Origin of the sequence: Vibrio sp. 2096, from assembly GCF_033339595.1 — a bacterium.
In the GTDB taxonomy this organism is placed as follows: domain Bacteria; phylum Pseudomonadota; class Gammaproteobacteria; order Enterobacterales; family Vibrionaceae; genus Vibrio; species Vibrio alginolyticus.
Window position 1 is genome coordinate 550,037 of record NZ_JAWOUX010000001.1, and the last position, 115,343, is coordinate 665,379.

General features: G+C 44.7%; 105 protein-coding genes. 60 read left to right on the forward strand and 45 right to left on the reverse strand.

Annotated features, from left to right (window positions below):
• Positions 1-12 precede the first annotated feature (12 nt).
• The 3 genes from hutX to R7Q41_RS02430 all read left to right on the forward strand — a co-directional run bounded on the left by hutX (position 13) and on the right by R7Q41_RS02430 (position 1,736).
• Positions 13-516, forward strand: a complete 504-nt coding sequence (hutX, locus tag R7Q41_RS02420) for a heme utilization cystosolic carrier protein HutX (protein WP_005385051.1) — start codon at positions 13-15, stop codon at positions 514-516.
• A gap of 56 nt (positions 517-572) precedes the next feature.
• Positions 573-1,103: a heme utilization protein HutZ gene (gene hutZ, locus R7Q41_RS02425; RefSeq protein WP_005375331.1), complete on the forward strand. Its 531-nt coding sequence runs from the start codon at positions 573-575 to the stop codon at positions 1,101-1,103.
• 96 nt (positions 1,104-1,199) lie between these two features.
• Positions 1,200-1,736: an ATP:cob(I)alamin adenosyltransferase gene (locus tag R7Q41_RS02430; RefSeq protein ID WP_042521559.1), complete on the forward strand. Its 537-nt coding sequence runs from the start codon at positions 1,200-1,202 to the stop codon at positions 1,734-1,736.
• A gap of 80 nt (positions 1,737-1,816) precedes the next feature.
• On the opposite strand, the gene R7Q41_RS02435 is transcribed toward R7Q41_RS02430, so the two are convergent.
• Positions 1,817-2,731 (reverse strand): chemotaxis protein, encoded by a 915-nt coding sequence (locus tag R7Q41_RS02435; protein WP_005385059.1) that lies wholly within the window; start codon positions 2,729-2,731, stop codon positions 1,817-1,819.
• Positions 2,732-2,945: 214 nt separating this feature from the next.
• Here R7Q41_RS02435 and ppiC point away from each other — a divergent pair, with 214 nt between their 5' ends.
• From ppiC to R7Q41_RS02465, 6 genes are all read left to right on the forward strand, one after another.
• The gene (ppiC, locus tag R7Q41_RS02440; protein WP_080276970.1) at positions 2,946-3,287 is read left to right on the forward strand and encodes a peptidylprolyl isomerase PpiC; all 342 of its coding nucleotides are present in this window, start codon (positions 2,946-2,948) and stop codon (positions 3,285-3,287) included.
• A 343-nt stretch (positions 3,288-3,630) separates the two neighbouring features.
• Entirely contained in the window at positions 3,631-4,935 is a 1,305-nt protein-coding gene (locus tag R7Q41_RS02445) for an MATE family efflux transporter (RefSeq protein ID WP_206970776.1), read from the forward strand.
• Between the two features lie 173 nt (positions 4,936-5,108).
• Positions 5,109-5,870: an ATP-binding cassette domain-containing protein gene (locus R7Q41_RS02450; protein WP_213885192.1), complete on the forward strand. Its 762-nt coding sequence runs from the start codon at positions 5,109-5,111 to the stop codon at positions 5,868-5,870.
• A 20-nt stretch (positions 5,871-5,890) separates the two neighbouring features.
• On the forward strand, positions 5,891-6,739 hold the full coding sequence (locus R7Q41_RS02455) for an ABC transporter ATP-binding protein (protein WP_086047266.1): 849 nt from the start codon (positions 5,891-5,893) through the stop codon (positions 6,737-6,739).
• Complete coding sequence (locus R7Q41_RS02460; protein ID WP_318107740.1) at positions 6,729-8,243, forward strand: ABC transporter substrate-binding protein; 1,515 nt, start codon at positions 6,729-6,731, stop codon at positions 8,241-8,243. Before R7Q41_RS02455 ends, R7Q41_RS02460 begins: the two co-directional genes overlap by 11 nt.
• A 4-nt stretch (positions 8,244-8,247) precedes the next feature.
• Positions 8,248-10,002: an ABC transporter permease subunit gene (locus R7Q41_RS02465; protein ID WP_411979063.1), complete on the forward strand. Its 1,755-nt coding sequence runs from the start codon at positions 8,248-8,250 to the stop codon at positions 10,000-10,002.
• A gap of 177 nt (positions 10,003-10,179) precedes the next feature.
• Here the strand turns inward: R7Q41_RS02465 and R7Q41_RS02470 are convergent, their stop codons facing one another.
• Positions 10,180-10,938, reverse strand: a complete 759-nt coding sequence (locus R7Q41_RS02470; protein ID WP_005375354.1) for a DeoR/GlpR family DNA-binding transcription regulator — start codon at positions 10,936-10,938, stop codon at positions 10,180-10,182.
• Between the two features lie 274 nt (positions 10,939-11,212).
• Here R7Q41_RS02470 and ltnD point away from each other — a divergent pair, with 274 nt between their 5' ends.
• The 6 genes from ltnD to R7Q41_RS02500 all read left to right on the forward strand — a co-directional run bounded on the left by ltnD (position 11,213) and on the right by R7Q41_RS02500 (position 17,352).
• Positions 11,213-12,121: an L-threonate dehydrogenase gene (ltnD, locus tag R7Q41_RS02475; protein WP_161445308.1), complete on the forward strand. Its 909-nt coding sequence runs from the start codon at positions 11,213-11,215 to the stop codon at positions 12,119-12,121.
• A gap of 25 nt (positions 12,122-12,146) precedes the next feature.
• Positions 12,147-13,403, forward strand: a complete 1,257-nt coding sequence (gene otnK / locus R7Q41_RS02480) for a 3-oxo-tetronate kinase (protein WP_318107928.1) — start codon at positions 12,147-12,149, stop codon at positions 13,401-13,403.
• Positions 13,404-13,414: 11 nt separating this feature from the next.
• Positions 13,415-14,062, forward strand: a complete 648-nt coding sequence (locus R7Q41_RS02485) for an aldolase (protein WP_005385078.1) — start codon at positions 13,415-13,417, stop codon at positions 14,060-14,062.
• A complete protein-coding gene (gene otnI / locus R7Q41_RS02490) occupies positions 14,062-14,838 on the forward strand; it encodes a 2-oxo-tetronate isomerase (protein WP_042521549.1) in 777 nt (258 codons plus the stop codon). Before R7Q41_RS02485 ends, otnI begins: the two co-directional genes overlap by 1 nt.
• Positions 14,839-14,899: 61 nt before the next feature.
• Positions 14,900-15,859: a D-erythronate dehydrogenase gene (denD, locus tag R7Q41_RS02495; RefSeq protein ID WP_017635260.1), complete on the forward strand. Its 960-nt coding sequence runs from the start codon at positions 14,900-14,902 to the stop codon at positions 15,857-15,859.
• Positions 15,859-17,352, forward strand: coding sequence for a GntP family permease (locus R7Q41_RS02500; RefSeq protein ID WP_005375369.1), 1,494 nt, complete (start codon positions 15,859-15,861; stop codon positions 17,350-17,352). The genes denD and R7Q41_RS02500 overlap by 1 nt, the downstream gene beginning before the upstream one ends.
• A 266-nt stretch (positions 17,353-17,618) precedes the next feature.
• Here R7Q41_RS02500 and rcnR read toward each other — a convergent pair whose 3' ends face one another.
• Complete coding sequence (gene rcnR / locus R7Q41_RS02505; protein WP_005375370.1) at positions 17,619-17,891, reverse strand: Ni(II)/Co(II)-binding transcriptional repressor RcnR; 273 nt, start codon at positions 17,889-17,891, stop codon at positions 17,619-17,621.
• A gap of 135 nt (positions 17,892-18,026) precedes the next feature.
• Between rcnR and R7Q41_RS02510 the strand changes: the two genes are divergently transcribed.
• Both R7Q41_RS02510 and R7Q41_RS02515 read left to right on the forward strand, forming a co-directional pair.
• Entirely contained in the window at positions 18,027-19,103 is a 1,077-nt protein-coding gene (locus R7Q41_RS02510) for a nickel/cobalt efflux protein RcnA (RefSeq protein ID WP_213906917.1), read from the forward strand.
• Between the two features lie 549 nt (positions 19,104-19,652).
• On the forward strand, positions 19,653-21,212 hold the full coding sequence (locus tag R7Q41_RS02515) for a methyl-accepting chemotaxis protein (RefSeq protein ID WP_017635256.1): 1,560 nt from the start codon (positions 19,653-19,655) through the stop codon (positions 21,210-21,212).
• Positions 21,213-21,360: 148 nt separating this feature from the next.
• Here the strand turns inward: R7Q41_RS02515 and R7Q41_RS02520 are convergent, their stop codons facing one another.
• Complete coding sequence (locus tag R7Q41_RS02520) at positions 21,361-22,260, reverse strand: LysR family transcriptional regulator (RefSeq protein WP_053303804.1); 900 nt, start codon at positions 22,258-22,260, stop codon at positions 21,361-21,363.
• Between the two features lie 141 nt (positions 22,261-22,401).
• Here R7Q41_RS02520 and accD point away from each other — a divergent pair, with 141 nt between their 5' ends.
• On the forward strand, positions 22,402-23,265 hold the full coding sequence (gene accD / locus R7Q41_RS02525; protein WP_017821534.1) for an acetyl-CoA carboxylase, carboxyltransferase subunit beta: 864 nt from the start codon (positions 22,402-22,404) through the stop codon (positions 23,263-23,265).
• A 31-nt stretch (positions 23,266-23,296) separates the two neighbouring features.
• Here the strand turns inward: accD and R7Q41_RS02530 are convergent, their stop codons facing one another.
• Positions 23,297-24,274, reverse strand: coding sequence for a hypothetical protein (locus tag R7Q41_RS02530; RefSeq protein ID WP_053303803.1), 978 nt, complete (start codon positions 24,272-24,274; stop codon positions 23,297-23,299).
• 447 nt (positions 24,275-24,721) lie between these two features.
• On the opposite strand from R7Q41_RS02530, the gene R7Q41_RS02535 reads away from it, so the two are divergent.
• Together R7Q41_RS02535 and R7Q41_RS02540 are read left to right on the forward strand one after the other, a co-directional pair.
• On the forward strand, positions 24,722-27,148 hold the full coding sequence (locus R7Q41_RS02535) for a M9 family metallopeptidase (protein ID WP_318107745.1): 2,427 nt from the start codon (positions 24,722-24,724) through the stop codon (positions 27,146-27,148).
• Positions 27,149-27,430: 282 nt separating this feature from the next.
• Entirely contained in the window at positions 27,431-27,661 is a 231-nt protein-coding gene (locus tag R7Q41_RS02540; protein WP_005375384.1) for a PAS factor family protein, read from the forward strand.
• Positions 27,662-27,738: 77 nt separating this feature from the next.
• On the opposite strand, the gene R7Q41_RS02545 is transcribed toward R7Q41_RS02540, so the two are convergent.
• Positions 27,739-28,116: a carboxymuconolactone decarboxylase family protein gene (locus R7Q41_RS02545; RefSeq protein WP_042521541.1), complete on the reverse strand. Its 378-nt coding sequence runs from the start codon at positions 28,114-28,116 to the stop codon at positions 27,739-27,741.
• Between the two features lie 58 nt (positions 28,117-28,174).
• Positions 28,175-28,531: a MerR family transcriptional regulator gene (locus tag R7Q41_RS02550; RefSeq protein WP_005375386.1), complete on the reverse strand. Its 357-nt coding sequence runs from the start codon at positions 28,529-28,531 to the stop codon at positions 28,175-28,177.
• 520 nt (positions 28,532-29,051) lie between these two features.
• Between R7Q41_RS02550 and R7Q41_RS02555 the strand changes: the two genes are divergently transcribed.
• The gene (locus R7Q41_RS02555) at positions 29,052-30,401 is read left to right on the forward strand and encodes an alpha-amylase family protein (protein WP_318144336.1); all 1,350 of its coding nucleotides are present in this window, start codon (positions 29,052-29,054) and stop codon (positions 30,399-30,401) included.
• A 108-nt stretch (positions 30,402-30,509) separates the two neighbouring features.
• Here R7Q41_RS02555 and R7Q41_RS02560 read toward each other — a convergent pair whose 3' ends face one another.
• On the reverse strand, positions 30,510-30,803 hold the full coding sequence (locus tag R7Q41_RS02560; protein ID WP_005375388.1) for an ArsR/SmtB family transcription factor: 294 nt from the start codon (positions 30,801-30,803) through the stop codon (positions 30,510-30,512).
• Positions 30,804-31,048: 245 nt separating this feature from the next.
• Between R7Q41_RS02560 and R7Q41_RS02565 the strand changes: the two genes are divergently transcribed.
• Entirely contained in the window at positions 31,049-31,342 is a 294-nt protein-coding gene (locus R7Q41_RS02565; protein WP_005375389.1) for a hypothetical protein, read from the forward strand.
• A gap of 92 nt (positions 31,343-31,434) precedes the next feature.
• On the opposite strand, the gene R7Q41_RS02570 is transcribed toward R7Q41_RS02565, so the two are convergent.
• The 3 genes from R7Q41_RS02570 to R7Q41_RS02580 all read right to left on the reverse strand — a co-directional run bounded on the left by R7Q41_RS02570 (position 31,435) and on the right by R7Q41_RS02580 (position 34,605).
• Entirely contained in the window at positions 31,435-33,399 is a 1,965-nt protein-coding gene (locus R7Q41_RS02570; protein ID WP_238843678.1) for a monovalent cation:proton antiporter-2 (CPA2) family protein, read from the reverse strand.
• A complete protein-coding gene (locus tag R7Q41_RS02575) occupies positions 33,396-34,013 on the reverse strand; it encodes an NAD(P)H-dependent oxidoreductase (protein ID WP_005375391.1) in 618 nt (205 codons plus the stop codon). Before R7Q41_RS02575 ends, R7Q41_RS02570 begins: the two co-directional genes overlap by 4 nt.
• A 166-nt stretch (positions 34,014-34,179) precedes the next feature.
• Positions 34,180-34,605, reverse strand: coding sequence for a universal stress protein (locus R7Q41_RS02580; RefSeq protein ID WP_005375398.1), 426 nt, complete (start codon positions 34,603-34,605; stop codon positions 34,180-34,182).
• 445 nt (positions 34,606-35,050) lie between these two features.
• Here R7Q41_RS02580 and R7Q41_RS02585 point away from each other — a divergent pair, with 445 nt between their 5' ends.
• From R7Q41_RS02585 to R7Q41_RS02615, 7 genes are all read left to right on the forward strand, one after another.
• Positions 35,051-36,622 carry an ATP-binding cassette domain-containing protein gene (locus R7Q41_RS02585; protein ID WP_025768497.1) on the forward strand — a complete coding sequence of 524 codons (1,572 nt, stop codon included), beginning with the start codon at positions 35,051-35,053 and terminating at the stop codon, positions 36,620-36,622.
• Positions 36,623-36,828: 206 nt separating this feature from the next.
• Positions 36,829-38,988: a prolyl oligopeptidase family serine peptidase gene (locus R7Q41_RS02590; protein WP_318144337.1), complete on the forward strand. Its 2,160-nt coding sequence runs from the start codon at positions 36,829-36,831 to the stop codon at positions 38,986-38,988.
• A gap of 527 nt (positions 38,989-39,515) precedes the next feature.
• A complete protein-coding gene (locus tag R7Q41_RS02595) occupies positions 39,516-40,307 on the forward strand; it encodes a hypothetical protein (RefSeq protein WP_054701289.1) in 792 nt (263 codons plus the stop codon).
• 90 nt (positions 40,308-40,397) lie between these two features.
• Entirely contained in the window at positions 40,398-41,540 is a 1,143-nt protein-coding gene (gene vmeP, locus R7Q41_RS02600; RefSeq protein WP_054578671.1) for an efflux RND transporter periplasmic adaptor subunit VmeP, read from the forward strand.
• Between the two features lie 10 nt (positions 41,541-41,550).
• On the forward strand, positions 41,551-44,691 hold the full coding sequence (gene vmeQ / locus R7Q41_RS02605; protein ID WP_053350523.1) for an efflux RND transporter permease subunit VmeQ: 3,141 nt from the start codon (positions 41,551-41,553) through the stop codon (positions 44,689-44,691).
• 120 nt (positions 44,692-44,811) lie between these two features.
• Entirely contained in the window at positions 44,812-45,897 is a 1,086-nt protein-coding gene (locus R7Q41_RS02610; protein WP_017635244.1) for an OmpP1/FadL family transporter, read from the forward strand.
• A gap of 176 nt (positions 45,898-46,073) precedes the next feature.
• Positions 46,074-46,871: a hypothetical protein gene (locus tag R7Q41_RS02615; RefSeq protein WP_213901292.1), complete on the forward strand. Its 798-nt coding sequence runs from the start codon at positions 46,074-46,076 to the stop codon at positions 46,869-46,871.
• A 47-nt stretch (positions 46,872-46,918) separates the two neighbouring features.
• On the opposite strand, the gene speG is transcribed toward R7Q41_RS02615, so the two are convergent.
• On the reverse strand, positions 46,919-47,458 hold the full coding sequence (speG, locus tag R7Q41_RS02620) for a spermidine N1-acetyltransferase (protein WP_005375417.1): 540 nt from the start codon (positions 47,456-47,458) through the stop codon (positions 46,919-46,921).
• 246 nt (positions 47,459-47,704) lie between these two features.
• Here speG and R7Q41_RS02625 point away from each other — a divergent pair, with 246 nt between their 5' ends.
• On the forward strand, positions 47,705-47,857 hold the full coding sequence (locus tag R7Q41_RS02625; protein ID WP_005375418.1) for a hypothetical protein: 153 nt from the start codon (positions 47,705-47,707) through the stop codon (positions 47,855-47,857).
• Between the two features lie 112 nt (positions 47,858-47,969).
• On the opposite strand, the gene R7Q41_RS02630 is transcribed toward R7Q41_RS02625, so the two are convergent.
• The 7 genes from R7Q41_RS02630 to R7Q41_RS02660 all read right to left on the reverse strand — a co-directional run bounded on the left by R7Q41_RS02630 (position 47,970) and on the right by R7Q41_RS02660 (position 58,131).
• Positions 47,970-49,019, reverse strand: coding sequence for a sensor domain-containing diguanylate cyclase (locus R7Q41_RS02630; RefSeq protein WP_318144338.1), 1,050 nt, complete (start codon positions 49,017-49,019; stop codon positions 47,970-47,972).
• A 282-nt stretch (positions 49,020-49,301) separates the two neighbouring features.
• Positions 49,302-50,153 (reverse strand): carbenicillin-hydrolyzing class A beta-lactamase CARB-42, encoded by an 852-nt coding sequence (locus R7Q41_RS02635; protein WP_005375420.1) that lies wholly within the window; start codon positions 50,151-50,153, stop codon positions 49,302-49,304.
• A gap of 332 nt (positions 50,154-50,485) precedes the next feature.
• A complete protein-coding gene (gene copI / locus R7Q41_RS02640; protein ID WP_318144339.1) occupies positions 50,486-51,052 on the reverse strand; it encodes a copper-resistant cuproprotein CopI in 567 nt (188 codons plus the stop codon).
• A gap of 76 nt (positions 51,053-51,128) precedes the next feature.
• Complete coding sequence (locus R7Q41_RS02645) at positions 51,129-54,296, reverse strand: efflux RND transporter permease subunit (RefSeq protein ID WP_318144340.1); 3,168 nt, start codon at positions 54,294-54,296, stop codon at positions 51,129-51,131.
• Between the two features lie 2 nt (positions 54,297-54,298).
• Positions 54,299-56,017 (reverse strand): efflux RND transporter periplasmic adaptor subunit, encoded by a 1,719-nt coding sequence (locus R7Q41_RS02650; protein WP_054574437.1) that lies wholly within the window; start codon positions 56,015-56,017, stop codon positions 54,299-54,301.
• Positions 56,018-56,181: 164 nt separating this feature from the next.
• Positions 56,182-57,573 carry a TolC family protein gene (locus R7Q41_RS02655; RefSeq protein ID WP_186585173.1) on the reverse strand — a complete coding sequence of 464 codons (1,392 nt, stop codon included), beginning with the start codon at positions 57,571-57,573 and terminating at the stop codon, positions 56,182-56,184.
• A gap of 135 nt (positions 57,574-57,708) precedes the next feature.
• Positions 57,709-58,131, reverse strand: coding sequence for a hypothetical protein (locus R7Q41_RS02660; protein WP_017635236.1), 423 nt, complete (start codon positions 58,129-58,131; stop codon positions 57,709-57,711).
• A gap of 315 nt (positions 58,132-58,446) precedes the next feature.
• Between R7Q41_RS02660 and fdhF the strand changes: the two genes are divergently transcribed.
• Positions 58,447-62,685, forward strand: coding sequence for a formate dehydrogenase subunit alpha (gene fdhF, locus R7Q41_RS02665; RefSeq protein WP_047101671.1), 4,239 nt, complete (start codon positions 58,447-58,449; stop codon positions 62,683-62,685).
• Positions 62,686-63,048: 363 nt separating this feature from the next.
• Positions 63,049-63,420, forward strand: coding sequence for a hypothetical protein (locus R7Q41_RS02670; protein WP_005375433.1), 372 nt, complete (start codon positions 63,049-63,051; stop codon positions 63,418-63,420).
• 109 nt (positions 63,421-63,529) lie between these two features.
• Here R7Q41_RS02670 and R7Q41_RS02675 read toward each other — a convergent pair whose 3' ends face one another.
• The 4 genes from R7Q41_RS02675 to R7Q41_RS02690 form a co-directional block, all read right to left on the reverse strand.
• A complete protein-coding gene (locus tag R7Q41_RS02675) occupies positions 63,530-64,627 on the reverse strand; it encodes an ABC transporter permease (RefSeq protein WP_318144355.1) in 1,098 nt (365 codons plus the stop codon).
• On the reverse strand, positions 64,627-65,553 hold the full coding sequence (locus R7Q41_RS02680) for an ABC transporter ATP-binding protein (protein ID WP_041056887.1): 927 nt from the start codon (positions 65,551-65,553) through the stop codon (positions 64,627-64,629). The genes R7Q41_RS02675 and R7Q41_RS02680 overlap by 1 nt, the downstream gene beginning before the upstream one ends.
• 4 nt (positions 65,554-65,557) lie before the next feature.
• Positions 65,558-66,508, reverse strand: a complete 951-nt coding sequence (locus R7Q41_RS02685) for an HlyD family secretion protein (RefSeq protein WP_373920837.1) — start codon at positions 66,506-66,508, stop codon at positions 65,558-65,560.
• A 207-nt stretch (positions 66,509-66,715) separates the two neighbouring features.
• The gene (locus R7Q41_RS02690; RefSeq protein ID WP_053303788.1) at positions 66,716-67,507 is read right to left on the reverse strand and encodes a PhzF family phenazine biosynthesis protein; all 792 of its coding nucleotides are present in this window, start codon (positions 67,505-67,507) and stop codon (positions 66,716-66,718) included.
• Positions 67,508-67,694: 187 nt separating this feature from the next.
• Between R7Q41_RS02690 and R7Q41_RS02695 the strand changes: the two genes are divergently transcribed.
• Together R7Q41_RS02695 and R7Q41_RS02700 are read left to right on the forward strand one after the other, a co-directional pair.
• Positions 67,695-68,228: a YbhB/YbcL family Raf kinase inhibitor-like protein gene (locus R7Q41_RS02695; RefSeq protein ID WP_005375444.1), complete on the forward strand. Its 534-nt coding sequence runs from the start codon at positions 67,695-67,697 to the stop codon at positions 68,226-68,228.
• Positions 68,229-68,247: 19 nt separating this feature from the next.
• Complete coding sequence (locus R7Q41_RS02700) at positions 68,248-69,027, forward strand: AraC family transcriptional regulator (protein WP_005385142.1); 780 nt, start codon at positions 68,248-68,250, stop codon at positions 69,025-69,027.
• Between the two features lie 36 nt (positions 69,028-69,063).
• On the opposite strand, the gene arsB is transcribed toward R7Q41_RS02700, so the two are convergent.
• Together arsB and R7Q41_RS02710 are read right to left on the reverse strand one after the other, a co-directional pair.
• The gene (gene arsB / locus R7Q41_RS02705; RefSeq protein WP_005375449.1) at positions 69,064-70,119 is read right to left on the reverse strand and encodes an ACR3 family arsenite efflux transporter; all 1,056 of its coding nucleotides are present in this window, start codon (positions 70,117-70,119) and stop codon (positions 69,064-69,066) included.
• Positions 70,120-70,204: 85 nt separating this feature from the next.
• A complete protein-coding gene (locus R7Q41_RS02710; RefSeq protein ID WP_005375451.1) occupies positions 70,205-70,546 on the reverse strand; it encodes an ArsR/SmtB family transcription factor in 342 nt (113 codons plus the stop codon).
• Positions 70,547-70,816: 270 nt separating this feature from the next.
• On the opposite strand from R7Q41_RS02710, the gene R7Q41_RS02715 reads away from it, so the two are divergent.
• On the forward strand, positions 70,817-71,401 hold the full coding sequence (locus R7Q41_RS02715) for an NAD(P)H-dependent oxidoreductase (RefSeq protein WP_017635228.1): 585 nt from the start codon (positions 70,817-70,819) through the stop codon (positions 71,399-71,401).
• A 167-nt stretch (positions 71,402-71,568) separates the two neighbouring features.
• Positions 71,569-71,934 carry a winged helix-turn-helix transcriptional regulator gene (locus tag R7Q41_RS02720; protein ID WP_005375456.1) on the forward strand — a complete coding sequence of 122 codons (366 nt, stop codon included), beginning with the start codon at positions 71,569-71,571 and terminating at the stop codon, positions 71,932-71,934.
• A 194-nt stretch (positions 71,935-72,128) separates the two neighbouring features.
• On the opposite strand, the gene R7Q41_RS02725 is transcribed toward R7Q41_RS02720, so the two are convergent.
• Together R7Q41_RS02725 and R7Q41_RS02730 are read right to left on the reverse strand one after the other, a co-directional pair.
• Positions 72,129-72,812, reverse strand: a complete 684-nt coding sequence (locus R7Q41_RS02725; RefSeq protein WP_138939625.1) for a hypothetical protein — start codon at positions 72,810-72,812, stop codon at positions 72,129-72,131.
• A gap of 512 nt (positions 72,813-73,324) precedes the next feature.
• Entirely contained in the window at positions 73,325-73,864 is a 540-nt protein-coding gene (locus tag R7Q41_RS02730) for a redoxin domain-containing protein (RefSeq protein WP_005385152.1), read from the reverse strand.
• Between the two features lie 564 nt (positions 73,865-74,428).
• On the opposite strand from R7Q41_RS02730, the gene R7Q41_RS02735 reads away from it, so the two are divergent.
• The gene (locus R7Q41_RS02735) at positions 74,429-76,186 is read left to right on the forward strand and encodes an SgrR family transcriptional regulator (RefSeq protein ID WP_318144341.1); all 1,758 of its coding nucleotides are present in this window, start codon (positions 74,429-74,431) and stop codon (positions 76,184-76,186) included.
• Positions 76,187-76,195: 9 nt separating this feature from the next.
• Here the strand turns inward: R7Q41_RS02735 and R7Q41_RS02740 are convergent, their stop codons facing one another.
• Positions 76,196-77,071, reverse strand: coding sequence for a LysR family transcriptional regulator (locus R7Q41_RS02740; protein WP_042521514.1), 876 nt, complete (start codon positions 77,069-77,071; stop codon positions 76,196-76,198).
• Positions 77,072-77,225: 154 nt separating this feature from the next.
• On the opposite strand from R7Q41_RS02740, the gene R7Q41_RS02745 reads away from it, so the two are divergent.
• The 3 genes from R7Q41_RS02745 to R7Q41_RS02755 all read left to right on the forward strand — a co-directional run bounded on the left by R7Q41_RS02745 (position 77,226) and on the right by R7Q41_RS02755 (position 79,138).
• A complete protein-coding gene (locus R7Q41_RS02745) occupies positions 77,226-78,194 on the forward strand; it encodes an aldo/keto reductase (protein ID WP_042521513.1) in 969 nt (322 codons plus the stop codon).
• A gap of 9 nt (positions 78,195-78,203) precedes the next feature.
• Positions 78,204-78,590, forward strand: coding sequence for a GlcG/HbpS family heme-binding protein (locus R7Q41_RS02750; protein WP_042521512.1), 387 nt, complete (start codon positions 78,204-78,206; stop codon positions 78,588-78,590).
• 167 nt (positions 78,591-78,757) lie between these two features.
• Positions 78,758-79,138, forward strand: coding sequence for a hypothetical protein (locus R7Q41_RS02755; protein ID WP_005375467.1), 381 nt, complete (start codon positions 78,758-78,760; stop codon positions 79,136-79,138).
• A gap of 111 nt (positions 79,139-79,249) precedes the next feature.
• Here the strand turns inward: R7Q41_RS02755 and R7Q41_RS02760 are convergent, their stop codons facing one another.
• Positions 79,250-79,582 carry a helix-turn-helix transcriptional regulator gene (locus tag R7Q41_RS02760; protein ID WP_005375470.1) on the reverse strand — a complete coding sequence of 111 codons (333 nt, stop codon included), beginning with the start codon at positions 79,580-79,582 and terminating at the stop codon, positions 79,250-79,252.
• A 141-nt stretch (positions 79,583-79,723) separates the two neighbouring features.
• Here R7Q41_RS02760 and R7Q41_RS02765 point away from each other — a divergent pair, with 141 nt between their 5' ends.
• From R7Q41_RS02765 to R7Q41_RS02775, 3 genes are all read left to right on the forward strand, one after another.
• On the forward strand, positions 79,724-80,035 hold the full coding sequence (locus R7Q41_RS02765; RefSeq protein ID WP_005375472.1) for a hypothetical protein: 312 nt from the start codon (positions 79,724-79,726) through the stop codon (positions 80,033-80,035).
• A 723-nt stretch (positions 80,036-80,758) separates the two neighbouring features.
• Positions 80,759-81,916 carry an amino acid permease gene (locus tag R7Q41_RS02770; RefSeq protein ID WP_005385167.1) on the forward strand — a complete coding sequence of 386 codons (1,158 nt, stop codon included), beginning with the start codon at positions 80,759-80,761 and terminating at the stop codon, positions 81,914-81,916.
• A gap of 232 nt (positions 81,917-82,148) precedes the next feature.
• Positions 82,149-82,490, forward strand: a complete 342-nt coding sequence (locus tag R7Q41_RS02775; protein WP_318144342.1) for a hypothetical protein — start codon at positions 82,149-82,151, stop codon at positions 82,488-82,490.
• A 144-nt stretch (positions 82,491-82,634) separates the two neighbouring features.
• Here the strand turns inward: R7Q41_RS02775 and R7Q41_RS02780 are convergent, their stop codons facing one another.
• The 4 genes from R7Q41_RS02780 to R7Q41_RS02795 all read right to left on the reverse strand — a co-directional run bounded on the left by R7Q41_RS02780 (position 82,635) and on the right by R7Q41_RS02795 (position 87,989).
• Positions 82,635-84,506: a methyl-accepting chemotaxis protein gene (locus R7Q41_RS02780; RefSeq protein WP_025768473.1), complete on the reverse strand. Its 1,872-nt coding sequence runs from the start codon at positions 84,504-84,506 to the stop codon at positions 82,635-82,637.
• A 436-nt stretch (positions 84,507-84,942) separates the two neighbouring features.
• Entirely contained in the window at positions 84,943-86,307 is a 1,365-nt protein-coding gene (locus tag R7Q41_RS02785) for a YjiH family protein (RefSeq protein ID WP_005385171.1), read from the reverse strand.
• A 455-nt stretch (positions 86,308-86,762) separates the two neighbouring features.
• Positions 86,763-87,434 (reverse strand): YoaK family protein, encoded by a 672-nt coding sequence (locus R7Q41_RS02790; RefSeq protein WP_005375484.1) that lies wholly within the window; start codon positions 87,432-87,434, stop codon positions 86,763-86,765.
• A gap of 153 nt (positions 87,435-87,587) precedes the next feature.
• A complete protein-coding gene (locus tag R7Q41_RS02795; RefSeq protein ID WP_025768472.1) occupies positions 87,588-87,989 on the reverse strand; it encodes a GFA family protein in 402 nt (133 codons plus the stop codon).
• A gap of 200 nt (positions 87,990-88,189) precedes the next feature.
• Between R7Q41_RS02795 and R7Q41_RS02800 the strand changes: the two genes are divergently transcribed.
• Positions 88,190-88,819: a hypothetical protein gene (locus R7Q41_RS02800; RefSeq protein ID WP_017635850.1), complete on the forward strand. Its 630-nt coding sequence runs from the start codon at positions 88,190-88,192 to the stop codon at positions 88,817-88,819.
• A gap of 124 nt (positions 88,820-88,943) precedes the next feature.
• The gene (locus R7Q41_RS02805) at positions 88,944-90,227 is read left to right on the forward strand and encodes a peptidoglycan DD-metalloendopeptidase family protein (protein ID WP_025768471.1); all 1,284 of its coding nucleotides are present in this window, start codon (positions 88,944-88,946) and stop codon (positions 90,225-90,227) included.
• A 106-nt stretch (positions 90,228-90,333) separates the two neighbouring features.
• On the opposite strand, the gene R7Q41_RS02810 is transcribed toward R7Q41_RS02805, so the two are convergent.
• Both R7Q41_RS02810 and R7Q41_RS02815 read right to left on the reverse strand, forming a co-directional pair.
• Positions 90,334-92,154 (reverse strand): putative bifunctional diguanylate cyclase/phosphodiesterase, encoded by a 1,821-nt coding sequence (locus R7Q41_RS02810; RefSeq protein WP_053350493.1) that lies wholly within the window; start codon positions 92,152-92,154, stop codon positions 90,334-90,336.
• Between the two features lie 183 nt (positions 92,155-92,337).
• Complete coding sequence (locus R7Q41_RS02815; RefSeq protein ID WP_025768470.1) at positions 92,338-93,225, reverse strand: LysR family transcriptional regulator; 888 nt, start codon at positions 93,223-93,225, stop codon at positions 92,338-92,340.
• Between the two features lie 105 nt (positions 93,226-93,330).
• Between R7Q41_RS02815 and R7Q41_RS02820 the strand changes: the two genes are divergently transcribed.
• From R7Q41_RS02820 to R7Q41_RS02830, 3 genes are all read left to right on the forward strand, one after another.
• A complete protein-coding gene (locus R7Q41_RS02820) occupies positions 93,331-94,524 on the forward strand; it encodes a multidrug effflux MFS transporter (RefSeq protein ID WP_318071440.1) in 1,194 nt (397 codons plus the stop codon).
• 176 nt (positions 94,525-94,700) lie between these two features.
• Entirely contained in the window at positions 94,701-95,048 is a 348-nt protein-coding gene (locus R7Q41_RS02825; RefSeq protein WP_005375501.1) for a hypothetical protein, read from the forward strand.
• A 133-nt stretch (positions 95,049-95,181) separates the two neighbouring features.
• Complete coding sequence (locus tag R7Q41_RS02830) at positions 95,182-95,316, forward strand: hypothetical protein (RefSeq protein ID WP_017635854.1); 135 nt, start codon at positions 95,182-95,184, stop codon at positions 95,314-95,316.
• 127 nt (positions 95,317-95,443) lie between these two features.
• On the opposite strand, the gene R7Q41_RS02835 is transcribed toward R7Q41_RS02830, so the two are convergent.
• From R7Q41_RS02835 to R7Q41_RS02845, 3 genes are all read right to left on the reverse strand, one after another.
• Entirely contained in the window at positions 95,444-96,058 is a 615-nt protein-coding gene (locus R7Q41_RS02835) for a glutaredoxin domain-containing protein (protein ID WP_005375543.1), read from the reverse strand.
• A 43-nt stretch (positions 96,059-96,101) separates the two neighbouring features.
• The gene (locus tag R7Q41_RS02840) at positions 96,102-96,959 is read right to left on the reverse strand and encodes a DMT family transporter (RefSeq protein ID WP_005375542.1); all 858 of its coding nucleotides are present in this window, start codon (positions 96,957-96,959) and stop codon (positions 96,102-96,104) included.
• A 464-nt stretch (positions 96,960-97,423) separates the two neighbouring features.
• Positions 97,424-98,395, reverse strand: coding sequence for a porin (locus tag R7Q41_RS02845; RefSeq protein WP_005375535.1), 972 nt, complete (start codon positions 98,393-98,395; stop codon positions 97,424-97,426).
• 609 nt (positions 98,396-99,004) lie between these two features.
• Between R7Q41_RS02845 and R7Q41_RS02850 the strand changes: the two genes are divergently transcribed.
• Positions 99,005-100,063, forward strand: coding sequence for a porin (locus tag R7Q41_RS02850; RefSeq protein ID WP_025768467.1), 1,059 nt, complete (start codon positions 99,005-99,007; stop codon positions 100,061-100,063).
• 221 nt (positions 100,064-100,284) lie between these two features.
• Positions 100,285-100,899, forward strand: a complete 615-nt coding sequence (locus R7Q41_RS02855) for a fumarylacetoacetate hydrolase family protein (protein WP_017635857.1) — start codon at positions 100,285-100,287, stop codon at positions 100,897-100,899.
• Here the strand turns inward: R7Q41_RS02855 and R7Q41_RS02860 are convergent.
• From R7Q41_RS02860 to R7Q41_RS02870, 3 genes are all read right to left on the reverse strand, one after another.
• Complete coding sequence (locus R7Q41_RS02860; RefSeq protein WP_005385193.1) at positions 100,896-101,207, reverse strand: AzlD domain-containing protein; 312 nt, start codon at positions 101,205-101,207, stop codon at positions 100,896-100,898. The genes R7Q41_RS02855 and R7Q41_RS02860 overlap by 4 nt on opposite strands.
• Complete coding sequence (locus R7Q41_RS02865; protein WP_025768466.1) at positions 101,207-101,917, reverse strand: AzlC family ABC transporter permease; 711 nt, start codon at positions 101,915-101,917, stop codon at positions 101,207-101,209. The genes R7Q41_RS02860 and R7Q41_RS02865 overlap by 1 nt, the downstream gene beginning before the upstream one ends.
• 79 nt (positions 101,918-101,996) lie before the next feature.
• Complete coding sequence (locus R7Q41_RS02870) at positions 101,997-102,824, reverse strand: AraC family transcriptional regulator (protein ID WP_318144343.1); 828 nt, start codon at positions 102,822-102,824, stop codon at positions 101,997-101,999.
• Positions 102,825-103,053: 229 nt separating this feature from the next.
• Between R7Q41_RS02870 and R7Q41_RS02875 the strand changes: the two genes are divergently transcribed.
• Entirely contained in the window at positions 103,054-103,686 is a 633-nt protein-coding gene (locus R7Q41_RS02875; protein WP_005375522.1) for a LysE family translocator, read from the forward strand.
• A gap of 79 nt (positions 103,687-103,765) precedes the next feature.
• Positions 103,766-104,188 carry a GNAT family N-acetyltransferase gene (locus R7Q41_RS02880; protein ID WP_053303770.1) on the forward strand — a complete coding sequence of 141 codons (423 nt, stop codon included), beginning with the start codon at positions 103,766-103,768 and terminating at the stop codon, positions 104,186-104,188.
• 98 nt (positions 104,189-104,286) lie between these two features.
• Here R7Q41_RS02880 and R7Q41_RS02885 read toward each other — a convergent pair whose 3' ends face one another.
• Entirely contained in the window at positions 104,287-105,981 is a 1,695-nt protein-coding gene (locus tag R7Q41_RS02885; protein WP_025768465.1) for a phospho-sugar mutase, read from the reverse strand.
• A gap of 330 nt (positions 105,982-106,311) precedes the next feature.
• Here R7Q41_RS02885 and coxB point away from each other — a divergent pair, with 330 nt between their 5' ends.
• From coxB to R7Q41_RS02905, 4 genes are read left to right on the forward strand one after another with little or no spacing between them, the layout of a single operon-like run.
• Positions 106,312-107,475, forward strand: coding sequence for a cytochrome c oxidase subunit II (gene coxB, locus R7Q41_RS02890; protein ID WP_005385208.1), 1,164 nt, complete (start codon positions 106,312-106,314; stop codon positions 107,473-107,475).
• Entirely contained in the window at positions 107,472-109,103 is a 1,632-nt protein-coding gene (ctaD, locus tag R7Q41_RS02895) for a cytochrome c oxidase subunit I (protein WP_005375510.1), read from the forward strand. Before coxB ends, ctaD begins: the two co-directional genes overlap by 4 nt.
• A 20-nt stretch (positions 109,104-109,123) precedes the next feature.
• Complete coding sequence (locus R7Q41_RS02900; RefSeq protein WP_005385211.1) at positions 109,124-109,663, forward strand: cytochrome c oxidase assembly protein; 540 nt, start codon at positions 109,124-109,126, stop codon at positions 109,661-109,663.
• Between the two features lie 51 nt (positions 109,664-109,714).
• Positions 109,715-110,599, forward strand: coding sequence for a cytochrome c oxidase subunit 3 (locus tag R7Q41_RS02905; protein WP_005385214.1), 885 nt, complete (start codon positions 109,715-109,717; stop codon positions 110,597-110,599).
• Between the two features lie 24 nt (positions 110,600-110,623).
• Here R7Q41_RS02905 and R7Q41_RS02910 read toward each other — a convergent pair whose 3' ends face one another.
• Positions 110,624-110,860 carry a DUF2909 domain-containing protein gene (locus R7Q41_RS02910; RefSeq protein WP_005375504.1) on the reverse strand — a complete coding sequence of 79 codons (237 nt, stop codon included), beginning with the start codon at positions 110,858-110,860 and terminating at the stop codon, positions 110,624-110,626.
• On the opposite strand from R7Q41_RS02910, the gene R7Q41_RS02915 reads away from it, so the two are divergent.
• Genes R7Q41_RS02915 through cyoE form a run of 4 tightly spaced genes read left to right on the forward strand, consistent with a single transcriptional unit; the run spans position 110,859 to position 114,099 of the window.
• Entirely contained in the window at positions 110,859-111,650 is a 792-nt protein-coding gene (locus R7Q41_RS02915) for an SURF1 family protein (RefSeq protein WP_213914976.1), read from the forward strand. The genes R7Q41_RS02910 and R7Q41_RS02915 overlap by 2 nt on opposite strands.
• Positions 111,640-112,176 (forward strand): hypothetical protein, encoded by a 537-nt coding sequence (locus R7Q41_RS02920; RefSeq protein WP_017635864.1) that lies wholly within the window; start codon positions 111,640-111,642, stop codon positions 112,174-112,176. The genes R7Q41_RS02915 and R7Q41_RS02920 overlap by 11 nt, the downstream gene beginning before the upstream one ends.
• A gap of 11 nt (positions 112,177-112,187) precedes the next feature.
• Positions 112,188-113,207, forward strand: a complete 1,020-nt coding sequence (locus R7Q41_RS02925) for a COX15/CtaA family protein (protein ID WP_318144344.1) — start codon at positions 112,188-112,190, stop codon at positions 113,205-113,207.
• Positions 113,200-114,099: a heme o synthase gene (cyoE, locus tag R7Q41_RS02930; RefSeq protein ID WP_206947006.1), complete on the forward strand. Its 900-nt coding sequence runs from the start codon at positions 113,200-113,202 to the stop codon at positions 114,097-114,099. The genes R7Q41_RS02925 and cyoE overlap by 8 nt, the downstream gene beginning before the upstream one ends.
• 82 nt (positions 114,100-114,181) lie before the next feature.
• Here cyoE and R7Q41_RS02935 read toward each other — a convergent pair whose 3' ends face one another.
• Positions 114,182-114,655: an FKBP-type peptidyl-prolyl cis-trans isomerase gene (locus tag R7Q41_RS02935; RefSeq protein ID WP_318107785.1), complete on the reverse strand. Its 474-nt coding sequence runs from the start codon at positions 114,653-114,655 to the stop codon at positions 114,182-114,184.
• 13 nt (positions 114,656-114,668) lie between these two features.
• Positions 114,669-115,301 (reverse strand): thiol:disulfide interchange protein DsbA/DsbL, encoded by a 633-nt coding sequence (locus R7Q41_RS02940; protein ID WP_258510305.1) that lies wholly within the window; start codon positions 115,299-115,301, stop codon positions 114,669-114,671.
• Between the last annotated feature and the right edge of the window lie 42 nt (positions 115,302-115,343).

Below are 115,343 nucleotides of genomic sequence, written 5' to 3' on the forward strand. Positions count from 1 at the left end.
ACGGAAGACACAATGGAATCAATCAAGCAACAAGTTGAAGTATTACTAGAGCAAGAACCACAATTATTGCCAGCTGCGATGGCAGAGCGTCTTGGCATTTCCGAGTTTGAGGTTGTTGCGGCTCTACCTCAGGAAATGGTGGCTATTGCACCAGGAGAGCAAGCGCAAAGCATCTTAGAAAGTTTGGTTGGTTTTGGCCCGGTGACGACCATCGTCCACTCTTTTGGTTCTATCTTTGAAGTTAAAGCGCCGTTTCCAAAAGGAAAAGTGGCGCGTGGCTATTACAATTTAATGGGTAGAGAAGGTGAACTGCACGGCCACCTTAAATTAGATAACGTTAAAAATGTCGCATTAGTCAGTAAACCGTTTATGGGTAGAGAGAGTCACTATTTTGGTTTTTTCTCAGAGTGCGGAAGCAATATTTTCAAGGTTTATTTAGGCCGTAACGAAAAGCGCGAGTTGATTGAAGAGCAAGTCACCGCATTTCGCGCCCTACAAGCCGAATTAAAAAAGTAATCACAAACATAATCGAGGCTTAACTCGAATACTAATTAGTAAAGTCAGGTATCAATATGGATCAACAAGTTAAACAAGAGCGTTTGCAAGGTCGTTTAGGGCCAGAGATCAAAGAGTTTCGTCAGGAGCGCCGTACACTTCAGCTTGCAACTGTCGATGCAGAAGGTCGCCCGAATGTAAGCTACGCGCCTTATGTCCAAAACCAGGAAGGTTATTTCGTTCTCATTTCTAAAATCGCTCGTCATGCCCGTAACCTTTTAGAAAATCCAAATGTTTCATTGATGATGATTGAAGATGAAGAGTCTTCAAAGCAGTTGTTTGCTCGTAAGCGCTTAACTTTTGATGCGGTAGCAAATGTAGTTGAGCGAGACACAGAGATGTGGCAACAAGTTGTTGGACAAATGAAAGAGCGTTTTGGTGAGATTATTGATGGTCTAAGCCAGCTAGAGGATTTCGTTTTGTTCAACTTAAAGCCAGAATCGGGGCTATTTGTTAAAGGTTTTGGTCAGGCGTATCAAGTGTCTGGTGATGATTTAGTAGATTTTGTTCACCTTCAAGAAGGTCACAAGAAAGTCGAAAGTGCCTGATTGTAAACCGATCATATGAATGTCGATCATTTGGCATAATGAACGTTTAAAGGGAGTTAGGTTATACTGACTCCCTTTTTATATTGGAACAAAAGCATGAAACCTGTAAGCAAGGAATTGAGCGAGATTTGCTATCCGTTTATTTACGAGGACAGTCCGGTTTGTGACTTTGAAATTACAGCAGATGAACTTTGTAGTCGTATTGGCCTTGTTCTCGCTATGGAGTTGGACGAGTTTAGCCGTGATATACTGACAAGAATACAGCCTAATGTTTATCATCTAAATGGTTCGGTTCGCGGAAAATTAGCGATTACAGAGACGGAAGTTGAAGAGTTAAAGGCCGATTATGCTTTGCTCAAGCAACGCATTGATGGTGGCTTCAAAGGCTTTGTTCTACCCGGAGGGCACCCGGCAGCCAGTCAATTGCATTTGTGCCGTTGCCAAGCTAAAAAAACGGTACGAGCATTAGTTGCCGTTGAACATACAGGTAAGAAGCAGCCCGCACCTATTTTGTTTCGTTACGCGAACTTATTAGCGAATGTACTTTACAGCCTAGCTTCTTATATTAATCATACTCATCAAGTCAAAGAGACGGAATTCGTTTCTCGTAGTTACGCGATGCCAAAGAAGTGAGCTGAGAAATTAGCGGATGTGAGCATCAGGGGTAGGACAAGCACTGCATTATATTCTCAAATCAACTCGTCCAATAAGAGTTAAGAAGTCATAGCTTTGGCTTCTAGCTCTTTTGCTCCGCGAAGCATCGCTTCGATTAGTTCTCCTGCATTGAATTTCTCAAGTGCCTCATGCGCGCCAACTTGGTGAGCTCTGTCTACACAGATTTCGCTCGATAACGATGTGTGTAAAATGCGGTATGAATGGTTCAGAGAGGAATTATTCTGAACTTCAAATGCTAACTCATAACCGTCTAATCCGGGCATTTCAATATCGCTGACCAGAATATCAATTGGGCGATGAGCCGCAGCGTCACTTTTCATCAGTTCCAATGCATCTAAACCATTTTTACAGATTTGATACCCAATATTGATGCTATCGAGTGCGTCACACAGCTGTTTACGAGCGATGGAAGAGTCATCCACCAATAGAATACTGAGTGCTTTTAGGCGTTCTCGCTCAATATCTGTCAGCATTGGTATCTTTGAATTCTCGTACTGCGGATAAATTTTGGAAAGTAGCAGTTCCACATCCAGCATTTGAACAGTTTTGTCCTCGTAGCGAGTAATTCCAGTCACGAAAATATTTTTTCCAGCGCTCGGAGGTGGCGTTTCAATAGCTTTCCAATCGCACTCAATAATCTTCTCTATACTACGAACCATAAAAGCAACCACGGTTCGCAAGCAATCTGTCACGATCAAGTAGCAGCTTTTATATTCTTCTTCACTTATAGGACGAAAGCCAACAGCCGCTGACATATCGATCACTGGTACTGTTAAGTTACGTATCGTAACGGTTCCAATGACGTGATGATGCGAGTAAGGGATCTTCGTCGTTGGCATGTATGGGACGATTTCACGGACTTTTAGCGTACCGATAGCGAAACTCTGTTGCAGGGTGAGCTTAAACATCAACATGCCCTGAGACTGATTCGCTTTGCTAACGACTTTTGCCATGAAAATAACCTTATAAATACCACCGAATTGTGTCTAATCTAATCTTATCAGACGAAGGCTTCAACCATCGGAGAGACAAATGTGAGCTTTTTAGACAATCTTTTAGAGAATAGTGATTAACTGAGCAAAACTTGTTTGTATTTTAAACTCATTATGTAGACGATTTTATATTCCTCGTGTATTTGGGCCTTTACCGCTGAGCTATTATTAAGAAATGTTTGGTCTGTTAAAAAGGATTGGGTACACTTGCGCGACCAGAATAGTGAGAGATAGATCAATGGCAAATACAGCAGCCGCATTACATATTCTTGTGAAGCACAAAGAGCAAGCGGAAGACATAATCAAGCAACTGAAAAAAGGCGCAAAGTTTCAGACATTAGCGAAGAAGTATTCAACTTGCCCGTCAGGCAAACGCGGTGGTGACCTTGGTGAATTCCGCCGTGGTCAAATGGTACCTCAATTCGACAAAGTGTGCTTTTCTGGCGAAGTGTTAACGCCGCATCTAGTTAAAACCAAGTTCGGTTGGCATGTTGTAAAGGTGCTTTACAGAACATAAGGCTTGGTATCGACCTAAACATTGTCAGATGAAACCCACAAGCATTAAATATCATCTGTACGGTCTCTTTTCACCAATCACTACCGTTATGACATGGCAGATACATTCTGATCTGCCATGCTCCACCAAACGCCAATCTTTCCAAACTAGAAACTCATTTATATGCAGTTAACTTGGCTTTTCTCATAAGTCGTTATCCTATTTCAAGCTTTGGTATGAGAATACGTTTGCTGGTTGTATCAATTATCAATGCTATTCCTTGCTGGCGAACTTTGGTTCATGTTCGGGCGCCATTCGCATATGATAGCGACCTTATAAAAATTAATCCTGTTCATAATTTAAGATGTCCCTGACTCATAAAGACTATTTTAAAATCGCATTTCCTTTCATCGTTTCTACTGTTACCCAGCCATTATTGGGGGCGGTGGACACCGCGGTGATCGGTAAACTCGGTGTGGCTGAGATGATTGGTGGTGTAGCGATAGGCACCGTCATCATGAATACCTTGTATTGGCTGTTTGGCTTCTTCCGCGTCAGTACTACCGGGCAAAGTGCAATCGCATTAGGTAAAAATAGCCCAGAGGATCAAGCGAGCAGCTTATTGCGTCCTTTCGTGCTTTCGCTCTGCCTTGGCTTGATTTTCATTGCGTTGCAGTCCGTGATTTGGATGGGGGCAGAGCTGATTATCTCCCCTGATGCCGTCGTGGCAGAAAACGCTAAGATTTACTTCGATATCATGATCTTTGGTGCGCCATTTGTACTGCTGAACTACACCGTGATTGGTTGGTTGATGGGGCAGGCGAAAGCCAAAGAAACCTTGTTCACGCAAGTGTTTGGTAACGTGCTGAACATCGTGCTGGATATCGTCTTTGTGTTGTACTTCGATATGGGCATTGCTGGCGTTGCGGTAGCGACACTTATCGCGCAAATTTCGACGTTTGTTATTGGTGCGGTACTGGTGCTGAAAACTTGTCGCTTCCCGCTGTTTGATTACATTCAAACAGCAAAAATGACGCGTAAAGATTTCAGAGTCATTGCGTCTTCCAATATGGATCTGCTGCTTCGTACTGTGTGTCTATTGGTGTTCTTCAACATGATGGCGCGTGTGGGCTCTCAGCTTGGTTCTGATGTGCTCGCGGCGAACGCAATCATGATGCAAGTGACCTTTATCGTCAGCTACATGTTCGACGGTGTAGCGAACGCGTCGAGCGTCTTTGCAGGTAAAGCAGTAGGGCAGAAGAATAAGACATTGCTTGATAACGTGATTAAGCTAAACACGCAATGGACCGCAGCGTTCGTTGTTGTCTTGACCTTGCTGCTAGCGCAGTTCAAACACCAAGTGGTGTCGTTATTTACCACTTTGCCAAATCTTGTTGAGCTGTATTTGGACATGAGCCCTTGGTTATTGGCATTCCCGTTGGTTGCTGGTTTTGGTCTTACGTTTTACGGCATCTTTACCGGTACAGGGACGACGCGACCAGTGCGTAACTCTACCTTTCTAACCATGGTGTTGTTCTTAGTGACTCAATTTATTGCGGTGCAATATTGGGGCAACCACGGTTTATGGCTGGCATTCACGTTGTTCTACGTTGGGCGCTTTGTCTTCTTGTTTCCATACCTCGGTCAAGTTAAACAAAAGTGTCTTTAATACACACTGTCACAAATGACCTAACTTAGATGTTCTTATCACAAGGGGGGGAGCTATCTGCCCTTGTTGATAAATCTGAAAAAGGTGATGAAATAACCTTTCCGACTGGTTTCCTTGCTTTAACCCGCATGATATTATTTGTGATGTTATATTATTACATTTAGTTTGATGCCGTGATTTCTCGACCAATACTCTCCGTTAATAATCTCAGCCTTACAGACTCAGAACGCACACTCTTCAAAGACATTTCTTTTGAGCTGTTTCAAGGTGAAGTTCTTGCCATTATGGGACCTTCCGGCATTGGTAAATCCATGTTGTCGAAAGCCGTCGCAGGTTTTTTGCCGTCTGATATTTGGGTAGACGGAAGTATCCAGCTTAACAGCAGTGAAGTCGCACAGACTGCCATGCTGCAACGCAGTCAATCGCAGCGTCCTGCGGTCATTTTCCAAGATGCACTTAAAGCACTGAATCCATTGGCCTCTGTCGAGCAACAACTGTGTTTGGCATTGACGGGCAACAAAACACGTTTGTCTTCAGCAAACCGAGAAACGGTGACGACCTTGCTGTCTCAACTCGGATTTACGGATCCAAAAGCAGCATTAGCGCAGCATCCAAGCCAGCTATCTGGTGGTCAACGTCAGCGTATTTGTATTGCGATCGCGTTGCTTGGTAGTGCCAACTTGATCATCGCGGATGAGCCCACCAGTGCGCTCGATCCAATCACCGAAGCGGAGATCCTTGAGTTGTTCCGCAGCAGTGTTCAGCAACGCAACATCAGTGGTTTGTTGATCACGCACGATCTATCTGCGGCTTTGGCGTGTGACAAAGTTTTGGTGATTGCGGACAACACCATGGTGGCTTATGGCGCACCATGGCAAGCCATTCAGCAAAGTTCGCATCCTTTCTGCCAACAACTTGCGCAACTGCTGCCTTAACCTCATCTCTGGAGCCTATTTTGACTAAGCACAACTTGAGCGGGCACACGCAGCCTAAATCGGCGGAAGTTCGCTTTGAGCAAGCCAGTGTTCACTATTACTCCAAACCAAGTTGGTTAGGGGGCAAACCGTTTAAAGCGCTCGAACAATTGGATCTTGCTATCGACACAAAGAACATTGCGATTGTTGGTCCTTCTGGTGCGGGTAAATCGACCTTGATTGAGCTTCTGTTCGGTCTTCGTAAGCCCACATCTGGTGAAGTGTATGTGTGTGGTTATCCGTTATCGCGTAGCTCGGCTAAGCAGCGACAAGAGTTGTGTCAGCACATTCAGCTGATCCCACAAGAGCCGCAATCGAGCTTGAATCCTTATTACACCGTTCGCCAGATTTTACTGGAACCTTTGAGCAACATTGGTTTGACGCAAGAGCTCAACGAGAGGGTGGAAAAGGTGTTGGCGGATGTCGGTTTGGATCTCACATTGTTGGATCGTAACCCGCAGCAATTATCAGTTGGGCAAGCCCAACGTGTGGCTATCGCCAGAGCTTTGATTGTTGAGCCTTGCGTATTGGTTGCCGATGAGCCAACCAGCAGCTTAGACCCCGTCAGTCGTAAACAGATTCTCGACTTGTTGGCAGGCATTCAAAAGAGTCGTCAGATGCGCCTGATTTTGGTGACACATGACCTCGATGCGGCACAAACCCTATGCGATGAAATCCTAGTGTTAGACAAAGGACGCGTTGTCGAGCACGGCACAGCACAGAACGTGACAAATAACCCATCGCACTTGATCACGAGAGCCTTGATGAGCGCTCAACACAAAAGTAATGAATTCACAAAAACCATTGGAGAGGTTTCTTATGCACCTTAGTACTCCCAAGTTAGCTTTGTCGCTGGCTTTAAGCGCATTGCTGACGGGTTGTTTTGACTCTGGCGAAAGCAAGCCAGAAGCGGAAAAAGCAGCTGCACCGCAAGCAACGGAAATTCGCGTTGCCATGATGCAACCACCACGCACAGGTTTATCGCCACTTTCAGATGACGCGTTCAAACTGTCACGTTGGAGCACGGCAGAAACGCTAGTGAACCTAAACGATCAGTCGGTAGCAGAACCTATGCTGGCAACAGAGTGGGAACAAGTTGACCCGATGACGTGGCAGTTTACGGTACGTAAAGGCGTGAAATTCCACGATGGTTCTGAGCTTGATGCCAACGCGGTCGTGAACTCTCTGCAAAAAGCATTAGATGCCGCACCTAAACCACGCATCTTGGACGGTATCGAATGGCAAGTTCGCGCATTGGACGACTTCACTGTTGAAATCAAAACGACCTTTAACGATCCACTGTTGCCAAGCCGTCTTTCTAGCCCACAGCTAGCGATCCTTTCTGGTGCTGCATATCAAGAAAACGGTCGTGTTGTGCCAATCAAAGCAGGTACGGGCCCATTCGTTCTGACAGAAATCAACGGGACAACCAGCGCAAAACTGAAGCGTTTTGACGGTTACTGGGGTGAAAAAGCAAAAGTAGACAGTATCTTTGCTGAATACGTACCAAACGGTTTTGCTCGTGCTGCAGCACTGCGTACTGGTGAGGCGGATGTAGTGGAAGCCGTTCCTGTTTCGCAAATCGCGATGATGGAATCTTCACAGCTGCACGAAGTCGCAATGCCGCGTACCAACACGCTTTACCTAAACAATAAATCAGATGTGTTTAGCCAGTTCGGCTTGCGTAAAGCAGCAGCTCAAGCGGTTAACCGTGAGCAAATCATCAAAACGGTTTACGAGAACCACGCCGATTCAGCGAAAGGTCTGTTAGGTCCAGCATTGGCATGGGCTCAACCAATTCGTGATGCGAACCCTCGTATGGAAACCATGGAAATGCGCCACGCGAACGGTGAGAAGATCACCATCGGTACATTTACCGACCGTGCTGAGTTGCCAGAAGTGGCGGTGCTGCTAAAGCAACAACTTGAAGCGGCTGGCTTTGTGGTTGAGCTAGATGTTCGTGAATACGCACAAATCGAAAACGATGCACTAGCAGGTAAGTTCGATGCGTTCTTGTTGTCACGTGCAACGGTGCTGGATTCTGGTGACCCAGTGGCGTACATGCAAAGTGACTTTAGCTGTAAAGGTTCTTACAACCTAGGTCAGTTCTGCTCTGAAGAAGTGGACGCAGCATTGAAACACGCTGATCGTCAGCCTTTGGGTGAGAAACGCCAACAAGCGATCATCGAAGCAGAAAGCAAAATCCTTGAGCAATACGCTGTGATTCCACTGCTTCACGAGCGTGTAATCCAAGGTGAGAGTGACCGCGTGAAGAATGCACAACGTGACCCACGTGAGCGTCGCCTGATCGACCAGTTTACTGAGGTGAACTAACTCGATGTCGTCTGTTGCCAACATGCGCTCTCGTTGGAGCGCTTGTGTGCCTGAATGGGTTACGCGTTTTTTGTCGCGCTTCCTGTCACTCGGGGTAGTGGTTGTGCTGGTGGGTTTGATGCCGGATATTGCAGGTATCGATCCAAGCCAATCAATCCTCCGTGCCCGTGCGGGTGCTCAACAATTGCTGACGGCGGAAGCTCTGCAAGCCATTCGAGAAGATCTTCAACTTGACCGCAGCGCTGCTGAGCGACTGTGGGATTGGTTGACGCTTGCCATGCAAGGTGACTTAGGTGTCTCTTGGGTGAGCGGGGCGTCCGTCATGGAGAGCGTTCAACAAACCGCAAAAACGTCACTATTACTGATGCTTACAGCGTTAGGTATAGCATTTGTAATGTGCATGGCGAGCGTGCTTTACACCGTGCGTCGTTGGCAACAGAATCGTTTAGACAAGCATCACGACACGCTCAGTTCGGTGTTGGTTTCATTGCCTGAATACGTGATTGCTTCGTTGCTGATCATGGTGTTTTCCATCTGGTTGGGTTGGTTCCCGCCTTATGGTTGGCAAGGTGTGCAAAACCTCTGGCTACCCAGCTTGGCAATGGCATTGCCTGCTGCTGGCTTGTTCGGGCGCTTGCTCAATGACAGCCTCAAGCGTGTACTAGGTGAGCCTTGGGTGATCACTTGGCTATCGGCGAACGTCAGTAAGTTTCAAATCTTACGCTTTGCCTTATGGCGTGCCGTTAGTAACTTGATTCCTCAAATCGCAATGACGGTGATTGGTTTAACCGGCGGCGCGGTTGCTGTGGAACAAGTGTTTTCCATTCCGGGCATCGGACGACTAATCTTAGGCGCTGCGAAGTCACAAGATCTGCCGATGCTGCAAGGAGGCTTGTTGGTGTTGCTGGTGTTCTCGATGTTGATCAGCAGTGCGAGCATCTTATTGCAACGCTGGTTACTCGGGCACAGTGTCACAAGTGGCAAGCTGATCAGCAGTCACAGCACGTTCCGTTTTACCCAAAGCACCACCAAACGCATCGTCAGTGCGACAATCTTTGCTTTGCTGATTGGTTGTGCTGGATGGGCGTTGATGCGCGATCCTTACACCATCCAATTTACCCGCCTTGAATCGCCAAGCTTAGCAGCACCGTTTGGTGCCGATGCGGTTGGACGAGATCTGCTTGCTCGCGTTGGCGGCGGTATGATGTCGACAATCAAAATGGGCATCATCGCGACGTTCCTAAGTTTGGTGATTGGCTTGCTGCTCGGTTTCGTGACTCGTTATAGCCAAGGCTTAATTGAGATCACCAAAGGTGTGCCATACATTGTGGCGGGTCTGCTGATTGCTGGTCTAACGGGGATGAACCCAAACAGCGCTTTGATTGCGATTGTTATGGTGTCATGGGCACCATTAGCAGCGCACTGTGCGAGCTTGTTGATGGAAGCCAAAGCGCAGCCTTACACGCATCTTGCGCCCATTTGGGGAACCAGTCAGTGGCGAGTACTCCGTTACTACTTGTTGCCTTATGTGCTGCCGCCATTGATTCGCCACGCGTTTCTACGTTTGCCATACATTACGCTCAGTCTGACGTCTCTGAGTTTTATCGGACTTGGCGTTAAGCCGCCAGAACCTGAGTGGGGCTTATTGATTGCAGAGAATCTGCCTTACATAGAGCGCTCACCATTAGGTGTCTTGCTGCCAATCTCAGGCTTAGTTTTGATGGCAATTGCAGTGAATTTGATTTTTGATGACAAGTGACGAGCAGCGATAAAGCGAAGTGAGCTTCCATATCCAGATGTAATCAGTAATTTGGTAATTTAGAAAACAAAAGGATGTGTTTTCTGCCAGAAAGTACACAGCACGGTCTATGTATATTGGAAGCACCTATAAATTAACGAGTATAAAAGTTACGCGAACTCAGATGTTTAGGTAGTGTTACTCTTTATACACACGTAATCCTTTATCCGTTAATTCTTGAGTGACCACTTCGGATAGGTTTCGATCGGTAATAATTCCGTCCAATTGCTCGATGTCTAGTGCATGAAAGCTCGCTATCTGACCGTATTTAGTTGAGTCTGAGATCAGATAATTGGTTTGTGCCGCCTTGATGATTGCTTTTTTAACGAGAACTTTATTTTCATTAGGTGTTGATAAGCCTTTCAAGCTCCAAGATGAAGTCGAAATAAAGGCGATATCAATATTTAGCCCATTCAAGAACTCTGCGACTTTTCCTCCAATGGTGGATTGGTTCTCGCGGTCAATTTTTCCCCCAGTGTGGTAAAGCTCACATTCACTGTGCGTCATAAGGAAAGCAGCAATAGAGAAGTCATTGGTGATCACTAAAAGATCATTACGATTTGCTATTTGATGGGCGATTTCTAGAGAGGTTGTTCCCGCATCCAAGTAAATCGTAGCGTCTTGACCAATTAACGTAGCCGCCAGCTTACCAATTTGAATTTTTTCATCCGCTTGTTGCTCGACCTTCGCATCATGGGAAAGTTCGGAATGTAGAGCTTGAGCGAGTTGCACTCCACCAGAAACAGAAACGACTTTACCTGAGGATTCAAGCTTCACGATATCACGACGAATGGTCATATGTGATACGCCAAGGTGGTCGGTTAAATCTGAAATGCTTAACACTTCTTGATGTGATAACAGGGATAATATGGTTCTTTGACGTTCTGCTGGGATCATAGTTTCACTTCTATATTCTTGTTTTTCAGTATCCTACCAATCTTTTCATTTGTTGTGAATATCTGTGAATTATGTTCTCAACGTTGTAAGAACAGCCTTCGCTTGTGTTAACTGCTCGGAATATCTCTGCCCATAAAGAGGTATATATCACGACATTGTTAATTTGTGTGAAAAAATGTGATTCAAAGCGAGGTCTTAGTATTAATCTTCACATATAATCACATCAACCAAACAAGAGTTAACAAAGTTTAATAGACCAGAAGGCATTGTTTTTATGAGTGAAGTTCAATCTGTAGGTGTTATCGGTTTAGGCTCTATGGGAATGGGCGCCGCAAAGTCATGTGTGCGTGCAGGCCTAGATGTCTATGGTTTCGATTTAAATTCTCAAGCGCTTGAAGAGTTAGGTTCATTCGGTGCAAAAGCTGTTTCTACAAATGCAGTTGAGTTTGCAGATAAGCTTGATTCGGTTCTAGTTCTTGTTGTGAACGCAGCTCAAGTTAACACGGTCTTGTTCAAAACCGGTCTTGCTAAAGTGCTTAAGCCGAATACGCCAGTAATGGTTTCAGCAACCATCTCAGCAGAAGACGCAAAACAAATTGAAGCGAAATTGGCAGAACACAACCTTGTGATGCTTGATGCACCGGTATCTGGTGGTGCTGCAAAAGCAGAATCAGGTGAGATGACTATTATGGCGTCGGGAGCGCAAAGCACATTTGATGCACTTGAACCAGTACTCAACGCAACGGCAGCTAAGGTCTACAACATCGGTGAAGCGATTGGCCTAGGCGCAACTGTGAAGATTATCCACCAATTGCTAGCAGGTGTTCATATCGCAGCTGGTGCTGAAGCAATGGCATTAGCGGCACGTGCAAACATTCCTCTTGACCTGATGTACGACGTGGTGACGAATGCAGCGGGTAACTCTTGGATGTTTGAGAACCGCATGAAGCATGTAGTTGATGGTGACTACTCCCCTAAATCTATGGTCGACATCTTTGTGAAAGATCTAAACCTCGTATCGGACACAGCAAAAGATCTCAAATTTCCACTTCCTCTATCAAGCACAGCACTAAACATGTTTTTGAGTGCAAGCAATGCTGGTTTTGGCCAGGAAGACGACAGTGCCGTTATCAAGATTTTTGATGGTATTGAGCTTCCAGGTGTAGAAAACAAACAGAAGTAAGCGCACGTAAAACGGAGAAAAAATGATGTTATTAGGCGTTATCGCAGACGACTTTACTGGCGCAACAGACATCGCAGGTTTTCTTGTAGAAAACGGCATGCGCACAGTTCAGCTTAACGATATTCCAAAAGAAGAGATTGATGTAAATGCAGATGCGGTCGTGATCAGTCTTAAATCTCGCTCCTGTCCTGTAGATGAGGCAATCGAGGATTCAGTAGCTGCGCTTAAGTGGCTGCAAGCAAATGGCTGTCAGCAGTTTTACTTCAAGTACTGCTCAACGTTTGACAGCACAGCAGAAGGTAACATTGGTCCTGTAACGGATGCACTGCTTGCAGAGCTAGGTGAAGCGTTCACCATTGTATGCCCATCATTACCAGTGAATGGTCGCACAGTTTACAACGGCCATCTATTTGTATTCCAAGACTTGCTAAGCGACTCAGGTATGCGTAATCACCCTGTGACACCAATGACTGATTCAAGCCTAGTTCGTATGATGGATGCTCAATCTCAAGGCAAATCTGGCCTGGTAAACTTCCAAATAATTGAACAAGGTCCAAAAGCGGTAATTGAGCGCTTTGAAGAGCTAAAAGTACAAGGTAACCGCTATGCAGTGGTTGATGCATTCAATGCAGAGCATCTTGTCACACTTGGCCAAGCGGCGAAGTCTCTAAAACTGGTAACTGGTGGTTCTGGTTTGGCTGCGGGTATTGCTAAGAACTGGATAGAGAACCTTGAAGATCAAAGTGATGCGAAGCAAGAGGGGAACCCTAAAAAGGCACCAACCGTTGTGTTATCTGGATCTTGTTCTGTCATGACCAACCAACAGGTCGCTGTTTACAAAGAAAAAGCGCCACACTTTGCTATTGATGTGAAGGCGTGTCTGACGGAAGAAGATTACTCAAATCAAGTGTTTGATTGGGTCATGACCAACATCGAAAGCGAGTTCGCACCACTGGTTTACGCAACCGCAGATGCAGCGGCGTTAAAAGCGATTCAACAAGAGTTTGGCGCGCATGCTTCAAGTCACGCGGTTGAACATTTCTTTAGCCAACTTGCAGTTAAACTTCAGCAGCACGGTGTGAAAAATTTCATCGTTGCGGGTGGGGAAACCTCAGGGGTTGTAACCCAAAGCCTAGCCGTAAAAGGTTTTCATATCGGTCCTCAAATCGCACCAGGTGTACCTTGGGTGAAGTCACTTGAAGGCGAGCTTTCTTTGGCTCTGAAATCGGGCAACTTCGGCGATGAACACTTCTTTGCCAAAGCACAGTCGTTTTTTGAATAGGTGAGGTTGTGATGAATAAAGAATTGATGACAGAACAACAACTGCGAGAGCAAATGGTCACTATGGCGCGCTCTATGTTTGAACGTGGCTATGCGACTGGCGGCGCTGGCAACCTTTCTCTAAAACTGCCTAATGGACACTTTCTGGCAACGCCAACTGGTTCTTCGTTCGGCCGCTTGATTGCTGAAGAGCTTTCGGTTGTGGATATTGATGGCAACCATATCTCTGGTGAAAAGCCATCAAAAGAAGTGGCTTTTCATCTGGCGATTTATCGAAATAACTCAAAGTGTAATGCGATTGTGCATCTGCATTCTACTTACTTGACGGCGCTTTCTTGTCTTGAAGGTTTAGATCGCGAGAATGCCATCAAAGCTTTCACACCTTACTTTGTAATGCGCATTGGCGAACTGCCAGTGATTCCGTACCTGCGCCCGGGCGACCCTCAGATTGCTGAAGAACTTGCGCAGCGGGCTAGTGACTACCGAGCTTTCCTCCTGGCGAACCATGGTCCAGTGATCACGGGTACGGACTTTGAAGATGCAGTGGATAACGCAGAAGAGCTAGAAGAGACAGCGAAGCTAGCGTTCATTCTTAAAGATAGCAACATCCGCTACTTAACGGATACTGAGATTCAAGACCTAAAAGGGAGAGGTAAGTAATGGCTAAATTCGCGGCAAATCTGACAATGTTATTCACAGAAGTTCCTTTTCTAGATCGTTTCGAAAAAGCACACCAAGCGGGCTTCAAAGCGGTGGAATACCTTTTTCCATACGCATTCGAAGCGCAAGAACTAGCAAGCAAGATACAGCAGTTTGGTTTTGAGCAAGCGTTATTCAACATGCCTCCAGGTGATTGGGATGCAGGTGAACGAGGTTTTGCAGCTATTCCGGGGCGTGAGGATGAATTTAAAACGAGCGTCGAGACTGCGTTGATGTACGCCAAGGCACTGAACTGTAAAAAGGTTCACGCTATGTCTGGCATTGTTGATTCACGCTTCACTCGTGACCAGCATATTGAAACCTTTATCTCAAACATTCGTTATGCAGCGGATAAGTTTGCCGAACATGGTGTTGAGCTGATGATTGAGCCACTCAACAATCGCGATGTACCGAACTACTTTGTTGCACATCAACGTGAAGCGGTGGAACTCATCAAACAAGTGGCTCGTCCAAACGTGAAATTGCAGCTCGATCTCTATCACGCACAAATTATGGACGGTGATCTGAGTACGTTGATTCGCGATGTGGCGCCATACACAGGCCATATTCAAATTGCTTCTGTGCCTGAAAGGCACGAACCATCGGAAGGCGAACTGAATTACCCACACCTATTCTATGTTTTGGATGACTCTGGTTACCAAGGCTGGATCGGTTGTGAATACAACCCAAGGCATAGCACGCAGCTGGGCCTTAGTTGGGTTAAACCATACCTATAACAATTTTAATTTCTATCCATAAATAACTTGAAACCAATTACAAAAACAAAGGGTCGTGACTATGAATATTATCATAACTGGAGGGGCGGGTTTTCTCGGAACCCTACTTGCCAAATCACTACTAAAAGAAAACAAAGCTGAAAGTATTACTATTGTCGACATTCAAAAGTCGCGCTTAGAGGGCATTGATGACCGAGTCGTTTCTTTAGTCATGGATATGACAAAGCGAGAAAATATAGACCAAGTTATTACTGCCGAAACGACACACATTTTTCATTTAGCGGCAATTGTATCGAGCCATGCTGAGCAAGATTTTGATTTAGGCGTAGCTGTAAATCTGACGACCACACAGTTATTGCTTGAGCGTTGCCGTAAAGTAAACCCTAATATTCGTTTTACGTTTGCTTCATCTTTAGCTGTATTTGGTGGTGATCTTCCGGAAACGATTACACCAATAACAGCACTTCATCCTCAGTCATCCTACGGGACGCAAAAAGCTATAGGTGAGTTATTGGTGAACGACTATGCCCGTAAAGGCTTTGTTAAAGCTGTATCCGTACGTTTACCGACTATTTGTATTCGCCCTGGGAAACCAAACCTTGCCGCTAGCTCTTTCGTAAGCGGAATTATTCGTGAGCCTTTGAATGCTCAAGAATCAAATTGTCCTGTAGACCCTACGCTAAAACTTTGGATATCGAGCCCGTCTAGAGTGGTGGACAATATTCAATATGCAGGGCTAATGCCTTATGAGCAGTTAAATAATCTGTCCTATAGAACGCTTAATTTACCTGGTATTCAAACTACACCAGCTGAGATGATTCAAACAATGGACACTCTAATGGGTAAACAACTTTCTAATTATATTACCTATGAGCATGATGCGGGTATTGATCGTATTGTGAGTAGTTGGCCACAAAAAATTGATTGTACTAAAGAACTGGAGCTTGGATTTAAAGCAGACAGTAATTTCAAGGATGTATTACAACAATTTATTTCTGTTAACAATATGGAGATTGTCTAATGTTACCAACCTCAGTAATTGGACTAATAGTAGCCGTATCAGTCCTTGTTTTTCTTGTATTACGTACAAAAGTACATGTGTTAATTGCGATGTTAATTGCGGCATGTATCGCAGGTATTATTGGTGGGTTAAGTGTTGACGACACGATTGCGACCGTTAGCAAAGGATTTGGTGGAACATTAGGCGGTATAGGGATTGTCATCGGTCTCGGCGTTATGATGGGGGCTATTTTAGAGGCTTCTGGAGCAGGAGAAAGTATTGCCTATAATTTTATAAAGTGGTTAGGAAAAAAGAAAGAAGAGGCCGCTCTTGCTGTAACTGGCTATATTGTTAGCATCCCAATCTTTGTGGATAGCGCGCTTATCATTCTTTATCCAATAGCGAAGTCTTTGTCAAAAACGTCCAATCGCTCGATTTTAACGCTTACGGTTGCTCTGGCGGGCGGCTTGGTCGTAGCGCATCACGCTATTCCGCCGACTCCAGGGCCTTTGGGAGTTGCTGGTATCTTTGGTGTCGATCTTGCCAGCATGTTAGGTTTTGGTTTGATGATCGCAGCGCCTTGTGTCATGGGTATTGTTTGGTATGCAAGATGGTTAGAAAAGCAGTTTCCTGAATTCATTCCAACCGAACATTTCTCGAAGTCTAGTGAGCAACTGATTAATGATCACAAAGAGTACATTGCAAGTAAAGAAGCGAAAGACCTACCATCTTTAAGTAAATCTATCGCTCCAATTATTATCCCAATTTTACTTATACTTGCGAAATCAGTGATGGGTTTATTAGAGGGGACTTTCGGTTTCGAAGGGCTGACTGCAACAACATTTGGTCAATTTATCGCTTTTATCGGCAGCCCTACTATTGCACTATCAATAGCGACGTTATTAGCGGTTTACACATTGGGTAATAACCTTACCAAAGAAGAAGCGAATGAAAAGATGGAACAAGGAATCTCCACTTGTGGCATCATTTTGTTAGTAACAGGAGCTGGTGGCGCGTTAGGTGCCGTATTGCGTGAAACGGGTGCGGGCGCAGAGATTGCTAACCAAGTTGCAGGGCTTCCTATTTCTGCGGTTATGATTCCATTTATTATTGCGACGTTAGTTCGTATTATTCAGGGCTCTGGTACAGTCTCCATGATAACCGCTGCTTCTATATCTGCCCCAGTTTTAGTGAATATTCCTGACGTTAACCTTTTATTCGCAGCGACGGCAGCTACGATGGGATCTCTATTTGCTGGCTACTTTAATGACTCGCTATTCCATATTGTTAATCGATTAATGGGGGTGACTGAGGTTAAGAAACAACTCATTATTTGGACTATTCCAACAACAATTGCTTGGGCTATTGGTGGTTCATTAGTCATGATTCTTAACTTATTCTTCGGATCTCATGGTTCAATCTTTGATCCTGTGTTACCACTTGCTGTACTTTTGGGGTGTGTTGCATTTACAAAATCTTACAGCGCTAAGCACGTCGAATTACAAGAGGTATAAAGGTTTACTTGTACTCTTCCATAAAGTAAAAACCTATCACAATATGTATTTTTATCAGATAGTTTAGAGTTTTTTAATAATATGAACGGCCCTATGTTTGGGCCGTTTTAGTTCTTATAAATAAACTATTTAACTTGAACCGATATAGGTTCCATTTTCAACTTAATCAATATGAAATGGAATTGTTATTTCCCGCTTAGTAAGCGATTACATATAAAGGATATATTCGAGTGTAACCCTAGTGACTTTACTCTAGCGAAGTAGGGTTACTTTATATAAGAGTCCAGTACTTTTAATACGACTTCCATATCTTTTTCACGTTGAGTTTTGTCTTCCTCAAGTACGACGTGTTCAAGTAAGTGACCTTTAATTACTTCTCGCATCAAACCATTTACTGCCCCCCGAATAGCGGCAATCTGCTGCAACACATCTTGGCATTCATGCTCTTCTTCCAGCATTTTTTTAAGTCCATTCACCTGACCCTGTATTTTACTGACTCGAGTGTTGAGCTTCTTTTGATCTCTGGTTGTATGCGACATGTCTTATCTTCTTTAAGTTACGGGCAGAGTTATTCTAACTGATAATGTAGCACTCAATTTATACTGGGGGGTAGTATTTAATACTAGGGGGGAGTATAGTTTGCGATAAATTAGAATCAACAACAGAGAACAACAATGGATTTTGTCGCGTTACTACAACAAGGTAATGGGTGGTTCTTTATTCCCAGTGCCATTTTGCTTGGCGCTTTGCATGGTTTAGAACCTGGGCACTCTAAAACGATGATGGCGGCGTTCATTGTCGCGGTGAAAGGAACGGTCAAACAAGCCGTGATGCTGGGTTTAGCTGCCACACTTTCTCACACTGTAATTGTATGGTTAATCGCTGTTGGCGGGATGTATATTAGCCAGAAATTCACCGCTGAAGCGGCTGAACCATGGATGCAACTTATGTCTGGGGTCATTATCGTGACAACCGGCGTATGGATGTTTTGGCGGACATGGAGCGATGAGCGAGCTTGGAACAAAGCTCAGGATCATGCTCGCGATTGGACGACGCAAGTTGTGGATACAGGACATGGGCATGTTTCGCTTTCGATTACAGAGGAAGGGGAGCATCACCGTTTCCAGTTGCGAACACTCAGCGGTAAACCTTTAACTGCTGAAGGTATCAAGGTTTCGGTATCGAGTGATGGTTATCAACCTGCTGATATTTATCACTTTATAGAGCGTGATGGATACTTGGAATCGGCGTCTTGCATTGAAGTCTCTAATGGACTTTCTGTCACTTTGATCATCGGGCACCATGATCATACCCATGACTTTGATGTACATTTCCGTCCTGGTTCTCATTTAGAAAGCGAAGATAAGGAATATCAAGATGCTCACGAGCGCGCTCACGCTTTAGACATTCAAAAGCGCTTTGAGAATCGAGACGTGACGAATGGGCAAATTCTGCTGTTTGGATTAACGGGCGGTTTGATTCCATGCCCTGCTGCGGTAACGGTTTTGCTTATCTGTTTGCAGCTTAAGGCAATGACTCTTGGTGCGACTTTAGTTGTGTCATTCAGTATTGGCTTAGCCTTGACTCTGGTTGCTGTTGGCGTTGTGGCAGCAGTGGGCGTGCAAAAAGCGACATCTAAATGGAGCGGTTTGAATGATGTTGCACGTCGAGCTCCTTACTTATCGGGCGTCTTGATCAGTGCAGTTGGTTTATACATGGGTATGCATGGATACATATCGCTGACGAGCTAAACTCTGTGGTAAAGATTTTTTTCCTTTCTTTTTTATGGGCAATGGCTTCATGCCTTGGTTTGCATATTTTGCTGCCGATTCTTGATTGAGAATTACTCGATCTGACATCGCTGCCATATCTACAAACCAAGTCATTCTCGCTTCACCAAACATCTCGTATTACAACCGCTGCGATTGTGGCTCTAATATCTGAACCTGAGATACTAAATGATAAAACGGGAGCACTGACCACAGCGCTCCCGACGGTCAAAACGCTAATTAGAAGTCTTTTCTTTAATGTTCGATACCAATTTGGTCGCATAGTTAAATTTAACTATGCAAACGTTTCCTTTTGCGTACTCGTCCCTTCGCCAAACCTCGTAGAAATGTGACGTTTTGAAGACTTTTTTTCCTTCTGTCTAAAGTAATCGGGAACCAAGCAGATACATAGTTATAAAGTTATGTCTTGCTCTGCCAAACAGACCCAAAATGCAGTTTGGTTGGTTTTGGAGAAGAAAGGCTTAGCGCTCGATTAATGAGCATCAATTGAATTGTATTGAGACAATTATAATGAAAAGAATCATCTTATTAGCAGTCTGCGCCATGTTTGGTATTGCTGTCGTGGCGAGTATGGCATCAACGTACCTAATTTCGAGTCAGAAAATCGATGACATCATCTTAAACAAATCCCAAGTTCAAGCTGAGTTTCTAGCGGGAAATGCGAGTTATATTTTGGAGAACTCAGCCAATCCAATGCAAGATTTACAATCGCTTGTTGAGGGGCTGAAACAACGTTCAGACGTGAGTTATGCCGTTGTAATTGACCGTAACGTAACGGCAGTAGCCCACAGTGATAAGCACAAGCTGAACAAAACCTATAACGATGAATATACTGTTGAAGGCGCGACGAGAGGTGTTCAACAGTACTCAAAGTGGTATGCCGATGTCCAGAAAGTATGGGTGTTTGACATCATGGCACCAATTTATGTGGATGGTCAGTTATACGGTACTTTTGATATTGGTATTCCTATTACCGAAGTGAGCCAAGCGACGAATGGAATTATTACTTACCAGTTGATCTCTATGGTGGCGATCTTCGTTATGTGTGTTTTGATTCTGTCACTTCTGCTAAATAAACTGATGAGACCGCTTTCTGCGCTTAAAGACGCTCTACAAGACATCTCAAAAGGAGACGGAGACTTAACCGTTCGTTTGCCAGCGAAAGGTAATGACGAAGTCGCGCAAATTTCTTCTGCTTTCAACGTTTTTGTTGGGAAAGTACATGAGATTATTACACAAGTTGTAAATACTGGTGTGGAGCTTAATAGTTCAGCTGTCGCTTTGCGTGGGCAATCTCAGCAAGCGCTCACAAGAGGGCAAGAGCAGAACGAGCAAACCATGCTGGTTGTCACATCCATGAACGAAATGATTGCGACGGTCAATGAAATTGCCTCCAATGCTGCCGGAGCGGCAAATGCTGCGAGTGCAGCAAGTAATGAAGCGCAAGATGGCTACACGACGCTAGAAAGAACCAAAACGGCGATGACTAATCTTGAAAACGAGATGAACAGCACTTCCAACATTATCGTGAGTCTTGCTGAAAATACTCAGTCGATTGGTAGTATTCTAGAGGTGATTAGAGGTATTTCGGAGCAAACCAATCTATTGGCTCTCAATGCGGCTATCGAAGCTGCACGCGCTGGTGATGCCGGCCGAGGTTTTGCAGTAGTCGCTGATGAAGTTCGCAACCTAGCGACTAAAACGGCTCATTCTACCGATGAAATTGACAATATGATTCACCAGCTACAAACTGAAGCTCAAAGTGCGGTGAATTCAATGAGTAATAGTAAGACTCTTATTGAAGAAGGAACGGCAGAAACTGAGTTAGCTCGACAGGCTTTAGAAGCAATAGCTGCACAAGTGACGACTATTTCAGATATCAATACTCAAGTAGCAACCGCAACAGAACAGCAATCAACGGTAGCAAACGAAATTAATATGAACATGGATACCGTCAGCCACTCAGTGAAAAGTGCGCTAACGGCGAGTGAGCAACTAGAAGAATCAAGTCAACAACTCGCGGAGCTATCGCGAACACTCGATCGTCACGTGGGAGCGTTTAGAATCTAAACGCCAACTGACCCTCTTTAATAAAAAGCCAGTAAATGTTAATTGCTGGCTTTTTTATTTGAAAAAATCGAGTCTCAAATCGCTTAGCGGTGTCTGTCCTTTCTAAACGATAAAACAAAATATGATAAATTAGTTGAGTAAAGCTTAGCTAAGCGTTAAGTTTCGCATTTTGCTTTAAATGTTCAACAAATATAGATATTTTCTTAGCTACATGTTTTCTAGACGAGTAAAAGGCGTAAAGCACTAAATCCTCAGGTTCGTACTCTAGAGTGACGATTTCTAGCTCACCATTTTTGATCTCATTTTGGCATGACTCAATTGGCAATATTGCGTATCCAAGCCCTGATAACGCGCCATATCTGGCGAGATGACCGCTGTTTACTTTGAATGAAGATTGCACAGTTTGAGTAATATGGCCCCCAACAGGGTTTCTGAATACCCATGGTGCACCATTTACTGCGGTAAGCGTCGTGATGCAGGGAACATGACTTAGATCCGTAATTTTGTAAGGGGTGGCGTATTTCTCAATTAGTTGAGGCGCGGCTAAAATGGCACTGGGCCAGCGTTTTATCTCTCTCGCCACCCAGTTACTGTCTGACAAAGTCCCTCTATGAAAACTCAAAATGACATCAAAGCTGTCAATAACATCATCTTTAGGGTTTAGCGTTGTATCGCAAGACAAAGAGATTGACGGGTATTGCGTGCAAAAGGTGACAACCGCTTTGGCCAGTACAGGTGTGTCTGGCATAAGAATTCGCAGTTTCCCTGTTACCGTGTGTGAGTGGCGCGTTACCGTTTCTAGTGCGGCGTTGAGTTGCTCCAATAACGGATGAGTGCTGCTATAGAGCTCTTCTCCAGCCTCGGTAGGCGTCATTCGCCTTGTTGTTCTATTGAACAACCTAATGTTTAACTTTTCTTCAAGCAGGGCAATGTGTCGGCTGATATTTGATGTTGGTATGTTCAAACACTCAGCGGCTCGCTTAAAGCTGTTGTTCTCATAAACACAGTGAAAACTTTTTAACCAGATTTGGTCAACGTTATCAAACATTTCATTATCCCACTTTATTGGATTATCAAGCCAGCATATCGCACTTTATCCCTGTACTAAGTTACATACAATTTTATTTACAAGTTTAAGCGAACAAACAACGAGATATCGCGCTAGAACGTAATCAATAGTGGTGAATTTATGAGCTGGTTAGAACGGTTATTTGAGAATAAAAATATAATAGGTTCGCGCAAAGCGTCTATCCCTGAGGGCGTTTGGACAAAGTGTCCTGAGTGTGAACAAATACTTTATCGTGCCGCGTTAAAAGAAAATTTGGAAGTATGCCCTAAATGCTCATATCACATGAGAATGGCTGCGCGTCAAAGGTTGATCTCTTTTCTGGACCATGGAACACAACAAGAGTTGGCAAGTGAGTTGGAGCCACAAGATATTTTGGGTTTTAAAGACTTAAAGCGATATAAAGAGCGAATTGCTTTAGCACAGAAAACGACTGGAGAAAAAGATGCGTTGGTGGTGATGGAGGGCAAGTTATTGGGGCTGCCTGTTGTTGCGTGTGCATTCGAATTCTCTTTCATGGCAGGCTCGATGGGCGCAGTGGTTGGCGAGAAGTTTGTCCGAGCAGTTGAAAGCGCAATTAATACAAAATCTGGGTTAGTATGTTTTTCCGCTTGCGGAGGGGCGCGCATGCAAGAGTCTTTGGTGGCACTCATGCAAATGTCAAAAACCAGCGCCGCGTTAAACCACTTATCTGAGCACAGATTACCCTATATCTCAGTATTGACGGACCAAACTTATGGTGGCGTCTCGGCGAGTTTAGCCATGTTAGGAGACATCAATATTGGTGAACCTAAAGCAAGTATTGGCTTTGCGGGAAGACGGGTCATTGAGCAAACGGTACGTGAAAAGCTACCAGACGAGTTTCAGCGAAGTGAATTTTTACTAGCGCATGGTGCGCTAGATATGATTGTCGATAGACGTGAAATGCGCGATCGCGTTGGCCGCTTACTGGCTAAGTTAACCAACGCGAGGGTGGTCTCAGAATAGGTTGTATTAAAGTTAGACTTAGTACTTGCGTTTATTGAGCCGTAATCATTACAAACCGTTCATTTTGCCCCCATCTTGGTTCCGCATTCATTAGGCTGAGATCCAACGCCGTTTGGTATGGGTCAACAGCAAAATGGTCGCTTACTAACCCCCAGAGCATCCAGTTGATTGCGGTTTCATTCTCGGTAAGCTCTTCGAGTGGCGCTTGGAGGAAAAAGTACTCATCTTCGCCATCGTAACCGAGCCGATCATAGATAATGTTGCGTAGCTCTCGATCCAAATCATGTTGGAGGTTGATTGAGTCGTACAGTTGCTCTTCTGTTGGGCCATTCTCATGGTGATAAACATTGCGTTTTGACTCTTTGTGTAAAGTACCTGCGCCAGTTTCAATGCTTACTTTCTTTTGCGAGTGTTGCTCAAGAACTTGAATGATTTCATCCTCTAGTTGATCGAGTTTACTCAGCAAAACTTGATTGTTTATGTCACCAGCGGGGGAGGCCATCGTTTGGAAGGCTTTCACTCTCTCGTAGACTGCTTTCCCGTGAGGAAGGGCTGCAAAACACTGTTCTTGGAGCGCTTCATTGGCTTGCCAAATGCCCGAGTAGAGCTCGTAATCATGTGTATATGGTGGAAGCTCTTCAGTATCTTCCCCTAATAATTCTCGCCAGCGCTTTTGCCACTGTTCTTCTTTTGCGTGTTTTACACGCGCGTATTGCTTAACCCAGCGGTTACGAAGTTTTACCCCAAAAATGGCAAGTCCCCATGGAGCGAGCAAATAAAAATAATAGTGAGAAGAGTTATCCCAAAAGTAACCGTAAACGTAAACACCAAAAGCAAGCACCCAAGTTCCAATAGTACAAGCAATAACCCCGGACATTATTGATGATTGGCGCTTTGTTTCTCTTAATGTATTACCTTCAGCACATAACCAAAAAATGCCGCCAAAAACAAAGGCAAACGTTGTCATGAAGTAGGCAATCCCCGCTCCCAAAAATCCCCAAAGTGACATGTATTATCCCTAGCCAAATATCTGCTTTATTCACTCATCAATGACTGGAGGAGTAAATGTGTTTGATTTGGCGGAGAATTTACCATTAATGCCAACCTTTTGATATGCACTCTATGACTTATTGGGAATGAGTCACAAATAAAAATAGATGGTATCAAGCATCAAAATTTAATTTATAACCTTTGATTGTCGTGAACTTTATCTGGAAGAGTTAAGGGGGGCGTTTAAGGGCAATTTTCCTCATAAAGTCGTTATTTAGAAAAAGGTAAATTAATGTTTTTATTGATAATTGTGAGTTTTTTGGAGTGGGATTGCTCCCATTTAATTAGAGTAAAAGACCTATTTTTGGGAGCGGTTTCATAAATTTTATGACACTGATTTCACTGTTTGAGCTGTAAAGAATATAAACCCCCACTCAATGTATGTTAATAATCAATGAGTGTTGTTATGTCTCATATCCGTTTTTTCCCGCGCCATCGTTTGGCGCTTGCTTGTATGCTAGCGAGTGTGTCTGGCTTCTCTTTTGCACAAAATCAGTGTGCGGTTGCTGATTTACAACAATCGCGAGATCTGGCTACTGCCGTTTCTGGTGCTGAGTATGATTGCTACCACGCTTGGTTTTCAGCACCTTCAGAAACGCTGAATGATATCTATAGTGAAGCGAGCCTAAGCCGTATCCAAGTCGCGCTGGATCAAGAAATTGCTCGCTATCGTGGTGAAGCAGATCAAGCTCGTATTCTAGAGAACCTAGGCGAATTTATTCGAGCGGCCTACTACGTTCGCTACAACGCTGGTACTGGTACACCTGAGTTTTCGCAAGCGTTGAGTCAGCGTTTTGCTCAGTCGACGAACCTATTCCTAAACAACCCTCATGCTTTGGATCAAGGTCGTGAACAAGTTGGTGCAATGAAGAGCCTGACTTTGATGGTTGATAACGTTAAGCAGTTGCCGCTGACCATGGATAGCATGATGGCCGCATTGATGCACTTTAATCGTGAAACCGCGCAGGACACGCAATGGGTCGATGGTTTAAACAACTTGTTCCGCTCTATGGCAGGCCATGCGGCGAACGATGCGTTCTACCGATACATGGCAAACAATACTCACCATATTGATACGTTGGTGAAATTCGCATCTGATAATGCTTGGGCATTAGATACGGATGCAAGCTTTATCGTTTTCAATGCATTACGTGAAACTGGTCGTTTGCTCGCGAGCCCAGATCAGGAGACCAAACGCAAAGCATTGGCAGTAATGCAACAGGTGATGCAGCGTTATCCACTGGGTAGTGAGCATGACAAACTATGGCTTGCTGCCGTTGAAATGATGAGCTACTACGCACCAGAAGGCCTAAATGGTCTGAATATTGAGCAAGCCAAGCAAGATTTAGCTGCACGTGTAATGCCAAATCGTTTTGAATGTCAGGGACCTGCCATTATTCGCTCTGAAGATCTGACTGATGCTCAAGCAGCGAAAGCGTGTGAAGTGCTAGCGGCAAAAGAAGCCGACTTCCATCGAGTTGCGAATACGGGTAATCAACCTGTCGCTGATGATTTGAATGATCGTGTTGAAGTGGCGGTATTCGCGAGTAACGCTAGTTACGTTGATTACTCTTCATTCCTATTTGGTAATACCACGGACAACGGTGGTCAGTACCTAGAAGGTGACCCTTCAAAAGCGGACAATAGTGCGCGTTTCGTCGCTTATCGCTACGCGAATGGTGAAGATCTCTCTATCTTGAACCTAGAACATGAATACACGCACTATTTAGATGCACGATTTAACCAATACGGTTCGTTCAGCGATAACTTGGCTCATGGTCATATTGTTTGGTGGCTAGAAGGTTTTGCTGAATATATGCATTACAAGCAAGGTTACCAAGCTGCGATTGAGCTGATTGCAGATGGTAAACTGAGCCTTTCCACTGTGTTTGATACCACGTACTCTCACGATACCAATCGTATCTATCGTTGGGGTTATCTAGCTGTTCGATTCATGTTAGAAAATCATCCACAAGACGTCGAAAGCTTGTTGGCATTGTCGCGCTCTGGCCAGTTCGAACAATGGGCACAGCAGGTGACGTCTTTAGGTCAACAATACGATGCTGAGTTTGAACGTTGGTTGGACACATTAAAAGTGGAACCTGAGCAACCTGGTACAGACCCAGAAGAACCAACAGAACCAACAAGCCCTGAAGCAAAAGTGACTGAATTGACGGCGAACCAAAGCCTTCAGCTCAGTGGCGAAGCATACAGCGAAAAACTGTTCTACGTTGATGTTCCAGCCAACACCGTTAACTTCAATGTATCTATTGAGGGTGCGGGTGATGCGGATCTTTACATGAGCTACAACAAAGTCGCGCATTACTATGATTTCGAAATGAGTCAATATGCTGATGGCAGCAATGAAGAGATTGTGTTTGAACCAGAGCAAGATGGTTACGTTAAAGCGGGTCGTTACTACATCAGCTTAACTGGACGTGATAGCTATGACTCAGTGAATCTTGTGGCTGCGTTAGAAGTGGAAGCGCAAACACCGCCAACCCAAGTGCAAGATGATTTAGCACCTGTGGTATTAGAGTCTGGTGAAGCCAAAATGCTTACCGTTCACAAGCAGCGTTATGCAGCAGTTTATGTGCCTGAAGGTGTTGAAGAGGTTCGTGTATGGCTAACGGCTCACTCTCAAACTGGTAATGTCGATCTATACGCGAGTAGGGAGCATTGGCCTACAGTAGAGCAGCACGAGTATGCGTCCAACTATGCAGGCAGCAATGAATACCTTGCGATTCCTGTTACTGAAGCAGGGTACGTGCACTTCGCTCTTCAGGCTCCAGAGCAAGGCGATGACGTTGAAATGCTAGTGCACTTCAACTAAAAAAATTCGATTAACTAAAGTCGAGATAAAACGTCGCTGATACAGCGACGTTTTTGTTTATATCGGACACGATTATAAACAAACAGCGGCGAATGCTAGTTAATCGGCTGATCTATCGAGTTATCAGTTGCCCTTTTTCTAAACGACTTTAAGTTTGTATTGCAATTTACCGAGTACATAAACTTTTTTAGCGACGCGTTCTGTGACCTAGCTTCTGATTTGTGCTTCCCAAATGGATACAATATATATGCACCCCGTGCAATAAAGTGAAAAGGGAAAGACATGAAAACGCTTATTTATGAAACGTTGATTAGCCTTGCTAACCAAGAACCAGAACAACATGCAAGAATCCGACAAAATCTCTATGAACAGTTGGATCTGCCGTTCGATAAGCAGCTGGCTTTGTATTCTTGTGCCCTTGGTCCTGCAAGTTCAGGCAAGTTGGAGAGCAGTCAAGGCATTAACAACGCGGTAGATTGCGCGGTTAAACTGCTTGAAACTCCTGAGCGCTAATTCACTCGTTGTTTTAATCACGGCCCGAACCCCAAGGGCCGTTTTTAATTGCGGTTAAATTGATTTCAACGTCGTTATTACTCTGCTCTTTCCGCTAGCACTTCTTTGAATGCAAACATGCCGTTTAATGCCGCGGGAAAACCTGCGTAGACGGACATCTGCAAAATGATCTCTTTAATCTCATCCTCGCTACAGCCTACATTCAGCGCTGCATTTAAGTGCACTTTTAGTTGCGGCGCGCAATTCCCCATTGCCGTTAGCGCGGCGACGGTTGCGATTTCTCTCGATTTTAGGTCTAAGCCCGGGCGAGCATAAATATCGCCAAACGGATACTCAATGGTGTACTGAGCTAAATCAGGACAAATATCTTGTAAGCTTTCGATGACATTATGACCAGCGTCGCCATCAATTTGAGAGAGTAGTTCTAATCCTTTGTTAAAGCGTGATTGTTCCATTGGTATGTTCCTAGTGAATAAATGTAAACACACCTTAATCGTTAGAGTTAACTCTAAGTCAACGAACTTTTCCGCTTTTATACAAGGCAATTTTTTCTTCTAGAGCCGATAAGTGCTTTTTCTGTTGCTCAATGTGGCGTTTGAGGTTTTCTTGGTGTTGTTCTAACAGGGCTTGACGTTGTGGTACAGATTGAGAGCCGACTTCCCTTAATTTGGCATACTCTAGAATCTCTTCAAGTGGCATTGCAGTTTCTTTTAAACGCTTAACAAAGCTTATCCAGTTTAGATCTTTCGAACTATACATTCGATGTCCACTCGCGTTTCTATGGACATGTTTAAGTAAACCGATTTTTTCATAGTATCGAAGTGTATGAGCAGATAGCCCGACGAGGTCAGAAAATTCTTTGATATTCATTATTATCCTCCAAGGTAGAGCATACCCCATAGAGATAAGCTAAGTTTCGCATTTTGAAGTCATTTCGGGACAGATACAAACAGAAATCTTTAGTCTTTTAACGCTAGGTATGGTGATTTACTGGATTTTTGAAACGCGCCAAACGTGATCCATCTGCCAGTTTCGTTTTATTAACAATTGATTACTCAACGGGTTGGCTTGGCTATTTTTATCCTTTGGGCCTATTTTAGGGCGTACATAGGTCTTATGTTCTATCTTTTTAAATTTAAGTTTTTGTTAATCAAAACAATGCCTTAGTTTTGTGTTGGTCTGTTCGGGTTGTATGTCGTGTGCCCGTTATTCACTCAGAACGATTTATCGCTGTGCAATGGATGAGTCGCTACGCCTTCGATTTCAGCCTTGAGTTAGTGCTAAAAGGGTGAGTGCCTCTGATGAATAGCTTTTATAATTTCGATTATTGAATTCACTCACAAAAAAATGCAAACAAGTAATCGTGAGTGGAAACGAGCAGGAGAACAACATGAGTGGCTCACAGGAAACACAATCATTCGGTGCAAACGTTATCTTACATGCGTTTGATTGGAAGTATGCTGACATTGCCCAACGAGCAAAAGAAATCCGCAAGCTTGGTTATGGCTCTGTGTTGGTTTCGCCACCAATGAAAAGCGCACACGATGAGCGCTGGTGGCAGCGTTATCAACCACAAGATTATCGTGTTATCGATAATGCCTTGGGTGATACCAAAGATTTTATTCATATGGTTCGTGAACTGGAGCAAGTTGGTGTGTGGGTTTATGCCGACGTAGTGTTTAACCATATGGCAAATGAGGCCCACCTTCGCAGAGACCTTCAGTACCCAAGACAAGAGGTCTTGGAGGAATACCAGAACAACAAGCAGAAATATCAGTCGCTAGCGTTGTTTGGCGATCTATCTCAACCACTTTTTGATGAAGAGGACTTTGTTGAAGCATTCGGCATTAAAGACTGGAAAGATAAGTGGCAGGTTCAAAATGGACGTATCACAGGTGGGCCAACCGACCCTGGCTTGCCAACTCTTCGTGTTTGTGACCATGTCGTTGAACAGCAGCGAGCGTACCTAACGGCGCTGAAAGCTATTGGTGTGAAAGGTTTTCGTATTGACGCTGCGAAACACATGACGTTAGAGCATCTTAAGCGTGTTTGGACAGACGACATCACGCGGGATGTGCATATATTTGGTGAAATTATTACCGATGGCGGTGCGACGGAAGAAGAGTATCAGCTGTTTCTTGAGCCGTATCTACAGGAAACTCGCCTAGGTGCGTACGATTTCCCTTTGTTCTCAACCATGTTTAAGGCGTTTGCTAAAAAGGGCAGCTTCAAGTCTCTGATTGATCCCTATTGTTTTGGTCAGGCTCTGTCCTCCGGTCGTGCGATTACATTTGCTATCACACATGATATTCCTAACAATGATGTCTTTCTTGATCTCATCATGGACGAGGAAAACGAATGGTTAGCTTATGCCTATATTCTAGGCCGAGATGGTGGTGTGCCGTTGATTTATACCGACTTAAACACCAGCGGTATTAAAGGTAAAAATGGTCAGCCAAGATGGCAAGGTGCATGGAGCGATCCGAGAATGGCAAAAATGATCCAGTTCCATAATATGACGCATGGCGAGCCGATGAGTGTTCTTGAAGGTAACGATGACATGCTCGTACTTAAGCGAGGTGACAAAGGTATTGTGGTGCTTAATAAATCACAGCGTCAACAGTCTTTGACATTAAAAATCGATGGTAATTGGGTTGATTTGATGACAGAACAAATCATTCCAACTGACGGTAAGTTAATCGTACCATCTAAGTCGTCAATGTTACTCGTCGCGAACTAGAAGATGTACACACCGAGGTTAGCAACTTCGGTGTGTATGTTTTTCATCGTCATTCACGTTCTGCTGAAGTTCAATAGAAACTCAAACTCTCTCGTTTTTGCTAGAAATTTATGAGCACTCGTTAACGCAACATTCTGCTTTTAAAAAACCAATTACGTCATCTAAGCACTGATACTCTGCAACACAAAAAAGGGTTCTACCCTCGCGGCGCTGGGTGAGAAGACCAGCTGAAGCAAGGCTCGAGATATGATGAGAGAGAGTGGATGCTGGAATGCCAAGCTTTTCTTGTACGCCGCCTACCGCGATACCTTTGTATCCCGCTTTGACGACTTCTTTGTAAATACTTAAACGAGTCGGATGCCCTAACTCTTTTAGTGCTTTAGCAACGGCTTCAAGCTCCATACTGACCTCTAAAGAATGACCACAGTAATTTTGTTTCGATAATAGGGAAAGTCTCGGTAAATGCCAACTATTACGATCTCAGAACAATTTAAATCAGATGAGATTCATACTGGCTCATGCCTTCATGACAACAATTGTCTGTTCTAATGAGACAGATCAATCTTCATTATTATTTCACGCCACGTTCAAAATCCCTCGTCTACACTCAATGTTGAGTTGTCAGTTGGCAGACCAAGGAGGCGGCCATGATTGCGGTTCATAGAGATTATTGTTTGTCTAACAGTTCGGAGTTACATGCCCACGTTAAAGTCAACCCTGTTGGTAAATTAGAAGTTGAGATTGTTGAACTTCAAGAGCGCCACACCACAGAGTTTGATGATTTGTCTTTTGAGAGTCGTGGGTGTGAAACTCGAATCTGTGGTAAAGAAGACACAACTCCGTGGCAGTTCAATCTTGCAGTTACTGATGCGTTAGAGCTTTCTCATTTAGTGGAAGAAGCAAACGAAGAGTATGAGATTTTAATGAATGATCTTATGTAATATCGAGAAGATCATTTTATCCTGCACGGCGTGTGGCTCTGTACTGAAAAAATAAAAACCTCCCAAGCGGGAGGTTTTTAATATGGAGTGCGTTATCGTTGGATAGGCTCTTCTCTTGGTGGTGTTAGCTCTTGGACGTTATCTTCATTAAAGTCATCGGCGTAACCTTTAGGTGGCGGTGTCCAACCTCGTTCTGACCGCGATAGTTTGTCATGACGATCTTTTTGCATCTCTTCCGCCATTTTCTCCTCTAACTGAATAAACAGTTGTCGGAAATTGTTGTCATAGCGTTCACCTTCAGAATCATCTTCCCAAGCTTTGTAGAGTATTTCTGACTTACGTGCTTCAACACGCTTATATGTCGCCTTCTGTTGTTCAACAAAGAAGGGGTGAATGCCAAGTGCTTTCATTGTGTGACCGCCCATCTCCAATGCAGAATGGTAGGTCTCTGATTCAATAATATCAGCTCCCGCTTGACGCAAAAGATAGCCATGTCCACGGTCAAAGGCACGTGCAATCACTGTTACTTTTGGGTACGTGTGCTTAACGTACTTCACCAGTTCTACACTCGATTCTTGGTTATCAATCGCCACAACCAACGCAGCGGCGTGCTCAATGCCGGCTGTATGTAGCATATCTGGTCGAGTCGCGTCGCCAAAATAGGCGCGAGTGCCAATCTGGCGCATGTTATCGACTTGGTCAGATTGATGGTCAAGTACCACGGTAGTCACGCCGTTTGATACCAATAGGCGATTCACTATTTGTCCAAAGCGGCCGATGCCGGCGATGATCACCGTGCCTGTTTCCTCAATCGTATCGCTTTCGCGTTCATTTGACTGGCTTTCAAAGCGCGGCAGAATCACTCTATCAAACAGAATAAACAAACCTGGTGTCAGGAACATCGAAATCGCAACCACTAACGCAAGAGTTTGTGAAAGTTCAGATGGGATGACGTGGTTTTGCACTGAAAAGCTTAGAAGCACAAAGCCGAATTCACCTGCTTGAGCCAAGCTTAGGGTAAACAGCCAGCGGTTGCTGCCTTTCACCCTAAATATCAGTGCAAGAATAAACAGCACCAAGGCTTTCAAAACCATCACGCCAATGGTCAATGCCATGACCAACCAGAAATCACCAAAAAGGACCGAGAAGTTGATCCCTGCGCCAACGGTAATAAAGAACAGACCTAACAATAGGCCTTTAAATGGTTCGATATTGGATTCTAACTCGTGGCGGAATTCACTGTTCGCCAATACAACGCCAGCCAAGAAGGTTCCTAAGGCAGGAGATAAGCCCACTAAACTCATCAGTGCAGCGATACCAATGACAAGCATGAGTGCAGTTGCGGTAAAGATTTCTCGCAAACCAGAGCTAGCCACATAATTGAGCAGAGGTCGACTTAAAAAGTGTCCACCAACGACGACGATTGCAATCGATGCTGTGATTACGATGCCGTATGCCCAGCCTGGCAACCCCGCAACGAGGCTTAATTCTTCATGGTGCGCTGCGGCTGTTTGAGCCGCGGACTGTGCCTGTTCAATTAATTCAGGTAAGGCCAATAGAGGAATGAACGCCAACATTGGTATCACTGCAATATCTTGAAAAAGCAACACGGAGAAAGCGTTTTGTCCACCTTCCGTCTTCGTTAATCCTTTTTCGCTAAAAGTTTGCAAAACAATCGCAGTAGAAGAGAGGGCGAAGATCAAACCTATGGCTAAGGCTATGGTCCAAGGCTGGTCAAAATACAAGGCAATACCCATAATCGCCGCGACGGTACCGCCGACTTGCAGACCTCCTAAACCCATTAAGCGATTGCGCATCGCCCACAACATTTTGGGTTCGAGCTCTAAACCAACGAGAAACAGCATCATCACCACGCCAAACTCGGCAAAGTGCTGGATTGTTGTTGTTTCTTCACCGACTAAACCGATAATTGGGCCAATGACCACACCTGCGATGAGATAGCCTAAAACGGACCCAAGTCCCAAACGCTTAGCAAGTGGGACTGCAATTACAGCAGCAATCAAATATACGAAGGCTTGTAAGAATATCCCTGTCATGAAGCCTCCTTAATGAGCTCTGGCAATGCGCTGTTAAGCTTGATTAATGACGCCGCAGCTTCAACATCCAACCTATCTTCGACTAAAGCTGTTAGCAGGCTCTTGTACCGCTCAACATGACGAGGGATTCGCCCTTCTTCATCTGCTGTACGTGCGCCAAACATCGCGAGAGGGGCAATGTAGTTCATGCCGGTCAGTGCGGACATTTGTTCAATAGGCGCAAGCAGTTGACGAATCGTAAAGTGGTTGTAGCCCTCTGCCTTATAAGCTTCTTCTTTGCCCCCTGCAGACAGCACACAAAGCATGGTCTTGCCTTGCAGTGCTGTGCCATCTGTACCGTAAGCAAAGCCATATTCCAAAACCAGATCTTGCCACTCTTTTAAAATCGCAGGCGTTGAATACCAATATAGTGGGAATTGGAAAATCACCACGTCATGCTCACGTAAGCGTTGCTGTTCACGGTCGATATTAATATCGAAACGAGGGTATTCGCCATAGAGATCAACACATGTCACGCCTTCAATTTTTTGAGCTTCTTTGAAAAGTGGAGTATTCACTTCTGAACGATGCTGGGAAGGATGAGCAAAGAGAATGAGTACTTTTTTATTTGCCATAGGGATCCTTGCTATCTAAATAACCATGCCCAGTAGGAGCGCGGGTTGGTTAGAAAATGTAACTCATAAATGATCGCCAAGCTAGTTTGGAAAACTGTTTAAGCTGTTTCAATATCAATAAAAAACCACCAAATAAATTGGTGGTTTTGGGAAGCGTTACGTTTTACTAATCATGAATAGGGACGACTAGAATATCCACCGGTGACTTGTTAATTAAGTGTCTGGAGTAAGAAATAATCTTGCTCCAGAAATCTTGGTGGTGACCACAAATCAGAAGATCCACTTCTTGCTCTTTAATGGTGACCTCTAATTTATCAGCCAAGTCGCCAGTACCTACGAAGAAATGTTTAAGTGGGTAATCCATGTAATCACTAAATGTTTTTAAACATTCCATTGAATGCTCATTCAACGGCCTTTGATCCGGGTTTTCTTTAATGTCTACAAGCTCACGATAGATTTCTCCGTGCGTACCATCAATATGAATAAAGGAGATATCGGAGTCGAGATAGTTTGCCATTGATACCGCTCTGTCGATAAGCACGGTGCTTTCATCTGACAGTTCGAGTGCAACAAGGATATGTTTGTATTTCATAACCACGCCCTTATGTGGATTATCTTTACCCTAAGCATAGTATGGCTTGGATAAAAATTGTGTTGCTAAGATCTCGAAATTGTTCAAAGACTTGTTAAAAAGTTAATGTGATATAACAACTTACTGTGAAACTTTCTTTTTGTTCACATTTGGTTAGAAAGCTTGCTTCTTGAACAAAAAAGCGGCTACACTCTGCGCATCATTTCTCTAGGAGATTACGCCAACATGAAGAACTAAACCTGTTATCCATATTTTTACTTATTTTTTGGATCTGCAGGGTTAGTAGGCGTAGCTCACTTTCCGATATTTCTTTGCAACAAGACGACTTTTTGATTTGACGTATATCGTCGAACTTTACATAGAGCTTAATGCGTTTGTGCAAGCGTTTTGTTGCAATTTCAAATCATAGCTACGGCTGTTGTCCCTGTCATACAGGAGGCAAATTATGCTAGTTTTACAAGCTTTTAATGTTAGCCATCAGTTTGATAATGGCGATACGCTATTCCAGTCTATTTCTTGTTCCATGACTAAACGACGTGTTGGTTTGGTTGGGCGCAATGGCATCGGCAAGTCGCTTTTGGCTTCCATTTTAGCGGGAGAAATTCAGCCTGCCAGCGGTGTTGTGACTGCTCCCTCTTCTTTCATGATGTATTGCCAGCAGCCGTCTGATCTGCTTTCAGGTCAGCAATCGATCGCCCAGTTTCTGGGCAAAGATGCGGTCTTACATGCTTTGAAGCAGATTGAACAAGGTGATGTTTCTGAGCATTGGTTCGAACTGGTTGGCGAACAGTGGGATATTGAACTGAAACTCAAACAGCAGCTTGCTGCGATGGGCTTGCCGCAAGACCCTGATTTCTCTTGTGCTCGGCTCAGTGGTGGTCAGTTGGCGCGTTTGCAGTTATGGCAGTTATTTGAAAACGAAACGGATCTTTTGATTCTCGATGAGCCATCCAATCACCTCGATACCGAGGCGAAACAATGGCTGATAGAGTCTATGACGCATTTCAGCGGTGCGATTTTACTCATCAGTCACGATCGTGAGCTGCTGCGAGAGATGGAGGAAATTTGGGAGCTATCGGGCCTAGGTTTACAGGCTTTTGGTGGAAATTACGATGTGTACGCCGAGAAAAAACGCACTGAACTGCAAGCGGTCGAGAGGCAGTTAGCGCAAGTCGATAAACAGAAAAAACGGTTAGCCGAGCAAGCCCAGAAAAATCGCGAAAAAGCAGACCAACGCGCCGCGCAAGGGAACAAACTGCGCAAAGACGGCAGTCAGCCCAAAATTTTGCTTGATGGAAAAAAGGATAGCGCGACCGCCAGCGCTTCAAATCGCAATAAGAATGAGCAACTCAGACAAGCGCATTTACAAGCCAAAGAACAGGCGTTGAAATCGCGACATGAGCAACTCAAGGCGCAAAAGCTTTATCTTACAGATAATCCGAACCGTTCGCGAAAAGTGTTGTCGATACAAGAAGGTATATTACCTTTTGGGAATTCTACGCCTATCACGTTGCAGATTTTTGCGAACGACAAAGTCCATCTCAAAGGGAGAAATGGCTGCGGAAAATCAACCTTGTTAAAGACGTTGCTTGGCGAGTTATCGTTGCAGAGTGGTGAGTTGCAAGTGAATACACCTTTGTACTATCTCGACCAACATTTTGGTGCAGTGAATCCAAATCTTTCGTTACTTGAGAACGTAATGGAGAGCTGCCAAGAGATGACGGAAAGTGAAGCGAGGACCTTATTGGCCGGGATCGGTTTTCGTCGAGATGCTGTGTTTCGATTGGGGCGCCTACTGAGCGGTGGCGAGAAGATGAAGCTCGCGATGCTGATAGTCAGCAACCAAAATTCTCAGCCTTTGCTGCTGCTTGATGAACCAGATAACCATCTCGACCTCGAGTCAAAAATAATGCTTAGTCAGGCGTTAAATGTATACAAAGGTGGATTTGTTCTGATCAGTCACGACCAAGATTTCGCTTCTGAGTCTGGGGTTTTGCGCCAAATCGAGCTGACTTAGACGAAAGAGAGTAAACGCCATCGTGGCTCTTCAGTATTGTTCCCAAGTTCTACACTTCCACTTACTAGTTTGTAGAACTGGAAGGAAATGAGGGAGTTAGGATGGCTTTCACAACTCGTTTAATGAAATTAGATTCATTTTGTCGATATATAGTAGAGTTCTGATGTATTGCACAAAAAGACAACAGAAAAATAAAAAGGAATTTCATGAAAAAGAACACCCTAGCACTCACAACGGCTCTCGCACTCGGAAGTGTGTTGTCGGTGGCGTATGCAAATGAAGCGGCGCAATCGTCGGTTGAACAGGTAACCCCGAAAACCATCACGTATCCAACCACACAAAAAGTGGATGTTGTCGATGACTACTTTGGTACAAAAGTGAGTGATCCTTATCGCTGGTTGGAAGACGATCTCAGCCCAGAAACCGCAGAATGGGTTAAGGCACAAAATGCAGTGACGTTTGATTATCTGGCGAAAATCCCTTACCGCGAGCAGATTGAAGAGCGCATTACTAAGCTCATGGATTACGAAAAACAAAGCCAGCCGTTCAAAGAGGGTAAGTTCACTTACTTCTACAAAAATGACGGGTTACAAAACCAAGACGTGCTTTATCGGCAGCTAGGTAATGGTGAAGCAGAAATTTTCCTCGATCCAAATACTTTTAGTGAAGATGGCACCACATCGTTAGCGGGAGTGAGCTTTTCACGAGATGGATCTTTGGTTGCATACAGCATTTCGGAAGGCGGTAGCGATTGGCGCAAAGTCATTGTGTTAGACACAGAAACCAAAAAGCCCGTCGGTGAAACGCTGGTGGATATTAAGTTCAGTGGCATCAGTTGGCTCGGCAATCAAGGCTTCTATTACTCAAGTTATGACAAGCCAAAAGGGAGTGAACTTTCCGCGAAGACAGACCAACACAAGCTCTACTTTCATAAACTAGGGACGAAACAAAGTGAAGACCAATTAATTTTCGGTGGTGTAAAGGACGAAAAGTATCGCTACGTTGGGGGTTACACGTCGGAAGATGAACGCTACTTGTTTATCTCAGCCAGCGTATCGACGTCGGGCAACAAACTGTTCTTCAAAGACCTGAGTAAGCCAAATAGCCCGCTGAAAACCATTTTAGATAACACCAGTTCTGATACTTGGGTGATAGACAACCAAGGCACGAAACTGTACTTGGTTACGAACCTTAATGCACCGAACAAACGCGTCGTGACGGTGGATGCAAGTCAGCCGCAGCCCAAAAACTGGAAAGATTTGATTCCTGAAACAAAGAACGTGTTACGTGTTTCTACCGCGGGTGGCAATTTGTTTGCGAGCTATATTGTTGATGCGATCTCGATGGTGAAGCAATACGACATGAACGGCAAACTCATCCGAGAAATCAAATTGCCTGATATTGGCAGCGCATACGGTTTCTCGGGGAAAAAAGAAGAAACCGAAGTCTACTACTCTTTCACCAACTACAAGATGCCAAGCACTACCTATCGTCTGAACATCAAAGATGGTGATAGCGAGGTGTACTACAAATCTAAAGCGCCATTTGACCCTGTTTTGTATGAATCTCGCCAGGTGTTTTACACCTCAAAAGACGGAACAAAAGTGCCGATGATCATCACCTATAAAAGAGGGACACCGATGGACGGCAGTGCACCAACCATCCTATATGGTTATGGCGGTTTCAACATTAGCCTCACGCCATCTTTTAGCCCGACACGTGCGGCTTGGTTAGAGCTTGGTGGTGTTTACGCGGTAGCGAACATTCGTGGTGGTGGGGAATATGGCAAAGAATGGCACAACGCTGGCATTCAAATGCAAAAGCAAAATGTGTTTGATGACTTTATTGCTGCGGCTGAATTCCTAATTGATGAAAAGGTAACGTCATCAAACAAGTTAGCCATTAACGGTGGATCGAATGGTGGCTTGTTAGTAGGGGCCGTTATGACGCAACGTCCAGAGCTGTTTAAAGTGGCGCTGCCAGCAGTCGGCGTACTGGATATGCTGCGTTACCATACTTTTACCGCAGGTGCTGGTTGGGCGTATGACTACGGCACGGCAGAGCAAAGTAAAGAGATGTTCCAATATCTGAAAAGTTATTCGCCGGTGCACAATGTAAAAGCAGGGGTGGAATACCCAGCAACATTGATTACAACCGGTGATCATGATGACCGTGTTGTTCCTGCTCACTCATACAAATTTGCTGCTGAGTTGCAATCGAAGCAAGCGGGTTCAAATCCGACCTTAATTCGCATCGAAACCAATGCAGGACATGGTGCAGGTACACCAACGCGTAAAATAATTGAGACAAATGCAGATATTTATAGTTTTGCACTGTTCAATATGGGAATAGAGAAACTGCAATAGTGCGAATTGTTTGCGTTTTAGTTATCGAAACGCATCGGCGCTTTATCGCTCGATAATAAAAGGGAATCACAGAGAGTGATTCCCTTTTTATTTATTATAGGCCTACTATTCTAATCTGATGCTAGGCTAATCAAACTAAGGTTTTTAAATTATTATAATGTTCTAATTAATCTGAAGAGTGTTGTACGATCGAAATGAAACATTGATCGCGATCACCTAAATCCATTGCACTCTCTATTTATATGGTAAAATTAATTAATCATTTGTTCTAATGATAATTGAATTTTCATAAGTTTTAATATTTCCTTCTTCATTGGTATTACCAAATTTCAAGTTATATAAGATATAAGTAGCGGTGATTGAACTTTTACGATGCTTTATTTTATTTTAATTAAAACGTCGAATGTTTCGTCATTATTGAATTTGCTTTGATAATTTATGTTATTCAAAGAGAGTTGTGTTGCTTGCTATTTATGATGACCTCATGACGTGAATAATTTTATAATCATTAAAATGGATACAGTTTTATGAATTTAGTGAAACCGTCTGTTGCCATTGTGGTTGCAGCCCTACAACTCGCGTCTTCTGCCTATGCGCAAACAAACAATAGCGAAGAACTACAAGATATGTCTGACCCACTTGCGGTATACACCCAAGCTGGCTTTGGTATTACTGATAAAGGCGCGAACATCAAAATCGGTCAAACTTACCAATCTAGCCAGCCTGGTACCATGGCGATGAACATCATTGAAATGAAAGGCATTGGTGGTGAGCTATTTGGCATTCGCGACAATGACGATCCAATATATGCCAACGTTGATGACAGCATTGACTCTTTCCGACTACGTAATTTCCAAGTAGAAGTCGCAAAAGGTCTAGGCCGTCAATTAGATGTAAACTACGACGTTGATAACGATAAATTAGATGCATCTTATAGCTTTATTCAAGGTCTACCTAAGTTTGGTATCTTGCAGCTATTTCCTTTAGCTGGTGCGGGTGTCACTATTGCTAATGATTTTAGTGGTGATGACAAAGGTTATGAAATTCCAGGTACTTTCACTGTTGTGGGTATGTACTCAAAAATTGAATTAACCGATAAAATCTGGATTAACTACAACCCAATGTATATGCATACGTTGTCAGGGTCTAGTCAATATAAAGATACTTATTACGCGGGTGAAGATAATATCTTGACTCATGAGTTTGCGTTGTCTTATCAAATTAATCCTCGCGCAAATATTCGTTACTTTGCAAACTGGAATGAGCACGTTAATTTCGGTGATGGTGATCACCGTATCGAATTTAACTACCAATTCTAACTCCCTCGTTTATTTCCAGAATAGAAAGTGTGTTTATCCATATATTTAAATATTTAGGCTAGGGCACTTTCTAAATAAAGTAGGTTTATCATGAAAGCCAAATATAAATTTGCGTTGGTATCTATTGCTATATCTTCTGCATTACTATCAGGATGCAAAACTGGCGATATCGCAACGAAAACAGCCCAAGCACCCTCTGTTGAAACCGTTACCCTAACCGAAACAAAAATCACTCCTTATCATACTTTTATCGGTCGAACTGAAGCGGTAAATGACGTTGATATTATGCCGCGAGTCGGTGGCGAATTAACCGCGATTCATTTTAAAGATGGCGATATGGTCGAAAAAGGCCAATTGTTGTTTGAAATCGACGACCGTCCTTACAAAGCGGCACTGGCGTATGCAAAAGCGTCGTTGCAAAAAGCAAAAGCGCAACTCGTTCAAACTACGCGTGATGCAGAACGTGTGAAGAAACTCATCAAAGATAAAAGCATCAGTGAGCAGCAATACGATGACGCCATTGCCGCGCAAGCCGCAGCGATTGCTTCGGTAGAAGAGGCGAAGGCGACGCTGGTTTCAGCAAGGCTCGATCTTGAATTTAGCTCTGTGCGTGCTCCTTTCTCTGGCCGCGTGGGTTTCAGCAACTTCCGAGTGGGTGACCGTATTTCGAAAATTCAACTCGTTCCTCTTGTTTCGATCACTCAAATCGACCCAATTCGCTTTGGCTTTGATGTGGATGAGAAGCTCTACCGCCGCGTAAGAAGTGCCATTGATGTGGCTCATCGTAACGATGACAAACTGGATGTTGATTTAACACTGACGCTTTCAGACGGTTCATTGTATCCGCTTGATGGCAAGATCTACGCCGTTGGCAACAAGATCGATTTAGAAACAGGCTCAATTCGAGCAGAAGCACAATTCGATAACCCAACTTACGCGCTTATGCCGGGTGAATATGGCAACTTGACCATCAAGCTGCGCAACAAAACCATTGATGGTTTGCTTATCCCATCGGCGGCTGTTCAGCAAGACCAAGCGGGTGACTACGTCATGGTGGTTGGTGATGATCACGTGGTGTCTCGTCGTAACGTTGAACTTGGTCAGACCTACGGTGTGAAACGTGCTGTGCTGACTGGCTTGGCGGCTAACGAAAAAGTCATCGTCAATGGTCTACAAAAAGTGCGTCCGGGTGCAACGGTGAAAGACGTTGAACTACAGAGTGAACAAGGCTGAGTGAGTACTGATGTTAAGTAAATTTTTCATTCACCGGCCGAAGTTTGCTTTGGTGATCTCACTGGCGATGACATTGATGGGTATGATCGCCCTGAAAGTCTTGCCAATTTCTGAGTATCCTCAAATCTCCCCAACGGTAATTACGGTGAGCACCATGTATCCGGGTGCAAACGCGGACGTGGTTAAAAAGACCGTAGCACAACCGATAGAAGCCAAAGTCAACGGCGTTGAAGACATGATTTACATGTCTTCTGTGATTGGTAACGATGGCTCATACACATTGCGTATTTACTTCCGAGTGGGCGCAGATGGCGATATGGCGCAGGTTCGTGTGAACAACTTGGTGGCACAGGCGACGTCGTCTCTACCACAAGAAGTAAACCAAATCGGTGTGACGGTTAAGAAGAAATCTTCCGACATGCTGGGCGTTATCACACTGCGTTCTCCGAAACAGTCTCACGACAGTATCTACCTTTCTAACTACGCGGATCTCAATATTGTCGAGCGTCTAAAACGTATCGAAGGTATGAGTGACATTACGCTGCTGGGTAAGAAAGACTACTCAATGCGTATTTGGTTGAACCCAAATAAACTGGCTACCTTGAAGCTTTCTGCTAGCGATGTTATTGGCGCAATTAAAACGCAAAATATCCAAGTGGCGGCGGGTAAGATCGGTGGTATGCCAGCTCCGGGTGACCAGCAATATCAATATGTTTTGCAAACCAAAGGTCGCCTTACTTCTGCGGAAGAGTTCGAGAACATCATCATCCGTGCGAGCAAGAAAGGTTCTTTGATTCGCTTGAAAGATGTGGCTCGTGTCGAAGTTGGCGCACAAGGCTACGAAGCTGATGGTCGTATGAATAACGAACCAGCCGCCGTTCTGGCCTTGTACCAGTTGCCGACAGCGAACGCGCTAGACGTGATGGAACGCGTGAAAGAGGCCATGAAAGAGTACGAGAAATCATTCCCAGATGATTTGGTCTACGACATCGCTTATGACTCTACCGAATACGTAGAGACATCGATTGATGAAGTGTACGAGACGCTGGTGATTGCGGTACTTCTTGTCACCTTCGTTGTGTACGTTTTCTTGCAGAACTGGCGAGCGACGATCATTCCAACCTTAGCGATTCCTGTTTCCATCATAGCGACGTTCGCAATCATGGGCGTGATGGGCATGACCATCAACACCATTTCGTTGTTTGGCTTGATCCTCGCCATCGGTATCGTGGTGGACGATGCGATCATCGTGGTAGAGAACGTGGAGCGGGTTATTCATGAAGAGCATTTAGACCCGATTCCGGCCACGATCCAAGCTATGAAAGAAGTGACGGGGCCAGTATTGGCAACAACGCTTATTTTGTTGGCGGTATTCGTACCGGTTGCGCTATTGCCGGGTATTTCCGGTCGAATGTTCAACCAGTTCGCAGTCACCATCTGTGTGTCGGTGCTGATCTCTGCGATCAACGCATTAACGTTAACGCCAGCGCTTTGTGCGTTGATGTTGAAATCAACTCACTCGCAACCTATTGCGCCTTTGCGTGCGTTTAATCGAGGTTTTGAAGCAATAACGCGCAAATACCAAGGTTTAGTTGGCTTCTTGAGCCGTCGTATTGTGCTGAGTATCGGTGTGTATGGCGCGCTTATTGCGGTGCTGGCGTTTGCGTTCATGACCGTACCTTCTTCTTTCGTACCGAACGAAGATAAAGGCGTGTTCATGGTCGAAATGCGGTTACCAGACGCAGCAGCATTGCAGCGTACTGCACCATTAATGAAGAAGTACGTTGATGAACTAAAACAGATGGAAGGTGTGGAGAACGTGGTTTCGGTTGCGGGCTTCTCGGTAATTAACATGGCGTCGATTCCAAACTCGGGCATGTTGATCATCAAACTGGATAACTGGAGCAAACGTAAAGACCCTGAGCTACACCAACGCGCATTGATGAATAAAGTTAACCAAATGCTGAACTCAACGCCAGATGCCGCTTCGTTCGTTTTCGCGACACCGGCAATCAAAGGTATGGGTGCGGTGGATGGTTTCAACCTTGTGCTGCAGGACAACTTGGGCCGTTCTCCACAAGAGTTGGCAAAAACAACCGCTGATTTTGTTGCCCAAATCAACCAACTGCCTGAAGTGGCACGTGCGTTCTCGATTTTCCGTGCGAATATTCCGCAACGTTACATCGATATTGATCGCGATAAAGCGATTTCGATGGGCGTACCGTTGAATGAAATCTTCAGCACACTGCAAGCACAGTTGGGCGGCGCCTACATTTCTGACTTCAACTTGTTTGGTCGTTCGTACCAAGTGAAAGTGCAAGCAGAAGAGCAATACCGTGACAATATCGACGACATCAACCATCTGTTTGTTCGCTCAAGCTCTGGAAAAATGGTGTCACTGGCAACGCTAGTGAAAGTGAAGCCGATCTTCGGCCCAGATACCTTGTCGAACTACAACATGTTCAGTTCTGCAACCGTGAACGGTGCGCCAGCGCCAGGTTACAGCTCGGGTGATGTTGTAAAAGCCATTGAAAAACTGGCTGCGGAATCTTTGCCAAGTGGTTACTCATACGAGTGGTCAGGCATGACTTACCAAGAGATGAAAGCAGGCAACATGGCGCCGATCGCGTTCGCATTGTCTTTGCTGTTCACATACTTGTTCTTGGTGGCTCAGTACGAAAGTTGGACCATTCCTGCAGCGGTAATGATGGCGGTTCCAGTCGCGATTCTCGGCGCAATGGGCACGCTACTGCTGGTGGGACAACCGTTCGACTTGTACGTGCAGATTGGTGTGGTCATCTTGATCGGTATGTCCGCCAAAGTGGCGATTCTTATCGTGGAATTTGCCAAAGTTCTGCGAGAAGAAAAGGGCTTATCCATCATTGATGCTGCCAAAGAAGCTGCTCGAATCCGTTTCCGTGCAGTACAGATGACCGCATTTGCCTTCATCTGGGGGGTATTCCCGTTGGTGATTGCATCGGGTGCCGGTGCGGCATCTCGTCACTCACTGGGCTTTGCAGTATTCGGCGGCATGATTCTCTCTACGTTTGTAGGCACGTTACTGACGCCAGTGTTCTTCGTGATGATGCAATCTCTGCGCGAGAAGTTTAAGCGAAAGAAACCCACTGAACTTGAGGTGAGCGAGCAATAACGCTGATTTCAACTGACTGACTCCACAACACCCCCACGCTGTGTGCGATTGGCCAATGCCTTTCATTGATATACAACCACCGTCGCAGCGTGGGTTCCCCAAACAATAATAGGTTTTAGCATGAAAAATCTTTCAAAAATCGTCGTAGCGAGCTCTCTACTGACGTGTGCTGCTGCGCAAGCGGGTGGGTTATACCTTTACGAAACAACTGCATCGGATATTGGTTTGGCATCCGCTGGTATGGCGGCTCGTGCGCAAGATGCCTCAGTAATGGCAGCAAACCCGGCTGGTCTGGCGAATGTTTCTGGTAAATCTTTCTCTGGTAACCTGATTGGCCTTTACGGTGACGCGCAACTAGACACGATGACTGGCGATGCGGGCAACGTGATTGGTTTTGTTCCTATGGCGTCGGCATTTTACAGCCAACAAGTAAACGACAAATGGACGCTGGGTATTGGTCTGTATGGCAACTACGGCCTTGGCCTCGAGTACGAAGGTCTTTTGGATAATCATTTAGATATTCCTACAGCAACGACGCAAGCCTTAACCATTCAACCTTCCGCTTCTTACCGCATCAATGATCACTGGTCTGTGGGTGCGGCGCTTGGTATTCAGTACGGTATGTATGAAGTGGAAACGAAGGGAGTCTTGAACTTCAATGACGAAGACCAAGATACTCAGGTCAACGGCCGAGTAGGTGTGCTTTATGAGGCAACATCAGGCACGCGTCTTGGTCTGTCTTACTCTTCTGAAGCCGAATTTGAATTCGACAAGAGTAACTCCATTGCTCCACAACAACTGATCTTCAGTGCTTACCACGAAGTGAATGATGACCTAGCGGTGATGTGGAACGTGAACTGGCAAGACTGGAGCGAATACACAACCACGCTGAACGTAGAGACACAAGACACTTACCAAATCGCATTAGGTACTCAGTACAAACTGAATGAAAAAATGATGTGGAATGCAGGTTTTGCATTCGATACCAGCATGTATGAAAGTCAATCAAACGGTGACATTACCGTTCCTACTGGCAAGGCGTACCGCATTGGTACAGGCATTGATTACAAATTGGATTCAGAAAACTCAATTGGTTTCGCGTTGGAAGCGATCTTGATGGAATCGTCGGAAACGCCACGCTTACAAGCTGGCTTTGATGAGCCTGCGCTGTACTTCATGAGCATGAGCTACAACTGGAAAAACTAATCATTCCTAATCGCTAAAACGCCTTCCTTACAGGCCATTCTACCCTAACTACCTGCACTGGATGCTGTCACGCCATCTAAGGTAGTTAGGGCGCTTTTGTCACATCCAGTGAGTGATGATTCAAAAAATATCTGCGCAGCTAAGTGCGGGTATTCAACATCTCAAAGGACTAAAAAATGAAAAACAAACTAGCGTTAGTGTGTACGACTTTGTTGGTCAGTACGCTGGCTCATGGTGCCGAGCATCGAGTAAAAGACAATAAAAACAAGTTGGCGGATGACCCAACAAAAGTCATCACGAAATTTGGCGCGTCTTACGCAAACAACTACGATTTTGATGATCAAAACATCTCATTCTCGGGCTCACTTGCGCTTGACCAAGCGCGCAAAATTAACCTGCGTATCAATGATGATGCGAGCGAGTGGCGTATTGGTGGCTCGTGGTTGTTTCCGGTCGGTATCGTGAACTTCAACTTCGGTAAAAATGAATACGTAAACGGCGCGGATCAAACCAACTACAGCGTTGGTACCTTTATGCCGCTAAGTTATTTCGGGATTGAGCCAGCAGGCTTCCAAATTTTCCCAATGGCAGGCTATACGTACAACACTGGTGATGTTCCTGTTTGTGACGGTGCAGAAAGTAGCCACTGTAGCGAGCCTAACTTTACGGGCACGCCAAGTGCAGAGAATGGCTTCAATATGATGAGCTCTTCAGGCAGTAGCGGTTACGTTGGTGCATTTGCGCTGAAATCGTTTACCAAAGAGCTGACGTTAATCAGCTTCGCAGCAGGCACTTACGGCTCAGAAAACAGTGAAGGAGAGAACTACAAAGGCTTCTTTGGTGGTATCGGCCTTGGTTACCTCGTGAGCAAACGCCACTCTTTTAACGTAATGACGTTTGTCATGGACAACAACACCTATTTGGATGAAGCAGACAAGCGCATCGTATTATCATATCAATATCAATTTGAATAAATAAAAACGCAGCCCAAATAGCTGCGTTTTTACTTTGATAGAATGAACTAGTGAATTGAGTTGTTTTCTTCGATCTTTTTCTGGTACTGGTGTTTTAATATATACATGCGCTTAACATCGCTGTAAGCGCCGTTAATAAAGTATTCTTCTACAAGGTGACCTTCTTCAATAAAGCCGCATTTTTTGTATAAGTGAATAGCGACTTCGTTATCCACTGCGACTAATAAGTAGATTTTACGTAGATTAAGAATTGAGAATGAGTAATCTAACGCACGATTAATCATCTCTGTCGCATAACCTCGGCCTTGATGCTCTGGGGCGATGATTATCTGAAATTCCGCGCTGCGGTGAATGTAGTTAATCTCGATCAGCTCAACTAAGCCAATTACGATGCCGTCTTCATCTTCGACGACAAAACGCCTTTCAGCGTCATCATGTATATGTTTTCGATAAAGTTCTTCGAGCTCGTCATAAGACTCGTAAGGTTCTTCGAACCAGTAGGCCATGATATTTCGGTTGTTATTCAGTTCATGAATAAAGCGCAAATCAGAACGCTCTAATGCACGCATTTTTAGGCCTTTCTTCATCATTTTTCTCCAATGAGGGCGGAGAATACCTCCGCACTTGATGCTAGAAAATATTACCGTATTTCACAAGAATCGCGCATCTTTTTTTGGAAAATATCCTGTGATTTTCAATGTGGAAACTTAGAGTTCACGACAAATATAAATTAATCTTTACGATAAAAAACTCGATTAGGTGCTTTGCCTAATATCGTATTAAATACCGCGCAACGACTTAGTGTCTTAATCTAAACAAACAAGGTATTCAATATGTTTTCAATCGGTGACGTAGTAGTAGCGACTAAAGGTATCGATCTTGGCGAAATGGTTGTTACAGGTTTAAGCAGTGGCGGTTTTTACACACATGTAAAAGCAGGCGAAAAAACACTAACTTACCCAGCTAAAGATCTTAAGAAAGCATAATTAAATTTGCTCATTCTTATTTTTAACTGGCTTAAAGTTCGTACTAGTTATTTTAAGCGGGTTAGAATCGATAAAAGGTAGCGCAATGAGTCGCTACCTTTTTTTATTTTTTCTACCTTTCTTCACCAATATGAAACTCAACGCGATTTCTTCCGGTTTCTTTTGCCTTGTAAAGTGCTAAGTCTGCGCGTTTAACAAGTGGTTCAAATGAGTCGTCGAGACGACAGACTTGAGTTACCCCAATACTCGCGGTGAAGCTCATATCACAACCTGAATGTTGAACGGTCGTCGTTTCTAGTGCATTACGAATCGTTTCTAATGTGTCTAGAGCTTGCTGTGATGAGCGACTTCTTAATACGATGGCAAACTCTTCACCACCAACTCTGGCAAGTAAGTCACAATCAAGTAGATGACTTTTAATAGTATTAACTGCATGGATCAGTGATTTATCGCCTGCGTCATGACCAAATCGGTCATTGAGGCTTTTAAAATTGTCGAGATCTAAAATAGCAACATGGAAGTCAATGCCCTGGGTTCGGTATTCATTTAGGCGGCTTTCGATTTGTCGCATGAACTCTCTGCGGTTTGGAATACCTGTTAGATCATCCGTCGTGGCGAGGTGCTCCATTTTCATAATCTGTATATGAAGGGCAATGTTCAAAGCAATCCAATTAGTGATGCACTGAAGCTGTGCCGCTTGTTCGTTTGTGTAAATGTGCGTTTGATGATGCGCAACATTAAGCGTTCCTAGGCAGACTTTACCGTGCATTAAAGGCGCGTCCATACACGTACCCATACCATTGGATGCGAGCATCACACAATCGATCTCATCAGATTGCGTAACATCGTCGCAGATCATCAGTTGTTGCTTTTTGAACACTCGGCCAACAAACGCTTGATGAATGGGCACTAAAAATTCAGCGGGAATCGCTTTACTACCAGAGAAAGAGTAGACCTTTAAATGATCATTGTTTTCATAAAGTGTGATACTCGCACGGTCAGAATTAAATATACGATTTATCCATTCTGCCACCGTATCAAGTACTTGCTGTAGTGTTTCCGATTGAGCTAAAAAGTGAACAAACCCTATCGGCATACATATCGGACTTTCCATGTTTTGCATCGATAAGTCATCAGGGTTAAAAGTTCTTTCAAGTCTCAATAGACATCTCCTTGGCAATGTTGCAAATACCAACAATAAATTACGTGAAGCTATTTTGTAGAAAATGTGCTTCTTGGTAAGAGTATGGTTCAATTATCGCCGTTTGTGTGCATTTGGTTGCTTAATGTGGGCGTTAACTCACCCTAAATAAGTAAATCTTATACCTATTTATAAGTAAGTCATTACTCAATAAGTGGTGTTTTTAAGATGGAAGTACAGAATGAGCCCTTCTGGAAGAGAAGGGCTAGAAAAGGATACAAATAGGGTCAGGTGAGTGGTGACTTAATTGTCTTTGTACTTTTGTAAAATCAACTGACTTATCTGCGCAACGAGTTGGTCCCTAGCTTGAAGTGAGAGCTCGGTTTCTGTGACATAAATACTAATGTAAACAGGTCGATGATTTTCCTTCCATATAATCGCGTTAATGCCACGCGAACCATGACCTCCCGCACCAGAACGGTCTGCAATAGACCAACCTGTTGGTAATACAGAACGCATTAACGAGTCTGAAACTTTGTTGTCTTGCATCCAGATTTTTAATTGTACACGAGACTCATAAGACAACGTTTCGCCTTCGACCAAAGTTCGTAGAGTGTTTAGTATGGCGTTAGGTGTGGTTGTGTCGCGGCTGTCGCCTGGTGTGGCTTCGTTCAAGCGAGGTTCTATTCTGTCTAGGCGCGTTGCTTTATCTCCAATTGTTCGCAGAAACATTGTTACGGCCTTAGGGCCGCCAATTTCATTTAATACCAAGTTGGCTGCAGTATTATCACTCATTAACATAGCGGCTTCACACGCGTGCTCTATGCGTGTGTTTTGGCCTGCGAGCTTATCCATCACTGGAGACCATACAACGATACTGCGCTCATCGACTTTTGCGGTCGCATTTTTACTTAGCTTACCGCTGTCCATATCACTTAGCATTTTGGCACAAGCTAGGGTTTTGAATGTGCTCATGAGTGGGAAGCGTTCATCGCCACGGTAATCCCAACGCTCGTCTGCTTGGGTATCCCAAACTGACACCCCAATTCTGCTTGAGGTTTGTTGTTCGAGGAGAGAAATGTCCTCATTCAGTTGGGACGCGTAACTTAGGGTTGAGCAAACCATTAGCCCAGCCAACAAAAATAACTTTTTCATGGATCGTGTTCTTCAGTTTTAGTTTTAGTTTTAGTTCGCACCGTAGCGATGTCACGTAAACTATAACGAGCCAATACTCTAAACAATGTTAAATCTATGTCTATTTTATGTAGGATTCTTCGCAATACGCTTAAACGGTCTCAATATGGGGAGAAGAGTGTTGCTATCAAGGCCCGTAGTTTGGCTTATATATTACGTCGGTGATTCGGTCATAAAAATATCTTAGCGTGAGACACTGGCTCAGAATTTCTTATCATGAGCTAACGAATAGTTTGATCCAGAGAAATAAAAGGAGCTGAATCATCAGCTCCTTTGTCTAGTTGGATAATTACTTACAGTTCAATCTTTTTAACCATGCCTGCTTCTGCATGGCCCGGAATGTTGCACGCGAACTCAATCTTGTTGTCACCGTGGAAATGCCACAACAACTGCTTCGCTTTGCCCGGTTCGACCGTCACAGAGTTGCCCGAGTCGTGCATGTGATCGCCACTCATTGTCTTCATCATTTCGCGATGTTCTAGCTGCTCTTTAGCCGAACCAATCGTAAACTCGTGGTTGATCTTACCTGTGTTCATCACCACAAATTGCACCACATCGTTTGGCTCAATCTTGACGTCTTTCTTGAACTTGATGGTCATGTCATCATCCAAGATAACGTGTACCACCTTGTCTGGCTTTGCCCCTTTCGCTGGCATACCTACTGCCGACATGCCCGGCATATCCATCATGTTTGAATGGTCCATTTTACTGTGGTCCATCTTCATGCTGCCGTGGTCCATGTTTTCATGCTTCATGTTGCCATGGTCCATGTTCGCGTGGTTCATGTTTGAATGATCCATTTGAGCAAACGCAGTCGTTGTTGTTAGGGCTAGAGCAAGAGTGATTAGTGTCTTTTTCATTTTTATATCCTTGTTTTAATTCATTAATAACTTGGTTGCTTCCCCCCAAACGGCATGTTTGAGGGGAAGGTAGGGATTAAGCGTTGTTGTTTACATCACTAGCTTGGTGATTAGTCGCATTGCTTTGGCGTAACTCACGTTGTTTCCACAGCTTGAAGATGGCTGGAAGCACCAACAGCGTCAGTAGCAGTGCCGATGCCATACCACCAATCATTGGTGCGGCGATACGTTGCATTACTTCTGATCCTGTACCTTCGCCGTACATGATCGGAATAAGGCCAATAATGACCGTCAGTACCGTCATCATTACTGGGCGAACACGCAGGCCTGCACCTTCACGAATGGCATCGGTTAGGTCTTTCGCCTCAAGCTTCTGTTGGCTCTCTTCCGCATCCAGCTTTTTGTAGTGCCATGCTTGGTTAAGGTAGACGAGCATGATGACCCCAATTTCAACCGCGACGCCTGCTAGGGCAATAAAGCCGACCCCGACGGCAATCGAGAAGTTGTAGTTGAGGATATGCATGAGCCACAAACCACCGACCATAGCGAGTGGTAGCGTAAGCATGATGATCATTACTTCGCCGACACGACGGAAGCTGAAGTAAAGCAGTAGCATAATGATGGCGATGGTGATTGGTACCACGACACTCAAGCGATCTTTCGCACGTTCCATGTATTCGTATTGACCAGACCAAGCCAGCGAGTAACCCGCAGGAAGCTCCAATTGATCAGCCACGACTTGCTGTGCTTCCACGACGTAAGAGCCAAGGTCACGACCATCGATATCGACAAACACCCAGCCGTTTGGACGCGCGTTTTCCGTCTTGATCATCGGAGGGCCGTCTTCGTAACGAATGTCCGCTACATCAGCCAGCGCAATACGAGCGCCATTTGGTGTCACCAATGGTAGGTTTTGCAGTTTAACCACTGAGTCGCGGTAGTCTTGTGGGTAACGAACGTTGATTGGGTAACGCTCCAAGCCTTCAATGGTTTCACCCACATTCATGCCACCCACCGCAGTGGAGATCACTTGTTGAACGTCTTTGATGCTTAAGCCATAACGCGCTGCGGCACGACGTTTAATGTCGATCGTGACATAACGACCACCTGCTACACGTTCTGCATAAACCGATGCCGTGCCTTGTACGTCGTTAAGAATTGGCTCCAACTGAGAACCGATCTTCTCAATCACTTTCAGATCAGGGCCCGCGATTTTAATGCCGATAGGGGTTTTGATGCCCGTTGCCAGCATGTCGATACGCGTTTTGATCGGCATTACCCAAGCGTTAGTAAGACCAGGGAACTGAACCAGCTTGTCGAACTCTTTGCGCAGTGACTCGGTTGTTACCCCTTCACGCCATTGGTCGCGTGGCTTCAACTGAATCACGGTTTCAATCATGGTGAGTGGCGCTGGATCGGTTGCGGTCTCAGCTCGGCCAATTTTGCCCCATACGGTTTTCACTTCTGGAACGGTTTTGATCAGCTTGTTGGTTTGTTGTAGAAGCTCACGTGCTTTACCAATTGAGATACCCGGATAGGTCGTTGGCATGTACATCAAGTCGCCTTCATCCAGCGGAGGGATGAACTCGCTACCCAGTTTACTGGTTGGGTAGTAAGCCGATGCCATTAGACCTAATGCGATAACAATCATGGTCTTAGGGTATTTTAAGCTGGTGTTCAACAGCGGACGGTACAACGCGACCAAGCCACGGTTAACTGGGTTTTTGTGTTCTGGTAACACCTTACCGCGAATGAAGTAGCCCATAAGCACAGGGACGAGTGTGATTGCCAAACCTGCTGCTGCTGCCATGGCGTACGTCTTAGTGAACGCAAGCGGCGAGAACATCTTGCCTTCCTGACCTTCTAAGGCAAACACCGGTACGAAGCTAAGAGTAATGATCAGCAACGAGAAGAACAGCGGTGCGCCAACCTCTTCTGCGGCTTTGCCAATTACTTGCCAGCGGTTCTTGTCGGTCAATGGCGTTCGTTCAATGTGCTTGTGAACGTTTTCAATCATTACTATTGCACCATCCACCATGGCACCGATGGCAATCGCAATACCGCCCAAGGACATGATGTTGGCGTTGATGCCTTGCCAATGCATTACGATAAACGCAGTGAGAATGCCAACTGGTAGACTCAGAGCGATAACCAATGAAGAACGAATGTGGAACAAGAACAGCGCACACACAATCGCAACGACGATGAACTCTTCTGTAAGCTTCTTCCAGAGGTTTTCTACCGCTGAATCGATAAGGGTAGAGCGGTCGTAGGTTGCAACAATTTCCACGCCTTCTGGCAGGCTGCGTTGTAGGTCTGCGAGCTTGTCTTTGACTTTCGCAATCACTTCACTGGCGTTTTCACCAAAGCGCATCACGATAACGCCACCGACCGCTTCACCTTCGCCATTCAGCTCTGAGATACCACGGCGCATTTGTGGACCAAGGTTAATGTCTGCGATATCACCTAATAGCAACGGCGTGCCTTTCTCGGTGACTTTTAGCGGCAGTGATTTAATGTCTTCAATGCTGGTTAAGTAACCCGTGGTACGAACCATGTGTTCGGCTTCGGCCACTTCGATAACGGACGCGCCGGTTTCTTGGTTACCGTTTTGGATTGCCATGTTCACTTGTTGCAAAGTGAGGTTGTACGCACGCAGCTTGGCAGGATCAATCTGCACTTGATACTGCTTCACCATACCGCCCACGGTCGCAACTTCAGAAACGCCATCAACGGTTTGCAATTCGTACTTCAAGAACCAATCTTGCAGGCTACGAAGATCGGCCAAATCATGTTTGCCAGTTTTGTCTTGTAATACGTAGCTGTAAACCCAGCCCACGCCCGTTGCATCAGGACCTAGGGTTGGTTTTGCGTTCGGTGGCAGCTTTGGTGCTACTTGGCTCAAGTACTCCAACACGCGTGAACGTGCCCAGTACATGTCGGTATCATCGTTGAAAATGATATAAACGTAAGAGTCACCAAAGAAAGAGTAGCCACGAACTGTCTCAGCACCTGGCACGGCAAGCATGGCGGTGGTGAGTGGGTAAGTAACTTGATCCTCGACGACTTGAGGAGCTTGACCCGGATAGCTTGTCTTGATGATCACTTGCACATCAGAAAGATCCGGAATCGCATCAACAGGCGTATTCTTTACACTGTAAAGTCCGCCTAATACAAGGGCTAAGGTCGCGACCAACACTAGGAATCGGTTGCTCAGTGACCAACGAATAATAGCATTGATCATAATTAACCCTCGACGGCTGTTGTTGCAGGAACTAGCTGTTTAAGAACGTAGTCAGATCCTTGTTTTTCAACTAGAAACCGAACTTTCTGTCCTTCTTCAAAACCCGATAGATCAACGTCTTCTCCCACAGAGAAGTTCATCTCACCTGCATCCCAGTTCCATTCTGCAACCGGTAGGTGGTTTAAGGTGATCATGCCAAAATCAGCCATCAGCATGCTAATGTCACCAGTTAGCCAAACTTCTGCTGCAATGACGCTGTTGTCTGCCTTATAGTCAACGATTTGGTACTGACCGGACTCCGTCTTTTGCATTTCAAATTCGATAGCCTGACCTTTTTTCAAGTCACCCATTTCAACGCCATCTGCGAAAGTGAAGTTCATTACCATGCCCGGCCAATCCCATTCTGGTACAGGTTGGTGGTTGATGGTCAGCATACGGTGATCTTTCATCACATCCGTGATCTCACCTTTGGCCCATGCCGTTTCTGCCGCTACTTCTACACCATTGATGCGAGACAGATCTGCCGACTGGCTTGATTCAGAGTCGAGCATGAAGTGAGATGACGTAACGATCTTGTCGCCTTGTTTAAGTCCTTGTAATACTTCGATTTGTTCGCCAGCTTCGCGGCCAACTTCAATTCGAGCAGAACGGTATTTGCCATCACCTTCCGCCAGAACAACGCGAGTCATACCGCCAGAGCGGATAACAGATGATTTGGGAATCGTTAATACTGCGTCGTCAGTGACAGGCTGCAAGGCAATATTGGCGAACATGTTTGGCTTCAATGCGCCATCTGGGTTAGGGAATTTAAGACGCACACGCAACGTACGTGTTTTCGGATCGAGGATTGGGTACACGTAATCCACGACACCTTGCCATTCATTGCCCGGAATCGCGTCAAGGGTCATCGTGGCTTGAGAGCCCGCTTTCATCCAGTGTGCTTGACGCTCAAAGACTTCTGCATCAACCCAAACATTGTCCAAAGGACCTGCACTGATCACCGCTTGAGCAGGGGATAAATAGCCACCTTCACGCACGTTTAAGCTCGCGATAACGCCATCAGCAGGCGCTTTGATTTCAATGGTTTGCGATGCTTTACCACTACGAGTAATGGATTTGATTTGAGCGCGGTCAACACCAAGCGTTACCAAGCGTTCGGTCGCGCCTTTTACAAGACCTTTGCGGCCAGTGCGGTACGCATTCAGCAATTCTTCTTGTGCTTTAACCAGTTCAGGAGAGTAGAGAGTGAAAAGCACATCGCCTTTCTTCACTTTCTCACCCACGGCATTGATGTAGAGTTTTTCTACCCAACCCGCCACACGAACGTTGGTTTGCCATAACAGACTTTCATCAAAGGCAATATAGCCAACCGTTTCGATGCGTGGTGATAGCTGTTGTAGTGTCGCGTTTGCGGTTTTAACCCCGAGGTTGTTCTCTACTGAAGGGTCAATAGTCACTGTACCCGGTGCGTCCTGTTCACCGGATAGGTCTTCTGCGTAAACCGGAATCAAATCCATGCCCATTGGGGACTTACCCGGCTTGTCGCGTTTGTAATTCGGATCCATTGGGGCAACCCAGTAAAGCGGATCATTAGAGCTTGCAGCAGATTCGCCACCCATAGCACTCATGTCGTGAGTCGAGCCCGTAAGAAAATGATTAGCACCAAACCCTAAAGCACCACCAACAATCAGCGCGATGGTTGCAATTTTAAATGTTTTCATTGTTTTACCTTATTTTCCCCTTCACATTTGACGCTACAGCGTTGTTGCCTGCTCTCGTTCACCCAAATCACATAGCAGATCCCTTAGTTTGTTAGGGAAAGTGCTCATGGGATTCTCTCGTTTGCCGCCTAGCTGTAGCCCCAACTGTCTTGGGGAATCACAAATTAATATGTCGAAATAGAGCGAGCTTCTGGTGAAGCGACTTGGTAGTCGAAACCACCGAGTAGGGTGGCTAAATTGCTGTTTGCGATGTTGAGATCGGTCAGCAGACGTTGTTGCTCTAATTGCAGAGCCAATTCGTCAGTCGTGGCAGAAATCACATCGTTAAACTGCGCTGTGTTGTTTTGATAACCCCGCTCAACGGCTTGAATGCGCGCTTTCGCTTGAGGCAATAAGGTGGATTGATAACGTTCTAAACGCTGGGTTAAGTTGCCGCGATCAACTAGCAAAGTGTTCACCTTGGCATTCATCTGCGTTAGTAAGGTGTCCTTTTGTGATTGTGCCGCGCCAACTTGGTATTGAGCGGCCGCGAGATTACGATCTTGGCGGTCACCCGTAAACAACGGAATGTCCATGGTGAGGTAAGCGCTAACCAAATCAGAGGCGGGCTCACCCATCATGTTGTCGGCTTGGCGGTAGGCGTACATTACTTCGACGCCAAATTGTGGGTTGTAGGCTTGCTCAGCAATTTCCACCTGCGTTTTATTGGCAGAAATGCTGACGTCGGCCATCTTAACCATCGGGTGTTGGCTGAGTTGCTGATAATGCTTGGTGGAACCCTGGCTGGCAGCAAGTTTGCTGTTCAGTGTGTCCCAATTAAGTTGATTGCTCGCGTGCAGAGCCTCTTCGTTCGCCAACCAATCTGACCCCAACCATTCGGAGAGTTGAGAGATAAGACGACGTTGCATTTGTGCATTGGCTTGCAGTTTCTCATCCAACTTGCTGACTTGAAGTTGGGCGTTGAGCAGATCTTGCGCTTCACTCTTACCAATCGAATAGTTGGTTTGAATAAAGCTTTCCATTTCCTTCATCAACTTGCGGTTCTCAAGCATGATTTGCTCCGCGCGTTGCTGGTAACCAAGTTCTAACCAAAGTTGAGTCATGCTGTTGGCTACCTCAAGCTCACGAGCATGGACTTGAAGCCCAAGGCCGTCAGCTTGTTGATTGGCTTTCTTCTGCTGTAAATCAAGCGTAGAGCCACGCTCAAATTGTTGCATTAAACCAACGGAGATGTTGGTCATTGGGTCTTCATCGAATTTGAAGCTGTCGACAGGTAAGCCACCAAAACCCACTTTCAGTTTTGGGTCCATCAAGGTCGCACTCGCGACACCCGTTTCACGCATGGCAGCAGATTGCGCTGAGTATTGCTTACGATTGCCATCGTTACTCAAAGCGACGTTGATCAGTTGGGCAAGCTTGGTCGTTGAATCTCGCTCACTTGATGCGGAATTTTGCGCTGCGTGCGTCTCTTTACCAGCGGCGTTAACCAAGGTTGGCACAGCGACCAGAGCCACCATAAAAATAGGTGCAGCTAAGCGGTATGGTTTGATATCCATAATCTAAATCCAGTGTTCGCCGGATCGATGGAGGTGCGGATTTTATTGCGGGAACAGTAAAGCCTTGTTACCTCATCGTTCAGGCGCATTAAAACAACCTGCGATACACGCGCAGGGTCGAATGCTAGGATGGATTTAGGCTATAGGAGGTCGGTACAGGTCGCGGCTGACGTGTACGACTGGGGAAGCAACTTCAGGAGTAATAGTTGCGCGATAGACGACGGGCATTGGGCTATTGATAGGATTCGGTAGGGGGACGAAAACTATCGTACACGCAGCAGTACAGCAGGTATGAACCATGCCGGAGCCCCCACCACAGTTCATGCTGGTTTCTCTTGCATCGCCATCTTCGGACATAGAAGCGTCAGTCATGGAGACGTCCATCATGCCAGGCATACCGCAGTGTTCGCTGTCACTCATCATAGAAGGATGGTGAGCCATGCCAGTAGACATCATTTGAATATTCATCAACGGCTCACTGTTCGCCACACTAGATACCAATAGTACTAGCGTCGTGAAGAGAGTTAACCAGATTGTATGCAGCGATTTTAAGTGCATACCTTTTCCCATGTGTTTGATGAAAATGATGAAAACCCTTCGATTCTAAAGGTTAACCTAAGGGTAAGGTCAATCATTTATTACTCTTATTATCAAAATAGTCCACCCCTTCAGTTTTCGCACTTTCGAGGGAGTAAAACGTTTGTTAAACACCGAGTGTTGAAAGTTAGCGAAAGAAGCCCTCGCTTTTTATGACACGTGAAAAATGTGGTTTATAAGTTTTACATCACACTAACTTGTCTTACAAATGATTATCCTTATAGAATGCATGGTTTTACTTGTGCAGATTTGGATTTGCTTTGCTGCGGGGGTTGCATGATAGAAATCGTCATCGATGGAAAATATAGAATTGTAGAAGAGGGTCTAACCCTTTTAGAAGCAGCAAAAGTGTGTGGGGTCGAGATCCCATCGCTGTGCGGAATGAACAAAAGTAATGAAAAAGTACCGTGTGACTTGTGTGTAGTTGAAGTCGAAAGTGGCGGTACTAAGCGTGCGTGTGAGCTCGAAGTTTACCGCGGCCTTAATGTGGTCACGCAATCAGAACAATTAAGCGAGCACCGCAGAAAAGCACTCAACCGCATCATGACGGACCATTACGCCGATTGTGAAGCGCCATGTAAAACCGCGTGTCCTGCGGGCGTGGATATCCAATCGTACCTTTATCACATCGCACAGAACGACCATCAAAAAGCGATTGAAGTGATTAAGCGTACGCTGCCTATGCCGTTATCGATTGGCCGCGTATGCCCTGCATTTTGTGAGAGCGAATGTCGCCGTTCGCTAGTCGATGAGCCAATCGCAATTCGTCAGCTAAAACGTCATGCCGCGGATGCAGATCTGTCTGCGCATGAAGCCTATGTGCCAGAAAAGAAACCAATTAAAGGGTTGAACATTGCCGTCGTCGGCAGTGGCCCTGGTGGTCTAACGGCTGGCTATTACTTATCGAACGAAGGCTACGACGTTACGGTTTTTGAATCCATGCCAAAAGCGGGCGGTTGGTTGCGTTATGGCATCCCAGAATACCGTTTGCCAAAAGACATTCTCGATAAAGAAATCGAACTGATGTGCCGTAATGGCATGCAAGTGCACACTAATCAAAAGCTGGGTGTGGATTTCACGCTTTCTCAATTGAGCGAAGAATACGACGCAGTGTGTTTGGCGGTCGGTGCGTCTCAAGCGGTTGAAATGCATTACACAGGCAGCGACCTTGAAGGTTGCTACTTAGGCGTTGATTACCTTAAAGATTACGTGACTGAGCAAAATTACGTTACGGGTCAGAAAGTCGCGGTGATCGGTGGTGGTAACACGGCAATTGACTGTGCTCGTACTGCGCGTCGTGCTGGTGCAGACACCACGTTGATTTATCGTCGTACCCGTGACGAAATGCCGGCAGAAGACTACGAGATTGTCGAAGCGGAACACGAAGGGGTGAAATTCCACTTCTTGACCAACCCTGCAGAAAACCTTGCCGATGAAACCGGACGCGTGAATGCGATTCGTCTAGAGCGCATGGCGTTGGGTGAGCCGGATGCATCTGGTCGTCGCAGCCCTAAACCAACTGGCGAGTTCTTTACCGAAGAGTTCGACACCGTGATTGCGGCAGTATCGCAAAAGCCAGATCTGAGCTTCCTCGAAGGCGAAGATTTGTCGATTCCACTTACGCGCTGGAATACTTCTGATGCAGATGAAAAGACCATGCACACTGGCACGGGCAACATCTTCAGTATTGGTGATTTCCGCCGCGGTCCTGCAACGGCAGTTGAAGCGGTGGGTGATGGTCGCGTTGCGGCAAAAGCCATTGACCTGTTTTTGAATGGCGATATGGCGGATATGCCAAAGGCGGCGTTCAACTCGCGCAAAGAGAAGAAACTCTCTCAAGTCGATCCGCTTCACTTCGAGAATATCCAAAAAGTCGCTCGCTCTATCATGCCAGAGCTGACTCCAACACAACGCGAGCAAAGCTTCGCTGAAGTGGAGTTGGGCTTTGATAACGAAGAAGCAATGAAGGAAGCCGCGCGCTGCCTTGAATGTGGCTGTCAGGCCAATACCGATTGTGCGCTACGTGACTACTCCACCGAATATGAAGCCGAGCAGAGCTTTGACTTCTCCTTGCAGATTAAATCGCATCAAGATTGGTTAGATCTTCGTGCGAAAGACTTGCGTCATAAGTACGAAGTTGACCGCAGCTCTGAGTTTATTGAGTTTGATGCTAACCGCTGTATTAGCTGTGGTCAGTGTATCCAAGCGTGTCGCGACAAAGCCGTGCACGGTGTACTGAACTTTGTGTGCGATAAACAAGGTCGTCCCGCATTACGTCCTGATGATCGTCCACACTTTGGAAGTAACAAGAATGGCTTAACCCTAATGGGCGATTCGAACTGCGTGCAATGTGGCGCGTGCGTTCAAGTGTGTCCAACGGGTGCGATGGTCGATAGTCGTGACCGTTCGCAAGGTCGTACTGAAGATCTGAAAGCGGTCGACACCATTTGTACATACTGTGGTGTGGGCTGTAAGTTGACTATGTTCGTGGACGAAGCAACCAATACGATTCGTTACGTGAAAGGCGGTGACTCGCCGGTGAATCAAGGCATGCTGTGTGTGAAAGGGCGCTTTGGTTTTGACTTCATTGGCAGTGAAGAGCGTCTTACCACGCCATTGATTCGTAAAGACGGTTGGTTGCAGCCTGCAAGTTGGGAAGAGGCGATTCAACTGATTGCAAGTAAGTTCTCTGGCATCAAGCAAGATTTTGGCAGCAACGCATTAGCGGGTTTCTCTTCAGCGAAAACCACCAACGAAGACAACTACGCGTTCCAAAAATTTGTCCGTCGTGAACTGGGCACCAATAACGTCGACCACTGTGCGCGTTTGTGCCACGCATCGAGTGTAACCGGTCTTGAGGCGTCACTGGGTAGTGGTGCAATGACCAACGACATTCCAAGCATTAAGCACTCGGATGTGATCTTTATTATTGGTTCGGATACCACATCGGCGCACCCGATCATCGCTTCACACATCAAACAAGCAATTCGTCACCACGGCGCTCGTTTGATTGTGGCTGACCCGAAACGTGTCGATATGGCAGAGCATGCTGAGTTGTACATGGCGCACCGTCCGGGTACGGATGTGATGCTCCTAAATGGCGTCATGCAGCAGATCATCAAGAACGGTTGGTACGATCAAGAGTACATCGAAGAACGTGTCGACGGCTTTGATACCTTGCTGCAAGAAGTAATGTCGCCAGCTTACAACCTCGATAAAGTGGAGTTGGTTACGGGCGTTAAAGCTGAAGACATTCAAGCAATGGCGCGTATGATTGGCACGGCAGATCGTACCGCTGTTTACTACTCAATGGGTATTACTCAGCACACGACAGGTCATGACAACGTGCGTTCTATCGCTAACCTGCAATTGCTGTGTGGCAACATCGGTATTGAAGGTGGTGGTATCAACCCGCTACGTGGTCAATCAAACGTGCAAGGCGCGTGTGATATGGGCGCGTTGCCAAACAGTTTCCCGGGCTACCAAAAGGTATACAACCCAATTGTGCGTCAGAAGTTTGCGATTGAATGGAACGCACCAAATCTGCCTTCTGAGCAAGGTCTAACCCTGACAGAAATCATTGATGCGGCTTGCCATCGTGACGTTCGTGGTATGTACATCATGGGTGAGAACCCAGTGTTGAGTGACCCGAACCAAGCGCATGTGATTGAAGGTTTAGAAACGCTCGACTTCTTGGTGGTTCAAGACATCTTCCTAACGGAGACTGCACAATACGCGGATGTGGTTCTGCCTTCTTGCTCGTTTGCTGAGAAAGCGGGTCACTTCACCAATACGGAGCGTCGTGTTCAACGCGTGAATCCGGTCGTAACGGCACCGGGTGAAGCGAAAGAAGATTGGTGGATTATCCAAGAGATCGCCAATGCAATGGGCAGTGATTGGGATTACCACTGCGTGTCTGATATCACTAATGAAATCGCACGAGTGACACCTCAATACGCGGGTCTTCGTTGGGATGCCATTACGCCAAACGGTGTGCAATGGCCGAGCAACAAGAACAACCCTGCGGGTACTCGCATCATGCACCAAACCCAGTTTACTCGTGGTAAAGGGCAAATGGTGGGTGTACCGTTCCGTTATGCGGCTGAGCTGCCAGATGAAGAGTACCCACTTGTGTTAACGACGGGTCGCGTACTTGAGCAGTTCCACACTGGCACCATGACGCGCAAAACCAAAGGGTTGGATAACCTTGCTGGCCCTCGCGCAATGGTTAGCGTGGAAGACGCAGAAGCACTTGGCATCAGTAATGGTCAGCGTCTGACAGTGTCTACACGTCGCGGCAGCATTGAGATTGATGCCTTTGTGACTAAGCGTATTCAAAAAGGTGTGGTGTTCATTCCATTCCACTTTGTTGAATCGCCGGTGAACCGTTTAACGACAACGGCGACTGACCCGCATGCGAAAATCCCTGAGTTCAAGGTCGCAGCGGTTAAAGTGGAAGTGAGCGAGAAAACAACGCAGACAGAGTCTCTCGAAGATAGTTACCAACACGTTTAAATTCGGTGAGTCGCGTTGTTGTGGTCACTGACAATTTGAGCCTAGTTGATGGGCGGATAATCTAATCTTGATTTCCGCTCTCACTACATTCACTCGGATTGTCTTTTTCTTCAAACTCCTTTTACTTTTCTGTTATCACCGCGCTCCGGTTAGTTTTCCCTTCTTACTTCTTACTGTCTCTATGGCGTATTTTTGTTCAAGCCCATGATGAGAGTGCAATAAAGTTTGTTGTTGAGCTTGTCATAGAATTGACTGTCTCTGACTGTCCTCTGTTATTTGGGCAAGTTCTATAACCTAAACTTTGCTCGCTTCCTATACTGAATTAACGAAGCAAGATTTTTATAACAACAAGAGGAAGCTTGTATGACAAGAACAACCTCATTTGCACTCGTTTTATTACTTATGTGCGCATACTTTGGTTACAACCGTTATTATGTATACCCCCAGCAGTTGGAAACACAGGCGAAGTCCATGCTAATACAAATGGCAAATCGCGAAGAGTGGGTCGATGTGTTTGAGATGATGAATCGCGTAGACGCGCACAAGGGCCATTTGGAACTTGTTGCTGACGTGACATCCTCTGATGGTCAGCGTGCGTACAGTGAAGGTATTATCACGTATACGGATCGCGAAGGCGTTGTCTGTAAACAGGTAGTGTTCAACTTTAAAATAAACTCTTTGAAAAACTACAATATTTCCGATTTACGAGATTGTTCCTACGGCGAGTACTATTAATATTGTCTGAGAGTTGAGCTCGATAGCACAGTGTATGAATACACAAACAAAAAATAGCCCTTCGTTGGGGCTATTTTTGTTTTTAAGGAATGAACGCAATATCGTGGGATTAGTCGAGTGATTTTTTGAAGCGAAATGAAGCGACAATAAGGCCGATAACGGTGAATCCAAGTAACCAAACTGTATCTCGCCATAGCTCCATTAGGTCTGCACCACGCAACACCACACCACGAATAATGCGCATAAAGTGAGTGGCAGGCAGGGCTTCTGATATCCATTGTGCCGCGACGGGCATTCCTTCATAAGGGAACATAAATCCGGACAGAAGAATCGACGGCAAAAGAATAAACACCGTCATTTGCATTGCTTGAAGCTGTGTCGTCGCAATGGTGGATATCACCAGACCTAAGGTTAAACTCGCGGCGATAAACAACAGCGTGCCAAACAATATCTGACTAATGGCGCCGTTTATCGGCACACCAAATATCCAGTGCCCCAAGCCTAAAATGATAAACACCTGTATCAGACCAACAAAGATGTAGGGAATGATCTTCGCCACCATGAGTTCGATGGAGTGGATTGGCGTAGTAATCAGTAACTCTAAATTGCCGCGTTCCCGCTCACGAACAATGGCTGCACTAGTGAACAAGATCATCGTCATAGTCAGAATCACGCCCAATAAACCGGGGACAATGTTCACCGCCGAGCGCCGACTCGGGTTGTAATACAGCGCAACTTCAAAGGTTTTGGTTGGGGCAGGGCGTATCTCAAAATCAAAATCCATTAACGGCATGGTTTGTAGCGAGAGAATCGCAGAGCTGATCATGGTGTCTGAACCATCCACAATCCACTGTCCAAGTTCTCGACCTTGCACCATACGTTGGGTTAAGTCGCTAGGCAGAATCAAAGCCGCTCGTACCAAGCCGTCTTGAATGGCTTGCTCGGCTTCTGGTGCGGTAGCGAAGGTTTCGACCACATCGACCACTTGTGTGACTTTGACGGACTCGGTAATCACGCGCCCGGCAGTACTGCCACTTTGATCGACGACGCCAACGGGAATGTTGCGAATATCGGTATTAATGGCAAAGCCGAACAGCAGGAGCTGAATCAACGGGATCATCACGACCATGCCAAAGGTAATGCGGTCACGTGAAAGCTGACGGATCTCTTTGATCATTACCGCTTTCATACGGGCAATAGATTTCATCATTGGCGACCTTCTCCCGTAACACTGACAAACACATCTTCCAAGCTCGGGCGAGCAATGTTCATCTCGCAGCCCTCAAGCTCTGGAAAGGTTTGGGTTAACCATTCGATCGGTTGTTCGATGTGCTGGTGGATCAAAATGCGTAAGCGAATGCCGAGCTGTGCGGCTGAGCGTACCTCTTCACGCTGAATGACTTTCTCTTTGAGCTCGCGTAAGTTATCCGCTTTGACTTCGACGATGTTAACGCCCATTTGCGCCATGAGTTCTTCTGGCTCACCATCGGCGCGGATTTCCCCGGCTTCCATAATAGCCAGACGATGACAGCGTTCTGCTTCGTCCATGTAGTGCGTAGTGACCAGAATCGTCGTGCCTTGGTCAGAGAGATCAAACAATTGCTCCCAGAAATCGCGTCGGTTTTCTGGGTCAACCGCAGACGTGGGTTCATCGAGAAACAACAGTTCTGGTTTGTGCATAGTGGCTGCGGCGAGAGACAAGCGCTGCTTTTGGCCGCCACTCATTCCGCCGACGCGCTGTTTACGCAGTTGGTCGAGACCGTAGGTGGCTAGTTGTTCTTCGATGCGAGCTTTCAGGGCCTTGGTTTCCATTCCAAAGATTTGTCCAATAAACTCAAGATTCTCTTGAACCGTCAGGTCATCATATAGGGAGAACTTTTGCGTCATGTAGCCAATCTTGAGGCGCAGAAGCTCAGATTGTTTTGGGATCTCTAGCCCGAGTACATCGACATTGCCCTCACTTGGGCTAAGCAAGCCAGTCAGCACACGAATGGTTGTTGATTTACCGCAGCCGTTGGGGCCAAGAAAACCATAAATACTGCCTTTGGGCACATTAAGCGTGATGTTGTTGATGGCGGTGAAGTCACCAAACTTTTTCACTACATTTTCAGCTTGAATCGCGTATTCGGTCATTGGCTTACTCCACCAAATCCACTTGCGCTGGTATACCTGAAGGCAAGGATTGTGCGGAGTCTTGTAGGTCGACTTCTGCTAGGTACATCAAACGCGAGCGTTCTTCCTCGGTAAGCGCGAAATAAGGCGTGAATGAAGGCTCAGTCGCTACCCAACGAACGGTGCCGCTATATGGTTGCTCAACGCCATCTACATGCACGTTAACCGTTTTACCCGGCACAAAGTTGACTCGATAATTGGCAGGAACATAAACACGGGCGTATGGGACGCGGCTCGCTTGAATTACGGCAACAATGCCATTCACAGGAACGCGTTCACCAAGGTTAAACGGTAGGTTATCTAACAAGCCATCTCGCGTGGCCGTAATGGTGAGTTCTGCCAGCTTTTGTTCTTGCAGTGCTACATCGGCTTTTGCAGCCATGAGTGCGGCTTTCGCTTGTTCAATATCTTCAGGGCGAGAGCCAGCGGTCAGTTTGCTGAACTCTTCTTGTGAGGAGTCTAGCTCTGCACGGGCAGAATCTCTGGCTGCTAAAGCGGTGTCTTTTTCTGATTGGCTGATGAGTTTTTTACGAACTAACTCCGCTTTACGTTGGTAGTTCTTTTGCGCTTCAATCAATTGAGCTTCCGCTCTGGCAACGCGAGCTTGCGCTGCGGCAATGTCTTCTGGTCGCTCACCATTGGTCAATTTCAAAAGATAGGCGTCAGCCTTGGCTTGTTCGGCAACGGCGTGAGCTAAAACGGCTTCTTGGTTCTTTGTATCGAGCTGAACCAGCACTTCTCCTTCGGTGACTTGGCTGCCTTCCTTAATGGGTAGGGCACGAATTATCTCGCTAGAGGTGGCAGTGAAGGTTACGCGGTCACGTTCTAGTGTGCCAAGGGCTTGCTGTCCGTCATCTTTGGAACAGGCAGTTAAAAGAGTCAGGGCTAGGGTGCCAAGAATGATTCGCTTCATCATGCGACGCTTCCTCTAAGAAGGTGAGCTCGAATTCGTATCAAGCTATAGAAGAGTATGGGACTGCATTCAGTGTAACGTGAGTCAGTTTTGTCCGGCTAGGAAGTTAATTCCCTCAATATTCATCAATTGATTAATTATTGAAGCTGGCTTTATCCTGCGGAAGCCGTGCTTTACTTGGCTCTTTTAAGTTGATTACATGAATATCATTTAAACAAAAATCTTGCCTTTCATGTAGAGCACGCCGTCGCCAGATACTCTTACTTGTTCGCCAGTAACTTCACAGTGCAAAATGCCTCCGCGCTGAGAAGCTTGGTAAGCGACCAGTGATGTTTTGCCTAACGCTTCTGCCCAAAACGGTGCTAACCCAGCGTGAATCGAGCCAGTTACGGGGTCTTCGTCACCACCATTTGCAGGCCAAAAGTAACGAGATACAAAGTCTTGTTGATCGCCTTTTGCGGTAACGACCACATCGTAAGGAGCGAGTGTCTTGAGGTGCTCTGAACGGTATTGAACCTCAAGTACCTCCTGTTGGCTGTCGACCACCACGAAATACGCTTGAGGGCTAAGCAGTACGCGTTCCACATCGCAACTTAAGCCTTCAATTAATGCTAGGGGAATCTCAGAAACGGCTTTTGGAGGACGAGCAGGGAACGTCATCTCGATCTTACCTTGCGCATTCTTCTCCACGGTGAGGGTTCCTACTTCCAGAGTATGAAATTCAATCGTGCCATTAATGCCAAGCTCATCAAACAGCACTAACGAAGAGGCCAGTGTGGCGTGTCCACAAAAGTCGATTTCAGTTATAGGAGAGAACCAACGAATCTCATATCGGTTTGCGCCAATGGATTTTAGAAAAGCCGTTTCCGACAAGTTGTTTTCTGTCGCGATATTTTGCATCAATTCTGGGGCTAGCCATTCCTCTAACGGTATCACCGCTGCTGAGTTGCCTTTGAATTGCGTATCGGTGAAGGCGTCCACCACGTTGATATCCAATTCCATTTTCCTTCCTTGTTCCGTGAGCGATTAATTAGCATAAACCAAGTGCAATTAAGAGAGTAAGAAATTTGTGTTAGAATCTTAAAGTGTCAAAATTATAGATTATTTTGTGTTTTTTGATACTTACTGACAAGGATTCGGACTGCTGGGTACTTACACTAGTGTTGAATTCATTGAAAGGAAGAAAAACATGAAAGCGATCTACAAATCAGTTTTGGCATTGAGTGTTTTTGCGGTCGGTTCTGCCCATGCATTTGAACTCGTGAGTAGAGATATTCAAGAAGGCCACCCGATGGCGAAGACATTTGAATACTCTGGTTGGGGATGTGATGGCGGGAATCAATCACCACAATTGATGTGGAAAGAAGCTCCAAAGGGCACAAAAAGTTTTGCGATCACCGTGTATGACCCCGACGCGCCAACAGGCAGTGGTTTTTGGCATTGGATAGCGTTTAATATTCCATCCACCGTTAGCGAACTGCCTCGAGGCATTGATATGAACAAGTTAGGCGGCAAAGAATCTCGTATTGACTACGGCACAACGGGGTTCGGCGGCGCGTGTCCTCCAAAGAATGATGGGATGCATCGTTACCAGTTTACGGTGTGGGCATTGCCAACTGAAGAACTGAATTTGGATGAAAACACGCCACCAGCCATTGTAGGGTTTACTTTGAATAGTGTTGCTTTGGGTAAAGCGACATTAACCACGACTTACACGCGATAATTGAATATAAGGGGAGAGAATGGGTCACCAATATCAGGTTACGCTGTTTCGTGCGGAGCAGCAGCAGAAGCTTCGTAATGTCAGGATTCACTCCCCAAGCCTTATTCAGATTGTTAAGGGGAGTAAACATCTTTTCTGGAAAGATGAAGTACTCGACATCCATCATCCAAATATCATGCTTTGTGAAGCAAATGCATCCCTAAATTTTGAAAATCTTCCTCTACAAGGGCGATTTCTTTCTCGAATGTTCAGTTTTCACTGTGTGCCTAGCGATGAAATGTTGGAGCTAAGCATGAGCAACGCATTAGGAAACTATGTACCCGTTGTTGAGACAGATAAAGCATTGCAAGCGACGTTAAATGCTTTGTTTTCGTTTGAGCGGGAAAGCTTAAGTGAAGCGACACAACGCTATTGGATTATGGGCCTATATCAGCAGCTAGCTGAGAGAGGGTTATTACATCGATTGTTCTCGAGTTCACATATCTCTTTTAGTCAGAAACTTAGTCGTTACTTATCGCGCTCTCCAGGGGAGGAGCATCCATTAGACATGGTCGCGGGGCATTTTGCTATGAGCCGAGCAACATTGATACGCAAATTGAAACAAGAAGGTACCCAGTATCGTGAAGTATTGGCAGAAGTGCGCTTAAATCACGCACTTTACTTGATGCAAAATGGCTCGTATAACGTTGCTATGCTCGCACAGTTGTGTGGTTATCAGTCAGAGGGGCGTTTTAGCCAACGCTTTAAAAGTAAGTTCGGCCTAACGCCCAGCGAGTATATTAAAACGGTAGTGAGTTAATGTTTTACCGCTTTTGTATTTTTTGTGCTTTTTAGGTTAGCCATAATATTTGGTTTTCATTCGCAATGCTACGTTCACCAAAGCAATCAATACAGGCACTTCGATCAGCGGGCCAATGACACCAGCAAAAGCTTGGTCTGAGTTTAGGCCAAACACCGCGATAGAAACCGCAATTGCCAATTCAAAGTTGTTGCCCGTTGCCGTGAAGGCAATCGACGCATTTTTGTCGTAGTCGATACCCATTTTCTTACCAACGAAGAAGCTGACAAAGAACATCAATACGAAGTAGATAGCCAGTGGAATTGCTACACGGAATACATCCATTGGCAGTTCAAGAATCATTTCACCTTTCAAGCTGAACATCAGTACGATGGTCGCAAGTAGGGCGATAAGCGTAATTGGTGAAATGCGTGGGATGAACACGTCGTTGTACCATTGTTCACCTTTCGCAGCGACCAGCCATTTACGGCTTAGGAAGCCCGCTAGGAATGGGATACCAAGGTAAATCAGAACGCTTTCCGCGATGTCCATCATCGAGATATCAACCACGAAACCTTCGTAACCAAAGACTGGTGGCAACACAGTGATGAACAACCATGCCATCACACTGTAAGTCACGATTTGGAAAGCGCTGTTTAGTGCAACTAGGGCTGCGCCGTATTCTTTGTTACCGCCACCGATATCGTTCCAGACAAGCACCATCGCAATACAACGAGCAAGACCGATCAGAATGATACCAACCATGTAACCCGGATGATCACCTAGGAAAGTCAATGCAAGGATGAACATCAAAATAGGGCCGACAATCCAGTTCATGACCAAAGACAGCGTGATCGCTTTTTTGTCTTTCGTCACAGTGCCTAGCAGGTTGTAGTTCACCTTTGCGAGTGGCGGGTACATCATCAAAATCAAACCAATCGCTAGCGGTACGTTTGTGCTACCAACTGACATTGACTCGTTCCACTCAGCAACTTGAGGGAATGCTGCGCCAATACCTACACCGATTGCCATTGCAACAAAAATCCACACCGTTAGGTAACGGTCCAAGAAGCTCATTTTGTCGCTGGCACTATTTAAAACTTGAGTAGTCATAGTGTTCTCTTATTCGTTTATCGTCGAAAGGCGATAGTTAAAGGTATAGTTTATCTCTGCACGCCTGAACAGCGTGCAAAGGGCATTAATCAAATAACTTGGAAAATCCTAGATTGAACTGATCAAACGCGTCGCGTTGAATGCGGTAACACACCTTAGGTGGGTTTGGCTCGGCGCTGATAAAGCCTGCTTGCTTTAGAATACGCAAGTGCTCGGAAACAGTAGATTGCGCAAGACCCAGTTCAGAAACCAAATCACTGTTCAAACAACCGCCCATGGTATCGAGCGTGTGCAGGATATGCAGAATGCGCAAACGTGCTGGATGCGACAAAGCTTTTGCTTGCGCTGCTAGAGTTTGTTCTTTCTCGAGCTGTTGTTGCGTTGTCTGAAAAACGACTTCGCACGTGTCCTTGCACTTATCACTCATTCGCTGGCCTTAATAGTTAATCGTCGAATTGCGATAAAGTGTACGCCTGCTCTGTGGAAGATGCAACAAATCGATGAAAAAATTAATCGTGAAATAACGATGGATAAAAAGTTGAAAAAATATATCTTTTAAAAACAGTGATATAATTAAAAATTAAGTAGGTTACTAAAAGTTAACTAATTGCACTATATTTCTAGGTTACCATAATAAACCACATCCGACGCACAATGGTTACTGCGTCATCTTGTGAACTTATTTAAAGGTAATCCCATGAGCAACGTACTGATCATCAATGCACACGAACCATCACCATATTCAGAAGGTCGTCTAAATGCTTCTCTTGTCGACAAAGCACAGACGCTTCTGCAAGCAAAAGGCCATGAAGTTCGCGTTGTGACAATGCAAGATGAGATCAACGTAGATGAGCAACTCGCACACTTTGAATGGGCTGATCGCGTGATCATCCAAAGCCCAATCAACTGGATGTCTGTGCCTTGGTCATTCAAAAAATACATGGACGACGTGTTTACTGCGGGTATGGGCGGCGCACTGTGTGCATTCGATGGCCGTAGCGCAGAAGAACCAAAGAAAAACTATGGTACAGGCGGTACTCAAACCAACAGCAAATACATGCTTTCACTGACATTCAACGCGCCAGAAGAATCGTTTGATGATGAGAGCGAATACCTATTCCAAGGTAAAGGCGTGGACGATTTGATGTTCCACATGCACGCTAACTTCCGCTTCTTTGGTATGTCAGCACTGCCTACATTTGCTTGTTACGACGTGATGAAGAACGCAGATATCGAAAACGATTTTGTTCGTTTCGAAGCGCACATTAACGAAAACTTCTAATCCTTTTAGAAAGATAGTGCGAACTGAATGATGAATTGAGATGGACTGCTACATGCGGTCCATTTTTATTTGTTTGCGGGGAGGTGACGTTTTTATTACTCTAAAGCACTAAATGTATCTAGCTTACTTTTCGTTACCTAGATTAGGTGCGTATCTTGAGGTGTATTGTGGAAAGCAGAATCAGTGTAGATAGCAAAGGTCGTAAGTCAGTGGCGAACGTATGTGCGGAGCCATGTGCTATCGAGAAAGGGATGCGTCTAATTGGTGGTAAATGGAAAGGTTCTTTGATTTATCATTTGAAAGACGGCCCAGTTCGTTTCAATGACTTAGCACGCATGCTAGGCGGTGCAAGTAAAAAGATGATCGATCAACGCCTTAAAGAGCTAGAAGCGGAAGGTATGGTGGTGCGCAAAGTGATCAGCGACCGCCCAATTGCAGTCAGCTATGAACTAACAGAGTTCGGCCGTACCGCACTTAAGATTCTCGATGATTTGCGAATTTGGTCTGAAAAGCATCAAATTGAGCTTCGTTAAGACCAAAGTAGTTAATCGCAAACGTTACTCTCTTTTGAAAGCTGATAACAACACATCGCCTTTTATGCTCAAGTAACTTAGATGTGCTTCATTCAAATCGTAATTTGTTTCGTAAAACAACGTACTCTTTAGAGTCAGGCATATCGAGGCTACTTGAGCATAATCGTACTTTTTAAGTTTTTGATTTTTAGTTATTATTTTATCATACTTAGTAAGTTGTAGAATAAATCACTCACTTCAGTTGAATTTAAAAAAGCACTATTTAATTCCAGTTTCTTTTCAAAATCGGAATATTTATCGAATTCCTCTTTCTCAACTAAACCTATTGGTGAGTTGTCGTTAACGTGGCTTTCATATTTTTTGATGGTATATAATTTAGACTTTTCGTCAAAATATTGAATTATCTTAATGTTAACGTCAGGTCTCTCCGTATTATACGTGATCGTAATTTTTTCATAATCTTTATTAATCGGAGTCGTAAGCCCTGTAGGGTAGATGATTTTAAACCCATTAATGTCATTCTTCTTCGTGCTTTTATAATGTTTTGAGTATGAAAAGTTTTCAATTGCACTTTTAGTGACGATAATTGACTCACCTTTCTTTAAACCGTATTCGGTACATTCATAATCGTCGACAACCGTAGAATTTCTTTTCTTTTCAATCAGGTAGGACATGGTTGCAGATGTCCCTCCGTGTTCCAGTTTTTGTTGGTTTACAGAACAATAGAAATGACCTTTGTCCACCGTCATTGCGTTGACTTGTTCCGGATTTGAAATGGTGGGATGTATATCTTTTGCTGGATCGTTGTCGCTTCCTCCTGAACCGCATCCAACTAATCCGATACAAACGGCCATATAAAGCAAAGAGATTTTATTCATACTGTATTTCTCAATTAAGATGTGTGATTGCAAATAACGATTAATTACATTTTTATAAAGTGAAATGTTTTTTATTTTAATTGAACGGTGTTTTATTGGTAATTTAATCGTTTGCTTTTATTTTGTCTCTTACGGTATCTATGTTTTCATTTATGGTATGAATTATTAGATTTGCACAATTGTGAGTTGCAATAGGATAATAATCGCTAGCCAACTACTTGTGTAGTTACCGTTATGATTTATATATCCGTTAAGTCTAAGTTTTTAGTCTTAATTTCATGTGTTTATCGTGAAAGTGACTTAGAAGTAAATACTTAACGTTGTTTGAGGGGAGTCTGGGCTTCACTGATCTTGTTTTTCATCAAGACGTTGTATAATGAACAAGGACTTTATTTCCAACTTGTTTATACATATCAGATCTCACGGATCTGATATGCATTCCAAGTTATTCTCACTAAGGCAAGAATCCTAGCTTATTTAAGGATAGAAAGTTTACTTGGGTGTAGAAGATATTAGTAATCCAATGTGCCACGGATAGGGTAGTTATTGTTTGGATCGCGAATCCATGCCAATCCGCGTGATAGCGCGCCAAGCTCAGGGCGAACAAACGGGTTGTTTGAAATATCCACCACGTGTAAGTCGCCGTGTTCATTCACCACAAACAGACCTGGTTCTGCGAAATTATGATCGGTTTCCTGTTCAGATCGAGGAATAGATACATACAAGCCTAGCGTTTTCATTTGTTCTTCGGTCAGGCCGTAAGCGATAGGGAAGCTGATTTCGAGTTTCTCTAGATGCCCCTCTAGCTGTGCTTTTGAGTCGCCAGAAACGGCAAGAATATCGACGCCAGCATCAGCGAAAGCCTGTTTGTAACTCTCAAGCTCGTTGAGGTACTTAGTACAAAGAGGGCAGTGTTTACCACGATAAACGAATACTGCTTGCCAAGTCGCATCACCTTGCGGCTGACCCAACGTTACGCTTGAACCATCTAGCAAAGTGGCTTGAAGATGAGGGAAGCTGTCGCCCGCTTTAAGTTTCACTGAAGTTGCCATATTGACTCCCGAATTGGTGGTGTATATCCATGAATGCCCCTTTCTCAACAAAGCGATTGGGGGATGAGACTTCAATGTAGACTCTGTTTTGCGGTGTTTCAACTAGTTAACTTTTAGTAACCTGCAATAAGGTAGTAGAGTGCAAAAGATGAAAAAGCAGAACTTAAGATACAACGAAGTGGGGGTGTAGTATCAGGAGCTAAGTTCTGCTTGAGGTTAGGCTATGACCACTGGAACATATCGTTAAGATAAACCAGAGTCATCACTTCTATTTTATTACTCGATTGAGCTAGGCGTTGCTGAAAAAAGTACGCCATCATTGGCTTCTTCATTTTTTCCTCCTTTAGCTGACGAGTAAATTATGTGTATAAAAGGGGATATAAAAAAGAGAGTGCTTTTGTTGGCTTTTTTCCTAATAACGTAAATATATGGGGCTTTAAAGCCGAATTTGGAGGTTAATTGTGGAAAAGGGGAACAGATAATTAGGAAGTTTTCTTATTTTATTACCGCCAACTTAAGTAAACTATTCCTATCCACAAACTTCACAGATCTAAGGTTGATTCAGTGTCTGATCTCAATTTGTTTCGCTATTACCAACGATTACTCTCGTTTAGCGTTGGTGATGAAACAAAAACCACGTTACAGGACATTGCCGACATCATGTTCACTTCTTCTCGGCATGCTCGTAGCCTGCTAACGCAGATGCAGCAGAAGGCGTGGTTGAGCTGGCACCCGAAAGCTGGGCGGAACCAACGATCGACTCTTATTCTGAATATGGAGTTAGACGTTTTAAAAGAGAGCTTGGCTCTTGAACGTATCAAGTTAGGCAAGTATGAAAAAGCACTGGCGATATTAGATGAAGACGAAATGGCATTTGGCCGTTTGTTAAAAACAACGTCTGGTGCTTCTGTGCAAGAAGGACAGCTCAATATTCAATTAACCTATAAGCGAATGTTTGAGCGTGTCGTTCCACATCAACTTCAGCGTAGCAGCGAACGTTTCTTATTAAGGCAAATCTATTGTTGCTTAGTTTCGAGTGATCACAATGGGAAAGTGCAACCAGAACTCGCACATCACTGGCGTTATGACGAAGACACCTACGAATGGACTTTCTACCTTCGTCCAGGTCTGACTTTTCATAATGGTAATTCCATTGATGCAGAAACAGTGGTTAGCTTGTTTGCAAAGTTGAGTTCACTACAGTATTACGAAAAAGAGTTGGCACATGTTGCTAACATTACTGCGCCAACGCCATTGAAAGTTGTTTTTAAGCTTAATCGAGCTGACTTGGGCTTTGCTGGACTTATTTCTGGTGTGAAATACGGCATTCAACCAGTAAGCCAAGTTAACGTAGCGAATAACAAGCTGGTGGTCGGAAGTGGCCCATTCTCTGTTGTCGAGCACAATGAAAGTCGTTTAAAACTGCAAGCATTTAATGGTTACTATGCATGTAGAGTTCTAACGGATTTGGTGACTATCTGGATTGTTAATGACGAGCAAATGGAGAACCCGTCATTGGCAGCAAATACGTTGCAAAGGGATGCTTCGCCCGAGGAGGATTTGTGTGGACACTATATGTCGACGCAAAACCGAGAAAACTCATCGGCGAGCAAGCGTAGTCGAATAGAAGATGGTTGCTTATTCGCCTTATTTAATCAGCACGCTAAGCACAAACTCTCTGTAGCGCAGCGCCGTTATATTAGTGAGCTAATTCAACCTGAGCGCTTGGCCGAAGTGATGCGCCGCGAGAATATTGTATTTGGGAGTATACCCGCTTATAACCTGCTACCAGGTTGGAAGCCAGTGCTCCGTCCGTTCAGTGAGCCGCTTAAGTTACCTAAACACATTACGATAGCCGGATATAACTATACCGCGTTGCGTCGCTGTGCGCGGGCTATTTCTAATCGTTTGGTGAGTGTTGGCAGTAAAGTAGAAATTGTTATGTATTCCTATCGTGAGCTGAACGAGAAAGCTAAGAATGGTGAGCTAAATGAGACGATGGTCGTGACGAACATAAACCTAGATGATAATCGTCATGCCTCAGCGTTCACGAACTTCTTCAGCAACGCTGTGCTATTCCACACTTTGGGAGAGAAGAACGCACAATGGTTAGATGAACAACTACAGAGAGTCAGATCTTTCGTTCCACTTGAGGGCTACCTTAATGCATTGGAGCCAATTGCATCGACGTTGATCAGCGAGTATTGGATTGCACCCATGTTCCACCATACACAAACTTTGCGTTTCCAAGGTGTTTTAGAAGACGTCGCTCTTACTAACTGGGGTTGGCCAGATATTCGCTCGGTGTGGTCTGCGGATTAACTGCCTTAGTTATATAGCAAAGCGCTGCTTCACGAATTCAATGAAGGCTCTGGTTTTCGCCGATTGATAGATGAGCTGCGGATACACCAAGTACACCGCGTTGTGCTGGTGGTAAGTTTCTTCCGATAGAACCTGCACTAGACGGCCGTGCTCAACGTCTTGTTCGACAAAGTAACTTGCTAACCGAGCAATGCCATTGCCAGACAGGGCTGATTCTTTGAGTAAGCGGTTTTCATTGCTTGAAAGCCAACCTTGGGTTTGAACTGTTCCCGTTTTTAACGGCCACTCTTTTTGATGCAATGTGGTTAAGCATTGATGCTGTTTTAAATCCGCTAACGTCTCCGGCGTACCTTCTTCTTGCAGATAATGAGGAGAGGCAACCAGCCAGTGGTGGTAGTCCAAAAGGTGATGAGCAATCATATTCTCTGGCGGCGTTCTTGTCGCTCGAAACGCAAAATCAACGCTGGTTTCCGTCAGATTAAACGCTTGATAGCTAGAAAGAATCTCGAACTCTACGTTTGGATGTAAAGCGCGAAACGCTACGCACAAATCATGCAGCACCGCTTCAGCAAACATCTTGGGAGCGGTAAGACGAATCAGACCGTCTATTTGTTCAGATCGCTGACTTAAACTCTTTTCCATTTCCACTACGCGGCGTTTGAGATCTTCCGCTTGTGCAAAGATCGATTCACCTTCTGCTGTTAGTCTCACGCTGCGTGTGGTTCGAACAATCAAAGGCGTTGCGAGTTCCGATTCCAAACGCTTGATTTGTTCCGACAGGTAACTTTTAGAAATGCCAAGTTGCTCCGCTGCTCTAGAAAAATTGAGTGTTTGAGCCACTTCAGCAAACAGCATCAGTTTTTCGATTCTCTTATAATCTGCCATCTTGATTGCTCGTCTTTATTGTTCGCTTTAATTGTTCGGTAGCGAGGATAATGAATTCGATTTTACGGTATTAAACTAATTTTTACGAACGGTAAGATGGTTAGAGTTAACTTAAGAAATTGAAGATGCAGAAATCGGAAAAGTGAGAATAACGATGAACAATCCAACACTACCGCTCGCCAAAACCTTACCTAACGTTAGCCGCTTGGTCTTCGGCTGTATGGGACTTGGAGGGGAGTGGAATCGCAACCCATTAACCGCCCAAGATGAAAACCAAGCTTATGCCGCTGTCGAGGCTGCATTAGAGGTTGGCATCAATCTCTTTGATCATGCGGATATCTACAAATTCGGTAAGGCAGAAGAAGTGTTTGGGTGCATCTTAGCCAATGACTCAACCTTACGAGAGCGAATTTATCTGCAATCCAAGTGCGGCATCCGTCTAGGAGATGAGCAAGGTGTTAAGCAGTATGACTTCTCTGCCAAATGGGTGACGGCTTCTGTTGAGGGCATTCTTGAGCGCCTTGGCGTGGAAAACCTTGATGTTTTGATGCTGCATCGTCCTGATCCTCTGGTTGAATTTGAAGAACTGGGCACAGCGCTCCAAGCACTGAAACAAGCTGGCAAAGTTAACCACTTCGGTGTTTCTAACATGAACAGTGCTCAAATTGATCTTCTTCAACAAGCAACGGGCGAAGTTATTGTGGCGAACCAGTTGGAAATGAGTCTGGCTAAGTCTGACTTCATAAAGCAAGGCATGGGGCTTCCTTCGTCTGCATCTGACTACGTTGTAGGAACACTGGAGCATGCCCGTAAGCACAATATCCAACTGCAAGCGTGGAGCAGTATGGCGCAAGGAAGATTCTCAGAGCGTGGCTTACATTCTGATGATCACAACACCAGACAGACGTCGGAGATGGTGATGGCGCTGGCAGCTGAATATGGCGTGCCGTCAGAGGCGATTGTTTTAGCCTTCTTGACGCGTCATCCAAACCAAATTCAGCCTGTTATTGGGACTGCAAACCCACAGCGTATTCGCGCTTGTGCTCAAGTAGAGAACGTCACGCTATCACGCAGCCATTGGTATGGATTGTTCGAGAAAACCCTTGGTCATGAGATCCCTTAGGAGAGAAAAATGAAATACGTACAAGTTCAAACTCTAATTCAAACGGCATTGGAAATTGCGACTGCTCGCAAGCAAAACATTGCGGTTGCCGTGGTTGATACACATGGAGAATTGCTCGGTTTTGCCCGAATGGATGATGTGAGTGTGCAAGCAGGTTTGTTGGCACAGAACAAAGCTTACACCTCGGCTAGAGACCGTCAGCCTAGCGGCAATCTGGGTGCTTGGGCTCGTGAGACGGGTAAGCAGTTGAGTTATTGGACTGACCCGAAGATCACAGGCTTTATGGGTGGTGTGCCTATAGAACAAGAGGGGAAAATCGTCGGTGCAATTGGTATCAGTGGTTTGGCTGAGCAAGATGATGAAGCACTTGCGATGGAAGTATTAAACGCGCGTTGAGTATAATGTTTATCAGTAGGTGTGATGCTTTGTCCAGCTTTGTACTCACTGTAGGGACTCAAGTTCACAGGCTTCGTCGAGTCACAATGCTATCTAATAGCCTGAAGTAAGCAGAAGTTGAAATCGCGAACTATGATTAATTTATTTGAAAGCTTTGAGGCCTAAATATGTTTCATAAGGTATTCGTTTCGCTATTTTTTGTTCTCCTCTCAGGCTGTGGTACGAGTGACAGCGCGTTAAAAGAGAGCGGTTATGATGAAGCTTATATTCAAGGCTTTCATGACGGTCGGCATAGTGGTATGCAAGAGGCAGGGAATGATTTTGAACACTATATTAAGGACGAAACAAGGTATCAAACCGACTCCGATTATCGACAAGGCTGGGATGCTGGTGAGGTAGAGGGTAACAAGTTACAAAAGCAGGCGACCGCGATAGGACAAGGCATGATTGATAATTCGTATGAAGAACGTGATGTCTTTGATCCTGATAAAGTGGCGAAAGATGCAATAAAAGGCGTTGATACATCGGAATTAAAAAGCCTAGAGTAACGGACTGATATAAAGAATAAAACTCGTCATTTGACGAGTTTTATTTTTGTCTAAACGATTCATGTTTCAACGCTCAACAGGGCATTCATCGTTTGAGTATGAGTAATGTGGTTAATCACCTTTCTTGTTCTTTTGTTCAAGGATTAACGATAACAGGCGAACGAGCAGGGACTGAGCTTCCGGTGAGAGCAATCGCGCCACGGCCGTTAAGTCATTTGCTGTGACATGCTGAACATCACGTACATCTAAGGCAATATCTAGGTCAGTCAAATGAAGCGAACGCAATATGGCACGATATTGTGAGAGTTTAAGATCGGACTCTCCGCGCTCGATCCTTTGATATGTTTTTACGCTCATTCCAGCGATGTTTGCCATTTGCTCACGGGAGAGGCCATTCGATTTTCGTCTTGCGATCAGTGCTTGAATTATAGGGTCTACCTGCATGTGCTCTCCTGAAAGGACAGTTTTGACCTAAACGGAGCAAGAAGTGGACCAGTTTAACCACCACATATTTACCTGCTTTGCAATCAGTATAAAAATAACTGTCTTATAAAAACGTAAATATTTTAGTCAGTTATTAACTCAATGGAAAAGTATCAATCATACAAATCAATAGAAACGAAAGCTTCTATTCGCAAAATGCAACGCATTTTAGATCATTTATTTAGTGAAATTGATCAGCAACATCGTGAGACTAAAGAGAATGTTGTGACACTGATTCAACAGTCACAACAGCGATTGATGAACTACAAAGAGCTTTACCTTCACAAAGAATCGATAAGTGAAGTAGAGTTGCGGATGGCGCATGAAAATATGAGTGAGACTGAGAAGCAGGTCGCCGATATGGGTATTCCAGTGTTAACTTATATCATTGGCGCGCTAGATAAAGCGTATTAACACAGTCGTAAAGTCGGGCGATACAAGATTTACGCAATTTCGATCAATTGATGACATCTAAAAGAAAGGATGCAAATGCTGGGGAACCACACCCAGCATTCGGACACTCATTTACCTATATTTTCGAACCGTAAATCAGTGTTTAGAGGTATGTGAACCGAACAGTGTCGGTACGCAGCGAATAATAGCGATATTGTCCGATCTAGGCTACGTCCTTGGAATCTAACACCTTCACTTAAACTGTAAATTAATCTGTACACCCAGCCAAATTGAGCCATTGAGCACGTTCTGCCTTCTCTTTAAGCGATAAAAGACTAATTAGTGACGAAAAAAACAACACATCTTAGGTAAAAGATAAGAGTTGTTAAAATATATCGCTATAAGATTGACCTTTTGCTTTTCAATCGTCCTGCTTATGCCTTACAATCTTTTCGAACCAAATCCATTCATAACGAATGGGGTTGATGAATTAAGATGAACAATTTTGCTTCGAACCCAAAGTTGCGCACATTTCATCAACGATGACATCGCCAAAAACGACTCTCAAGTGTTCATGTGCAAATGATTAACCACCTTTTGTTGCATGTTTTCTTAGCCATACAGGGCTCTTGTAACATAGTGCTCTTGTAACCAAATTTTGACTAAGTCGGAGCGTTTTGTTGTGTGCTTTAGCTAAAGCACAACTGGCGAGAAATTAACGGATTGAATTTAGAGGTATTAACCGTGAACCTAAAACTTGTCGGCAGCTCCCTGATCGTTGCAGGTACTGCTCTTGGCGCTGGTATGCTTGCTATACCAATGGTGCTTGCTCAATTTGGCCTCCTTTGGGGCACTCTTCTTATGTTGTTCATCTGGGCTGGAACGACTTATGCTGCGCTGCTCCTTCTTGAAGCCAGTTGCAAAGTAGGTGGTGGTGTGAGCATGAATGCAATTGCTCGCGAAACGCTTGGTAAAGGAGGCCAGTTGGTAACCAACAGCTTGCTTTACGCCCTGTTAGTTTGTCTATTAATGGCTTACATCATTGGTGCGGGTGATCTGGTACAAAAAGTAACAGCCTCAATTGGGCTTCCAACATCCACGATCGCAAGCCAAGTCGGTTTTACTCTTTTAGTTGGTATCATTGTTTCGGCAGGTACAGGGGTAGTAGATAAGCTTAATCGCGGTTTGTTCCTAGGCATGATCGTAGCGCTGATCCTGACACTTTTTGCGCTTGCACCAAGCGTCTCGTTTGAAGGACTTGATGAGGTTGTGAGCGACGATAAAATGGCACTTATCAAAACCAGTTCGGTGCTTTTCACCAGTTTCGGTTTTATGGTCGTGATCCCATCGCTTGTAACTTACAACAAAGAAGCGAGTAAAACACAGCTGCGTAATATGATTATCGTGGGCTCAACTATTCCGCTTGTTTGTTACCTATTATGGTTGTTAGCGGTTGTCGGCAATCTACCACCTCATGAGCTTGTTCAATACTCCAACGTAACAGAGTTGATCTCGGTACTAGGTCAGCAATACGAGGGCTTAGAGTTCATCCTATCCATGTTTACTGGTTTGGCACTGCTAACGTCGTTCTTAGGTGTTGCAATGGCGCTATATGATCAAAATGCAGACCTACTGAAAGCAAGTAAGCCAGTGATTTTTGTTACTACTTTTGTGCTACCACTATTAGGTGCTGTATTTGCGCCAGAACACTTCCTAGCTATTCTCAGCTACGCGGGGATTATTCTTGTGTTTCTCGCGGTCTTTGTCCCATTATCAATGACCATGAAAGTGCGCCGAGTGCCGGTAGAAGATGACAATATTTATGAAGCTGGTGGCGGCGCAATGGGAATGAGCATGATCTTCCTATTCGGCTGTTTCTTGCTGTTTGCCCAAGCAGTATAAAATCACGCTAGCTTATTTAAAAACTGAGCCGCTCGTAGTCAAACGGGCGGCTTTTTTGTATTCATAGCCGAACCCAGGCCACTCGAAGTCATCAGCATTTGTGATGTTTGACGTTTCTCTGATAATCACGGTTAGCGCTGACTTTTTAGTAAAACTCCTTAGCGAAAGGCTGACATGTACAGTGATTCACCCTTCTATTATATCGATGTTGATATGAATAAGAGGCTCTGTTGTGTTAAAGCAATTATCTTTTGCCATGGTTGGCGTTATGTTGTCTTTAGGTGTGTTGAGTACAGAAGCGGTGGCTGACCCGAAGCATAAGCATGGACATCGGTACGATCACCATCATGCTCATCACCACCATCATAAACACAAGCGCAAGCACAAGCATAAACACAAACATCGTGACGTTATTTATGTGGAGACCAGACGACCAAGGCGCAGTTACTATTACCATGACCGAATTCCTCGGAATAGTACCTACATAAAGATTGGAGATTTCACTTATCTAAAAGTGGACGACCGTTATTATCGCCGTTCTAATGATCGCTATATCCATGTCGAGTTCAATTAAACTTGAAAGGGCACATAGTCGGCGTTCTTGTAATGTTGAGCTTAATAGCAACAACATGGCACATGTAACATCGACCAATACTAGGGTTGAGGGTTAAAAACAAAAACAGCGAGCCGGTGCTCGCTGTTTTTGCTTAGATGAGTGTTAGACAGTAAATCTATTTAAGATTTGATCTTGTTTATGTACATCTTCTTGTTGCGCCTGCATCGCGTCGTTGGTTCGATTTGCCGATTCGGCGACTTGAGTCGATAGGTCTTTAATATTCACCGTATTGTTGTTGATCTCTTCAGCGACAAGGCTTTGCTCTTCCGCTGCTGAGGCAATTTGCAAGTTCATATCGGAAATACGCTGAATCGCGTCACGAATGCGTTGTAACGCACTATTTGCTAAACCCGCTTTTTCAACGGCCTCTATAGCACTACCTTTGCTTTGATGCATGGCATTTGCCACAGATGAAGCGCCAGATTGTAGTTGCTCAATCATAGTACGAATCTCTGTTGTCGACTCTTGAGTACGTTGTGCCAGTGTACGTACTTCATCTGCAACAACGGCGAAGCCTCGGCCAGATTCTCCCGCACGTGCAGCCTCGATTGCGGCATTCAACGCGAGTAAGTTTGTTTGGTCCGCAATATCGTTGATGACTTTTAGAATCGTTTCGATATTGGCGGTAGCAGATTCCAACACTTGTACTTCTTCGACTGCAAGGTCAATGCTATCGGAAAGCATGTTTATCGTTTGTGTCGATTCACCAACGATAGAAGACCCCTCAACCGTTGCTTGGTCGGCTTCTTTAGCTGCACTTGCCGCACCTTGCGCATTATTAGCAACCTCTGTCGCGGTGACAGACATCTCATGCATCGCGGTAGCAAGTTGTTCTAGCTCTTGCAGCTGAGTGTGAATTGCGCCTGCCGAGTCTTTTGCGCCCTCAGCGGTGATTTGAGTTCCGTTTAAAATTTGATCAGAAATACGTTTCGACTCAATGATTTGCTGTTGTAAGTTCTCCATGAACGTATTGAAGTTTGTGGCAAGCTCAGAAAACTCTTGGTCAGTATCTGTTTCGAGGCGTTGTGTAAGGTCGCCTTTCCCTGATGCTACATCTTTAATCGCATTGTTTAGCGTGTCCAAAGGACGCATGAGAGTGCGAATCAACAGAGTTAGGGCGATAATAGATGCAATCACGGCAATGATTGAATAAATAATAGCGTTGTTACGAAGCTCTCCTACGGCAGAATAGGCAACAGCTTCATCGATCACCGAACCTACGTACCAGTTCTCGCCAGGAATGTGAGTCAGGTTAACCATGTAGCGGTTGCCATCAATCTCAACATGTTGTGCTGATTGCGTAAGTTCGATTTGCGGGAGGTAGCTACCGACTTTCTCGCCGTTATACTTACTTTGAGGGTGAGCAATGGTTGTGCCATCAGCGGTGATCAGAAATAAGTAACCAGCATCAAACAGATTCACTTGGTTGACCAGATCAGAAAGGGTAGTTAATTCGAGGTCATAAAACATACCGGCTAAAAACTGGCCATTTTCTTTTACTGGCGTACCAACAGAGATGATAACGTTTTTCGAAGACGCATCGACGTACGGATCGGTTACGACCAAATCGCCTTTGCTCTTAGCTGCAATAAACCAAGGACGCTGACGTGGGTCGTAGTCTGGACCCGCATCCCAGCCGTCGTCATTTTCAATCACAAAGCCATTACTTTCATAACCAAAACCGATGGCAAGGAAGCTGCTTTTTGGCGTCGGTCTTTCAAGTATGTTTTGAACATAGCTATGTGAACTGGGATCAAGCTCAATCACTTCAGTAATGGAGCGAGCGAGATCCTTCTTTGCATTCATTTCTGATTGCACAGTGTTACCAACACTGGTCAATATCTCGTTTACACTTGAGTCGATTTGCTCCTGAGTTTGGGAGCGGATGGTCATAACTTGTTGTGTCGACAATAACGACACGGTAATTAGCAGCAAAAATGAAGAGGCTGTGACAACCTTATGTCTGAATTTCATGAGCTTTCCTCTGATTCTCCCGGTTGGTTCCACTTTGCTTTCGCCTCTTTTAAACCGAGCGAATTGGGCGTAAAGAGAAACCTATTGTGTTTGGTTATATTTTTATCGACATCTTTGTCAAAAACATGAACTCATTTGTCGTCTTTTTTAACTAAATTTAAACAAACCGACAATTTACGTTAAAACTTGTGAGTGTGATCATGTTTGCGAGCTCAATTAATGAAATCGTCATAATGAAAAGAATTGCTTAACAAACAGTGGCATTAACTGGCTTTACAGGTGAGGTGATGAAAATTTTGTTGGTGCTGACAGGTGTTTTGTTGAAGTTTTGTCTTTGTAAATTATGAGCTTTTTACTAAAAGCCTAATGTGGACGGAGTTTTAGGTATAAAAAAGGCCCCGACGATGCGGAGCCTTTGTTAATTGACGTCTCGATTTTAGAAAATAAGATGAGCAACGCCAGCAATCACAGGTAACGTGATTAACGTACGTAAAATGAAAATTACGAAGAGCTCTACAATGTTTACTGGAATTTTGCTGCCTAACAGTAGGGCACCTACTTCCGACATGTAGATAAGCTGAGTTACTGACATTGCTGCAATAACAAAACGTGTCATTTCGTTATCGATTGAGGCCGCTAAAATTGCTGGAATAAACATATCCGCAAAGCCAACAACGATTGTCTGTGATGCTGCAACAGCTTCAGGGACTTGCAGTAGCTCTAGGTATGGGATAAACGGTTGACCCAGAATTGCAAATACAGGTGTGTATTCTGCAATCACCAATGCAACGGTACCAAGACCCATCACTACAGGTAATACGCCAAATACCATGTCGACTGCGTTGTGTACGCCTTCTTTAAATACAGACTGAACCGATGTGACTTGACCAGCACGCTTAAGAGCTAGATCCATACCCCAAGAGAATGTGGTGTGGCCTTCTGGCACTGCATCTGCGTCTTTATCAGGGTTGCTGCCGTCAATGTAGCGATCTTTCTTCAGACTAAGCGGAGGCAGGCGAGGAATGACAATCGCAGCTACGATACCAGCTAGACAGATAGCGCCGTAGAAAGGCAAAAATAAGTGCTCTAGTTTTACCTGAGCGATAACAACTAAGCTAAACGTGATCGATACTGCTGAGAAAGTGGTCCCGACAACAGCCGCTTCACGCTGAGTATAGAACTTATTTTCGTATTGCTTGCTGGTTAGCAAGATACCAACACTTCCGTCGCCTAACCAAGATGCCATACAGTCAATTGCACTGCGGCCAGGTAGGTTGAATACCGGACGCATTATTTTACTGAGTAACGCACCAAATAGCTCCAGAAGACCGAAGTTCAAAAGAAGCGGAAGCAGTAAACCCGCGAAAATGAAAACGGCAAACAGAGTAGGTAGGAGACCAGTAAGAACAAGCCCGCCAGTGTTCTCTTCCCAAATTGCTTTTGGACCCACTTGGAAAAACGTCATTAACACGGCAGCGCCGCCGATTAAACGAACAACGAGCCAAAGTGGAGATGGGTTGAAGAGACCGTTTAAAAAACCATTACGTAAAATTGCAGCTGGCTTAAAAATTTTGCAAAGAACAGAAGCAACGGCCATGAAAGCGATGATACTGGTGACGATAGCAATCAAGGTATCGCCTAACACCGCTGGGATGACTTTTGCCATCACTGCAACGGGAATGGTTAGGCCGCCATCGTAAGAGATCGGAGCCATAAAGAGTAGAAGACCAATTAGGGAAGGGATGAAAAACATCCAAAAGTTGCCCTTAGGAGCTTCAGTAGCATTAGTGGTGTTATGCATAGTTGTCTCGTGTTACTACTAGTCAATACTTGCCATTTCCATGACATAAATATTCACTAAACATCCGTATTTAATCACAGTTTTGCGGAGGGTACCCGCAAACTGCATCCATTGCAATACTATTCATTAAATACATCTAGTTATTCAGCCGATTTGTCGGGTAATTGGTCAAATAACGTCTAAGTGTATGCGAATATGTTGCGTGTGTTAGAAAATTGTAGCACGAGAGGCGAATTGCGCAGTGAATTATGGGGCGCATTGTGACTGGAATAATAAAATGGTAAACAAATGTGATTTTGATCTGACTAACTTCTTAGCCAGAAATTCAGTTAGCCTTATCTATTCTAAGGTTTTTAGCAGTGTCAAAATGCCGTTCAGCGTTTCTTGTACCGTTGCAGTGTGAACCTATTGAGCCAAATCCGATTGAAGTATGTCGCTTCAATCGGATCGAAATTTTATGCTTTTTGTTGACGGCTAAGTATGTATAGGTAACTCCAGTAAATCAGAGCTGTAGAAAAAGCCAATATTGCTGGGAAAACCAGCGTATATAAACCATATACCGTAAATAGAGCCGCTCCCGCGACGCCGCCAAACAAAAAGCCAAAGAAAATGAATAGGAATAATTTTGCTTTACGTCGGTCAAATTGACGACCTCTCAAGCTCTCTCCAATCATAATCCCTAGATCGGTGATGATTCCGGTCATATGTGTGGTTCTGACTACTGCGCCGCTAAACGTGGTGATCATTGCGTTTTGTAATCCACATGCTGCTGATGCTAGATATTGGCCGTACAAATCCCCTTGCACCAAAAAGCCCAAGCTGAGTAAGAGCAAGCTTCCTTCTATGCACAGTGCAACACCATATCTTCGTCCTAGCTTTAACGCACTGCTTTCAATAAAAAAGCCGCTAAAGGCAGCGCCAATCAAAAAGCTAAATACGATGAAGAGCAGGTGAATGGAGCTATCCACACCTGTTAGCAAGCTGTTCCCTAGCTGAGTTACGGTTCCCGAAAGATGAGTTATCGCTTGGTGTTGAAAGCCGAGAAGACCAACGGCGTTGACGCAGCCCGCGAGAAGAGCTAGTAGAAACGCGCCATATTCCACCCAACGAGGAAGTCTGGAAATCACAATAAACCCCCACCAAATATTAGGAGCCGATTATAACGCTCACACCGAGTTACGAAACCCTTTACAGTAAAACTCGATTGATCATTCTCAAAAAAATCTCACTTATAGGGTGTTTGTCCGAGCCAAAGTAAATATGTGAACGTGGATTGCCCGCTAGCAGATGTGTTCCGTTGTGCATTCGAAACTCACCCACCCGTGTTTCATTTGTTCATAGACTGAAACGGTAGGTTGGTGGAACTCTTTATCGGTAAATAGACCGACGGGAATGATCATGATTTCTGGGTATGCAGCAACGAACAACCTCATTGTCGTGCCGCAGGATGGACAAAAGTCATACTGAACCTCACTGCCATCATCGCCAATTCGGGTATAGCTAGTGACTTCACCGTTTAAAGTGACGTGCTCTTTTTCAAAGCGAGCTTGTACCCCAAAAACACTGCCAGTTCGTTTTTGGCATTCGAAGCAATGGCAGACAGACGTGTGGGTGGGCTCTCCCTTACAACGGATCTCAACTAAACCGCAGGCGCACTCGCATGTATGAATGGTTTTTGTCATCGTGATTACCTATTTGTCCCAATACACCAATAGACCTAGAGCACAGAGCTTGTGTCACTAGCTCGTTATGAGCTCTGGACTTGAAACTATTTGGATATAATCAGTTTAGTTTAATTTTGAAACACTTGAAGAGGTGAAATCATTTGGGTATACAATGGTATACTCGCTTTTCGTTTATACCTTGAAACAAGGAAGCTTTCATGACTCACAAAAAAATCCTGCCGATACCACTTATTCTACTTATTCCAATCGTTTTATTAGTTGTGGTTGTGATCGCGGGTGTTTATCGTTTTAGTTTGTCTGATGACGAGATCATGGCTAAGTTTCCTCAAACAGAAGTAGAAACTAACGTTATTGTGCAAGAGACGCTTGGTATCACTGCACGTAATCCTTGGACGATCCAAGTCCCCGAGCAGGGTGCGGTCACTTTTCTTGATGAGTGGGATAAAGAAAACGGCTATTTGATAGGTGACTATGATGCAGGTGCGACGAAAGGTCAGGTACTTGTCCCAACTGCGTCGATTAGTCAGCGTGAGATTGAAGGTGTTTCATGGGTTGTTGCACCGATGATTGTAACGACACAAGGTAGCGGTTCGTTTAACTATGTTGGCTTGTTCAAGTTTGACCCCGTGCCGAGCCGAGTTGTACTTTTAGACAGTATTTTTGTTGGTGACCGCGTGAAATTTACTCAGCTCGAATGGAAAAGTGATACAACTATCACGCTTTCATATTTAGCGCACGGTGACGATCAAGCAATGGCAGACACGCCAAATCAATTCAATTCATCCACATTACAGCGTGTAGGGAATAACTTACATATGCAACAGTGATGAATTTTTTTTGAGTTCTGTAAAAATTCAGTATTTTCTGCGCTAGATCTCGAAATTTCCTAGTGATTTCTTATTCGGGAATGCATAAGCTATGAGCCTTGTTTGAAAGGAGATAGTAATTCCCGTGTCTACAAATGAAATTACAAGACGGTTGCCGAATCTGACAAGTCGTAGAGCGCTGCTGTTATACTCCTTGCCAGTTTTAGTTGCGATTGGTGTTTCTCACTCTCTCAAAGAGTCATCTTTAACCAAAACCATCGCATTGAACCTACCTGAATCTCAGGTCGTTGAAAAAATTCTTGATGCGACAACTGCCGAAGTTGTCACTCCCCCGAACTTCGAATATCAAATCCAAGCAGGTGACAACCTAAGCACTATTTTTAGTCAGCTCGGTTTCGGTTACAGCTCGTTAATGAAAGTAATGGAAACGGATTTGAACTACTTGGCACTTGATACACTTAAGCCGGGCAATACGCTCCGTTTCTGGCGTGATGATGCGACAGGCGAGTTAGCGAAAATGGAACTGCAATTTTCTATTGCAGATAAGGTGGTCTACAAGCTGAATAGTGATGGTAGCTATGACTTTACTGATATTTCCATTCCTGGCGTGTGGAGCCAAGAACCTTTAGTTGGCGTTATTCAAGGCAGTTTTTCTTCTTCTGCGAGTCGTTTAGGTTTAACGTCGGCGGAAGTGAGTCAAGTCGTAAGCTTACTCAAAGAACAACTTAACTTTGGACGTGATCTTCGTGCAGGTGATCGATTTGAAGTTGTTCGTCGCTCACAAAGCATCAATGGTGTACCAACAGGTAAGAACGAAATTGAGGCGATTAAGATTTATAATCGCGGCCGCGAGATCACCGCTTACCTTCATACTGATGGTCAATTCTACAATGCCAAAGGTGAAAGCTTACAGCGCGCATTCCAGCGTTACCCTGTAAGTAGCCGTTGGCGTATCAGTTCTGGCTTCAACCCTAATCGTTTACATCCAGTAACGGGGCGTGTTGCGCCGCACAACGGCACTGACTTTGCTGTACCAACCGGTACACCAGTCGTTTCTACTGGTGATGGTACAGTGATCATGACTCGTAAACACCCTTATGCGGGTAACTACGTGGTTGTTGAGCACGGCAGCAAATACAAAACCCGTTACTTACACCTAAGTAAGATTTTGGTGAAGAAAGGGCAAAAGGTTTCTCGAGGCCAGCGTATCGGTCTTTCTGGTAAAACAGGTCGAGTGACTGGGCCACACCTTCACTATGAGTTGATTGAATACGGCCGTCCAGTTAACGCTATGCGAGCAAATATCCCAATGGCGAGTTCTGTTCCTAAGAAAGAGATGGCTACTTTTGTCGCGAACAGAGATGAAATGGATAGACTATTACGCGATAAAGAGAAAGCAGTGCTGTAATAAAGTACTTCGCTTAAAAAACAAAAAGAGACTAAGCATAGCTTGGTCTCTTTTACTTTGTACATTAACTAGATTTGAATTCTATGACAGCAGTCTGTTCATTACGTTAGGCACTCCGCACTTCATGTTCATTTATCAGGTGTACGATTTCTTCAACACTGTGTGGACGAGAGTAAAAATAACCTTGGATGTAGTGGCAGCCCATTTCAATTAACTTTTGTAGTGCTCTATCGTCTTCTACGCCTTCGGCAATCAAATCCACATCAAGCAGCTCTGCCAATTGCGCTATCAAAAACACTACTTGTTCAGAGGTTGTATTTGAGAGCATGTTCTGCACAAAGGTAGCATCGATTTTGATGCTATCAATCGGATAATTGTGTATATAGTTCAAGCTTGAGTATCCCGTACCAAAATCATCCAGTGCGACTTTAAAACCCAAGTATCGCAACGAGTTAAGTACCATCTGTTCACGGCCACTTTGTGAGAGTAAGACGGTCTCGGTGAGCTCTATAACAAAGTCTTTTGCTTCGTGCTGATACTTTTCAACCATGTTGGTTAAGTGATTAATATAACGGTTGGAATCAACCAGCTCATACGCTGAGCAATTGATGGAGAGTTTGACTTTATAGCCTAGGTTCGCTTCGAGTTCTTGCTTTGCGATACACGCGAGTTCAATAATCCGTTCACCTAACTCGATAATCAGGCCTGATTGTTCGGCAGCTTCAATGAACTCTGCTGGAGAGATATTTCCATAGATATTGCTATTCCAACGAGTCAAAATTTCAAAGTAATTCCAGCGGTCGCTCGTGATATCGACGATCGGTTGAACCACTACATACAACTCATCGCTGTCTTGTATATCAGTACTTAGCTGGATTCGCATTGCCTCAATAAGCTGCGTCCTACGGTGGTATAACGCACTAAGGTGTGTGTCGTAATGCTGAATCCGTGTATCGCGGTGTTTTTTACAATCTTTGAGAGCGAGACTGGCATTCAAAATCAGCTCATCGCTGTTCAACATATGTACTGGGGCACGTGCAATACCAATACTAACGGTGAAAGAAATCCGGTTAGATTTGTCGCTGTAGCCGCTTTCAATTTTGTCGAGTACTTCCTGACACACGGCGACAGGATCTTCGTCGTACGTGATGAAGGCGAATTCATCTCCTGCAACACGGAACGCATTGTTTGGCGACGACAAGCTCTGTTGAATGGCGTTAGCTGTGAACTTAATGATTTGGTCGCCGATATAGTTTCCGTTGATATCATTGATCGATTTGAAATTATCGATATCAAGATACGCCAAACTGAATGGGCGAGTCGCCTGCTGCGTTAATGTCTCCAAGGTATCTGCTAAACAGCTACGGTTGAGCAGTCCAGTTAGGTTATCATGCGATACCTCATAGCTAAGCTGATTAAGAAGCTTATCTGAACGTTCACTGACCCACTTTTCACGTAAGCTATGAATAATGACATTGGCATAAAATCGGTGGAAGTCGAGGATATCTTGCGCTTCTTTCGCGTGGATGCTTCGGGTAAAGGTAGACAGTAAAATTCCCAGAACTTCGCCATTTTGTGTCTTCAATGGCAGGCCAATGTAAGCTTGAATGCCATCTTCTTGAAACATCTGATCTTCAGGAAAACGCTTGTATACCTGGTCTTGATAGAAAATATGTTCGCCAATGTCTTTCGCCACTTTTTCACAGGGGGTGCCTGAAAGGTGGTAGCTTAGGTTGTCTGTAATTTTTCCATTGCTGGCGAAGGAAATGGTATGAGCCGAATGCTGAAGATGCGCAACTTCTACAACGCAAGTGCAATGGCTCTGCAAGTGTTGATGAATATCTAGCGTGACTCGGTTTAGCTGAGCCGTGCCGTTTAGCTTCAATATCTCATCAATTTTGTGGAAACTGATTTGTACCTGACCCATTGAGCATTTCACCTAGCGTTGTTATTAACATATCGTGTAAGACACGACGAATTATTATTTGATATGCATCAAATAAACTATCGGTTACTAAGGCAGATTTTTCAAATTTTGTGAACGAACAAATCATTATTTTCATGTTTTTATGCTTGAACCTTTTAAAGGTATAGCGATAAAAACGCTAAGCTAGGCGCGCTTCTCCTCTTCTAATCGTGATTTGAGATAATCGAGGAATAGCTTAGTCCGGGTATGCTGATAATCCAGCTTTGGATAGTAGGCATATACAGTGGCTTTATCCGCTGTGATATCGGGCAGGATAGGGACTAACGCGCCGGATTTGAGATCATCTTTGATCATGACGTTGTTCGTCATCAGAATACCCATGCCTCTTTTGGCACCATGAAACAGCGCTTCTGGGTTAGTCGTGGCAAAGTTACCGGACAAGCTGATACGTTTACCTCGATTGGTTTTGATTTCTCGTGAGGGCTTTTCACCCCAAATCAGGACATTATGCTCTGTCAGATCCTCAACGCATTGTGGGGTGCCGTATTTTTTTAGGTAACTAGGCGCAGCGTAAAACTGGGCTTTATGTTCGAAAAGCGCAGTGGCTTTGAAACTCAGAGAGTTCAGTTGCTCTAATTCCCGGCTAATAAACAGGTCTAAGCTTAGCTCTGGCAATTGGCCTGGTAGCGTTGTCGTTAATTGAAGCGTGATGTCTGGATATTTATCAAGAAAATCATCAAGATAATGAACTAGAAACTTGGAACCAACGGCCAGCGTTGCCCCAATTTTTAATAGCCCCGCTGGTGATTGGTTGACTGAGCGAGTTTCATCTAATACCGATTGCCATGAATCAAGCTGACTTTTTGCTCGTTGATAAAACAGCGCACCAGCTTCAGTTTGGCTAATTGAGCGGGTCGTACGTTTGAGTAGTTGAACGCCAATTTTATCTTCTAGCCATTGAACTCGCTTACTGATAGCTGAGCTGGTGGTATTGAGTTTCCGCGCTGCTGCATTAAAGCTACCTTCTTCGACCACACGAATATAACTCTTCACGCTTTGAATCCAGTCCATTGTATCTCCTTGGGAATTAATTCCTTTCCAACTTAGCTGATTATCATCTTTGAGTATCAAATATACACTGTTTGCCATCAATCTGTCACAAAGTAGGAGGAACGTTTGCGTAAAACACCATTGTTATTAGCGATGATGATCATTGCCACAGGCCAAGTTGGCGTTAGTATTTATCTTCCTTCTTTGCCATTGATTGGTCATGACTTGAATTTGCCGCAACATTCGATTCAGAATCTCGTCACGCTATTTCTCGTTGGCTTCGGTATCTCTCAGCTTTTTTACGGCCCATTGTCTGATGCGATTGGTCGTCGGCCGGTGTTTATTCTGGGGCAAAGTGTATATCTAGTTGGTACGGTTATTTGCATCGCGTTTTCGGACAACATTGTTGCCCTTGAAGCGGGACGGTTACTGCAAGGCCTAGGAGCGGGCAGCGCTTCGGTACTTGGTCGGTCAGTACTGCGTGATAGTTATGACGGTATGCAATTAACCAAAGCGCTATCTTATATTTCAGTCACTGCTTCAGTGATGCCAATTATTGCTCCGCTGTTTGGTGGCTGGATTGCTTTTCACCTGAGTTGGCATGCTGTCTTCGTGTTTGTGCTGATTTACTTAATGGCAATTTTTACACTTGGTTTATTGGTGCTGCCAGAAACGCTGCCTTATCCGAAGAGAAAATTTAAAGTAGGCGAAGTAAGCGCGAACTATTTGCGTCTGTTAACGAATACACAAGTGATTGGTAGTGCGAGCTACAACTGGCTTAGTTATTTATCGGCTCTGGTTACGCTCTCCTTGTATCCATTTTTAATGCAACAAGAGTTAGGATTTACGGCGGCAGATTACGGCTCTTTGATGATCATACCATCAGTTGGTTTGCTGACGGGTAGCTTAGTGCTGAATTTGATCAATGCTCGTTACAAAGCTCAGCAAATCTTGCTGATGAGTTTCGCGATTGTTGCTGTTGCTGGCTTCATGTTGTTGGTTACCCCCTTCAGTGTATTTTCATTGCTGACGGCATTCACGTGTTTAAGTTTTGCTCAAGGAATGTCATTCCCGGTATCGATCAGTTTGCTACTTTCACCACATAAGCAACAGGCAGGCTCGGTTTCTGCGCTATCTGGTTCTATTCAAATGTGTTTAGCAGGTTTGTTTGGTGGGTACTTAGTAGACTCATGGGTTACGAATCAGCAGCAGCTTGGGGTGTTTTATTTGTTTATTGCGTTACTTTCTTGCTTTGTTCTTGTACTAAGCCAATTTCGTAAAGTGCCAGAAGGGACGGTTCAAGCAGAAACTTCCATCTGAATATACTTGCAACCAGAAGGTCGGCTTTCTAAAATGCGCAGCTAAATTAAGTCTGGCCTGTTGTGTATACTGAATGACTTGGTTTGAAAGGAAGAGGGCGAACCTTGATACTTCTCTCAAGCTTGGAATACATTTCTGCCCAATGGCTATCCGATCTCTAATCGTTAGGTGAAAGAATGCAACAAAACGAATTTGAAACACTGGTAAAAGAAATTACTCAGCAAGAAAGCATGCCAAAGGCACTTGAAATCTTGAAGGCGTGTGAGGAAGAAGAAGTTGCACAAGCGGCGCAATCCCTAACGGGTCAGTTTGGCCTTGCAGAAGTTGATGGTGAGAAACGTATTTACCATATTACCACTCAAGAAGATGAGTCCGGAGAAGAGCAAGAATACGTAGAGCACGTCATGAATGAAGGCGATCACTTGATCAAGTTTGCAGCGTGGTTCTTTGAAACATTCTTTGAAATCAAACAGAAAGATACGTACGTCGCAGCGGGTAAAACATACCAACAACCTAAGCGATAGACGCTCATTTCAAGAAATCCACGAAAACCAAACTGAAAGTTAATTACAAAATAAATGTGACTGGAGTCTTGTTTTTATCTAATTGTGGTGTAAAATTACTACATAGTTAAGTCAATACATTCAGGAGAAGGTCATGGGTAACGAACTTGGTGGTGCTTATATTGGCCAGATGATTGCAAAAGACGCGATGCACAAAGCGCTTTACGGTAAAGCGAAGAAGAAAAAAGCTTCTGTTTTTGCTCGTGTTATTAAAAAACTGGCGAAATAATTTAAAAAGCCCTGATTGAAAAATCAGGGCTTTTTGCTTTTCTCTGTTTTGTTGTTAGTAAGTAGCCAACATATTGCACAACATTGGCAAAACGCTACTCAAAGACTGATGACATTTAAATCTAGAATTACGCGGATTGGCTTGGTATCTCCACAACATTGTTAGGCACTTTATCTAGCCCCTTTGCTGATAACCACTTTTCTAAATCGTCAGCGCCTCCAATATATTTTCCATCTAACCAGATTTGCGGCACTGTTACCGGTGTTTTTTCGCCAATGATGGCTTTTACTTCAGGAATCATGCGGTATAAGGCGGCGCTGTCTTTAACTACATCATGGTACTCATACTGAACGCCAGCCTCGTCAAGTAATTGTTTGGTTTTGACACAGTAAGGGCAAGTTGCTTTACCATAAACAATGTTGCCTTTTAGCTCATCGCGTTTTACCCACTCAGCAATAACAGACTGTACAAGCACACCCCGATTCAATGCTTCTCCTTGGCTGATAACTTTCCCTTCGACAAGAAGAATGGGTGCATGCCAAGCACCAGCTTTTAATGGTTCCCACCAGTGCGATAACCAATCTTTTACTTCAAGTTCAACGGGCACATCGGCTAGTTCGTTTTCAAAAGTATCCTTTAAAATATCTTTGGTTAATGTACATTCACCACAAGGAATATTGACTTTGAATGGGCCCCAACTACCAGCCCAGCGATACAGTGTAATTTTGATTGGTTGACTCATATGGGTTCCTCATTTCCTTTCCTGAAAATATAGAACTTTTAAATTAGATTTTTCTTTCAACTAACTTTGTCTTTTTCGCTTCCCAATGCGTAATAAACGCAATAGATGCAATAATAATCGCAGCACCTAACCATAAACGACCAGGAGGCACCCAACCAAACACCAACCAACCAGCAACAACATTCAAAGGCAGTTTGGCGTGATCAAATGGTTGCACAAATGAGGCGTCTGCTACTGCATATGCTTTAACGATAGCCCATTGAGCGAGTGCTGTAAGTGCACCTGCGGCTAAAAGCACACCCCATATCGTCCACGTATCTGGCATAGTAAACGTCGGTATCGCTAACAAGATATTAAATGGCGTTATCAGCAGTAATAAATAGACGACCATGGTTGAAGGCGGATCGTTTACCGACATTTTTTTAACCATTAATGAATACGCTGCCCAGAAAAATGCGGCGCCAACAGGGAGCAGGGTCGCCCATGTAAATGAGTCTGCCCAAGGCTCAAGAATGATCATGGCACCAACAAACCCCGTCAATGTAGCGAGCCAGCGTGCAGTACCTACTTTCTCTTTGAGTAACAAGCCAGAACCAACTGTGGCAAATAACGGGGAGGTCATGAGAAGTGCAATACCTTGCCAAATTGGAACTGGGTAAGCGAGAGCCCATAACCAAAGTTGAATCCCGATAACAGAGAGAAAAATGCGGAATGCATGCCAGCCAAAGTGTTGGGTTCTTAAAGAACGTCTAATCCCAAGTGTACGTAGGTAGGGCAGAATAACAAATAAGGCGATTGCATATTGGAATAACGCAAATGTGGTGGAGGAGACACCAAAGTTGATGCTAGCAATTTGGGCGAAGCTGTTCACTATGGCGAATGCCAAGCCAGCTGTTAGCATCCAGGACGCACCTTGAACAGGATGATGATTCAATTGAAAAATTCCAGTTTGATAGAGGTGGCGGGATCATACGTCCTATTGTTTTTCGCGCCAATAAAAAAATGCCTCCCAGAGGGAGGCGACATTACCAATTCAAAGGACGTGCCTGTTATAACAGGTACAAAGAACGAGAAGCACAAACGCTGCCATGCATTTGCATAAATAATATTGCAGAACACGTGCCAACTTTTATATATTTGATTTTAAATGGTTTTTTGGTTTTTCTATGTTGTCGATTAGATGAAATGCACTAACTTAGTGATCAATCGCATTAAAAGAGGGCAGAAGTAGGCGTCGTTACGCTCGTCTTTCATTGCTGAGCGATGCTTGGATAGTGTGAAAACTTATCGAGTTGTGTTGGGTTAAATAAAAAATGGCCAGCAAAGGTGCTGGCCAAGTGGACTCGCTCTTAGGACAAGAGTGAATTAGAAATCGTAACGTACGCCTAGGCGCAGTGTATCTTCGCCTTCTGTTACTAGACCTGTTGTTGCATCTTTTGCTTCATCAAGTTGGTTGATGTAGTAAGACAGGTAAGTACGGAAGTTGCTGTTTAGTTTGTAGTAACCAACAAGCTCGATACCTTCAACGGTGTCGTACTTTGAACCGTTGTCTGGATCATTCTCTTGAGCTGTGTATAGAGCTGCAAGTGTCACTTTGCTTGCTACTTTGTAGCTTGCGACTAGCTCGTAAGCCGTAAAGTCTTCAGAGTCAGTCAGGGAACCTTGAGAATAAGTACCTGCTAGGTAAAGGTTGTCCATCGAGTAAGCGATACCACCTAGAATTTGATCTTCAGAGTTATCTTTATCTACATCGCCACCAGAGTATGCAAGACCAAAGTCGAGGCCCATTGGTAGTGAGTACATTCCAGAGATGCCGTATTTATCTTCGTTATCGCTAGAGTTTGCTTGGTAGGTTGCTTGAAGTTGTAGTGCATCAAACGCACCACGGTATGCGAAAACGCTGTCTTGCTTATCAGAAGACGAATCAATAACTTGCTGAACACCAGAGAATTCAGTGATATCCGTCATGTCAGAGATGATGACTGCAGCCATGTCTTGACGACCTACAGAGAAAGCACCGATATCAGAGTCGACGCCTGCATACATGTAGCGGTTTTTGAATTCACTCTTGCCCGTTTTTTGTTCGGCTTCGTAAACACCGAAAGCAGAAAGGCCGTTGCCGATGTCTGTTTTACCTTTTAGGTTAAGACGAGCACGGCTTTTATCTTCCATAGAACCTTCAACTTCAGCACCGTCTGAACCGATGAAGTCACCACGAAACTCAACGCGGCCGCCAACTTTTAATTCAGTACCGTCGTTTTTGTATACAGTTGCTGCGAATGATGGTGCTGATACCAATGCTGTAAGAATTGCAGTAGTTAGTGCTGCCTTTTTCATTTTCTTATTACCCTAGTTGTAATCGATGGGCTTTCTTGCCCGATGTGTTGATGACGCTAAGGTAAAGGCTGAAAATGAAAGATAGATTTCTGTTAAGTTATGGTTTGATTGCACTTTTATTGCTGGCGAGAATAAGTGCCCCTTCTCATACCACTTATAAAAAGAAAGGTTTATCTTTTTTGAGGTTTTTTCCTCTCCGCTGAAGACTGTGTTTTTTTCAAAAAGTTCCTGAATTGTTTCTTGACCCTAAATGTAAGTAAACATTTCAATTCGGCAGGGAAGTTTGGCCTAAAAATAGCGAATCATCAGCTATTTGTGAGCTAACTCTCTCTAAAGCATTTCTTATTGTAAGGTTTTTATTTCTCGATTTTTTGAAGGCTAAGTAAACGATTGCTTTTTAGGTTTTGTCTGAGATCTTTTCACTCGGTTGTCAGGAACTAATCAAATAAAGTATCGGCAGTTGTTACACAAAGGTAAAACTAATCTGGTGGAAACGATGCCTCGGATAGCCTTTGTATTCCTCTCTTTGTTCATCATTTCGTTTTTACGAAAGTGAACCAAAGCCGGGTCTAAAACTGACTAACCAACTAATAAGTAATGGATTTAGAAATGAATAAAAAATTATTAGCAGCGGCAATCGCGGCAGCAACCTTCGGTACTCAAGCAGTTGCAGTGGAACTATATAATAACGATGGCACAACATTTTCGATGGGCGGCCACGTTTCTGTTAATTTAAATGGATCAGAGCAAGGTGACACGGATGTGGGTACTAACTCTCCTCGTATCAATATCTCTGCGACACAGGATTTGGGTAATGGCTTCACCGCAGACGCACGTGGTGAATGGGCGCTAAACTACTTAGACGGTGGTGAAGAGTCGTTTAAAACTCGTCTAGGTTACTTAGGTATAACGCATGAGGTTTATGGTCGTGCAGTAGGTGGTACGCAATGGTCACCTTACTACGATGTCGCAGGTATTGCAGATATGCCAATCGCGTTTGCCAACGACTTCATCTATGACGATCATGGAAACCTTGGCACTGGCCGTGCGGATAAAATGCTTTCTTACCGTAAAGCCATCGAGCTGGGTGAAGCGGGTGTGATCAACTTTGGTCTTGGTTGGCAGGGTGCAAACGATGATTACACGCGCAACGATGCTGGAGTTATAACTGGCGGTGCTAAATACGATGACCGTGTGCAAGCTGCGCTTTCTTACTCAGTCATGGGCGCTAAAATCGGTTACTCTTACAATGGCGGCGATTTCCAGCACCCTGCATATGCAGGTAAGCACACGGCGGAATCACACGTTGTATCAGCATCTTACGGTGCGTACGGCCAAGGCCTATTCCTTGCTGCGGTTTATGGTTCAAACGAAAACATGAACTTCAGTGCAAAAGGCGACCGTTTAGAAGAAAGTGATGCGTACGAAGCGATCATCGCATACGCTCTAGCAAACAGCCTAAACTTGAGTGTTAACTATGAGATGGTGGAAGGTAAAGAGTTTAAGAGCTCTAAAACAGAAACTGCTCGTGAAGAAATGGCACTACAAGCAGAATACAACTTCACGCCTAAATTTGTTGGTTACGCGGGTTACCAGTTTGACCTAAATGACGACAATGGTCGTGAAACTGATGACAAATGGGCGTTAGGTGCTCGTTACTACCTATAATAGGGTTTAGCGAGAACTATTATTCAAGCTCATTGATCTAAAGCCAGCCTCGTGCTGGCTTTTTTGTCTATTTGTTTTACAAATACTTTGCTGTTTCAATTAGATGATACAAAACTCAAAACGGGGTGAATGTCTTATTTTTTACACTAGAGGTTGCTATTTAGTGTCGTTAAGTCAATAGGTTAGATTATGATGGGATTTTTGTTTTGCAGGGAAGAATGATGAGTGTTATTCAAGTTGAAGAAAAGAAAGTAGAAGTGGGTAAAGTGCTTTGTGTTGGACGAAATTACGTTGAACATATTCATGAGCTTAATAATGCAATGCCTGAGCAAATGGTGGTATTTAATAAACCCGCAACTTCCGTATCAACAACTCTGCGTTCATTCCATCAAGAGCCCCTTCATTATGAGGCTGAAATCTGCTTTTTGATCAAGGATGGACGTTATTCAGCGGTTGGTTTGGGATTGGATCTGACCAAGCGTGGTTTGCAATCCTCGCTTAAAAATCAGGGGTTGCCGTGGGAGCGTGCTAAGGCATTTGATGGCTCTGCTGTGTTTAGTCGGTTTGTCTCTTTGGATAACATTGATATCAACGATCTTAACCTTGAGCTCTTAATTAACTGTGTTCGTGTACAAAAAGGTCACGTTAACCAAATGCTCTACCCGCCGCTAACTATCCTGGATGAATTAACCAGTTACACAACACTTCAAGATGGCGATGTAGTGATGACTGGTACACCAAAGGGCGTTGGTGAGGTACATGAAGGTGACATCTTCCTTGGTCGATTAAAGTGTGGCGATGTCACCTTGTTGGAGATTGAGTGGTTGGCGGATTAAAGCCAAATTCGTAGAACGAGAAATACCACCATACTGATAACCGTCGTTAAAAGAACATTTTTAGTAAAATACGCGATTAAAGCAGCCAGTACGGCAGCCAGTAAAAATGGGTTTTGCACATTGACGCTGAGCTCCCCATCGGGAATGAAAACGATAGGTGCCCAGATCGCAGTCAGTACTGCTGGGCTAGCGTAATTGAGTACTTTTTGAGTGCGCGTCCCTAATCGCAATGGTAGCTTGGGTTCTAAAAACAAGTAGCGGCTGGTGAAAACAAGTACCGTCATCAGTAAAATAGCCAACATGATCATTAGCGTTTCTCCTTTACTTGTTCCACAAAGTAACCAGTAAGCATGGCTAAAATGCTTGAAATCATCAAACTTCCCTCAATTTGATAATAGGTTAGGGCAACCGAGCTCACCAAAGCCACAAGAACACTCGCGAGCACCGCTGCATTTTTAATAGTCGGAACTACAATTGCGATAAAAGTTGCGGCCACAGCAAATTCCAAACCCATTTCGTTCAGTTCAGGGATTAGACTTCCCGCAATAATGCCCGTCAATGTCGCGACATTCCAAAACAGGTAAAAACTCAGACCAGCCCCAAGTGCATACCAGCGATTAAATTGTTTATCGGAATGGTGGCCTACAATCGCAAACAGCTCGTCAGTAAGTAAGAAGCCGAGTGATAATCGCCATTTTAGAGGGAGCGGTGAAATTTTACTGCGCATCGATACACTGTAGAGGAAGTGTCGAGAGGTGATAAAAAACGTTGTCAGTAACATGGTCACTAGACCTGCTCCCGTTTTAATCATTCCCATCGCGACGAGCTGTGCAGAACCTGCGAACAAAATGGCGGATAGTGCTTGTCCTTCCAAAGGGTGAAGCCCAGTATCAATTGCGAATGAGCCTGCGAGTAAGCCCCAAGGGAGCACTGCGATACTCAGAGGCATCATCGCAAGTGTACCTTGCCAAAATAGCGTGGCTTTTGATTCTTTTTTTAACGGCAAAGTGTGGTCCATAGTTTCTTCTTATTTATTCCTAAATCAGATTACCAAGATAGCTCGGTAGTCGCATAACGCCTTGTACAATATTGCTGCTTTAGCTGTGACGGACGTATTGGCCGGGAGTGACGCCCATGGCTTTTTTAAAGTGTCGATGCAGATGGCTCTGATCATGGAAGCCGCATTCTTGTGCCACGTCTGAAATTTTTTGTCCCATTTTTAGTAGCTTCTTCGCCATACGTAAACGTTGCTGAATTTGATAGGCATGAGGCGGAAAGCCAAATTGCTTTTGAAATTCTCTCAGCAGATGAAAAGGGCTTAATCCAGACAGCTTCGCGAGTTCTTCTAGTGAGACGTCCGTTTGTGGAAAGTCTTCCAAAAATTCTCTGACGAGCTGCACTTGTCGCTGAGCTCTGGTTGATTCTTTCAGTGGTGCCCGATGAGTGCTGTGTTTACTGGCTAGCTTGATCAACGTGCCGTAAACTAAAGTTTCTCTCAATAAACGGTTGTCTGATTTTTCTAGTGTTTCAAATACCAATCGTAACTGACTAGCCAGTTCAGGATCGTAAACCACAGGTTGAGGGAAATAGGGCAGAGCTACGTTTGGTGAGCCAAGCTCTTGTCCTAAAGTTTGAAACTGCTGAGGTATGGGGTACATTGCTTTGTATTCCCAGCCGCCTTCCGAGGCTGAATGCCCGTTGTGTACTTCATCTGCATTAACAAGGATGATGCTATCCTGTGGCGCGATATGATTCCCGCCCGTCCTAAAAAATTGTTGTGCACCTTTTTCGATGACACCAATAGTGTAACCTTCGTGGCTATGGCGTGAAAAATTCTGCTTCTCATACTTTGCATCGAGAAGCTCTAAACCTCCGAGCTCTTGAGCTATCTTGAAGGTAGCGATTTCCTTATTCTTTTCTTTCATCTTTATCCGGTCTGCTCAAGAAAATCATTTTAGAAGTGTAACGGATCCATCGTGCTTATTTTTGTACAAAATTGCTATTCGATTTTGATAAACAGGCGAATTGATTGCTATTTTTCGGCTGAGCAAACTATGATTTTTATTTTTTGATTTATCTTGGCTATTTTGGGCTGGATGATGTCATTTTGTTGGTATAACATTCGCCGCCTTGTTGTAGAAAAGCGGTTCCATCATGATTGATTTATCTGTACTTCCTGTTTATCTCACCGCAGTTGTCGCCTTATTGCTCTTACCAGGGCCTGATATGTTGCTGATAGCGAGCTCAAGTATGAGTTACGGTAAGAAGGTCGGTCTTTTTGCTAGCTTAGGCAATGCGACGTCTGGTGTTATTCTTACTTTGCTTGCTGCGATGGGCGTATCTACCCTGATTGCCATGAGCCCAATAGCCCTTAAAGTCCTTCATCTATTAGGTGGCGCTTACTTGTTAAAAATGGGTTGGGACTGCTTACGAGCTGAGGCATCTTCGGCTCCAGAGCTTGATGGTCAAAACAAAATGGCATCAACTTATTATCAGCGTGCTTTGATGAGTAATTTGCTTAACCCTAAAGCCTTGGTCTTTTTTGTGATGTTTTTGCCTCAGTTTGTCTCAAGCAATATCACGGCATCTTCCGGTGAGCAGATGCTAGCGCTAGGGTTATTGTTGAACGTTCTTGGCTTGTCATTCAATTTATTACTTGTTGGGTTAGCAGGCACATTGGGCAAAGGGCTGCTCGAGAACGAAAAATTCCGCACGTATCAACATAAACTAATGGGGTTAGTGTTTGTTATTCTGGCGTTGTGGATGCTGAGTAGTTTCGCCTTGTAAAGTTATCATATTCCATCAGAAAGCCAGCAATTGCTGGCTTTTTGTTTTAGGATATTGGTGTTTCCTAGGGAGAGGGTATATGAAGCTTGAATTTTGTTTAAATCCAGATCAAACAGACCTTGATTTTGTTCGTGAAGGTATTCGATCTTATAACCGACTGCATTTACCTGAAGGGGAAGTGCATGCTGTAGGCTGTTTCGCAAAAGATGAGAATGGCAAGATCATGGGTGGCTTGACTGGCGAAATGTTTAAAAATACGGTATTTGTTGAGTTTTTGTGGGTAGACGCTGAAAGTCGAACCTCTGGTCTCGGTAGCCAATTAATGTCGATGCTAGAACAAAGAGTAAAGCCTCACGGGGTTACCCATGTTTATTTGGATACCTACAGCTTTCAAGCTCTTGAGTTCTATCTCAAATTAGGTTTTGAGAAAGTGGGGCAGTACTCAGGCTATCCTGTAGAGGGCATCCACAAGTACTTTCTACAAAAGGAAATTGCAGGCTAGGGAAAGCACGGGTTAGCTTGACTTGTTCTAGTTAAAATCAAAAAAGAGGCGCGAATTTGCGCCTCTTGTTGTATCAAATATCTATGTTTCTCTTTGACTTACAAACTTTGCTGGTGCGCGTCGATAAGTTCGTTCATCTTCGCTTCTGCTGCTTGCTGTGCTTGTTCATAGCTCATATCCGCAGGGAAGAGGTTGATGACTTCGTAGTAACATTTTAGTTTTGGCTCAGTACCAGAAGGACGAACAATCACGCGAGATTGATCTTCTAGGTGATAAATCAATACGTCACTTGCTGGTAAGTCAATGGATTCTTCAGAGCCGTCGTCAAACATGCGAACCGATGTTTTAAGATCTTCGGTTACTGCAACTTTTTTACCAGCAATCTCTGTTGGTGGATTTGCTCGGAGTTTGTCGCCGATTGGTGGAGAGTTCGGGTCGAGAGCGATGCTGCGTTGTGCGTTGAAGTAGAAACCGTGCTCGCGGTACAGCTCTTCCAGTTTATCCCACAGTGTTTTGCCTTGCGCTTTAAGCTTGCCTGTTAGCTGTGAAAACGCGACGATTGCAGATAAACCATCTTTATCCCACACCTTGTTACCCACGGTATAACCGAGCGCTTCCTCATAAGCAAACAAGAATGGGTTGGTTTCTGTCTCTTGTTCCATGGCAACGTTAGTAAGCCATTTAAAGCCAGTTAATGTTTGATAGTATTGTGCGCCATGCGCCTTAGCGATGCTGCTCAGCATTCTTGAGGATACGATGGTGTTGCCAACCAAAGCGTTAGGTTGCTGTTCCAACAAGTAATCGCCAAACAGTGAGCCCACCTGATCACCTGTTAGCATTTGATACTCGCCATCTGGGCGTTTAACTGCCACGGCAAAACGGTCTGCATCTGGATCGTTCGCGCAAGCGATATCGGCATCTACGGACTTACCTAATGCCATCACCATATCCATTGCACCGGCTTCTTCAGGGTTTGGGAAGTTGACGGTTGGGAAGCTTCCATCAGGTTCGCGCTGTTCCTTAACACTTGCCACTTTTTGGAAGCCTGCGTCGGCAAGTAGCGTTTCCGCCATATTCGCGCCAACGCCATGCATTGCGGTGTAAGCAATAGATATATCGGTATTGTTGTCAGGAGTAAGCAGCGCGTTTTCATTCATTGTCTTACGGTAAGTTTGGTAGTAGTCGTCTTCCAACCAAACTAACAAACCGTGCTGTTTTGCATCATCGAGAGACATTAAAGGTAATGGCTTCGTTGTTGCGTCATCAATTTTCGCTGCGATTCCAGAGTCGTGCGGAGGAATAATCTGTGCGCCATTCTCCCAATATACTTTAAAGCCATTGTATTCTGGTGGATTGTGACTGGCAGTAACAACAACAGCGGCCGCAGCATTCAATGTACGGACACCAAACGCAACAATTGGGGTTGCTGCAACGTCATACGTTAGGTAAACCTTGATACCAAGGGCCGTCAGTACGGATGCGGTATCATGCGCGAATTGTTTTGAATCGGGACGACCGTCGTAGCCAATAACGACACCACGACTCGCGGCATCTTTGACTTGCTCAAGCAAATAGTTCCCTAAACCAGTGGCGGTCTCTTGAATCACCAAGCGGTTCATTCGGTTTGGACCTGCGCCCACTTTGCCACGTAAGCCTGCAGTACCAAAGGCAAGGCGTGAGCCAAAGCGATCAGTAAGTTCTTGTTCATTGTTCGTATCGACGAGGTGTTGTAGCTCTTCACGAGTCTTAGGATCAGGGTCTCGTTCTAGCCATTGCGTAATTAGTGCTGTCATATCAGTCATTCCTTAGTAGGGGGAGCCTACTTTCTTGGACACTTCGTTTGGTAAGTATCTCAATGTTTTCTTTTAAATCAATGTAAATGGTTCTCAATTACATTTCAAAGAGGGCAATCGATAAACCGAATTAATTTTTCTTATCCGAACAAAATTTAATCATATTTAATTTCTTGAAGAACCTTGGAACTATAACTAGCCTTTTAACATAAATATAACAAACCGTGTCGAAATCGTAGTTTTTGTGATTTTTCGTAAAGTTGTTCGATATTTGCATCGGGACGCAAGGAAGCTCGCGTAGGCGTAGCGGCTGAGCAGAGGAGAGATCTTTTGAAAAGATTAACGACTACTCTAGCCTTATCACTGAATGTGATTTTAATCACATTTTCCTCTTTTGGTTGGTCAAAGGAAAATGACTACAACATGACAAAAGGGGTCACAGAGATAAGTGGGCAAGTGTATGAATTACATATGCTGATTTTCTATATCTGCTGTGTAATTGCTTTGATTGTTTTTGGTGTGATGTTCTATTCCATCTTCCGTCATCGCAAGTCAAAAGGAGCAGTTGCCGCACATTTCCATGAAAGTACAAAAGTGGAAATTATTTGGACGGTCATACCCATCATCATTCTTGTCGCTATGGCGATTCCCGCAACAAAAACTCTAGTAGCAATGGAAGACACAAGCCAATCGGATATCACGGTCAAGATCACAGGCTCGCAATGGAAATGGCATTACAGCTATTTTGGCGAAGATGTTGAGTTTTTTAGTTTGCTTGCCACCAGCCAAAAACAAATTGATGGAATCGAAGCTAAAGGCGCACATTACTTACTGGAAGTAGATAACCCTTTGGTGTTGCCTGTGAATCGCAAAGTGCGTTTTTTGATGACTTCTGATGATGTCATTCACTCTTGGTGGGTACCGGACTTTGCCGTCAAGAAAGACACCATTCCAGGTTTTATTAATGAAGCATGGACAAGAATTGATGAGCCAGGCGTATATCGCGGTCAGTGTGCGGAGCTATGTGGTCGTGCACATGGATTTATGCCAGTGGTGGTGCATGCGATGGAAGAAGAAAAGTTCGATGAATGGCTAGCGAGTAAGAAGGAAGAACTCGCACTTCAAAAAGCGGCGGCACAAGAAGCGCTCTCTCAAGACTTATCTATGGATGAATTGATGTCGCAAGGCGAATCGATATACACGGCGCGTTGCGCTGTGTGTCATCAGGCAAATGGTGAGGGGATTCCGGGTGCATTTCCCGCGATTAAAGGCAGTCCTATTGCAACCGGAGATGTTACAGAGCACATAGATATTATTGTCAACGGTCGCCCGGGCACCGCAATGCAGGCTTTTTCTAATCAGTTAAGTGACAAAGAAATTGGCGCGGTTATCACATATCAACGAAATGCATGGGGCAACGATACTGGCGATACAGTGCAAGCATCCGATGTGAATGCCTTTAAAGCACAAGGCAGTGCTAAGGAGGAAATATGAGTAAGCCAATTGATAAGGCAGTGAAGTCTGCGCCAGCAGAAGCCAGTGCGAACAGTACCATTGCGATTGATGATGGTCACGAGCATCATGCACCCCAGGGCATCACTCGTTGGTTGTATTCTACAAGCCATAAAGACATAGGCACCCTCTACCTTTGGTTTAGCTTTGCGATGTTTCTAACAGGTGGTGCGATGGCTATGATCATTCGTGCCGAACTGTTCCAGCCAGGGCTACAGCTAGTCGATCCGCAGTTTTTTAATCAAATGACCACGGTACACGGTTTAGTGATGGTATTTGGTGCGGTGATGCCAGCATTTACGGGGCTTGCTAACTGGATGATCCCGATGATGATCGGCGCTCCAGATATGGCGCTGCCGCGCATGAACAACTTGAGCTTTTGGATCTTACCTTTTGCATTTCTCATCTTGTTGAGCTCGTTGTTTTTACCTGGCGGCGGTCCTGATTTTGGTTGGACGTTTTATGCTCCGCTGTCCACGACTTATGGCCCGGATAGCACTGCGCTGTTTGTATTCTCTGTGCATATCATGGGTATCAGCTCCATTATGGGCGCGATCAACGTTATCGTGACGATCGTAAATATGCGAGCTCCGGGAATGACTTGGTTCAAGTTACCAATGTTTGTTTGGACTTGGTTAATTACCGCTTTCTTGCTAATCGCGGTTATGCCGGTATTAGCGGGTGCGGTGACCATGGTTCTTACTGACAAATATTTCGGGACTAGCTTCTTTGACGCAGCTGGTGGTGGTGACCCGGTAATGTTCCAACACATCTTTTGGTTCTTTGGTCACCCAGAAGTGTACATCATGATTTTACCGTCGTTTGGAATCATCTCCGCCATTCTGCCTGCTTTCAGTGGTAAGAAGCTGTTTGGTTATCATTCGATGGTTTACGCGACGTGCAGCATTGCATTGTTATCTTTCCTTGTGTGGGCGCACCACATGTTTACCACGGGGATGCCAGTTTTTGCTGAGCTCTTCTTCATGTATTGCACTATGCTGATTGCGGTACCAACGGGGGTTAAAGTCTTTAACTGGGTTGCCACCATGTGGCGTGGAGCTCTGACATTTGAAACGCCAATGTTGTTTGCCATTGCCTTTATTGTACTTTTTACTATTGGCGGCTTCTCGGGACTGATGTTGGCGATTGTGCCGGCGGATTTCCAATATCATGACACTTACTTCGTGGTTGCCCATTTCCATTATGTGTTGGTATCTGGTGCGGTATTCTCGATCATGGCAGCGGCATACTACTGGCTACCTAAGTGGACGGGCAATATGTACGACCACAAGCTGAGTTTATGGCATTTCTGGTGCTCAATTATTTCCGTCAATGTCCTGTTTTTCCCAATGCACTTCCTAGGCTTAGCAGGCATGCCAAGGCGCATACCGGATTACGCCATTCAGTTTGCTGATGTTAATCAAATAGTATCAATTGGTGGGTTTGCATTTGGGTTGTCACAACTGATCTTCTTATGGTTGGTGATCAAGTGTATTCGTGGCGGGGAGAAGGCTTCTGCAAAACCGTGGGAACGTGCGGAAGGCTTAGAGTGGACAGTGCCAAGCCCTGCGCCACATCATACGTTTACTACACCGCCTAAGATTGACTAGCAAAGAGTGGGGTGAGTGACATGAAACCGAATCCATCAAACAAGAAGCTCACAGTGAAGTTGCTTTTGGCGACCCTGTTAATGTTTGGCTTCGGCTATGCACTAGTCCCACTTTATGACGTGATGTGCGACGCACTGGGAATCAATGGAAAGACAAGTGAAGTAGCCGCCATTCAACCGACAGGTATGCAACCGGACATGAGCCGAACTGTTCGCGTGGAGTTTATGGCGCATGTCAGCCCAGATATGCCTTGGGAGTTTAGACCCAAAGTGATTTCGATGGATGTTCACCCAGGTGAAGTCGTGCAAACCGAATACCTTGCATTTAATGAAAGCGGGCAGAAGTTGGTGGGGCAAGCCGTTCCTTCTGTTTCTCCCGGGACTGGAGCTGCTTACTTCAATAAGATTGAGTGTTTTTGTTTTAACCAGCAGCCTCTGGATGGTAAACAGCAAGCTCAAATGCCGTTGATTTTTTATATCGAACCGGACTTGCCGGAGTCTATACACACGTTAACGCTGTCTTACACACTCTATAAACTTCCCCCTCCTACAGGCTCTTAGCCACTCAGGGAGAGAGATACAGACCAAGGTTGGTCAGTAAGGAGAGAAATTATGAGTAACAAGCCAGGAACATATTATGTTCCCGCTCAAAGTAGCTGGCCGATCATCGGTGCATTTGCTCTGTTTTTGGTTGCTGTTGGCGCGGGCATGACCGTCCAGGGGACACAAAGTGACGGTGCAGTGGGAACCATTGGTGGCATTGTGCTAGCGGTGGGCTTCTTGTTCTTGCTTTACATGTTGGCTGGTTGGTTTAGTAATGTGATTACTGAATCACTGAGTGGAAAATACAGCTCGCAAATTACTCGTTCTTTTCGCCAAGGAATGAGCTGGTTTATCTTTTCTGAAGTGATGTTTTTTGGTGCCTTTTTTGGTGCCTTGTTCTACGCCAGAATGATTTCTGTGCCTTGGTTAGGTGGGGCAGATAATAACTTCATGACTAACGAAGTCCTGTGGCCAACCTTCGAAGCGATGTGGCCACTAACACTGACACCGGGAGGAGAAACAACACAAGCTATGCCGTGGCAGGGCATACCCCTTACCAATACTATCTTGCTGCTATTGTCGTCTATTACGCTACATATGGCGCATATAAGCCTTGAACAAGACAAAAGAACGGCACTGATTGTTTGGTTAGAGATAACCATCGTACTTGCTGGCTTTTTTCTATATTACCAAGCGGTTGAGTATGTTCATGCTTATCAAGACATAGGGCTCACGTTGCAGTCCGGTATTTACGGTAACACGTTCTTCATGTTGACGGGGTTCCACGGTTTACACGTTTGTCTTGGGACTATCTTCTTGATCGTGCTGCTGTTCAGAATCGCTAAAGATCACTTTTCGCCAAAGAACCATTTTGCCTTTCAAGCGGGCAGCTGGTATTGGCATTTCGTGGATGTGGTTTGGTTATGTCTGTTTGTGTTTGTTTACGTACTTTAGGCGCAGTGTGAACTCTTCGTTCGACTAATAAGGGCGAGGGTTTGGTGCTAGCCAACCCGAGCTGAGCGCAATAAGCAAAAGGACGACCACCAAAGCGGAGAACATGACTCGACGGCCTAAGTAATGACTCATGGGTTTGTCTCTTTTTTCAGGATTATCTGGGTCTTCACGAACCATTTCGATAAGCGCTTTTGCGAGGTTGAAGATAATGAAAAGCAGCAAAAGGACAAGCGTCAGTTTGAATAGAAATACGGTGGACATGGCACCTCCGGTTTCATCATTGTTGTTATCAAGACAATTACGGCTATCGAAACGGTTTTGGGTTGCAGTTGGTTTAACTGTGGTTGTGTTTTCTCTTTTGGTCAAACTGGGTTTTTGGCAGTTTGAGAGAGGGCAAGAAAAACAAGCATTGGAACAAGCCATTCTCGCGCGTGCGGATAGTGCGTACCAAGCACTAAGCGTCGTTCTTGAAGACAACGACTGGCGAGAGGAAAGTATCCTCGGGAAAAAAGTGGAAGTTAATGTTGTTCCTCAGGCGTTTCCCGTAATTTTGTTAGACAACCAAACGCATCAAGGCAGTGTGGGATATTTAGCATTTCAGATTGTATTGACGAGCGATGAGCCTAGTACCTATGCGTTATTGGAGCTTGGTTTTGTCGAGGGAAGAGCAGATCGCTCAATGTTACCAACGGTCACCAAACTCGATAATTCGATTTTCATCACAGGACGCCTGTACCGAAAATCTACTAATCCACTGAGCTCAGAGTTAATGCCGGAAGTTGGCGATGTTATTCGCGTGCAAAACCTAAACATCGCGCAATTGAATCAGCTACTGAATATTGAACTTATGCCCGCAGTCTTGCAGCCAGACAATTTAACTCGTTGGCCCTATGACTTTCCTTGGAATCCATTGCCACTCAATAGTGCGAAACATTTTGGCTATTCGATTCAATGGTTTTCGATGGCAGGTGTTTTCTTATTACTGACTTTAATTGTTTTTGTTCGTTGGCAAAAAAAGTTGCGTCACATGGAGGTGAAGCATGACATCTAAAGTAACCAAAGGACGACTAATGTTGATTGCGCTGGTTTGTACGTTCGCGCTTCCCGCTGTCATTGCAAAAGTCATTCTCACACAAGGGTGGTATCAAAGCGGAGTGACCAATAGAGGCGAGTTAGTCGAACCATACACGACGTTAGAGCAACTTGGTCAAGAGTCACCTCTCAAAGACCATGGTTGGCAACTCGCTTATGTATTGCCTAACGAATGCACTGAACAGTGTAAACAGCAGCTTTACCTGCTTCAGCAAAGCCATGTTGCTTTAGGTAAGTATCAAGAGCGAGTAGTGCCAGTCGTTTGGCAGACTGAGCATTCAGATCCCATGGAAGTATCGATGTTAGCGATGCAAATGAATGAATTGGTTACCGCAAAAGTGAAACCTGGGCAAATGTTGATCGTTGATCCTCTTGGGCAACTGGTGATGTCTTACTCGCCGAAACCAAATGAGGACTTAGTCCTATTGAATAAAGGTATGTTGGCGGACTTACGCAAGCTCTTAAAACTGTCACGAGTCGGTTAGAGGAAGTGCATATGAAATTAATTCAGTTGGTTAGATTCAGTTTGCTCCTAACTTTCGTGGTGATCATGTTAGGGGCATATACTCGCCTTTCAGATGCAGGGTTAGGTTGCCCGGACTGGCCTGGTTGTTATGGGCACTTTTCTGTGCCGCATCAAGAAGAAGACGTCATACGTGCTAACCTGAACTTCCCCGAGCGGGCAGTAGAGCATGAGAAAGCATGGCTTGAGATGATTCATCGCTATTTTGCAGGAACGTTAGGTTTAGTCATTTTTGCGATGGCAGCGATATCAGTAAGGTCTGAGCGTGTAAATTCAACCATTCCAATGTTGCTAAGCGTATTGGTGATTGGGCAGGCACTTTTGGGAATGTGGACAGTTACTCTTAAATTAATGCCCGTCATCGTGATGCTTCACTTGCTCGGTGGTTTTGTTTTATTGGCGTCACAGGCGATTTTTTACTGCCAATTAAAAGCGCAAGACAATCTCTATTTCTCTCCATCTTCTAGCTCTCTGAGAGGCTTTTCATTGTTGGTTTTCCTGGTTGTTTTGGTGCAAGTGCTCCTTGGAGGATGGACTTCGTCAAATTATGCTGCGCTGATGTGTACCACACTGCCGATTTGTGAGGGAGACTGGATGAGCCATCTCTCATGGAAAGAAGCGTTTTCTTTCTGGCAAACTGGATTCGAGAATTATGAATTTGGTGTTTTGGAGTATCCGGCAAGAATGACTATACACGTCACTCATCGTATAGGCGCTATTGTTACCGCCACCGTGGTATTGGCTTATAGTATTGGGCTTATGAGGCAAGATTCTCATCATTCACAGAGAATCGGAGGGTGGTTGTTATTCACTCTGGTGTGCCAAATTATGCTGGGTGTAAGCAACGTAGTATTTCAACTTCCTATCTATGTCGCGGTGGCGCACAACCTTGGTGCCGCTGTTATGTTGAGTCTCGTTTGTGTTAGCCAGTTTTACTTGTGGCAGGGTAAAACGGCTTGGAATTACACCGCGAAAGGAGTTCGCTATGAGTAAAGAAATCGCGCTGTCGTTAAATGGGCGAAAGCGACTAAGTTCCGTTTATTTGAAGTTAACGAAACCTAAAGTGGTGGCGTTAATGTTGGTGACGGCAGTAGTAGGGATGAGCTTAGCCCCGGTTGATGATTTCCCCTGGTTGCAGGCGGTAGTTGGCCTAACCGGGATTGGTCTGATGGCAGGGTCTGCGGCAGCGTTTAATCATCTAATTGACCGCCGAATTGATGCGAGAATGGCACGTACACACAAAAGACCATTGCCATCGGGTGAGACTAAACCATCATCGGTGATAGCCTTCGCTACAGTTTTAGGTGTCTTAGGGTTTGTACTTCTATATGCGATGGTCAACCCGCTGACGGCATGGTTGACTTTGATGAGTTTGCTCGGCTATGCGATGGTATACACAATGTACCTCAAACGTGCTACGCCCCAAAATATCGTCATTGCAGGGATTGCCGGTGCGATGCCGCCTCTTCTCGGTTGGACTGCTGTAACAGGGCAATTACATGCGAATGCTTGGCTGCTCGTGATGATCATTTTTATCTGGACGCCACCACATTTTTGGGCTCTCGCTATTCATCGTGTCGAGGATTACCGCAAGGTAGATATTCCCATGCTGCCAGTGACACACGGCATTGAGTACACCAAAACTTCTATTCTGTTGTATACGGTGCTATTGACTTTGGTTTGTGTTCTACCGGTTTTGGTTGGCATGGTCGGCGTGGTGTATCTTTTTGCTTCGCTACTACTCAATGTTGGCTTTATGTACCATGCATGGAAGCTAAAATATGCACCAGAGCAAAATACCGCGATGGAGACGTTTAAATTCTCTATCTATCATCTTTTGGCGTTGTTCATTGCATTGCTTTCGGATCACTATATTGGTTTTTAACCTCTCTTAAAACAGAAAACGCCGCGTGGTTCGCGGCGTTTTTGGTTTTGATACTTTGGCTTTAAGACAAAGCTTTCTAGATTTATTGAATTTCTAGCAGTTCAACATCAAAGATCAAAACACTTGCTGGTGGAATTGGGCCAGAGCCACTCTTACCATAGCCAAGCGTGCTTGGTACGAAAAGGCGGATTTTCTCACCTTCTACCATGTATTGTAGACCTTCTTGCCAGCCTTTAATGACTTGGTTAAGACCAAATGAAATCGGCTCACCACGATTAACAGAGCTATCGAATACCGTGCCATCAATCAAGGTGCCGTGGTAGTGTACTTTTACTTTACTTGTTGCAGTTGGGTGAACCTCACCTTCGCCTTTTTCAAGAACCATGTATTGAAGGCCACTTTCTGTTGTGATGACGCCTTCTTTTTTCGCACTTTCTAGTAAGAATGCTTGGCCTTTGGCAAAGTTTTCATCTGCTACTTTATGGTTTGTCCAAGTACGGTAAATGAAAAAGCCCGCCAAAATAAAAATAATAAGAGGAAACAAAAATTTAGACACGTAATCTCCTTGTCTATTTAGGTTGTTTTAGCAAAAATTTGATGGTTTCTGCCATGGCTTCAACGCTGTCATGACCACCAGTAATCACTTGATATTTTCCGTTTACGATAAAGGCTGGAACGGAGTTAATTTGGCCGCGAGTCGTGATCGCTTCTGCCTTAGTGATGTACTCAAACAGCGTTTTTTGCTGTGCTTCATCTAAATGGTAAGGGCTGATAAGGTTGCGAGACTCAAAGGCTTTCTCTACGGCGATTTGGCGTTCCTCAGCCGTTGCATCGGCACCCATTTGCACAGCAGTAAAAAGATCCGCCATAAACGCTTTATCTGGTGTTGATTCAAGCTGCATTACGGCAGTATAGAAGATGATGGCGCTCACTTGTGCACTTTCATTGAACGTTACATGCATTTTTTCAACGCTTTGATCGGTCAATGATTCAATTTGAGGGACAAACTCTTCCATTGAGCGGCAGTGGCCACAAGTTAAAGAGAATGCTTCAGTCAGGGGAGCTAAATCATATTCTTCAAGGGATACTGGCAAAACTTCGTATTGTTTGCCTTGCTGAGGCTGACTCTTGCCGCTATCGCATGCCGACAAAGCCATTAAGGCAACAACAACAGCAAAGCCTTTCGATATGGTTTTTAACATAGTAGTGCTCTAAATGAGAAATTTGCGTTAGTTTATCGGTTA

What these genes read in the sequence shown, in the direction of transcription:
- hutX (WP_005385051.1), top strand. Translation starts at nt 13, where the DNA reads ATGGAATCAATCAAGCAACAAGTTGAAGTATTACTAGAGCAAGAACCA.
- hutZ (WP_005375331.1), top strand. Translation starts at nt 573, where the DNA reads ATGGATCAACAAGTTAAACAAGAGCGTTTGCAAGGTCGTTTAGGGCCA.
- R7Q41_RS02430 (WP_042521559.1), top strand. Translation starts at nt 1,200, where the DNA reads ATGAAACCTGTAAGCAAGGAATTGAGCGAGATTTGCTATCCGTTTATT.
- R7Q41_RS02435 (WP_005385059.1), bottom strand. Translation starts at nt 2,731, where the DNA reads ATGGCAAAAGTCGTTAGCAAAGCGAATCAGTCTCAGGGCATGTTGATG.
- ppiC (WP_080276970.1), top strand. Translation starts at nt 2,946, where the DNA reads ATGTTTGGTCTGTTAAAAAGGATTGGGTACACTTGCGCGACCAGAATA.
- R7Q41_RS02445 (WP_206970776.1), top strand. Translation starts at nt 3,631, where the DNA reads ATGTCCCTGACTCATAAAGACTATTTTAAAATCGCATTTCCTTTCATC.
- R7Q41_RS02460 (WP_318107740.1), top strand. Translation starts at nt 6,729, where the DNA reads ATGCACCTTAGTACTCCCAAGTTAGCTTTGTCGCTGGCTTTAAGCGCA.
- R7Q41_RS02465 (WP_411979063.1), top strand. Translation starts at nt 8,248, where the DNA reads ATGTCGTCTGTTGCCAACATGCGCTCTCGTTGGAGCGCTTGTGTGCCT.
- R7Q41_RS02470 (WP_005375354.1), bottom strand. Translation starts at nt 10,938, where the DNA reads ATGATCCCAGCAGAACGTCAAAGAACCATATTATCCCTGTTATCACAT.
- ltnD (WP_161445308.1), top strand. Translation starts at nt 11,213, where the DNA reads ATGAGTGAAGTTCAATCTGTAGGTGTTATCGGTTTAGGCTCTATGGGA.
- otnK (WP_318107928.1), top strand. Translation starts at nt 12,147, where the DNA reads ATGTTATTAGGCGTTATCGCAGACGACTTTACTGGCGCAACAGACATC.
- R7Q41_RS02485 (WP_005385078.1), top strand. Translation starts at nt 13,415, where the DNA reads ATGAATAAAGAATTGATGACAGAACAACAACTGCGAGAGCAAATGGTC.
- otnI (WP_042521549.1), top strand. Translation starts at nt 14,062, where the DNA reads ATGGCTAAATTCGCGGCAAATCTGACAATGTTATTCACAGAAGTTCCT.
- denD (WP_017635260.1), top strand. Translation starts at nt 14,900, where the DNA reads ATGAATATTATCATAACTGGAGGGGCGGGTTTTCTCGGAACCCTACTT.
- R7Q41_RS02500 (WP_005375369.1), top strand. Translation starts at nt 15,859, where the DNA reads ATGTTACCAACCTCAGTAATTGGACTAATAGTAGCCGTATCAGTCCTT.
- rcnR (WP_005375370.1), bottom strand. Translation starts at nt 17,891, where the DNA reads ATGTCGCATACAACCAGAGATCAAAAGAAGCTCAACACTCGAGTCAGT.
- R7Q41_RS02510 (WP_213906917.1), top strand. Translation starts at nt 18,027, where the DNA reads ATGGATTTTGTCGCGTTACTACAACAAGGTAATGGGTGGTTCTTTATT.
- R7Q41_RS02515 (WP_017635256.1), top strand. Translation starts at nt 19,653, where the DNA reads ATGAAAAGAATCATCTTATTAGCAGTCTGCGCCATGTTTGGTATTGCT.
- R7Q41_RS02520 (WP_053303804.1), bottom strand. Translation starts at nt 22,260, where the DNA reads ATGTTTGATAACGTTGACCAAATCTGGTTAAAAAGTTTTCACTGTGTT.
- accD (WP_017821534.1), top strand. Translation starts at nt 22,402, where the DNA reads ATGAGCTGGTTAGAACGGTTATTTGAGAATAAAAATATAATAGGTTCG.
- R7Q41_RS02530 (WP_053303803.1), bottom strand. Translation starts at nt 24,274, where the DNA reads ATGTCACTTTGGGGATTTTTGGGAGCGGGGATTGCCTACTTCATGACA.
- R7Q41_RS02535 (WP_318107745.1), top strand. Translation starts at nt 24,722, where the DNA reads ATGTCTCATATCCGTTTTTTCCCGCGCCATCGTTTGGCGCTTGCTTGT.
- R7Q41_RS02540 (WP_005375384.1), top strand. Translation starts at nt 27,431, where the DNA reads ATGAAAACGCTTATTTATGAAACGTTGATTAGCCTTGCTAACCAAGAA.
- R7Q41_RS02545 (WP_042521541.1), bottom strand. Translation starts at nt 28,116, where the DNA reads ATGGAACAATCACGCTTTAACAAAGGATTAGAACTACTCTCTCAAATT.
- R7Q41_RS02550 (WP_005375386.1), bottom strand. Translation starts at nt 28,531, where the DNA reads ATGAATATCAAAGAATTTTCTGACCTCGTCGGGCTATCTGCTCATACA.
- R7Q41_RS02555 (WP_318144336.1), top strand. Translation starts at nt 29,052, where the DNA reads ATGAGTGGCTCACAGGAAACACAATCATTCGGTGCAAACGTTATCTTA.
- R7Q41_RS02560 (WP_005375388.1), bottom strand. Translation starts at nt 30,803, where the DNA reads ATGGAGCTTGAAGCCGTTGCTAAAGCACTAAAAGAGTTAGGGCATCCG.
- R7Q41_RS02565 (WP_005375389.1), top strand. Translation starts at nt 31,049, where the DNA reads ATGATTGCGGTTCATAGAGATTATTGTTTGTCTAACAGTTCGGAGTTA.
- R7Q41_RS02570 (WP_238843678.1), bottom strand. Translation starts at nt 33,399, where the DNA reads ATGACAGGGATATTCTTACAAGCCTTCGTATATTTGATTGCTGCTGTA.
- R7Q41_RS02575 (WP_005375391.1), bottom strand. Translation starts at nt 34,013, where the DNA reads ATGGCAAATAAAAAAGTACTCATTCTCTTTGCTCATCCTTCCCAGCAT.
- R7Q41_RS02580 (WP_005375398.1), bottom strand. Translation starts at nt 34,605, where the DNA reads ATGAAATACAAACATATCCTTGTTGCACTCGAACTGTCAGATGAAAGC.
- R7Q41_RS02585 (WP_025768497.1), top strand. Translation starts at nt 35,051, where the DNA reads ATGCTAGTTTTACAAGCTTTTAATGTTAGCCATCAGTTTGATAATGGC.
- R7Q41_RS02590 (WP_318144337.1), top strand. Translation starts at nt 36,829, where the DNA reads ATGAAAAAGAACACCCTAGCACTCACAACGGCTCTCGCACTCGGAAGT.
- R7Q41_RS02595 (WP_054701289.1), top strand. Translation starts at nt 39,516, where the DNA reads ATGAATTTAGTGAAACCGTCTGTTGCCATTGTGGTTGCAGCCCTACAA.
- vmeP (WP_054578671.1), top strand. Translation starts at nt 40,398, where the DNA reads ATGAAAGCCAAATATAAATTTGCGTTGGTATCTATTGCTATATCTTCT.
- vmeQ (WP_053350523.1), top strand. Translation starts at nt 41,551, where the DNA reads ATGTTAAGTAAATTTTTCATTCACCGGCCGAAGTTTGCTTTGGTGATC.
- R7Q41_RS02610 (WP_017635244.1), top strand. Translation starts at nt 44,812, where the DNA reads ATGAAAAATCTTTCAAAAATCGTCGTAGCGAGCTCTCTACTGACGTGT.
- R7Q41_RS02615 (WP_213901292.1), top strand. Translation starts at nt 46,074, where the DNA reads ATGAAAAACAAACTAGCGTTAGTGTGTACGACTTTGTTGGTCAGTACG.
- speG (WP_005375417.1), bottom strand. Translation starts at nt 47,458, where the DNA reads ATGAAGAAAGGCCTAAAAATGCGTGCATTAGAGCGTTCTGATTTGCGC.
- R7Q41_RS02625 (WP_005375418.1), top strand. Translation starts at nt 47,705, where the DNA reads ATGTTTTCAATCGGTGACGTAGTAGTAGCGACTAAAGGTATCGATCTT.
- R7Q41_RS02635 (WP_005375420.1), bottom strand. Translation starts at nt 50,153, where the DNA reads ATGAAAAAGTTATTTTTGTTGGCTGGGCTAATGGTTTGCTCAACCCTA.
- copI (WP_318144339.1), bottom strand. Translation starts at nt 51,052, where the DNA reads ATGAAAAAGACACTAATCACTCTTGCTCTAGCCCTAACAACAACGACT.
- R7Q41_RS02645 (WP_318144340.1), bottom strand. Translation starts at nt 54,296, where the DNA reads ATGATCAATGCTATTATTCGTTGGTCACTGAGCAACCGATTCCTAGTG.
- R7Q41_RS02650 (WP_054574437.1), bottom strand. Translation starts at nt 56,017, where the DNA reads ATGAAAACATTTAAAATTGCAACCATCGCGCTGATTGTTGGTGGTGCT.
- R7Q41_RS02655 (WP_186585173.1), bottom strand. Translation starts at nt 57,573, where the DNA reads ATGGATATCAAACCATACCGCTTAGCTGCACCTATTTTTATGGTGGCT.
- R7Q41_RS02660 (WP_017635236.1), bottom strand. Translation starts at nt 58,131, where the DNA reads ATGCACTTAAAATCGCTGCATACAATCTGGTTAACTCTCTTCACGACG.
- fdhF (WP_047101671.1), top strand. Translation starts at nt 58,447, where the DNA reads ATGATAGAAATCGTCATCGATGGAAAATATAGAATTGTAGAAGAGGGT.
- R7Q41_RS02670 (WP_005375433.1), top strand. Translation starts at nt 63,049, where the DNA reads ATGACAAGAACAACCTCATTTGCACTCGTTTTATTACTTATGTGCGCA.
- R7Q41_RS02675 (WP_318144355.1), bottom strand. Translation starts at nt 64,627, where the DNA reads ATGAAATCTATTGCCCGTATGAAAGCGGTAATGATCAAAGAGATCCGT.
- R7Q41_RS02680 (WP_041056887.1), bottom strand. Translation starts at nt 65,553, where the DNA reads ATGACCGAATACGCGATTCAAGCTGAAAATGTAGTGAAAAAGTTTGGT.
- R7Q41_RS02685 (WP_373920837.1), bottom strand. Translation starts at nt 66,508, where the DNA reads ATGATGAAGCGAATCATTCTTGGCACCCTAGCCCTGACTCTTTTAACT.
- R7Q41_RS02690 (WP_053303788.1), bottom strand. Translation starts at nt 67,507, where the DNA reads ATGGAATTGGATATCAACGTGGTGGACGCCTTCACCGATACGCAATTC.
- R7Q41_RS02695 (WP_005375444.1), top strand. Translation starts at nt 67,695, where the DNA reads ATGAAAGCGATCTACAAATCAGTTTTGGCATTGAGTGTTTTTGCGGTC.
- R7Q41_RS02700 (WP_005385142.1), top strand. Translation starts at nt 68,248, where the DNA reads ATGGGTCACCAATATCAGGTTACGCTGTTTCGTGCGGAGCAGCAGCAG.
- arsB (WP_005375449.1), bottom strand. Translation starts at nt 70,119, where the DNA reads ATGACTACTCAAGTTTTAAATAGTGCCAGCGACAAAATGAGCTTCTTG.
- R7Q41_RS02710 (WP_005375451.1), bottom strand. Translation starts at nt 70,546, where the DNA reads ATGAGTGATAAGTGCAAGGACACGTGCGAAGTCGTTTTTCAGACAACG.
- R7Q41_RS02715 (WP_017635228.1), top strand. Translation starts at nt 70,817, where the DNA reads ATGAGCAACGTACTGATCATCAATGCACACGAACCATCACCATATTCA.
- R7Q41_RS02725 (WP_138939625.1), bottom strand. Translation starts at nt 72,812, where the DNA reads ATGAATAAAATCTCTTTGCTTTATATGGCCGTTTGTATCGGATTAGTT.
- R7Q41_RS02730 (WP_005385152.1), bottom strand. Translation starts at nt 73,864, where the DNA reads ATGGCAACTTCAGTGAAACTTAAAGCGGGCGACAGCTTCCCTCATCTT.
- R7Q41_RS02740 (WP_042521514.1), bottom strand. Translation starts at nt 77,071, where the DNA reads ATGGCAGATTATAAGAGAATCGAAAAACTGATGCTGTTTGCTGAAGTG.
- R7Q41_RS02745 (WP_042521513.1), top strand. Translation starts at nt 77,226, where the DNA reads ATGAACAATCCAACACTACCGCTCGCCAAAACCTTACCTAACGTTAGC.
- R7Q41_RS02750 (WP_042521512.1), top strand. Translation starts at nt 78,204, where the DNA reads ATGAAATACGTACAAGTTCAAACTCTAATTCAAACGGCATTGGAAATT.
- R7Q41_RS02755 (WP_005375467.1), top strand. Translation starts at nt 78,758, where the DNA reads ATGTTTCATAAGGTATTCGTTTCGCTATTTTTTGTTCTCCTCTCAGGC.
- R7Q41_RS02760 (WP_005375470.1), bottom strand. Translation starts at nt 79,582, where the DNA reads ATGCAGGTAGACCCTATAATTCAAGCACTGATCGCAAGACGAAAATCG.
- R7Q41_RS02765 (WP_005375472.1), top strand. Translation starts at nt 79,724, where the DNA reads ATGGAAAAGTATCAATCATACAAATCAATAGAAACGAAAGCTTCTATT.
- R7Q41_RS02780 (WP_025768473.1), bottom strand. Translation starts at nt 84,506, where the DNA reads ATGAAATTCAGACATAAGGTTGTCACAGCCTCTTCATTTTTGCTGCTA.
- R7Q41_RS02785 (WP_005385171.1), bottom strand. Translation starts at nt 86,307, where the DNA reads ATGCATAACACCACTAATGCTACTGAAGCTCCTAAGGGCAACTTTTGG.
- R7Q41_RS02795 (WP_025768472.1), bottom strand. Translation starts at nt 87,989, where the DNA reads ATGACAAAAACCATTCATACATGCGAGTGCGCCTGCGGTTTAGTTGAG.
- R7Q41_RS02800 (WP_017635850.1), top strand. Translation starts at nt 88,190, where the DNA reads ATGACTCACAAAAAAATCCTGCCGATACCACTTATTCTACTTATTCCA.
- R7Q41_RS02810 (WP_053350493.1), bottom strand. Translation starts at nt 92,154, where the DNA reads ATGGGTCAGGTACAAATCAGTTTCCACAAAATTGATGAGATATTGAAG.
- R7Q41_RS02815 (WP_025768470.1), bottom strand. Translation starts at nt 93,225, where the DNA reads ATGGACTGGATTCAAAGCGTGAAGAGTTATATTCGTGTGGTCGAAGAA.
- R7Q41_RS02825 (WP_005375501.1), top strand. Translation starts at nt 94,701, where the DNA reads ATGCAACAAAACGAATTTGAAACACTGGTAAAAGAAATTACTCAGCAA.
- R7Q41_RS02830 (WP_017635854.1), top strand. Translation starts at nt 95,182, where the DNA reads ATGGGTAACGAACTTGGTGGTGCTTATATTGGCCAGATGATTGCAAAA.
- R7Q41_RS02835 (WP_005375543.1), bottom strand. Translation starts at nt 96,058, where the DNA reads ATGAGTCAACCAATCAAAATTACACTGTATCGCTGGGCTGGTAGTTGG.
- R7Q41_RS02840 (WP_005375542.1), bottom strand. Translation starts at nt 96,959, where the DNA reads ATGCTAACAGCTGGCTTGGCATTCGCCATAGTGAACAGCTTCGCCCAA.
- R7Q41_RS02845 (WP_005375535.1), bottom strand. Translation starts at nt 98,395, where the DNA reads ATGAAAAAGGCAGCACTAACTACTGCAATTCTTACAGCATTGGTATCA.
- R7Q41_RS02850 (WP_025768467.1), top strand. Translation starts at nt 99,005, where the DNA reads ATGAATAAAAAATTATTAGCAGCGGCAATCGCGGCAGCAACCTTCGGT.
- R7Q41_RS02855 (WP_017635857.1), top strand. Translation starts at nt 100,285, where the DNA reads ATGAGTGTTATTCAAGTTGAAGAAAAGAAAGTAGAAGTGGGTAAAGTG.
- R7Q41_RS02860 (WP_005385193.1), bottom strand. Translation starts at nt 101,207, where the DNA reads ATGATCATGTTGGCTATTTTACTGATGACGGTACTTGTTTTCACCAGC.
- R7Q41_RS02865 (WP_025768466.1), bottom strand. Translation starts at nt 101,917, where the DNA reads ATGGACCACACTTTGCCGTTAAAAAAAGAATCAAAAGCCACGCTATTT.
- R7Q41_RS02870 (WP_318144343.1), bottom strand. Translation starts at nt 102,824, where the DNA reads ATGAAAGAAAAGAATAAGGAAATCGCTACCTTCAAGATAGCTCAAGAG.
- R7Q41_RS02875 (WP_005375522.1), top strand. Translation starts at nt 103,054, where the DNA reads ATGATTGATTTATCTGTACTTCCTGTTTATCTCACCGCAGTTGTCGCC.
- R7Q41_RS02880 (WP_053303770.1), top strand. Translation starts at nt 103,766, where the DNA reads ATGAAGCTTGAATTTTGTTTAAATCCAGATCAAACAGACCTTGATTTT.
- R7Q41_RS02885 (WP_025768465.1), bottom strand. Translation starts at nt 105,981, where the DNA reads ATGACAGCACTAATTACGCAATGGCTAGAACGAGACCCTGATCCTAAG.
- ctaD (WP_005375510.1), top strand. Translation starts at nt 107,472, where the DNA reads ATGAGTAAGCCAATTGATAAGGCAGTGAAGTCTGCGCCAGCAGAAGCC.
- R7Q41_RS02900 (WP_005385211.1), top strand. Translation starts at nt 109,124, where the DNA reads ATGAAACCGAATCCATCAAACAAGAAGCTCACAGTGAAGTTGCTTTTG.
- R7Q41_RS02905 (WP_005385214.1), top strand. Translation starts at nt 109,715, where the DNA reads ATGAGTAACAAGCCAGGAACATATTATGTTCCCGCTCAAAGTAGCTGG.
- R7Q41_RS02915 (WP_213914976.1), top strand. Translation starts at nt 110,859, where the DNA reads ATGGCACCTCCGGTTTCATCATTGTTGTTATCAAGACAATTACGGCTA.
- R7Q41_RS02910 (WP_005375504.1), bottom strand. Translation starts at nt 110,860, where the DNA reads ATGTCCACCGTATTTCTATTCAAACTGACGCTTGTCCTTTTGCTGCTT.
- R7Q41_RS02920 (WP_017635864.1), top strand. Translation starts at nt 111,640, where the DNA reads ATGACATCTAAAGTAACCAAAGGACGACTAATGTTGATTGCGCTGGTT.
- R7Q41_RS02925 (WP_318144344.1), top strand. Translation starts at nt 112,188, where the DNA reads ATGAAATTAATTCAGTTGGTTAGATTCAGTTTGCTCCTAACTTTCGTG.
- cyoE (WP_206947006.1), top strand. Translation starts at nt 113,200, where the DNA reads ATGAGTAAAGAAATCGCGCTGTCGTTAAATGGGCGAAAGCGACTAAGT.
- R7Q41_RS02940 (WP_258510305.1), bottom strand. Translation starts at nt 115,301, where the DNA reads ATGTTAAAAACCATATCGAAAGGCTTTGCTGTTGTTGTTGCCTTAATG.